This is a genomic window from Pseudomonas serbica (assembly GCF_028823535.1).
Lineage (GTDB): Bacteria > Pseudomonadota > Gammaproteobacteria > Pseudomonadales > Pseudomonadaceae > Aquipseudomonas > Aquipseudomonas serbica.
Genome location: NZ_JAQIYM010000090.1, coordinates 57,672 through 165,913 on the forward strand (window position 1 = coordinate 57,672; position 108,242 = coordinate 165,913).

Sequence of the window (108,242 nt, forward strand, 5' to 3'; positions counted from 1 at the left end):
TGATGGAGCTGGCGCATGGCTCGTGCCACGACCTAACCATCGGACTGGCTGATGCGCTGAGCCAGGAAGCGGTGATTGCCATTGTCGATGACGCTGGGATGCCGGTGCACAGTGGCTTGTACAACAGCGCAGCCCAACTGATCCTTGATGCCAATGGTGTTCACACCATAGAGGCGGCGGTGGCGTTCTGGAGCGGGATTACACGTCAGCCATGCAGTGCCAGGCTTATGGAAGTGGACGAGTTGTATGGCATCTCTGGCTGCGATGAATCGTCTGCAGAGATCGCCCTTGAAGACTTCTCGATCATTGCTGACTTCATTCAGGAAAACTTCATTTCAGTTGGACAGGCACTCTCGTCAGGGTCTTCTTCTCCAGTGGCTTCAATACCCGGAGGATCTAAGATCCCAGTAATCAAAGTGGCTTCGCTCTGGCACTGGGGATCCCTCGACGCCAGTCATAAGTTCGAGCGAGGGACAAGCTACGAAGGGAATCTATTCTCCATGTCTGCCTGTCCTGAAGCTTGGCAGCGTATCTCCAAATTCGGCGGTAAGAAGCTCCACCTCAAGGCAGACAGCACAACGCTGCTAGACTTGTATTCGATCCTCGATCCCATGACGTCGACTGCTGAAGCGCTGAAGCAAGAAATAACCGAATGGGGGATTGCCCAGGGTTTGCTGGAACCTCGGACGATTTTCAGTCTCAGTTGGTACGACGACGAGATGGATGGCGTTCAAAGCTACAGCTACAAAACCCGAGAGGACGCTGAGGCCGAAATGGAGGAGGGTGATGATAAAACGCTGTCGCAGGCCTGCATCCAGGTGGGTACCTCTGAATTGTTGGCCAGGCATGGTTTTCGTCCGCACGACATCATTGGTGTGGAATTTGCGATTATTGAATGGGCCAAGGAAAAATTCCCTGAGGTCATCTCCGGTGTTTACTGGCGAGACCCGCACGACCCGTATAACGGCGTGGCGCCTTGTGCTGGCCTCTTTCCTTTTGAGGTGTCCGGCCTAACTGCGGTTGATGGTTTTCCGGATGATGAGGTGGCGCTGAAAGGTGTCTCCAAAGTCAAATGGGTCGAGTTCGGAAAAACCACACTCGATCCTAGCGCACCCGAGCTATAGCATTTCTTGGTACTCCCTTGACGATTAACCTCTAGAGGCATACAGTCTGTGCATTCATCTGCACCGAACGACACAAAGGGATTTCGCCATGTCTAACGCTGCCAAGACGCTGCCTCAACACCAGCTTCAGAAATCGCCCCCGGCAGACTGCACAGAAGACTATCTCGCCGGCTGGGAATACGCCGACTGGTACTTCACCAACGGCGGATCTCTGGATGCTGAGACGCCAGACAGCTGGGTTGAAGAGAAAATTAAAGGTTTTACTGCTTACCTCGCCCAGGTAGAGCGCGAAAAGGTGGCGGCCAATGACTGACAATGTGCGTGATTCCGGATATTACTGGATCCGCCCGGAAGGGTCGGAGGAGTGGATGATCGGCTTTTGGTACGAAGGGCTTGTCGATGCCAATGGCCTTAAAGGTCAAGGCCACTTCGATTGCTCGAATCATTGGGATTCCGACTACGCTACGGTGTATTCGCCGTCCGAGGTTGGCGAGCGCCTGGTAAATAAGACTGCGAGAAAGGGAAAATGACGACTGAAGTCGCCTTACTCACGCCGACCAGCGCGGATAAGTCTGCCGCCAGGCGCTTCCTGGACTGCTGCTACGACGAATCACTGCGTATACCTAACGCTGACAGCCTTGAACGGCTTGTGAGGCTTGGCTGGCTCGAAAGACTGCCTAATGGCTACTCCGCCGAGACCGACGTGCTCAAGTTCACGAATTTGTTCGACTAGGTTCGTCACGGTAAGCCATCTGGTGCGTACCGCCAGCCCATATGCCAGTGCTAAGCTGGGAAGAAATCACGAGGAACCTCTATGAATTTCCTGATCAAGAAAGGTCATGGCCCAAACCATGGCATCGTCTTTTCCATGCTCAACGATTTGGGGGCGGATCACAGGCTGATTATTGCCAAGGCGCCTGAAAACTTTCTCGAAGGCGTGACTGACGAGCGCTATAACATCATGGATATCAACACGAAAAAACTGGGTGTCGCGGTTTTCTCGATTGAGGCGTACACCGGCGATCAGACAAGTATCCAGAAGCTGTCGGAACTGTCAGCCAAGCTGCTTACGGAAAGAACCCTCGGTGATTACACCGTGCCCAAAGATGTAATCCTCATCGTGATGGCTGACGAAGCAACCTTCCCAGAGCTCTACGACGAACGCCGGGTCGTGGAAGAATTCAAAGCGAAGCTGCTCGATTTCTCGTGCGGCCATCATGTGAAAATGCGGGAACTCCTGGAGCCTGAACTCAAGGTCTTGCTTAGCAGCAAGTCACCTGCGCCAAGCCGCCAGCGCGTCGAGGATGACTCGCCTTCCCCGTAATTGCGTACGTGTTGTCAGAGCCCGAGGTCGATGGCGAACAGTCGGCCCCTCTGATTGAGGTTCATCTCCGATTTGTGCAGATCGAATGGCGTTAGCATGAACATCGTGTAGGCATCATCGATCTCGCCAGTTTCCCCGTATTGCTCCAACGCGGTCATCAGGCCTTCAGCGGTTTCCGAGTCCTGGAAGGTGAGGGTCTCGTGGGTTTCTTCCCCGGTAATCCAATGGAGTTGCCTGTCTTTCACCCTGAGAGCGAGCGTCAGGTCACCCTGGTAGTGGATCTTCAGCTCATGAAGGTCATTGACGGATAGAGTGCTTGCGACGCGAGTGAATCGGTCTACAGCCTCCTGATAATCCTTCAGCTTCTTTCCCTTGGTTTTCATCAACGCCGGCTTGAGCATGCTCAGATCATAGGCGTGGATTAGGCCTTTTCCCTGATAGGAGTAGGCGGTGGTTCCTTTGTGGACGGGAAATACCATGCTGCGCTGGAGGCTAAACTGCCCCCAGTTGGCCGGTTCTTTCTTGCCTGTATCGAAATACTGCGCCACTTCCCATTTGATGATGGTGTTCAGGCGCTGACGGTATTCTTCCTGGCTTTCTGTGCACACGGACATCTCCACAGGGGGTGACGCGGTAAATGCCAATGTCGCTGTCTTTATTTTGCTGACGCTGCAAGCCTTGTTCACCGCCTTCTCCATGCATGAATGAGGTGTGATTAACCCCTTGAAACAACTCGTATATATTGACAGTTTATCAATCCGCTACGTACCATCCGCCCATATTTTATGGCTCAGGGTGTGGTGTACGTGAAGCTCAAGGTCTGGTTCAACGACGGAATGGCAGTGATCGCCGAAGCCATTCAGTCCATCAAGCAACATGAGTCGATGCTCCCTGAAAGCGAGCGTATTCTGCAACAAATCCATGTGACGCACCACAACCCGAACTTCATCGGTTTCACCCTGGCTGACCAGGTCGCGGTCGAAGCTTCGAGCATTTCGGCGCAGGATTACACTGACTGGGCCCTGGGCTATGCCGCCGAGCATGGCATCGACTGTATCGTCGTCAGTCGTTTCTATGCAGCGATGATCGAGCGCCGTGAAGACTTCCGGGCCATCGGCGTGGAGTTGCTGTACAGCTGTTCGCCAAAGGAACTGGCGGTGCTCGACGTTAAGGCTGAGTTCTACCACCGGCTTGAGCAGGCCTACTATGGCGACATGGTGCCGGCCTGGCTGATCTGGAACGACGACTATGAGACCCAGCTGAATGACAGCGTGGCGACCATCAAAACACGCATGGTGGCTGTTCCGGATGAGCTTAAGGCTGTCTGCGCAAAACCGTCCAATCGGCTACTTGGCAAAGCGTTCTACCGTTTCGACGACCACCCTGATCCACACCAGCAACTGTTCTTTCCTGAGAACAAGGTCATGCGCTTCCCTGATTTCGGTTTGCTGGCGCACCAGGCTTCGATCAAAGCCGGCGCCGCCAATAACTGGATGGTGATGGAGTACCTGCCTGGCCAAGAATTCTCCGTGGATTGCCTGGCGTGGAAAGGTCAGCTTGTGACCTACGTCGCTCGCCAGAAACCGGAAGGCGAGGAGGAGGGTGAGTTAATCGTCGACAACCCCGAGCTGCGCCGCAAGCTGCAAATAATCGTCCGTGAATTTGGCTTTTCCGGTTTGTTCAACGCCAAGTTCAAGCTCGACAGCGAGGGTCGCTGTAAGGTGCTCAGCGCCAGCCCACGCTTTAGTGATGGCCTGGGCCTGAGTCTGCTTTGCGGGGTTAACCTGCCGTGGCTGTGGTTGAAGCTGCACGCGTCTAAAGGTCAGAACATTGGCGAGTTGCCGACGCCTCAGATCGGACGCCGATTGTTCTCGTGGTCGAAAGCGGTAATGTTGCCGACGGCGGGAGTGAGTGAAGCCGAGGGCGTGGTGTAAGAGAGAAGTCGTATCTCCGGATCGCCGCAGGCAGGCCGGCTTGAAGCTCCCCTGTGGCCGTTCTAGCGGTGATATCTGTTTGAACTGTCAGAGCTATGTCTTGAGCGCAATAGCGCCCGCCGTGGATCTAAGCGCAGTCAGGTTGGTGACAAACACAGCGGGGCGGCCACCCAACACCGGGAGGCCTGACCTGGCATCTAATTCCAAGAAGGATTCTGAACATGAGTCAACCGATTCCAGTGCCTACCCAGGATACCGACGTCCGCTATGAGTGCTGTGGCCGTTGGCTGGTGATGCAACGCGCCCGCCTGGTGGACGAACAAGTGTGCTGCGACCTCATTATCGACGGGGAGCTTTACCCGTGGCATGAGGCATTGGATGATCCAGAGTCCGCCCTGGATGTGGAAGGCGCGGGGGAGTTCAACCTCGACGCCCTGGATGCCTTCTGGGTGTCGCTGAATCGGGTGCGCCGGATACCGCCGCTGGATCTGGAAGAATCGCTGAACACCTTTGCCGCCGTGACTAGCGCAACCCTGCGCAAAACGGCAAAAGAGCAGTGGGACAGTGTGCATGCCGATCTGCTGGACATGGCCTGAGGCCCTGGACGGTTAGCGGAAAAACCGATTTCATATTTTTGTCAATTTAAGGTATATTTCCGGCTAGATACCCTCCGCCAAGGAGGGGGCTCACTGTTACGTTGGTATTTATGGCTATTTACGTCTATTTCATCGCGTTGCTGGTGGTTATGGGCCTCGTGGGTTTCGTTGTCTTACAGTACGCAAGCGGCAGTCAGTTGACTCGTCTGGGCAAGGCGTTCTGCTCAGCGCTGTTGGTCGGCGTCGTCGGCTGGAGTTTCTGGCAGTTCTACCTGGGAAACACAGTCGCTCGCCGCTTCGGGGGCACGCTTACCGTTGAGCTCCCCACCAATGCTCAGTTCCTCGGCGCTACCTGGAAAGAAGATTCACTGTGGGTGTCCTACTTCGAGCCGCAAGCCAAGCGCTGCGTCTTCAAAGAATTTTCCCGTATGGGGCTGGTGGAAGGGGATGTCGTCATTCCGAACTGCAACCCTGAGCCTAACCAGGGAGCACCAAAGCAGTGAACTCGATGATCACTTACTTTTCCACTCGTAACCCAGCCACGACTGCATTCGCGGCCCACTCACAAGGGAGGCCTGTTTAACATGGCGAGAAAGCCCACCAAGCCTAATTTGGGGCAGCTGCTGGATGGCATTTGGAGTCGGCTGCCAGAGAATAGTTACCTGCGCGAGCTCGAACCGCTCAAGATGCCGGGACAGCATGAAAACCTGCGTTTTTTCGGCAAAGCCATCATCAAAGCTTGTGAAGAAATTCTTAAAACGCCCATCGACGTCGCCGTCAAAGGCTCTGACCGCGAAACTTGGGAGCGTCTAGTTGGCGCCTGGGCATTGTATCAGCGCTCCAACCGCATCACTCGTTGCGCGGCTGCCAAAAGCATAGGGGTTGATCGCTCCAACTTGACCATTGCTTTGAACGGCAAGCGCCCGCTGACGCAATCGGTACTGGTCTCCCTGGCCAACCTGCTGAAGGTTCAGCCCTTTGATATTCGTCCCGACCTGGGTGCGTCTTACGCCCACACCAAAGATCGTGACGTGGCTAAAAAACTGAATTCAGCCTCCTCACACGTTCTCTCGTTGAAGGGCGATGTGTCCCGCTTGATTGAAGAGGGCTATCCCCTTGAAGGACTGCTCGGTCGAATCGACACGATTCGCGGTGAGTTGACGCATTAAGCATCATCTAAAGCCGCCAGATGGCGGCTTTTTGCTATACGGGCAATTGACTAATGAGCGTGAATAGTTGTTAATAAGAGAAACCACTCAGGTGATTTTCCCATGGCCACTGTTACCTGCCCGGAATGCAAGACAGAATTACGCAATGACCCGCAGCATTGTCCTTACTGCCAATGCGGACTGCGTGAGCCACGCCTGAATAAAGTGGGTCGCTTCGTGATGATTGCGGTGCCGACCTCGTTGGTCATTTTGGTGATCGCCGTGGTTAACTTTTTCCTGCAAGTCCCTGTTCTAGCAGACCAAACACTGGGTGAGTGGGCAATTCTTGCCCTTAAGTGTGTTGGATCAATTGCAGCTTGGGGTGCATTTTTCTGGTTGATAGGATGCCTCGAGTTCTTGTGCGCTAATGAGTAGCCGACTGTAAAACCATCGATTTATACCTCCCTCTAAGCGGATCTTGCGAGTCCGCTTAAGGCTTTGTTTTGTCTATAATAAGTGTTAACCTGGGCCATCAAAAATCTCCTCCGAAGTCGGTTACCTGTGTCAACTTCTTCTCTCCAGTTTGTTGAGTCCCTTGCGGCGTTTCGTCCTGCAGGTTCAATGCTGTCGTAAGTTGATTGATGGCCCATCCCGATAGCGGTTGTGAGTTGTCGAGGATGGCCTCGCATGACCAATAAAAACTACCTCAAGTTCTCAAAAAACACGCGTGGCCGAGACTTTATTGCCAGTGATGTTCACGGACATTACGGTGAACTGGAAGCGCTGCTAGAGCATGTCAGTTTTGACCCGGAAAAAGACCGCCTGTTTATCGCCGGCGATCTGGTCGACCGTGGCCCATTCTCCATAAAGGTTCTCGAATGGCTGGCCAAACCCTGGGTGCATGCGGTTATTGGCAACCACGATTTGATGTGCATTGCTGCCGGCGTCGATCTACAGGGCCGTCGGCAGAGGCATGTCAATCATGGGGGAGCCTGGTTCTATGAACTGCCATCCGGTACCCGAGCGGCAATCATTCACGCGTTTCAGCGATTACCCTTGGCTATCGAGGTGGAAGCTCAAGATGGGCGTCGACTTGGGATCGTGCACGCACAATGTCCTATGGATGATTGGGATGATTTCGTTCTGGAAATCAGCCACTACTCTCCCGAGTTATTGAGGGGGAGTCATTTGGCTGAATCGACCGTATGGCGTGTTGACCGGTACAACAAAACGATAGGCAATTTAGACATATTATTTGTTGGTCACACGTCCCTTAAAAGTCGACAAAGGCTTGGCAATATTTGCTACATCGACACCGGCGTCTGCTATCCCGAGCAGCACGGTTTCCTGACCTTGGTCGACATGAACAGCAACGAAACGTACGAGAGTTGTACGTTAACCCTGGAAACACCCTGAGGCAGACACCCTACGAACAATTAGCACGATGATACCCCTATGGAACACACCATTACGCATTACGACCGGCTCGGAGTGAGCCAAAACGCGACGACCACTGAGATCAGGACTGCCTTCAAGCGTCTGGCTCAGCGGCACCATCCTGACCGCCATCAAGGTTCGCCTGAGGCGGTGCGTGTCATGACCATGCTCAACTTGGCGTACACCACGCTGATGGATCCTCAGAAGCGCATGAGCTATGACACCAAGCTGTACCAGCAGAAAGCGCTGGAGGGGAGAAAGGTGTTCGGTCAGAGTAATGGTGCAGACAGGGAAGGGGCCGGCAAGGCCTCTCAGGAGAGGTTTAAGCCCATTAATCCCTGGGAGGTGAAGACGAGCGTCAAAGTCCTCGCCGTCGTGCTGCTGGTCGTGGCCTGGCTCATCCTGCGTAAATGATTACAGTCCAAGGTCTTCGCTGAACCATTTGCCCAGGGTCTGCAGATCGCCCTTGAACACGTCAAACAATTCCTCCTTGGGGAACAAGTCCGGGAGGTAGTTTTTCCTCGGCCAGTTGAGCATCAGGGGAATGACTTCACTCGATGGCCACTGGTTGATGTAGGCCTTGTAGTAGGCTCGCTGAATTGCAGATTCCTTGTTCCGGATGAACGCCGTAATGCCTGCATCCAGGTCTTGTGGCCTGGATATGTCATGCCAGTGTTCAGGCCAGTAGCCAGACCTGATCATTTCAGTGAGCAGTCCCTCCCTGCCAAGTTCTGCGAGCAAGCGGGCTTTCTTCGGTTGTGCCTCGACGGCTTTGATCAGCACCTCATCCGGGAGAGGGAAGTCAGCGAGGTAGTTTCTGCCCTTAAACGATTTGTGCAGGACTATGCAGCTGAGGTTATCGATAGCCGCCTCTTCGACGAAGGCTTGATCCACCAATTCTTTGCACAGTTCTTCCGATCTTTGCCACAGGTGGTACACCACGGTCGGCTGGGTGAGGATGGCCTCGCTCACTAGACGACGATCAATGCACTGAATGCTGACCTCGTAGATATTTTGGGCGTCAGTCGCGACCGCCGCGCACGCCAGGGTGTAGTAGTTATCGCAGAGCTTTGGGTTAAAGAACTTCTGCTCAGCGAACAACGCGGGGAAAGTTCGGATCGCATTCAGCTGAATTTCGGTATTCAGATGATCCTTCGGTATTTGCCCGTACAACGTACGATCCTGAGTCACGGCCACCCGGTAGACCGTGCTGGTTCTGAATGACCCAGGAATCTCATTCCAGACGATTTTCTGCTCACCCAAAGCATCGGCGTAGTCCTGGTCAGTCCAGTCACCCTTTGGTTTGGTCTCAAATGGCGACGGTTCGTAATCGTAGTGGTCATAGCTTTCGTGCGCGTCGGTCATCGGGAAAATCCTTTTTGGTTAGAGACCGAGGTCTGCTTTGAACACATCGCCGACCACCACCAGGTTCTCCTTGAAGGTCGATAGCACCTCTTCTTTCGGATACCAGGGCATCAGGCGCAAGAGGAGCTCATTGTTGCTCACGTGAAGCTTCAGAGACGTCAGCGGCTGAATGCAAAGATATGCATCGAGTAGAGTTATATCAGCCAGCTGATTGTGGTCAGCCAGTCTGTTCTTTACGGCCTCAGCCACTGTCCTGGGTTTGTGGTAGGTAATCCAGATGTTGTTGTCTGGATCTGGCCAGTATCCGGTTTTGAGCAAAGCCATGAGGCGTCGAAACGCTTCGCCTTTTCCGAAATGGGGGAGTCGGAGCGGCCTCTTGTGAATGCCGGCCTTTAGAGATTCGTCGGTGATGACCCATGGGTCGACCATATCGATCTTGGCAATGTCATGTTCAATCAGTTGATTGGCCAGGGCCGGTGTGAGTGCAGCAACAAAGAGAGAAGGGTTGTGTAATTTCACCAAGTCAGGATTTTTCAGGATGGCGGTCTGGATGTCATCATCAGTCAGGTAGGACGGATGTATTTCGTGAATGTTGTCCGAGAACCGCTTCAAATACAGCCTGGCGACCACAGCGTAACCGGCCTTCTCGGGCAGCGTGGCCAGCTCCACAAAACTAAGCGCTTTGAGTAAATGCTCGATCTCAATCGTCTGCACTTCCGGAGTGAATTGCTCCGGGGTGAGCTTCTTGGTAAACCGCTGCAATTGCCGGGAGCCCTCGAGTATGAAAGATCGAGTCATTCTGGCTGGCGGAATGTCCTGAACCTCGATCTTGTCGTAGAGCACAAGATCCAGAAGATCCTCATCAGAGAGCTGGCGATAATCCGGGGTCATGCTGCGGCAGCCTGAAGTGATTGCGACGATATTTAAGTGTGACGCACGCGGTCTGGCTGGCGCCAGTGTCACAGGCATGTTGTTTGTCGCAGTGTCAATATATCGGTATAGTTTGTGAGTTGTGCAAAGCGAGCCAGCTGCGGCTGTAACCTTCATTCACATAGGTACTTTTCATGGAACAAGAGCAAGACCATAAGCATGAAATCCGACGCTACACCCCCTTCAACGGTGGTGCCATGGTGTTGGTGATGATCCTGGCATTGGCCTGCATCATCTACATGCCGTTCATTGGCTACGGTATTCGTGCTGATGGCAGTCACGCGTATCTCATCGGCGACATTTATGACTTTGCGTGCCCGCTGGCACTGATTGTACTCATGCTGTCGTGGAGTGGATTCACGCAGATCAACCCGAACGAATCGGTGGTGCTGACGTTTTTCGGCACTCGGAAAGGCTCGGCGCTCGATAGTGGTTTTTTCTGGATTAACCCCTTCATGGACGGTTCCAGGGTCAGTCTGAAAGCCAAGACCCTAACCACGGCCAGCGTTAAAATGACCGACAGTGATGGACGTCCAATCACCGTTGGCGCTGTCTTGAACTATCGGGTGGTAAACCCTGAGTCCTACATTTTTAACGCCGATGACCCGGATTCAATCGTCGCCAATGCCATGGAAGTCGTCCTGCGTGAATCGGTGTCGATCTACCCATTCGATCTGTCGGATGCGGAGATGAAGGAGAAGACGGATAAAACCTGCCTTCGCCAGAACTCCGAACAAATCGCGAATGAAATGCGGGAGAAGATCCAGAAGAAGCTGTTCATCATCGGTATTCGTGTACTCGATGTCCGGTTGAGCAATATTGCGTATGCGCAGGAGATCGCTGGCTTGATGCTTCTGCGCCAGCAGGCGAGCGCGATGGTCTCGGCCCGTACTGCGATCCTGGATGCTTCCGTACCCCTGGTACGCCAGGTGATCAAGCAACTGGGTGAAGAAAGCGATCATGGCCCTACGGTCGAGTTCACCGAGTCGCAAAAAGCCACGCTCGTGACCAACTTGCTGACCGTGATGATCAGTGAGAAGGCCGCTACACCCACCATATCAGTCAATGAATGATTGCATGGGGGCCGGCGTCGGCCCCCGTTCTCCGCACGACCTTTTGAGGCAATGATGATGAGCAAAGCTGACGTGCAAAAAAATGCAGCATTCTGGAATTTGGTTTATGGCGTGCTATTGGTGTTGTTCTCCACGGTTTGTTTCTTTTTTGGACACAGGGCTTTTGAGGCAGTGACCCTCCAGGCATTGCTGAATGGCGCAAAGCCAGAGGCGCTTGTTACGCTTGTGATCTGCATGATGGCGCCCATTGCCCTTGTGTTTACGCTGGGCATGTACTTGCTGGCTATGGCGGTGAAAGGTTTCGATCCGACCAATCCTGAGCGTGTGGTGGTGGCGGCAAAGAGTTTTGTGGCTGCCAAAGTGATTGTGTACCAAGAACTCAGCGACGAAGCTTGCGCGGAGAAAATTCTTAACCTGAGCACCGTCAAGACGGATGCTTTCCAGGCTGCAGTCAAGGCGGAGCTTCAAGCGATAGGGCTGCTAACTTCCGCAACATCCAAATAGGTTCGCCCTGACGGCAGCATTCGCAGGCCTCAGTAGGAAGACGCACTTGGGGGATCGATATGTCAGATACATCGCTGAGCAGTGTGTTGGCGAAAGCCTTGGATCAGGGCGTCGGCGCGAGGAGCGTGGTGACCTACGATCTTCCGGATGCGTACTTTGCTGATTTTAAGCAGCAGATGCGTCTCGTAACACTTCGCTGGCGCTGGGCGGTGGGCGTCGTCGGGCTGCTGACCGCCGTGGCTTCAGAGCTATCCCTGGCCATTATTCTGGTGGGGATCTACGCCGTCAGCGAATGGCTTTATTTGCACAGCAAAAGAGCTGATTTCGTGCTGGGTGACCTGCTAAGCGGCGACCCCGAACGGCGTGGCAGGGATAAAAACCTTCTTTTGTGCTTTGATCTCGGAGCTGTCGTGTATTACGAGCGTTTTTCGGCTCGTATCGCCATTGTTCCCGCAGAGTTGATCGAGACAGCTCAGACGGGGAGGAGTGGTTACCGGAACCCAACGTATAATCTAACCCTGTGGCTGAAGGGAAAGGAATACCCTCTAACCTTCCTGGACTCGCATGTGACGGGTGGGATGGTAAACCGAATCCGACTGATGAATCCGGCCATACCGAAGTCGAAGTGGTGGGAGCATTGATGCTGCCAAAAACCCAGTTGGCAGTCACCTGTCCAGTTAATTTTTAACGCTGACCGAAGGAATCAATTGTGGCTTCTGGGCAGGCGACGAGAAGGTGGTACCCCAGGCAAGATTCGAACTTGCACATGACCGGTTTCGAAGACCGGTGCCTTAATCCAGTTTGGCGACTGGGGTAGATCGTCTGGGGTGAGCCAGGCGTTTGAAATGGTGCTTCTGAGAGGGCTCGAACCTCTAACCTTCGCCTTCGTAGGGCGCTGCTCTATCCAGTTGAGCTACAGAAGCGGTAAGTGGCGGTTTGTACGGGGCTCGAACCCGCGACCTCCGGCGTGACAAGCCGGCGCTCATATCCAGCTGAGCTAACAAACCGTGTTTTGTGTCCAAAGTGACAGCTTTAATTGTGTCTATGTTTCGATTGCCGACACAGAAATCACTCCACACAACGAACAAAATTGGAGTTCCATACCGGACTCGAACCGGCGTTTGAGGGGTGAAGACCCTCTGTCCTAGGCCACTAGACGAATGGAACAAAACTATTAAAACCAACACTTTGAAATGCATCAAAGTGCAACTAAAATGGCGACCCGTAGGGGGCTCGAACCCCTGATGTATGATAGACAGTCATATGCCTTTCCAACTTGGCTAACAGGCCTTTGTAACTTATAAACCTTTATAAAACGTGTAGCTATAATTGGTTCTCCATACCGGATTCGAACCGGTGTTAGAGGGGCGAAGACCCTCCGTCCTAGGCCGCTAGACGAATGGAGCGTAACTTTTAAAACACACTTTTCAGTTTCGAAAAGTGTAACTAAGTGGCGACCCGTAGGGGGCTCGAACCCCTGCATGCGTGATAGACAGTCACGTACCTTTCCAACTTGGCTAACGGGCCTTGTAAACTTGACACTCACCTTAATGAGCGCTTTATTCCTTGCTGGCATCGCCTCTAACCTGGCAATGACCACTAATTGGTTTCCCTCTGGGGACTCGAACCCCAATCACCTGGTTGAGAACCAGATATCCTGAGCCATTAGACGAGAGGGACAAAATAACACTCAAAAAAAACCGGGAGCCATGGCCCCCGGTTCGTCGATCTGGGGGCTTCTAGCCCCGTATCACGGCACTAGACAGTCAGGCACTCGCGCTCATCGCGACGTTCGTCACGATCAGTCCGGTCAGCGAAGTTAGTGTAGGTAGCCATGATAGAAATCCTTAAAACAAAAAGCCGGAGGTTTGGGCCCCCGGCTGTTTTAGCAGAAGAGGGCGTCTAGCCCTCAAATCTGAGATGCTAGAAAGTTTTGACAGAGCGTTCATCACGCGAGCAGATATCAGGACGTTCGTCCTGCTGCCGTGCATCATCGCGTTGAGTGAAAGTGGTCATGTCAAAAACTCGGTTGAACTAGTGATGTAGCTAAGATAGAACTAATCCTGAAACACTGTCAACAGCAATTTTTAAAATATTTGAAATTAATTATTGGGACTAAGCGTTCCCTTCACTCTGTCGCGTAATTGATCGATATTGCTGAAGCGACGGGCGCCATCTCTGGCCAGCTCATCTGAGGCCATTTCGAAGGGTGAGGCTGCTATGTGCCGTGGCACGGTAGGTTCGATGCGACCTTCCAGGTTTGGTTGTGGGGCAGGGCGCGTAAGCTCGGACAACAGACTAAACAGGCGTTTCATGATGACGACATCCAGGGCGCAGTAAAATGAAAAAGGCCCAGACATATGCTGGGCCTTTCTTGTTTGGTGCCGAAGGCGGGACTCGAACCCGCACGCCGTAGGCAACTGATTTTGAATCAGCCGCGTCTACCAATTCCACCACTTCGGCTTTGAATTCTTGGTGCCCGAACCCGGAGTCGAACCGGGACGCCCTTTCGAGCAGAGGATTTTAAGTCCCATGCGTCTACCAGTTTCGCCATTCGGGCAGTGCTTAAGGCTGGCTCCGTGACCTGGACTCGAACCAGGGACACTCGGATTAACAGTCCGATGCTCTACCGACTGAGCTATCACGGAATGGCCTTGCAAGATCAAGTCTACTGGCCACCAAAAAAGGTGTCAATAGAATGTCATTGTTTTGTTGGTGGCTGGATTTTCGAGTATAGTATGGCTATACTGACAGAAAGCGAGACCCCAGACAGAAAAGGCTCGGACTCAAAATCAAACCTTAGGAAAAGTCACCATGACAATCGACCCGATAGCTTTCCTACAATCCGCCGAGATGGATGAGCTGATTCGCTCCTATACCGGCGTTGAGAATCAGGCGATTGCCTTCAAAGTCAAGAAAGCCCTCCTTTTTGTAGATGGTGATGGCAATAGCTACCTAAACGAATACGGACTGCCTCGAGCCTCGCGCTTCAGCAGCATGGACATGTGCCTGTTCCTGATGCTCATCGAGGGGCTACAAAACATCGTCACGGGCGAGTTGCTTGGTCAGATGATGGGTGTCAGCAAGCTCAGCGCCCAAACCTGGATAGGTCGCCTGCGCGATGAATGTGGGTGCGACATTGACCTTGATAAGCACCGGCGCTTTACAGTGCTTAGCTGGGGGATTTTCAATCGGCCTGTTTACGTGGCCTTCCAGCCCTATGTTAAACTGGTGATTAGTAATTGGCTGTCTAAGCACCCCGAACACCAGGCGCAGCCCGCCCGAGTGACCCCAGCTGGCTTGAGCGCAGCTAAGGCCGGGATGACGACGAAGAGTGGCAAATCCAATGTCAAATCCAGTAAACGAGGCGCTTCCTGAAGACTCACTGAACGCGCTGAACCAGGCAGTATTTTCGTTTTTATCCGAAGGGGGTGGCCTGACGACAGGTCTGCCCACTTCTTTGGTTCAGACGGAGTTGGCCGCGCTCACCGGCCACTTCGATATCACTGTACCGATCCTCTTCAAAGCGTCCTGTGATTACCATCAACTGGATGTCGCTGCAGCAAGCCTGAACGCGGATCTCGTCAAGCCTCTGACTCCTGTGGTGGGCTCATCGCTGGGCCTTGCGGATATGGACAAAGGCCTGACCAAGTCTGCCGGCTTCTCTGCGCGTTCACTGCTGCGTTCTGTTGCTTCATCGACCGACCCGGTAAGCCCTGCAGCACTTTCGAGCATCGCAAAGTCGCTCATGGAAGGCCTTGGCCGCGCTGCTCCTAACCTGCTGGTAAAGAATGGTTTGAGTGAGCTCGGCCAGGCGGCCACCAGTCTTGACTGTAATGCTTATCGACTCGTTGGTGAGTTGCGGCGTGTGACCGCGCATGAGCAGACTGCGCCGCCCTTTATGACCTTCCTGGATGACGCCCTGTTGGGCAGCCTGATGGGACGGGAGTACGACGAGAACAGCAAAGCGTTATTCCTTGACCTACAGTTGGCGACGTCCTCAACAGACGATAACCCAGGGCCTTCGTTCATCAACCGCTTGGCCGGTTTTCTCAAAGAGCGCTTGGAGGGTGCATTCGACAGTGATCATGCCGAGCACCTGTTGCAGTTGCTGCTGGATACTGATGATCGCATGAACGCATTCAAGTCAGAACTCATGAAAGGCATACGAGCTGATCTGGCTTTGGGTGACAGTGTGGGCCTGGCCTTGGGAGTAGGGCGCGCACATCTGGCGGGCGTGAGTTATGCGAAGTACTTCAATCAGATGGACGCGAAGGCTTTGGCAACAGGACTCAAGACCCTTCAGGACTTCGATCTGCTGAACGCCATTCCGGGTATTGACTTGGATCGCCTGGATAAACGAGATTTCAGCGTAGAAGCGCTTGGCGGCGCCTTCTCGGCTGACCTCGGGCTATGACAACCATCATGAAGCCCGCTGACGTGCGAGAGCGGTTCATTACGCCACTGCTGATGCATATCGAAGAGCAAGATCTCGCTGGCGAAGAAATCTTCGTAAAGCGTAAGGCCATCGATGAGCTGATTAGCACCAGCCAGGCGCACACTGAATTTTACTGGCCATGGTTCAGTGATGAAGAGGTCGCGGAGCTGATTGCGGATCAGCGGATCGAATGGAAGAGCATCTTCCTGACCTCAGATAATTCTTCTGACAGCATTGCGCTGTTAAGCCATCTGATCCATCACATGGAAATGACCAGCTACTTCATCTGGCTGCCGCACACCGTCAAGGCACTGAACAACCGATACACCCCGCTTGAACAGGTCAACATCTTAAAGCAGTGCGACGCGATGCCTGGTCGTAACAGCAGCACTATGGATGGGCAGATGCTACTGGCCGGACGGATTGTTCCGATCATTTTGCAGGACGAGTTGCATCTAGACACCTGGGTTCAAGAATGGGTTCGTGGCATCAAACGCTGCGAACGACCAGGCTCAAAATACTCCAAACCGTTTAGCAGCCAATTCAAGGTAACCAAGGCCTACAAGAACCTGGAAACCAGCGAGGGCAGTCTGTGTCGCATACCCATGCTGATGGTACTCGCCGGCGTGCTCGATCAAGAGATGGTGGGCGCCTCCATCAAACGTTTCACCGATGCCACCCTGTACGACCTCTCCTATGGCGGCTTTTCACGTGCCTTCACGCTCACTGGAGATGATTTTTCACGTCGGAATTTCAGGTACGGGTTGTACGTGCTCGACGACATCAGCCGACAGCAACTCATTGGCAGTTATCTTGGCAGACAGGTTATTGCGGATAATCATTTGGAGTTGGCGTCCTGTATTTTAGCCTCAGCGGTTAGTTGGGATTACAATCCCGCGCCCATACCTGAGTTACTCGCAATCAGAGACGGTTCCGAAATGACTCCTTTGCGCATGATGCTCAATGAGCACGCGTTTGAATGGGACGAAGATTGGTTCGATAAGTTGGCCGCAAATCCTTCCTGCGCTGACCTTCTGCGAGAAGTTTCTACTGTTGACAGTATTATTCTATGGTGCAGAGATTATTCCGCCGAATGCAGCGACTCCAATTCCTTGGCAACGACAAGAAAATTGAAGCGCTGGGTTAACTTGTTGAATGAGGATGCCAAGCAGGAATTCTTGGAGTTCTTGTTGGAACGGTTCGAATATGGGATCACACATACGAATTCCAGGGGTCGATGTGGGATGGCTTATGCAAAAATGCTCCTGGGATCCTTCCCGGAAAGCGATCAGGCCAAGCGAAAAGTATCAGAACTTATTTTTCATGTAATAAAACATGCGGTGACCGACAAAGACCCTGAGATAATGGCTGAGATTGTAAAACTGAACGCATTGTCTATCAGTGAAATTGGCGCCAATATTAAGTCAATCCAGCAATTCAACACCATAACGTCCAAAGGTGGACTAGAGAAATCTCTGGTCTTGCCCCACCTTCCATTGAAGGTGATCGGGCACGCTTTCGCCAATGACCTAGGCTTGTGAGAATCCTGTGATCAGGTCAAAGCCACCTAGGGCTGGCCCGGCCCTTGTGGCTCGTCGTCCAGGAAAGGTGGCGTCTTGATGTTACCTTCCGCAGAGGGTATCGTGGCACCAAACCAAGCGGATATGAGTGCAGTGGATGGGCTTTAAGTTTTATATGCCAATCGTCACTATCTTGCTTTCTAAAGTCTCCAAAGACTTACTTGAAGGAAGGTCGGTGTCGGTGTCTTGTCATCTTTTATTTAATGACGGCTATTCTCCTCTATTATTGAAACCTAGTCCTCTTTATGTCACCTACGCAAATGCAGTAATAAGCACATTAAATCCTGACGCTTACTTGGTTGTCGAGAATAATTCATCCAATTCGCATAACGATAATGGTGGCGACGGAGTAAATTGGCTATCTGCGGCTATTGTGTCAAAGAAGAGAAAAACATATGTTGTAGGACGGCGATATACTATTGAGAGGGGAAAGGTAACATTTTTGGATAAAGATCCATTGCAGTTGCCTGATCCGTTTAATGTTTCATGTAGACTCATGGAACTTTATAATGAATTGCCAAAAGATACTATAACACATCCAAACTTTATAAAATTAGTGTCAGCCGTCTCTGGCTTTATTCATATTACAAAAACTCCATACTCGAAAGTCATTAGACAATCATTGCACTAAATGGTTAATGGCTGGTGATTAAATCATCCAGGCCCAACCAAAGAATGCCAGTTGGAGGCAGACGCCCGCAAAGATACCCGCGAGAACATCATCAAACATGATGCCCATGCCGCCCCTTAGATTTCTGTCCAGCCAGCCCACCGGGCCAGGCTTCACGACGTCGAAAAAGCGGAACAAACCAAAGCCCAGGGCTGCGCCCAGGAATTGATGTTCTGCTGGCAGGCAGATCAGGGCAAAGCCCATGCCGACAAATTCATCCCAAACAATGGCTGGGTGATCGTCAACGCCAAGATCCTCGGACACACGCTGGCAAACCCAAATGCCAAACAGAGTGGCTAAGAACAGGATCAATGTATAAACCGGCGTAGAGAGCCCCTGGAGAGCCAGGATAAAGGGGATAGCCGCTAAGCTACCCCAAGTACCAGGAGCGGGGCGCATCAGCCCGGAGCCGAAGCCGCAGGCGATGAAATGGAGCAAGCGGCGGGGATTCGGTTGAGCTTCAGCGGTGTTAGCGGTGACCATGTCTTATCCAGTAGGTTGCCGTGAACTCTTCCTGATGCCGCAGATGGTTCAAGCGAAACTCGCTGCGCACGCGGGTGAAGAAAGGCTCAGGCAGCAGGGTGTCGGCCTCGCCGTTGTAGTTAACCTCACTCAACACCAAATGGGTGGCATGGGCCAGTGCTTGGCTCCACAGTGGCACGCCGCCGATTACATAAACACGTCGATCATGCTTGACCAGCTCGAGCGCCTGTTCGATGGTGGTGACCACCTCGCATCCAGGCAAAAAGCCGATTTCATCCGTCACGACAATGTTTCGACGCTTCGGCAACGCATAGCCAAGCGATTGAAACGTCGGGAGGCACATGATCACGGTCGCGTTTGCAATCGTTTCAGTCGAGTGTTGCTGCTCTGCTGGGATGTTCCAGGGGCTGGAGTTTTTCAATCCGACCTGACCCTGGATCCCGAAAGCAGCGATCAAATGCAATTGCGAGTTCAAAACGAATTATCCTTTGTTATTGTTTTTATGGATAAAACAGTACTTCAGTACGCCTCTTTATTTTATCAAAGAGGGTACAGTGCGTGTTGCTTCTCTTCACGGGCCTTGGCTAAGCGCTTCGCCAGATCCAGTGCATAGATCTTGCGGGTTGGCAGCGGCATCTCACCGCCATCAATGAAGCGGAGGAGAACGTCGTCAATGATCTGATGGGTAAGACCCGGCTCATCGAGGACAATTTCCAGGCCGATGCCAGTCTCATGGTTGGTGTTGAGCGCAAAAATCTCTTCACCCACAATGCCGACGCGGTCGAGAAGGCTAGGCGTGATGGCCAGCATCTCGCCGGGCAGTTGCCCCAAGTCGTAGGCGATCAGGCGGGCTGCTTTGAGCTGGGCAGTCATCATCGTGATGTAGTAGATTGCGTCGGTTTCCACCAACGGCAAAATGATGTTCATCAGCTGGGTGTCGGGCCCGTCCTGGTCATTGGAGATCCAGAAACGATCTGGCGACTCCTCTTCCAGGCGTTGAAACATCTGTTCAACTTCAGCCTTACGTTCCAGCCTCGGTTTTTCAATCCAACTCATGGTATTGATCCAGGCGTAATAAAAGTAACCTAAGTATATCGCTCATGGACTTGTAGTCAATACAAGTGAATTATAGGGCTAAAGGCCTAAATCCTGCCCGAAGCGCTCAGCCTGATAGGCCAATGACTGACGGAGAAATGGGGCAAATATTGACGACTCCAGCCACGTCAAATCTCGATCATTACGCAACTTTCGCAAGGACTTCTCAAACAAGTCGTGGAGTTTGTCATTGGATGGCACTAAGCCATTCTTTTTGACTTCCTGATATGCGCTATCCAGCAATTTCAGCGGTGAGTCTGAAGCCTTGATCATCCAGTCTTCCGGGAGCTGGTGGTCGTACACCAGGGCGTGCGCCAACAAGGCTGTAAGACTCGTGCTGTCTGCTCCACAGGCCTCGTCACGATGATTTTTCAAGATGATGTCGTAGCAGGTTTGATCGGGATCGATCCCGTGGAACCGCTTAAGCGCAAGAAAGTTGCTTTCATTGTGCCGGCAACTGCGGAGCACTATCGCATTGTGCAGTTTCGGGTAGCCAAGCGCCAAGGCCTTCTGGGCCAGCTCCGGTTTGAATTGTCGGCTCCAGCCTTGGCTCAACAAGCTCGTGCAGACCCGATCTTCGTGGGTCTTGAGCCATTGCTTCACGGCTGGCCAGCATGCGGATTCATGGTTGAATGTCGTGTTGATGGCCAGCATTGCCGTTAGCAAGCCTCCTTGAAGATTGAGGTCGCGGCAATTGATGGAAAAAGAAAATACGTGCTCGACCAGGTCGAGGCAGCAGTGTGGGTCTTTCGCCTGACTATCTAGCAGGAGGTAAGCAAAGTCATCAAAATCCCTTTCAAAATCTGTGGTTGTCCACACGATATCTCCAGCTGCCCGAGGGGTGTGTGAGTGCTTGAAAAATTCAGCCTCGCGCTCGAGGGTATTGTTGCGTTTTAAGTTATCCACCAGCGCACGGGTCAATTCAAAAAGCACCGGCCCATGACCGGGATCATCACCAAGCTTGCCAAAATCATAGGTCAGTTGGTGTGCTGCCTTCATATCAAGCGGAAGGGCTGAAATCAGCGCCAGGTACGGGGCAGGATCCTCCATCAGCGGGAATGCTTCCAGCAGCTCCGTGCGCAGTTGTAATATCTGCTGACTCAGCGAGATCAAGGTCATCCTGCCGTACGCTGGTAGCGCTGCCTCAAGGGCCTTGCCGACCTCCACGATGGCATCGCACATGGCTTGTCGGCCCATGCCGGGGTTGATGTTTTCGAGCCGGGCAAATGGATCAGTTGACATTGTGAACTCCATAATTCTTAAGCCAGAAAATTTACATGGCCCTTTTTGTGTGGCGGCCTACAGACCCAAGTCCATGCCGAACATTTTAGTCTGGAAGCTATTCGAGATCGCGATGTAGGGCTGGATTTCCTTGGCCATTAGGGGAGTCATGGTTTCTTCGCTTTTCAAATGCCCAGCCAAAAGGGAAATCAGTGGCTCACACTCTTTTGGTGAGCGGGGTTCAATGCCCATTTCGCGGAAGGTGTTGAAGGCATCCACCAAGGATTTGGTGACCCAGGTTGGCTTGAAGGTGAGTTTACTGGCGTCAGGGATAAAATTTTCGACTGCAAGCGAATACTTGAGCAAGTCACCCAGTTGCTTTTGGGATGGCCTGCAATCGTGGGCGATGAATTGCTGCAGATAATCCTGATCAGGCTTCAAGCCACAGCGCTGATGAATTGCGTACAGACGCTGAAAATCCAAGTAGCTAGAGCGAAGGTACCAGCGATCCGCGAGATCCTGTAGCTCGTTGCTTTGGAAAATGTCTGTCAGTTCATTGGCCATCCAAATCCCTGGTCTGGCATTTACCATCTGTTTGACCAGATCAGCTTGCTTACCCTGCATCCATTGCAATAAAGGCCTGGCTGAGTCGAATTTATATTTCACGTCCTTGGCGGAGATGGCTTGGAAGAGCGCTGTAAATATCACATCGATGCCTGCTTTTTTGTCATTACGACGCTCCAAAATAACGTCGCACAAGTCGAGTGCCGGCTGAGGATTATCGCTGAGTCGAAGTATGTAGATAATCAATGAGTCCATGAGATGCTGGTCGGCGTCAGTGCTGAAGGCATCATAGGCGATCAGGTTTTCGACACCCCTAGCCACCAACGCATCACGCAGCTCATCGCTATACGCATCCGTCAGCAGCTGGCCTTCAGGCCCGGCAGCAATACTGAATACCAGACGAATAGGGGCCTGAAAATGCTGGAAGTACAACTCAGAAATAACTTCAGCAATCGCCGGACGCTTGAACAGATCCAGAATTGTCGTATCCATCATCGTTGCTGCTTTCCCTACCAGGACATGCAGACGCTGGGAAGCCAGGTCATCCATGCCCTGAATGAAGTCGGAAATCAGCGCGTGAACCATGATGGGATCCGGTTCATCGAGCACGGCCAACCGGTACAACTCCTTGTTGATCGTGAGCAAGTCATTGTACCGGCTGACGTCACGGACAATCGGGGGTAGGGGATTCTGAGAGGGCATCATCATAATCCCAAATCGCGTGTGAACGCGTGTTTCAAGTAGGTTAGGTTCTTCTCGGCGTAAGGGCGCAGCCAAGTGTTCTCGATCAAGGAAAAATCCTCTTTTCCGGTCACACGCTCCATCACAAAGTCGACCACCGCTTGAGCGTTAGGTTTGCAGTCAAACCCCTCATATTGTTCAAAGGTGACTATGTCGGCAGCCGCGCAAAGAGACTCAATCAGGCTGTTTGCGGCCTTGGGCTCCAGCGGGTTAGGTAAAATTGGTTTTATCATCAAGGAGTAGGCGAGGAGGCACTCGAGGGTGAGATGATCAAACTTGCGCTGGGTACCAGCGTCAGTCAGGCCAATACCCTGGACGAAGCTTTCATCCACTGACAATCCATGGGTGGTGTGAGCTTCCACCAGAATCTTCAAAATTGGATCTGAAGATCGAAGGTTCAAGGCGGCGGAGAGGTGCGGTAAGCCCATGCTATTTTGCGCATGCAGGATGCTGGATGCAGAATTGTAGTCCGACAGCCCGTTGGCCATCACACAGCTGACCAGGAACTGTTCGTTGTCCTGCAGCCATGCCTTCAGTTTTTTCCACCCGTCAAGTTTTGCAATGCCTATGCCGGATTCCTTCGCGCTTAGCGCACGCATTAGGACATTGACACCGTCGTATCGTGTCTGCGCGATTGTCCTGAAAAAACCAGCGAAGACTCGGTCGACAGCAGCTGATTCGCCGCCATCGCCATACCCGTCCATGCTGGCCTCGATAAAGTTTATTGTGGCGCTATGGTTCAAGATGGCGTCGCGACCGTAAGTTGCCAAGGTCTCATGCTTTGTCACATTGGTAATCAGCTCCTCCCGCAGATGCCTTTTTTCCATTATGTCCAGCGTTCCGCAACGACCGATTGTTTCCATAAACTCAACGACGTAATGGTCGTTTACAGGAAAAAGCTGAAGGAATAGCTCGATGACTTCGGGATTTTCGTTGCGCTCGAGGTTGCTCATCAGCCCTCGCGTGCAGTCCTTCAAAGCGCCATGCAGCTTCGCTAAAAGGTTGACGCTGAATGTGCCCTGGGCTTGATACCCGATCTCCGCCAGGTCGTGCAGTTGCTGCATCAACACCTCGGGGGAGGGATGCCGGAGCTCTAGGCTGGATTTCAAAGCCTTGGTCGCTGTGGCGAGTCTACTAGTCAGAGTTGTCATTCATCCGTTCCTTCGTTGATATGGGCGGCTGGTAGACATTTCACAACCCGAGGTCGCGACCGAACGCGTGCTTGAGGAAGGTCAGGTTCTTTTGGGCATACGGCAGTAGCCAGCTGTTCTTAACCAGGTCGAAGTCCTCTTTCCCGGTGACCCTGTCCATTACAAAGTCGACGACCTCTTGAGCCCTGGCTTTGCTATCAAACGCCTGGTACTCGGGCTTCGCCACTTCTCGACCGGCGTTGACCAATGCTGTGATGAGGTCGTACTTTGTCCCAACAGTCTGTATGGCGTGGGGCAAGACGTGTTCGACGGTAAGTGAGTATGCGATCAATGTCTCCAGAGTTCCCTCAGAAAGAGTCCGCATTGACTCTCCATCAGAATCGTATGCCATCGTACGTTTAAAGGTCTCATCAACCCTGAGCTCATAGGTTTTAAGGCCTTCGATCAGGATCTGAAAATCAGGATCGGTTGAACGCATATTGAGGCAAGCGGCGAGGTAGGGCGCCTCAAGCGTATCCCTCGTTGTTTGCACAATGTTAAAGGTATTGTAGTCAGACGGATTGTTGCGCATCACACCCAAAAACAGATCCGGCTGATGACCATTGAACCAATAGCCTAGAGCTTTGTATCCAACAGCCGCATTGGACGAACGGGCACTTTCCGCCGTGTTCAACGTGGTGATTATGATGGCGGCGGCATCGTTTCGGATCTCGCAGAGATTCGTACAGAATTTGCCAAGCGGCGTGGAGTCGAGGCTTTTGCCCTCTTCGAATTCGAAGCCATTCAGATTCATCACCAGAAACTTGCGGGCGTCGTAGAAGTCGGTGCCCCCAAACTGATTTTTCACGGTGAAGGTTTCGTGCTTGATGACATTGTCGACCAGATCCCCAAGCAAGCGGCTCTTATCTGCCGCGTTGAGACACTCCGATTCGTGAATGATCTGCAAAAACTCCTCGGCGTATTGCTCATGGAGAGGAAACAACTCCAGGTACTGAGCGATGACATCGGGACATCCACGACGTGTGACCAGGTTCATGAACCCTCGTGTCGTTTCTTTTACCGCCTGATGAGCACGCGCCAGGAGATTGAGGCTGTCATTTTGCTTGGCCAGATGGCACGCATTAGCAAGATCCCATAATTGTTGGTGCAGAACATCTTCGCCCGGATTGGTGCCGTTCACGGTTCGGATCAGCGCTTGTGCGGCTTGCGTCAGATCACGGGCAATCTGGTTTGACATTGAAAATTCCTTAAAGGCCGAGTTCTAGGCCAAACAGCTTGCCGTTAAATTTATGGGAGATCTGCAGGTATGGCTTCGTCTTTTTGTTGAGCAGCGAGTCCATGTTTTCCGAGCTTCTAAGGTGATCGCCCAACTGTGAAATCAGCGGTTCGCATTCCTCAGGAGAGCGGGGTCTTACACCCATCTGCTCAAGGCGGGCAAAAGCATCTACCAGGGAGCTGGTGACCCACGGTGCTTTGATTCCCTCCCAGTCCAGTGGGAAAACGTTCTCAACCGCCAAAGAATACTTCAGCAGCTCTCGAAGCTCTCTCACCTCTGGTGTTTTACCTTGGCCAAAGAATTGATCAAGATATGCCGTGTCGGGTTTAAGGCCTGTTCGCTTATGGATCTCGATCATCTCCCGAGCGTTCACCTGGTTGTTTTTGTAGTACAGGCCATCGGCGAGAAGAGGCAAGCCCGCTTCGCGGAAGATGGCGACTCTCTCTTTCGTGGCGTAGCCCGGCTTTAGGCTTTGGCACAAGTTAAGAACATCGAGCTGGGACACCCATTCCACCAGGGGCACGAATTTCTCATGAGGCATATTTTTCAAGGTTCGACTGTCGAGGATGGCGCTTAGAATTGACTCAAAACCCGACGTCTTGCTATTGAACAGTGGCAGGATCGATTGTGCGTACTGCAAAGCCGGTGTTGGATTATCGCAATAGCGCAGCAGATTTCGGATAACGCCACCTGCGAGATGCTCATCCCTGTCCGAAAGAAATGCCTCGTGTGCTATGAGGTTCTCAACAGCGAGTTGCGACAGGTTTTCACGCAGCACGCCGGTCAAACTTCCAGCGAGGTTGAATACCGTGCGGTGACTAAAGGGGAGGCGCTCCAAAAACAATTCGGCGATCACCGGCACCATGTGCGGACGCTGAAACAAATCTTCAGCGACGGTGTTGAGGCGATCCATGGCCGTGGCCATGACCGAATATTTCCGCTGGGTGGCCAGGCGCTCCAAGATGTCACAGTAGTCGGACAGGAGGTCGTAGACGTCCATCGGATCGCCGCCAGCCTGAGACTTACAATGCTTGCGGATTTCAACGCGGATTTTTACCAACTGGTCGAAGGCGCTTGGGGTAGTGTCACTCATGGTGCAGGCGCCTCATCCAATTCCAGAGTTGGGTCGATGCGCGACACGATTTCGACCTGGTCAGGAAACCACGCCATGATCGTCACATCTTTACCGCATGTGCGGATCAAGCCGTCGTAACCAGTTACGTCGCGCAGGGCAGAGGTGAGCGCCCCCATCTCGCCCTCAAAGAATTCGTTGGCGATTTGGTTGAGTGTACTGATGAGGATGCAATCCTTGCCGCTAAAGAGCTTGGCTGCCTCATCCAGCGCTTTGTCTGCACCGAGGCTATCGACATCCCAGGTGTTCCAGAGCCTTTCCTCGAGGTTTGGAGCGTGTTTAATGATCTCCCGGCATTGGGCCTTCGTCAGCGCCTGGACATGCTGGTGACCCAGTGGGTTTTCTACCTTTAGGCGGACTTTGTGAAGTGTCGGGACGAAAGGTAACCCCGCCGCCTTGGTGATGGGGTTTTCGGAGCAAAAGCCTGCGGCGCCGGATTTATCCGTGGTGAAGTAAAAGCCAAATCCCTGCCCGTTCTCGGCGAACTTGTAGTCGAAGACATCAATGGAGCACGGGGATCCGTGGTAGAAAAACCGATCTTTCAAGTTGGGCAGCTTGCGCATGGGTTGGACTCAAAATACGTTGCCATACCCCAGTTTATGGGGCGCGTCATCGCTGAGTCAAAGCGCGGCACCTGGGCCAAGAGGTAGCCCAGGACGTTGAGGGAATGGCAGGCCACCCCTGGGTGACCTTGTCTTTGGCTCACTGTTCCTGAAGTGCCTCATAGCGTTTCAGAACCAACTGGTCATCCTCGCCCAGCTCCGGGAATTTACGGTCATACTCGTTTATCATGTTCATGGCGAGCACCGCAGAGGCGTTGAACTCAGACGCGTCATACTTGAGGCGCATTTCTTCATCTCTGAACAAGTCTGCAAAATCCCGCCAGATAGCGACGACCAGTGTGTCGAGCTCCCATTTCGGTGTCGGCACGTCGCTGAAGAAAGGCTTGAATGCCTTTACGGCGCAAGCTATGTGCCTCAACACGCAGGTATTGCTCAGCCGAGGGCGGTCGAAGTCTTCAAAACGAAAACTGCACAGTTTTGACATGGCGGTGAAATGGGCCAGGGTGAGATCCAGAGGATCGAGATCCAGCAGTTCTTCACAGAAACGGTTGAGCACACTGGTGAAGTCGTGGAGTGGGGCGTAGAGCTCATCTCCTTGCACCCGGTCTAACTTGCCGATGTAATCTGCAGGCAGGTAGTTGAGTGCCACAGTTACGGTGTCGGCGAGCCCATAACACTCCATCTCCTCGATGAGCGTTTTCAGCACTTGGAACAACGGTCTAGGGTTGGCGCTGTTTTCTTCACCTTGCAGACCGAAGCGATCATTTTCCGGTATGAACACCGTATTGATCAGTCCCGAGGCAAAGGACGCGACCTCATCGTCTTCGAGGAACTCCAGGCTGTTTACGATGCGCGACGCCAATCCTTCACCATCGCGCAGGTTGATCAGCACGTCTTCATAGAAATCATGGAATGCGAAGACTTTGCGGATGAACTGACCTTTGAGAACACCAGATCGGCGCAGCAAATCAGGAAAAGAGTGATTGGGGATGTCCAGGTTGCTCTCGTAAGAGAGGTTTGGGTCGATGTTTTTCGGCAGGCGCTGCATGGTGAAGGTTTCATCACCAAGGCGAGTGGTCACCCACAACTCGGGAATCTCACAGTGCAGCAGCGACTCAACGATGGTACTGCTGAACTCTATCGAGCGTAGTTCCTTGATCATGGCGTGGGTTCGCACCGGGCAACCAACCATGGCCTCGATCAGGTACCGCTGCAATTGCCGCAGGGTAAATTCCTCACCGGTTTCAGCAATCATGACGGCGCGATCAAACGCATCAGTTGCTAAGCCTGCGATGTCGCTCAGGTTGACTTCAGCCTGGCTCAAAAATCGGGTGATGGCCGGCTTGGAGAAACCCAGAAAAATGCCAAATAACGCCGGCTGAAGGCAGAAGGGTACCTTGTAGAGGAGATACTCGAACTTAATGTCTTCAGCGTAGTGATCACCGTCGTCACGAAAAATCGTGGCATCAAAGGCCGACCCCTCGCGGCGCATGAAGGTGCGGGTGAGCATGGGGCCGGCGTTTGGGTGATTGCGTTTAGGGCGAATGTACATGGCCAGATCCTTGGTGATTTCGTTATGCCATTTTATATCAATTTAATGGCAATAAGTCCAAGGGAACAGGCGCTGAAAACAGCGGAGCAGCGAACTCCGCTGGTGGTGCAGCGATCAACCTTTCAGCTTGTTGGGGATGATCTCACTGGTCATCCAGTGATCTTTGGTTTGCACATGGTCTTTGCGGACAAACTTGGCCACCGAACGGCGGAAATCTCGGAAGTCGAACTCGTCCTCCAGGCGTACGACATAGCCTTCGCACACCTTGCCTTTTGACTTTTCCAGGTAGGCTGTGTGGATCAACTTCTGGTCAAAGACGCCACGGTATATTTCCTCGACCGGGGTGATCCCCAGGATGTCGAAGTAGCCCAGGGTGTCATCCCAGTCCAACGCCTTGTTGCGTTCGTTCCAGATCGAGAAGCCATTGAAGTAGCTCACCAGATCGTTGTACCGGATCGAGTGCTGGGCAAACAGGTTTTCACCGCAGATCCTCCAACCTTCAGGGATTTGCCATTTGAATCTGGCCCAGAAGTTTTTCACCCAGTCACGAGATTCGTGGTGCCTTGAATCCAGCGAACGAGCGTGGATGTAGTCACTGTAAAGCGAGGTGTTTTCGCCATCCATCTTCATTGTGACGACGACGCGCTTACCCAGGAAGTGAAGCACGTCACGCAGAAGGCGGTCATCCCGCTGAATCCCTTCTGACCATGGTAGGTGAGGGGTGGTTGGGTACTTCACCTGCCAGGTGAACTGATCCAGTACGCGGCCCTGGCTCAGTAGCTGCTGGACATTATCATCGAGAAACAGCTCACCGCGCAGACGCATTCCATTGTGCAAAATCTCGTTGCCCCAGTGGTCATAGGGCGTGGTCTGAAAGTAGTCCTGAGGTACCAGTATTTCCGGGATACGAGCAGCAATCCGAATTTGCTTAGGCAACAGATGTGTCATTTCAAAAGCGAGTCGGTGCTCTCTGCAGACGCTGGCGCCATTTTGCAGGTAGTGGCCGCCGTCGTCCCACAGCTGGGATTCCAGGATGTGTGTGGCTGATTCAGCCGGTGCCGAGCAAAACACACAGACACGTCGATCCCGTTTGAACACGGCGTCGCGAAACTGTTCGGCATCAAAAAGGTATTGGGCGTTCATGATCGCAATCTCTACAGGCGCCGGGCCCGCAAAAATGTGCGAGGGAAGGGCGCTAGGCTGAAACGAGGCAGTTGATCCTGCCGGCGAAGGTCATGGAATTGATCAAATGATCGACTCGCAAAGGGTAAGTGAATGAATGGCCATCATTATAAGCATATAGGCTAAATTGACAACAATTTTATGTGATGTAACCGAGCATTTTGAACAACATGAGGCGGCTATGAGATTATGTCGGAAAGGAGATCCAAAAACATGGTTAACGAAGCGCTGAAGTTACATTTGTCGGGTGCATTAAGCGGATACGCGGTTGGGCAGATTCGCCTTGAAGATGTCGTCGACTCGGCGGGTTACTCACCGGTCTTGGCTAGCCTGGTCGACCTGTCAGCTACAGCAAGTCACCCCGAGATCAACTACCCAACACCTGAATTCATGAGCGCTTTGAGCCCAAAGTCCAAGGGCATGATGCTGACCAGCGCACTGCTGACCGACAATGAGCGCGTCTATAAACCGCTCTACAGTGGCATCAACAATCACTTGGGCGAGATGTATGCCCAAGACCTGACGTCGTTGCTAGGCGGCGAGCACGCTCGCGACGGTTTGGTTGAAATGACCAAGCGAGCATGCCACGACATCGGTTCACTGGAGCACTTCAACAGCGGTTTTAGCAGAATTTGTGCCTCGATCCACCCAGGCCAGTCGCTGACCAGCGTCAAAACTGAAATTTCAGAATCACAGTGGGTGGACAAGAACCGCGCAGAGAGCCGCGACTTCCTGACCATGGTCGATTCGGCGCCGGCGTCTGTGGACGTGGAAGCACTCAAGGACAAGCCACTGACCCTTTACCTGAAAAAGGGTCTAAAGCTTGGGGTGGTGGCAGCGGTGCTGGCCAGCATTACTCTTGGCGGCATTTATGCCACTGGGTTTGCGAATACCACCAGTGGATTTGGTCTGGTTGACCTGCAATCGCGGCCAACGATAGAAACAGTGTTGTCCAAGGACAAGGTCTCGGAACGCAAGATTGTCCAGTTCGGCGAATTTGACGGCATTCAGATGGTTAAGAATTATGCCCGCGATCACACCTTGCAGAAATCCATCGACAGTTTTACAGCGGACAAGGTGGGAGGCCTAGCTCAAATGGTTGAGCCTGGTGAGGCCTCGGAGAGCGCACTTTGTATAGTCCACCACCACCAGATTGCCCCGGTAACAAAAGACGGTAATTTCTACAAATTCAGCAACATGCCGGAGATGCTAGTAGACAAAAACCTTTGGGATTTCTTTATGAAATCACACGAAGGGGGTCATTGTTTCTTCCAGCTGGATCAACCAGGTGCTGGGGACAGGGAGCTGTCTGATATGCAACTGGCTTATCAACGCAGTCTTGAGGAAACCTTCGGTGACCTGGTTGCCAGCCTGGATTACATGCGTGAAACAGGCACCAATGATTTGTACACCGACCTCATTCGCCCCATGCGAATCTCGACGGTAAACGACTACGCGCACAAAACCGCTTGGGCACTCGATGAGATTTTTCCGCAGATAGATCCTGCGGCGATCCATATGAAAACCAAAGAAGAGATTCCGGAGATTGCCAAGTTCCTTATGGAGAAGAACTTCATGGCCAAGGATGGAACCTATTTTCCTGGGGAGTTGCGCCTTAACTCGGATACGATGTTCACACCCGCAGTGAAGGCGATGTGGAGCGAGATTTCTGCGACGAGGAAAATGCTGTTCAAGCGCACTGATGATCCGTTGGCCATGAAATTGGCCGAGGACATTCACACCACGATGGAGAATCATTACTCCAGGTACACCGGGGTTGCCAGTCAAGCGGATGTCGACGCATCGATTGCGGTTTACAAAGACATGGCAGCCGACTACAACCTGAAGCCTGTCGAAACGGTTCAGGTTGCTAAGGCCCAGGTTTCAAAGCCCCTAGACTCGCTGTTGTCAGCCTACCTTTAGTGTTCACCAGCTTGAGGGATACCAGTATTGGAGCTTGTCCCTCAGGCTTTTCATCTCTTCTGGATGAATGCCGCGCTTCTCCGCCAGCTTAAAAAACTCAGCCTTCACGGAGGCGGTCAGTTCCTGGCGAGCCTTGAATTCAGGGTCGTAGGTGCAGACTTTCGCCAGGCCGACTTTCATGAAATTTGGCGTGAATTCGTACTTAGCCCCGCACACGAACTCAACGGATTCGTTCCAATGGCCGCAGGAGTGCAATGCCCATTGGCGTTTTTCCTTCACCTCGTTGTTGCCGCATTTTTGGCAAGCGGTGATCTCGTTTAGGCGCTTTACGCCTATGTTGTAGTCCGTTTGCATGATTCATCTCCTTTTCCACAGGTGCTCTGCTCGGAGCCCCTGATAGCATTCAGGGGGCTTTGACTTCGGATGGGGGCGTAATTCCTGCGTCGACCAGCACTGACTTGACCACTTCAGGCTTGATCCCGCTCATCTCAGCACCCTTAGAAACAGACCCAAGGCAGGAGAGGGGTGCAGACGGCATCCGCCCCGTGCACTGATAGTAGGCCGTCAGAATCTGATCATGGGCGGGTGATCGGCTCCTCAACTCGTCAAGGCGCTCCTGGGTACGGACGCCGTCAAGGCCTGCTGCAATGTAGGCCCAAAGCAAGCCGGCAAATAACAGTACACCGACACCGACCAGCAGGAAGTCCCCGAAGGTCTTCGGCTTCCAGTCCAGAAGTTTCGCCGGGTGCTTAACGGCAGTGGTTTCGATTCCTGCAGCGTTTGTTTCGTCCATGCCACTCTCCATAATCACAAAAGGTACAACTGGCCTTAGATTTCCGGGAAATCAGAGCCGTTGATGTTGATGCCGTAGTCCTTGAACACCCCGATGATTTGGAAGGAGGTCATGGTCTTCGTTTTGGCTGCGTCAGCGGTCGACTTCAAGCAGCGGTAGCGGTTGGCATCTTTTGGCGCCATGCACTGCTCGTAGGCATCGATGATAAACGTATGGGCGACAGAGCGCCCTTTGAGTTCAGCCATGCGCAACTTTGCCGGGTCAGGCGTCGAGGCGCTCATTTCGGCTACGGCCCACGTTCCGCCAATGACCAACAAGGAACCCACTGCGATAGCTGCCACTTTCAGCATGCCGACGTTGAAGGTGCGGGCACGTTTGGCAGCAGCTCGGTTGAGTTCTGGGTGGATGGATGTTGGCTTACGACGAAACATCGAAAAATTCCCCTCAATCAATTTTGATCGCAAAATCTACAGCTGATTATGAATGCCGTCAATTGGCCAGAAATGTTCGTGGAGATTGCTCCAATCCCTTGGAGCGAGCCCGCTGCGCGGAAGGGGCGACCTTTTTCAACTCGCCTGCCGGTCTTCCTCTACCGCCACCGTGGTTTTGAACATTTCCTTCGTCCAGAACCGCATCAATGGCAGGTTTTTACCCTGAAGATCGCAAGCCGGGTTGATCGCCATGAAGTAGCTGATCGAGTCGCGTGCGCGGCTGTTGTAAAAGAAACCGTAGGCCGAAGACGACGATACACGGTCGCTGAACCCAGGCTCCTTCATCAGGCGCTGGATCTCGCCGCCCCAAACGTGATGGTTGAATCGCTTCCGTTCGTCCAGCCAGTAGCGGCTATCGGTGACCATGAAGCACATGTACAGGGCACGCCAGGCAAACTTGGCCAGTTCGGTGCTGTCTTTGCTCAAGGTTTGCATGATGGGGCCGTACTTCTTGAATTCTTTCAGGCGCATGTCGGAGGCGAACCTCACCTGGGCATCCGAAGCGCCGTTGAGCACCGGGAAGTCCATCGGGTAGGCCTGCTGACCATGATCGGCCTTAAGCCAGCCTTCAAGCACCCTCACGCATGTGGAGCACAGCATGCTGGCCAGGTTTCGCCTTTCCTCGGCCATCTGCCGAGAACCGCGAATAGCGTCAGACACAATCTCTTTGTGCCCGCACACCATGGTGAATTCAATATTGCGATGCGAGGTAACGAGCATGATCAGATCCTCGATTTTTACTGCTCAAATTATAGCATAAATTGACACTGCAAGCCGCTGGAAAGACAAGGACGGGGGAAGCAGGCATTCTGGTCGACCTGCTGTCTTCACCGACGGTCAAGCCGCCATCATCATCTTCATGGCCTTGGTTTCGATCTGCTGCACACGCGCTGCGGTAATGCCCAGCTCTTCGCCGACCTCACGCAACTTCAAAGGTGGCTCGTTCAAGTGTCGCAGCTGGATGACCAGAGCCTCTCGCTCGTTCAGTCGACCGATCATCCTCTGAGCGAGTTCGGTACGTTTGGCCTCAAAATCCTGCTCACTTACAATTCGCTCAGGAGAGCATGAATCGTCATAGAGCGTTGACCTCACCACGTCGCTATGAGTGCCGCTGTCCAGAGACATCGGTTTTTTATAGTAAAGCGCCGCAGCGGCGAAAACGTACTCAACCTTGACATCAAGAATTTCGGCGACTTCTTTGGCTTTAGCATCTGACGGGTAAGCCGGAATCCCCATTTTGTTGACCTTGCGAAAGACCTTTAGTAGCTCTCGGTTGTCAGGAACACTGACAATCGACCATTGGCGGATTTTCTTGCGAGCAACCTCACGGGATACGCGGGTGTAGGCGTACGAAAAGAATGGGTACGACCCGGTCAAATCGTGATCCCGGATGGCATGAATCAGAATTTCCATGCAGTCCTGAAAGGTATCGTCCACTTCAAACCGATGATCGTACCGGTAGGCGATGCTGTAACACATGTCCCGGTGTTCGTTCAGCAGCCATGCCAGGGTTTTCTGGCAGCCAGTTTGCTGGTAACTTTCCAGCTTCTGCAGGACGTCGTCGCGATCAGGCCGCAGGTATGGTTCAGTGGACATAGGGCTGGCTTCCTTGGCGACGACAGGGTTGATCACGATGATCTCTCGGTGCACGTTGATGGCTAAATACTATGATGCTTTTGTCAATTTGTAAACAATGTTTTTGCCCGTCAGTGTCTAATTTACCGAACGTTTACATCTAACCATTTGAACCGATTGAAGATGCTGACTAGCATATTGATCAACATTCATTGAGGAGTATTTCATGAAAAATGTTCTGCTTGCCGTTGCACTGTCCATGGCTGTCCCGTCCTTGGCGTTGGCCGCCCAAGGTGGCCAGGGCGGGGCTCCGAGCCCGGCTCAGATGGTGCAGCAGGCTCAGCAAGAGCTGGGTTTAACCAATGACCAAACCTCGATTCTGAGTGACGCCACCCAGGAAGAGATGCGGGCGCACTACGAAATTAACATGCGCTACCTTAGCAGGCTGTCGGACAACGACAAGGCTGCGATGAACCAGGAGCATATGGACGCCGCCAAAAAGCGCCAGACCAGGGTCATGGGCATGCTCACGCCCGAGCAGCAAAGCAAGGCGGCAAGCGCCTATATGAGGCACAAATCGGAAGCTGAAAAGGCCAAAGCGCTCAGCCCTGAGCAGTAAGGCCGGCATCGCTTCAGCCAAAGCACCTCTCGGGGTGCTTTTTTGTTTCAGGCCCCATCAAAACAGCGATGGTTGTCCTGACTGGCAATGCGTGGTTGATTTCCAGGCTTTTTGGTTGAATACTTGATGTCAATTTGTATATAACGAGATTGCGGTATACCGACAGTCCTCCACGACACTGACCAGGAAAAGAAATCAATGACAACCACTCCACGAAGCCTTATGCATCACCGCGTAGCAACAGCTTTCGGCCTGATGTGGGCAGAAGCCATGGGCGTCAAGGAGGTCGAGTCGTACGAGCAGGGGTACATGATCTGTAACCAAATTGAGCGGTATTGGCTTGAGGCCTCCCTCGATGACGTCGCGATGAAGACGGCCTGCAGCAATTGGAAAGACCTGGATAAATCCAGCTTTACCCTGACCCACGTAGCGACCAAGATCGGTGATCAACTGGTTGAGTTAATCGCCAAGCACAAACTAACCTACGCAGAAATTTTTTCGCTGCTGGCCGACGTTCGCAAGTTTGATATTAGCTTTCACCTGAAAAACGAACGAAAGTCCTAAAGCCGGGCTCATCACTCAACAAAATCAGGCAAAAGCTGCAGGCAACGCTTGCAGTTACCCTACATTGATGATAAATTGCCAGCTTCAAAAGTCGCCCAGACACCCTGGCGATGGACTTCACCTGATACGGAAAAGATGAAAAAGCTTAAGATCGTAATGCGCAGCGATCTGAATATGCGCATGGGAAAGATGGCCTCCCAATCAGGCCACGCCGCGATGAAAGTGCTCGCCAGCCATATGAGACCGAGCAAAGATGGCCTTCGTCTGTCGACCGCGAAGATGAACACTCTGAACAATTTTCTGGCCGCCCCGGACGTCAACTTCAACTTTGTTGGTGACGAGGCGGCAGTCCAGGCTTTTCTGGGCCAGGCGGATGACGGTCAGAAAGTGATCGACAACGGCGCCACCGAATTCAAAGGCGTCAAGACCGTAACCTGCGCGGCCAGCGGTATCTTTACCGAAAAATGGGAAGATGCCCCCTACGACTGCGCTGAGGAAGGCTCTGAACGCCGAGCCCGGCAGTACTTCATTTTCAGCCGCTCGCGGACGCTGAAGAAGGAAACTGTCTGCGCCCTTGCGGCTATTGGTTGCCTGAGCCAGATGGCAAAAATGCTGGAGTCTGACACGCAGTCGGACTTTAAGCAGTTCCTGATCTCCAGCCACACCAACATCGCTTTTGATTCCTGGATCAAAAACGGATACACCAAGATTTCTCTGAGTGTGGCCACGGACGAGGCATTGCTAGACCTCCAGGTTCAGTTCGATGCCATGGGCTCGACGACTTCGCTGGTTGAACTGGACAGCGTGAAAATGCTGGCGGTCGGCCCGGAGTTTCTGGACAATATCAGTCATCTAACCGCAGGGTTGAAGCTGATTTAAGGGGGCACGATGCGCCATTTTCTCTTGGGTTGCCTGTTGCTGGCGACTTGCACAGGCTGTAGCACGCCGGCCACCGGTGGTTGCAGTGTGGGGCAGGAAATGGCGGTGGTGTTCGTCGGTAGCCTGATGTTTGCCACGCCGGAAATGAACAGGGTGTCTAGGGACGCTGTAAAATGCGCCCCGTGATCCCGCCGCAACCCTTGGCGAATCGTGGCCGTGGCTCGGTCACCTTTGTCATAGATCAGGGGATGCTCGCCGACACACCCCACGTCAGGCTACCCATGGCGCTGCGCAGGATAGGTTACACCGTTGAGGTGACCGAGTACTGCCGTGATACGTACAGAGAACCCCTACGAGCTTACAGCGCCGATGAATGCATCGTGCTCTACGGCAGCATCGGGTTCGTTGAACAGCGCCTGCGTAACTCAAACGCCATTCCCGGCGCCTACTACACCAAGGATCGCCTGGCGTGCTCCCACTACATGCCTCGCTTACCCTTGGAGCTCCTGGGCAATGCAGAAGGGGTGTACCTGCCGTTCGGTGATTTCGTGCGCAGGCGTGATCAGATATATCGACTCTTCGGCGACAGCCGCCTGTTTGTCCGACCTGACTCTGGAGGTAAGACGTTCACCGGGCTATGCCTGGAGCAGGAAACCGCAGGGGTTGAGATCAACAGTCTTCGCCAACTGACCTCGGTCACAGACGATACCCGTGTATTGATTGCGCCAGCCCAAAGCATTCGCGCTGAATACCGGTTCTTCATTGTCGAAGGGAAGGTGGTCACCGGCAGTCGCTACCATGTAAATGGGCAGCGCAGTATTGATCCGGTGGTGAGTAAGCTGTGTCTTGAGGTCGCACAGCAGGTCGCGGCACTACCGTGGCAGGTTGACCTGGCGTACACCTGTGATGTTGGCCTGTTCGCTGGCGAGCCAAAGGTCGTTGAGCTCAATGCGTTCTCAACATCAGGTCTCTACGCCTGTCACGCCTTGAGGTTATTCGATGCCGTGGGCAAGGTGGCCTGGCGCGAATTTATCGGTGAACTTTCACTGGAATCTTGAAGATACCTTCGATCTTCACATGATAAGATATTCATATTCGCCCCCGAAACGGAAAGCAAGAGCATGCTGATATCTCTGTACCGGCTATTCGTTGGTTATCTGCTCGACCTCATTCTGAGCAACCGCTTCAACCACTTCATGCCACACAATCAGCCACTGACCGCCACGCAGCTGCAGAGCGTGCGCGACAAGAACATCGACTACTTTCAGCATGTGTTGAGTGATCTTATTGGCCGCTCGATCAATGAGACTCGGGTGCGCCTGATCGATGTCGACCTGATTGGCAAAGGTTTGGTGGGGTTGATGGGCCTCACGGCGGTGGTGTTGTTCTGCTCGATGGCGTGGACTGAACTGACCAATATTCTGGTATTGATGATTCCTGCTTTCCTCGGGATGCTGATCTACACACTCTTCCAGGGGCAGGAGTTGGTGAAGCTGTACAAGGAAGGCTTTGACGAAAAGAATGTGCAGAAAATGTCAGTAAGCTTGTTCCTGTTCTTCATTGCGAAGTTCGTGCTGATTCAGTTCCTCTTGATGATTTCGGTGCTATTGGCGGCTCCGGTAATGCTGTTGGTCTGGGTGGTCGTGGTCAGCGGATTGTTGTCCCTGCAGGTGTTTGAATTTAACCGACTGATCAACATGATCTTGGTCAAAGACATTAGCGGGGCAGAACTGGCGTTGTACCTCGAAAAGACCAACGGTCTGTACACGCCATCCACCCTGAGTCATTTTGATGAAAGCCTGGCCAAGGGCCTGCCGTTGAACATCACCATCATTCAGCGGTATCAGTTGTTCGTTGACGGCAGTGAGACTAAGGGCGAACACGATTAGCGCCGGTGGTAACTGGACTGCCAAAGCCGCTCTACGGAGCGGCTTTTTGTTGTCTGAATGTTAGTTTTGGAAATCAATCAGCGCCTTGTAGTGGCCCTGAGGCGACTTCGTCGCTCTTTTGGTAGTCTGCTTGGATTGGTTGCGCAGCACCGCTGAGAGTGGCTGAGGAGGTCAGCTTGCCGGCTTTTCTGGGGTTTTAGCAGTATGCAGCAAGAAGGCTTGCATGAACTTTCTCATAGCGGCGTACGGCCTTGTTCACCGTGCCTCGTTTGATGCCACATTCACGCATGGCGTCAGCTTGGGTCACTCCATCTACCAAGACCCGTCGTGCAGCAAGATTGGATGGACAATCAAGTGTTCCGCCTAACACCGTTACGATGGTCTCGAATTGTACCAATGTCATGGTCATGCTGTATTTCCTGAACAAAATTGTCTGTGGTTCAAGCGTAGCGCCATCCTGGAAGATCCGAAGGACGTGAACAAAAATGGGCGGCCCTGAGGCCACCCATATTCAGTAGACTCGATTTAGATCGAGGTCACGCGGCCTACACTGCCAGAGACCGGCAGGTTGCCCAGCAACTGCAGGCCCGTGAGTTTGACGAAGCTGTCATAATCCATCGGTTTCTGAATCGGCGTGTTACCGTTGCTCAGTACATAGGCCCAGGCACGTTGTGTCTTTTCGTCGTAGACCAGCTTGAACAGGCGGGTAGGCACCCACACCTTGTTCTCACCGATGGTCTGGAAACCTTGGTCATACAGCGGGCCAGTGAACACGAAGACGTTACCGTCAACGCGCTGGGCGTACTTGCGCACGTCCTTCTCAACCTTGCTCCAGATTTTACGGTTGTTGTTCGGGTCTTGCGGGATCATGTTCGACAGGGCGAACGACTGCGCCATGGCCTTTTGATCCGGGGCATCCGCTGCCGGCGACTGGTGACCACGGTCAAGGTTCGATCCACGGTAATCCGAGAGCTCGGCACGGGCGCCTTTAGGAATGCGCGGATCCGGGTAGAAGGCGTTGGTGCGTTCTTCGCCTTTGGCGTCTCGCAGCAGGGCGGAGTTCAGGCGCTCAACCACCACCATCGGGGTTTTGCTGGTTTGCGAGTAGAGGACGGCGAAGTTGTCAGAGCACAGTGCCATCGGCTTCATCTTGGGCGACACACTGGCCATCGAGATCGGACGGTTTTGCGGAAACTTGTCAGCGCAGTCGTCAAACGAGTTTTGTTGCTGGCGGGTGGAGTACAGCGACAGCGCCTCGCTTTGGCTCAACGAACTTTGACGCGACTCATGCTGTTCGCTGCGGGAACCCTGCTGGTACGGGGACGGGATCAAGTCCATGAGGCTCCTGGCTTCGCCAGAAGAACAGGCCATAGCCAATACCACCGCGACGCTGCTTGTAAGTGTCCGTAGTTTCATCATTTTTTCCTATTAATTGTCGAATTGAGCCCTATGGGACAGCGTTTAACCGCCTCCCTATGGAATGAATTGTAAGCCTCTAGAGGCTTACATGCAAGTCAGCATTCGCAAATTCATAAAGTATTTAATGTGCATAAATTGACGGTGGAAATCGGAGGGGGCTAGAATGACCACGAGCGTGTGAATGCCTCACGCTCGTAAAATATGAAATTCTGGCATTCAAGAGTGTGCAAAAGCTTCCTCGCTCTTAAAAACCAGAAGAGGCCCGCGAGGCACCCGTCATGGTCAGCCGATAACAGGCAAGTAGTGGCAGGCTAGGCAGCGGCTAGCCAAACAAATCAGTTACACCATGGCTTAGCGACAATCTTTGACCGTGGAGTAGCAGGCAGCAAAAAGGACGAGCAAGCTCGTCCTTTTTCATGGGTGCATATCAGGTGCGAGGCAGGGTGACGCCACGTTGGCCCTGGTACTTACCGCCACGATCCTTGTACGACACTTCACAGTCTTCGTCGGATTCGAAGAACAGCATCTGAGCCACGCCCTCGTTGGCGTAGATCTTCGCCGGCAGCGTGGTCGTGTTGGAGAACTCCAGAGTCACATGGCCTTCCCATTCGGGCTCAAGCGGCGTCACGTTGACGATAATGCCGCAGCGGGCGTAGGTGCTCTTGCCCAGGCATACGGTCAGCACATTGCGCGGAATGCGGAAATATTCGACGGTGCTGGCCAAGGCGAAGGAGTTCGGTGGAATGATGCACACGTCGCTATGAACGTCGACGAAGCTGCCTTCATCGAAGGCCTTTGGATCGACGACTGCTGAATTGATGTTGGTAAACACCTTGAAGTGAGTGGTGCAGCGTACATCGTAGCCGTAGCTCGACACGCCGTAGGAGATCAAACGGCTATCTTCGCTGCCGCGTACCTGGCGCTCAACGAAAGGCTCGATCATGCCGTGTTCCTGCGCCATGCGGCGGATCCACTTGTCTGGTTTGATGCTCATTAAAACCTCAGGTCATTTTGTCTGAAAAAGGCGGTCGAGCTAGCAGTCAATTTTACGTGACCGATGACTCAGAAATAAAGCCAGAGAATGCTGACGTTCAACAACAGCACTAGGCCAATGGTGAATGCACCCATATGCAGACTTTGGCGAACGCCATCGACGTACACGTGGTTCGGAATTCTTTGGGCCGGCAGCATATGGGGTCGCAGTGAAGAGGGGACACTCTTTAGAAAGTGATTGGCAGTGTCCGCCTTGGCGACGAAGATTTTGCGCCAGCGCGGCCAAAACCAGGGCCCTGCATTCAGTTCCAATGCATAGTGGAACGTCAAGTCGGTGCCGGAGGTCTTAGGTGTGATTTTGTACAGGGCCATGCGCCAAGGGTAAGTCCGCTGCGCCTGATCGCAATAACGTAGCTTGTTCTCAGCAAGGAAATGAGTGAGCTTGGCCTCGGATGGCATCTGGTAAAGACAGAGATAGATCAGGTATGAAGGCAAGGCCATCAAACACAGATACTCCAGGTAGAAACCGTAAGTCACCATGATCAGGTCAACTAATAGAGGCCGTCCAGCAAACAAATGGCGCATAGATTTCCCGCATTCTTGCAATAAGAAAGAGTCAAATCAACTACTTAGATAACAAAGGTGAGGTTATTCGTCGGTTCTGTATTAGGAAGCTAGACTCTTTCTATGGGGTATTACACCCAATTAAATTGTTGAAAGCCCATATTTTAAAGGGGTGTTCATCCGGCCCAGACACGAACACCTGCCGTGTCGACATGGACGAAATTGTTTTTGATGTAGATGCCCACGCCACCGGCGCCGATCACCCGACCCATCGCGGCAAGCAATTTTGTAGAGACGCCCGGTACGTGCAGATCCGTGGCCGTTCCGCGCATGTGTTGCGAGTTTTTCGCCGACCCCTTCGTGCGTTTGTTGTGTTCCGGAGTCCGGTAACCTGAAAGAACATGAATTTCGCCATTGCGACCTTCGAGGATCAACCACTGTTGGATGATGAACAAGGTGTCTAGTAGTGTGGGATCCATGTACACAACCGCGTTGTAGTCCACATCGCGGAGCATCCAGTTGGCCATGCTGTAGCCCTGGCGATCCAGGCCACTGTTTTTTCGCCAGTAGCAAAAACGCCGGGTCTCTTTGGACTTCACCCGCGTTAGCGTAAGGCAGCGATCCTGGTTCAACAGGTTGGTTTTCCAGTCGAGCGTCTGTGCCTCAGCCGGGGAAGGCGAGAAGAACTGAAGGCAGGCGAGTAGGATCAGTGCAGGCAGCGTTTTGAGAACAACCACGATGAGCTCTCGCGTAGATGAGTGCGGCAATTATTGCAAATCGTTATGGGATCACGAAGACAAATTTGTCTTGAGTGATGTCAGGCAGGGAGATATTGTGAGGTGTTGTTCAATAAACTCTCCAAGGCCTTTCCATGACTGAAGATCTCAGCCCAATCGCTCGCGAAAAACTCACCAAGCTCATTCTTGAGCTGAACGATGCTGCCACCAAGCTCAATACGCTCTCGATGAAAAAGCTGCCGAAGGAAGACTTGGTCGCCCTGGGTGGGCTGAATGATCGGGTTGCCGTTTACCTGCAAGATATCGTGCTGATGTTGGCCGACACGAGCCCGCTGCACATTGAGGCAGTCATGGAGTTCATTGGCGTGGTCGAAAACTGCGTCGATCAGATTGCTCAGATCGAGGCCTGAGCCTAAAGGACGCCGCCCTCACGCAAGGCGAGGGCGGCGTTTTGGTCAGAGGCTGAACTCATCCGCTGAAGCTTCCTGCGGAGTGATGGTACGGATCTTCTTGATCGCCTTGTAGCCGGCATGCGCCGTCTGATAGGCCTTGGTTCGATCCTTCAGAATCTCGTCATCCCCGAAGAACACGAACTTCAACTTGTCGGCCAGGCCAGGCTCTTTTACCGCCGTGGCGCGGAAGTACTCCGTCATACCCTCGATGATGGAGCGCTCGACCAGATAGTTCGGCTGGTCGAAGCCATTGATGATGTCTCGCTTGGTGTCCAGGGCATCCGCGCAGGCCTTTTTCACACCGAAGATGTAAGCATCTTGTAGGGTGGCGAGTTGGTCATCAGCGGCGACGTCGTACCCCATGGTGCGCAGGATCATCAAGTTCGTCACTTTCAGATCCGTTAGGGCGAAGTCAGCCCATTTTTCTTGTCTGGCTACTTCTCGGACTACGTTCTGCTGGGTGGACAACAACTTATCCGTGGTCTGTTCGACCTCGTTGATGTACGCGGCGCCGTGGCCCTTCGGATTGAACGCATGGCGCCAGCGAGCGCGTAGTTCGTCGTTTTCCTCCTTCAGACCTTTCAAGAACATGACCGCACCACCACCTGCGATCACGCTACCCGCAGCGGTCAACGCCGTCTGGTTTTGCATGGCGAAGTTTACGACCTGATCTTTCCAGGTCTGCAGGTGAGCGGCTGTGTAAGCCGGCAACTCAGTGACGCCGCCCGCCTTAATGGTTAAAGCGGTCAGCGCAATACCGCACAAGATGCCGGGGATCACGAGGTGGATGGCGTCATCCATCTTCTCGCTACTGAAGTCGAATTGCTTCAGGCGCTCTGCTTCACGGCTAACCACGTTGCGCAGGGCAGATTGGATGGTATTCATAAGATGATCCTCTCTCTTTTCTTTTATCTTAGCTGGCAATACTCGGCTAAAGATACAGTTCAGAAACAGAAAATCCCGGCCATGGCCGGGATTCTCTTTTGAGGGGATAAGCCCTACATGCCGTGGCTCAGGCCGCTCTGATCGCGGGTTTTGTCCTGATATTTGTGCACCACCTGCAAGTCACGCAAAGCTTCCAGTCCAGATCTGACCAGCCGGAAGAGTTCCACATGGTTGTCCTTGGATTCTATACCAACAAAGCTTTTCAAGCTGGTGGTCAAGGCGTTTGGTACATCAGATTTGCTCTTGTAGTACTGGAGCATGCCTTCAGCAATGGCGTTCTGCGTCTTCGGGTGGCTGTTCAAGCTGTCGACATCCAGCTTGATGCCTTGCAGATCGGCGCCGACTACGGCGTATTGCAAGCCAAAGACGAAGGCGCGACCAAGTTCCGCCATTTCAGCACGCTCTTTTTTATCAAGACCATGATTCGCTAGGATGTCGGTGGTCAGATCGCTCTTATCCCCCAGCGTGTTGGCCAGCCAGTTCTTGCGGTTCGAAAGCTGCAAAGCTAGGTTATCGTTGGTGCGGGTTAGGCTTGTCCAGGCGGTTTGCGTGGCGACGATGATTTCTCTGCCCTTTGCTTTTTCCCTGCCTTTCTGGGTATCGCGGTGCTCAAGTAAGCCAACGCCAGACAGCATGAGGCCGACCGTACCGGAAATTCCGCTCAGGGCGTAGAGGAGATAGGTATGCTTTTGCGCAATCAGCGTAGTGTTTTCAGCCACCCGTTGAGAGACGTCCGCTATGGACTGGAACATGGAATCCAGGCCTGGCGCGAATGGGATCGCGGCGCCGACGGCAAGTAGCGTCACTGGAGCCACCAATGGCTTCACCTTGTCCAGGCTGAACAGTGGAGTCTTGGCTTCCCTGGCTTCACAGTTTTTCAAAGCGTCGCGGATACTAATTGGCATTGGATTCCCCTCTTTTCTCAAGCATAGCTGGCGCATTCATCGCAAAGCAACATAGATGCTTAATTGTCATATTTCACAGCCCGAGATCTTCACCGAACACCTGCCCAAGGTCTTGGTAGCTCATTTTCGGTAACCTCGACTTGTCGAGCCCGGCGCTGGCCAGGATCGCGACACTGCGTGATTGGAGATGCTTGAACACGGTGTGATCAAAGTCATGCTCACGCACCAGCAAGGACACCAGGGCCTTGGCACCCTCGCGGGCCATGACGTCGATCTTCAGCTTGTCCTCGTTGGCGTAGACTCCGACTGGCGTACTGAACGCCTCGTAAGCCTGCATGACCTTCAGAGCGAAGCGGTTGGGATCAAAGCTACTCAGATCTTGTTTTTGGTAACCAAGGTTCTCAATTTGCTTGAAGGCGCGGAAGTGGGCGAGGGAGAAGTCATCGGCATCCACATCATCAAGCTCATCGACAACCTGGCCAAGAATAGACTGCGGCGCAGAAAGCAGATCGTCGAAGCTGTGAGTGTCTTTGATGTACCGCTTGTTGGGTACCGGGACGGTCGGCAAATAATTGAGCTTCATGACGACGTTGTGGCCAATGTCACCGATTCCCCATCTTGCGGTCTTATCCATTAATTCCTGGTAGACATAGCCGACACTTGCATTGTCGGTAACATCGTTTGGAACAAGGGAATGCAAGGCTCTGATCATTGCCTTTCGTGGTTCGCCGGTCAGGTTCTTGATGCAAAATTCAAAAACAGGCAGCCAGCGCTCGTTATTGTTGGTATGCCAATCGACAAGCATCGTTTCCCATGCTTCGTGGCGGAACAGTTTTTTCCTGGCAACCTCGGGTGTGAGCAGGCCGCTTCGGGAAATAAAATCCGTTATGCTCTGGTTTGGGAGCGAAGGTACAGTGGAGCTATTAACGAAGAGCTCGGTGTTTTCTTGGTCAAAAAAATCTTCCGGTGTGGTGATGCCCTGGTCGAAGGCTCGACTCAGCGCCTGGATTTTCGTTATTGTCCAGTTTTCCTTCATCTGACTGCTCAACAACGCGAACTGAACCACCGAATTCAATTCCTGCCCCATATGGAAGATGTGCGGCTGAACGGCCTCGAAGCCCTCCAGAATACCCTTGGCAAGATTGTATCCTTCCGGAACCTCTTCCCCTGGGGCGGCCCACGTGCGGTTGTAGTAGATCTGCTTAAAATCATCTGGCTTCACGCCATAATGCTGGAGCAGGCGGCCTACGACATGGGGTGACATTCCAACCATGACGGCAGTAACGGCGGGCACCCATTTAGCGGAGGGAAGCTTGCAGATTCCACCCTCATCAAGATTGACTTGCCCATAATCGTGCATATCGGGGAAGTCCGGCGCGTAGTCCGAACCATACTGCCGAAATCCATTGATGAACTGTTTGTGCAGGGCGGAAACGTTGGTGGCCATCTTGATCCTCTCTTTAACTGACTGTACCTGTGGCGCACAACGCACGGCAATTCTTGCTAATTACGGGCTATAGCTGCTTGCCGATTCCTGCTCGAGGAGTCGCATGGCTCTGAGCTCTGGGCGGGAAAGTGTCCACTCCTGGCGGGTGTCCATCTGCATTAGCGTGAGCCGGCCCTTATCGGAGGAGGCCCAGGTATCGATGTATAGGGTATTCCCAAGCAGTTGGGTGCGATCCACCAAAGAGTGGCCAACGAAAACGGTGTCGATCCCGGTGACGCACGTGGTGTCTTTGAGCTCGTCTCGGGTGCGCATCCGCGTTGCAGCACAAACAATATTATCCAACCTTGCCGGGTTCTGTTCATGCTCCAAGGCGTGCGTAAAATCGTTCCAGTCGAAATGCGGGCATTCGGCATGGACAATGCCAAATCGCCGACCATCCAGGCACTCGACCTCAAGGGCGATGGGCAGCCCTTCAAATACCTGGACAAATTCCATGGCGAGATCAGGTTGCTCCCGCATAACAGGAACGAACCATTCGCCTCCATGCTCCTCATGAAACTCATCGCCACCCTTGTATGCGGCCACCAGCAACATGAGGTCGTGGTTGCCCGCAACGACGTGCACCCAGGGTTTGTAAATCCAGTCCAGGGCTTTGATGGATTCAGGCCCTCGGTCTATGAGGTCGCCGGCAATAATGAGGCGATCCTTGGTGGGATCGAAGCTCACTTTGTCGAGAAGTCTCTGCAGCAGGGTGTAGCAACCATGCACGTCGGCCACGATAAAGTCGCGGCCACGGGTATTGGCTGCCAGGCGCCTGAACAGGGGAACGCCGGGGATCCTGGTAAACATTGAGCGGTGACCTCTGCGCTAGCTTACGTAGTAGTACCAGTATGTCAGAGGCGCAATGGGTATCCAAATACCGCCTCTGTCCGTTGCACTGGCGCCCAGCATGGACGGTCGCGCATAATGAACAGATTAAGGATAGGGAAACGGCAATGAGCATCTCGTTTCAAGAGCTCGATGATTTCATCCGTGACAATGCGGCAAAGCAGGTTGCTCGCAAGAAACTCTCCATGGGCCCACTGAAGGTGTACGTTCGCCTTACTACTCGGTTTATGGGATCTACTGTTGGTCGTACGCTCGACATCGCCGACGTTGAGGTTGATGACAGGCATAAAGGGCAGGGCGTCTTTCGACAATTTCTGAATCACGCAGAACGGGTTTCAAGCCAGCATGGGTTATCACTGTTCGTTCAGTCGATTATCAGCCCGCTGTTGAAGGATGCACTCAAGCGTAGAGGTTATGAGTTCACCGAGGGGTTTGAGGATTGCGCCTGGATGAGTGCTGACAGACTTCGGAAAAAATACGAAGCTGCTGAAGAGTCGTCACCAAGCCCTTAGTAATAAGACTGTCTGGAGAGGCCGCTCCTCGATTAGCCAAGCCCCTCTAAAAATAATTTCAACTTTTTTTAAAAATGTTGTTGACACGGTTTAGAAGGTTGTATTTAATTAAATCAACTCAACGGAGATACCGAACATGAACGCACACATTAACCACCAAGCGAAACAGATGGCGAATAATTATTTTGCCAAGTGGTGTGTGCGCCACGTGTAGGTAGCCTGTTTGGAGCCTACACTAGCGAAAGCAAGTGAAGGCTCAAGAAAACGGGAACTCAAAACCCCGGAGCCTTCAAAAGCTCCGGGGTTTTTGTTTGCCTCGGAGAAACTAAGCGGCACATTGCAGCGGTAACTCAGTTGGTAGAGTGACGAGTTGAAAGCCCGTTGGTCACTGGTTCGATCCCAGTTCGCTGCACCAATTTTAAGTCCTTCGAAAGCATGGAAGGCAGAACTAGAAAAAGTTTCATTCCCTTGTAGCTCAGTTGGTAGAGCAGTTGACTGTTAATCATCAGGTCTCTGGTTCGAGTCCAGGCGGGGGAGCCAAATTTAAGACCTTCAAAAGCGTGGAAGGCAGAGTTTACAAGGGTTTCAAATGTTTAGATCCCATATAGCTCAGTTGGTAGAGTACGTGACTGTTAATCACGGTGTCCCTGGTTCGAGTCCAGGTGTGGGAGCCAATTTCAAAGCAACTCAAGGTGTTTAAATTGAGTAGCTATTAGTTCTGGTGACGTGGCTGAGTTGGTTAGGCAAATGATTGCAAATCATTTTTACGCGGGTTCAAGTCCCGCCGTTATCTCCAGATTTTAATGTTTTAAGAGTTTAAAATAAGTTGTTGACATCGATAAAAATACAATATTCAATGGTCTTCATAAAGTTTTTGAAAGTGTTATCGATTAAATGTTTACCGGGGAAGTAGGTGAGTGGCCAAAGCCGTCTGACTGTAAATCGGATATTAATTTTTCGAAGGTTCGAATCCTTCCTTCCCCACCAATAAAGTCGTACTCAGAAGTTGCAGTTAGTTGTTCTAACACTAGTTTGAGTACACAGTTGACCAGCAGACGCCGAGGTTTCGACCAGGTCAAGAAGCTGAGACACGACCCACTTCGTATGTGGCGATGCCCTTATCGATAAAGGGGCGAAGAATTTGATTTACCGGGGGCTAGCTCAGCTGGATAGAGCAATCGGCTTTTAACCGATTGGTCACGTGTTCGAATCACGTGCCCCCGACCACGCTGATGTAGCTCAGTTGGCAGAGCGCGGGACTCATAACCCCGAGGTCACTGGTTCAAGGCCAGTCTTCAGCACCATATAGTAGGCAGTATCGGGAGGCGGTTTGCTCCCAAAACGAAACACGCACGTGTAGCTCAGTTGGTAGAGCGCACCCCTGATAAGGGTGAGGCCGGCAGTTCGAACCTGTCCACATGCACCAAATTGTTCCGTGATAACTCAGTCGGTAGAGTCCAGGCCTTGAAATAGTAGGTAGGAGGCCCAGGTTCGAACCCTGGTCATGGAACCATTTTTGAAGGGCAAAAGAGTGGCCCGGTAAAGTAGAAATCAGCAGTTTTGGGTCGGTATGCAAGTGGCTAAAGCAAGCGGGTTGTAACCCCGCCTCCGACGGATTCGAAGGTTCAAATCCTTCCCGGCCCACCACATACGGCATCACAGAGCGGTCTCAATGGCCGGTGGTGCCAGGCAACAAACGGGGTCATAGCTCAGCTGGGAGAGCGCCTGCCTTGCAAGCAGGAGGTCGAGGGTTCGAACCCCTTTGATTCCACCAAATGTGTTGTAGAACAGAGTGTTACGATACATATTTAGGGGTTCAAGTTAAGTCTTGAACAGGATGAAAGCGAGGCGTGGGGCTGTTCATCAAACACGGGAGGCAGTCCGTTACTGTCAGGATTTTTGGGTGGCTAGCTCAGCTGGAAGAGCAGTCGACTTTTAATCGACTGGTCGCGAGTTCGAACCTCGCGCCACCCACCACACACGGGGCAATAGCTCAGCTGGGAGAGCGCTTGCATGGCATGCAAGAGGTCGACGGTTCGATCCCGTCTTGTTCCACCACTTTGACACAGCGGCACACAACACCAGGAGAGAAATCTCCGCAGTTTTACGGGTCATGGTTGTGATGGCATGCATTGCCGGTCTCCAAAACCGTGCGGATGGGGTTCGAATCCCTGATGGCCCGCCAATTAAAACAATAGGTTGCGGATTATATGTGATCTAAAGTAGGAAGAATGGGAGCCCCTGGCGAGGGGTTGCGATGAAGGCGCGTAGAGGGGCCATTCATCGAGTACATGCAACACGATTTCACGGGTGCCTAGCTCAGTTGGTAGAGCAACCGGCTCTTAACCGGAAGGTCGTCAGGGTTCGAATCCCACGGCACCCACCACATTGGAACCTGTATGGTTCTGGCGCTTGATAGGGCATCAGGCACGGTAGCGCAGCGGCGGGGCGCTATCAGTTTTCAGGGGGTTAGCTCAGTTGGTTAGAGCATCTGCCTTACAAGCAGAGGGTCGACAGTTCAAATCTGTCACTCCCTACCATTTTGAAGGCCCTTAGCCAAGTTGGTAAGGCAGCGGTTTCTGATACCGCCATCGCTGGTTCGAGTCCAGCAGGGCCCGCCATTTTTCAATGACTTGCGAGCAGTTCTTGTGAGTCTTTATTAGGTTCGTGGTGTTTGTAGTTCAGTCGGTAGAACAGTGGTGGCCTTCCCACTATACGCGGGGGTTCGATGCCCTCCGGACACCCTCAGTTGTGGACTTGTAGCCAAGCGGTAAGGCACTGGGTTTTGATCCCGGCACCCCTGGTTCGAATCCAGGCAGGTCTTCCAAACAATGACTTACAGGTGGTTCCGTCTGTAAGTCGTGAAGAGTAAATGGTGATTATAGCTCAGTTGGTTAGAGCGCCGGTTTGTGGCACCGGAGGTCAAGGGTTCGATTCCCTTTAGTCACCCCAGATGTAGGTCTGTAGCCAAGTTGGTAAGGCAGGCGGTTTTGATCCGTCCACCACAGGTCGAATCCTGTCAGGCCCGCCACAATTTTGCGTCCTTGGTATAGGGGTTGTGCCCTTGTCTGCCAGGCAAGAGAGATGGGTTCGAAACCCATAGGACGCTCCATCGTAACCGCCCTGTCCGTCATTGGATGTCCAGGGTTTTCAGCCACCCATAACCCCTCATAAACATCGGAAGGAAAAATGCACCATGAGCTTGTTCGAGGCAGTACAAACCAGACGGGCTGAGTTGCGAAAGGACGCGACCCAGGTCATTGGTTTCAAGATTCTCACCCTCCTGGTCGGCGAGCTGGAAACGCTCACCAAGGGCAAGGGGCTGGAGATCACCGACGATAAAGTTGTCGCAGTGGTCAAGAAACTGATCAAGTCCAACGATGAAACCATCAAGCTGTGCGATGGTGATGCCCGACTGACAGCCGAGAACCTGGAGCTACAGTCATTCCTGCCGAGCGAGATGAGCGAGGACGCCCTACGGGAAGCGCTGCGCCTGAGTGGCGCGACCAATATCGGTGAGGCAATGAAGTACCTTGGCAAGCGTTATGCAGGCCAGTACGACAAGGGCACCGCCTCCCGCGTGGCCAAAGATCTGGTGGGGTAGCCTAAAGCTTAACGAAGAAGCTCGAGATCGTTCTCGGGCTTTTTTGTATCCAAGTTTCGTCCTCTCCACCAGGCCTACCATTGAATATTGAATCCAAAAGATGGCAACGAACATGACGGGCTCGCCTTGCAACCGACCTTTAGGCAGTCAATTTTTTGCAACTCACGCGTTGCGCGATTTCACCGGAGCTCACACGTAACTTACTATGCGGCGGGCCCCACCAGATACCTGAACCTCGGCGTTAACTGCAGGGGGCCATCAGCCTGCTCTTGGATGGCTTGCACCTCGCAGTTTCTGCGACAGCATCCGACCAGGTAACCCACGACTTGGCCTTTTTGCCGCCAAAGGCCAACCTGTCCCATGCCCATACCATGAATCGGGCAGCAGCCGGCGAGAAGCCTTCTGTGCCGGTCGCTTGCGGATTGTTTTGCCATGCTGATCTCCTTGATAACGAATCGATTCTAGCCGTGCTGCTGATCGGCGGTAAGAGGAGGGCGCTGGCGCCTCCCACCCAGGTCTTGGCCATCCAGGTGGGCATCCGCCATACTGGTGGAAAAGAGGCATTAACCATGATTCGTTTTGACAGCCTTCCGGGCGATATGCAGGCTCTTATTTCTGATTTTGTCGAGGTTGATTGCGATAATGTCCCGGCCCTGCTGCCGACTCGCGAGGTCAGGATTGCAGATATCCCTGTCGTGGAATTGTGTGAGTTTGATCGAGGGGCGGGGTATGCGAGAGAGCTCAACCCAGATAACGCTCCGCCACTGGTCATCGCAAATAACCACTTTCTCGACGGCAAGCACCGATGCTTTTCATTCAGGGAGTTGGGGGTGGACAGCTTTATCGCTATCGACCTTACGGGTATTGCCACGCCTCACATGATCGAAATGAACTCGATGGGCGAGCTCGCCAATCAAACGGTCGCCATGGGGGCGCCTGTGAAGCCAAAACGTCGACCTGAGTCATCGCCCTCTGTACCGGAAATGTTTTAGCCCTGGCATCACGAAATTCAAATTCCACGATCAAACAAATGCTATGAATTGACACTGGTGGCGATGTGGTTATAGTTCCAACCGCATCCGTGCGCATGGAGCGTCCGGAGTAGGGGCTTACCACACAGGTATCTGTTCACTATGAAAAAGTTCATGGCCTTTTGGGCTATCGTGCGACGCTTCAAGGCGTTTCTGACCGTAGGGTTATTGATGCCGATCCCGATTGTAAACGTCCTCGCCACCTGGTGTTATGCGGCCAACCACCTCGACAATTCCCATTGGTTCAAGCGCGTCATGCATGAGAACATCGTTGTTGGGCTGCCGGCGTTCGATAAGACCACGCGGCGCATCTGGACAACCTGGCTCTCGGAAACACTGGTGGTACTGTCCTTCGCGCTGATCTCCGTCACCGTCAACGACTACACCTACGCGCATTGGCCAGAGCGCTTTGATTATTCCTGGATCACCAACTGGAATCTCTTCTACTGGTATCAACTGGCGGCTTGGGCGCTGTCTGGCTACATGATCACTTCAGCCTTGGTTCGTAAGCTGAACGCGATCTACAGCGTGCATCGCCACCAGGATCCGGAGTACATGGATGAGGCCGACATCACCGAGCACTTCATGGAGACCCGCAAGAAAAACATTGAGGAGCGTAAGCAGAAAGATGCGTGGAAGAATCAGGTTAAGGAGACGCTGATGCCTGGGCCAATAGTTGATCTTGGTGCAACCGTTGCTGCCGACGCAGCTGAAAGAGTTAAAGCCTGCATCAACAAAGAAACGAGATAGCTTCGGCGCATGTCGTGCTACGCTAAAGACGTCTAGGCGGTATGGCTGCCCAGGTCGCTGAATCTGCTTTAGCGGACACCGACCTGGCTTGTGATGGACGTGTTGGAGGGAGAGCACCAGGGCCGAAGGGTCTCCGCGCCGCAATTCCTCCTCCATGCCTCAGCGGGTGCTGCTTCTGGATGCAACGAAGGCGAGGCCAGTGATGGTTTCGCCTTTTTTTGCTTCTTGCGGTCGACTGTTCACCGGGCATTAGATGAAGTGGATGGTCTGCATTCCTATCACCAGGCAAAATACGGCAATACATCCTAAAAGTTCTACGTGCGGGGTAAAAACAAATGGAAGTAAAACTCCGAATGCCAGACGGTACCGTCATTTCTTCGCACTCGATGAAACAAGCCGATGCGACCGTAAAAATTGAAGAGATCAGAGAAATAGCCGGCGAAGTCCGTGAACTGATTCGCCAAAGCACTGAACTAGACCAGCTTGAAAAACGTCTCAGCCAGGTGGGTTATGCAGAGTGGGTCAAAAGCGGCGATAAGGTAAGGTTTTACGAGATCATGGGGGTGCTAAACAAAGGCGCTGCCACGGCACGCGAGTATTGGAAAGAACGTCGCAGCCGCCACAACTGAGATGAAGCAGGATCCACTCCCTATGCAGTCCTGAGGATGTCGTGCGGGATCACCACAGAGAGAAGTCGCCACTCCCTGGAACAGGGCTCGCTTTGAGTCCTTAGGCCTTATGCTGGTGAATAAAAAAGGCCATCAGATGACGGCCTTTTCTGTTTCTCAACGAGGCGGATTACAAAGTTAACCCAGCGTCGAGCTTGCTTTCGTTCGTGAGTTGGATTGCCCTGGCCTTGGCCAGAATTTCATCCTGCCAGGTGTCCGTAATGGTGTTCTGGACTCTGGAGTGATTGCTGGCATCTTTGCCAAGGTAATGGCTGAGCGCCACGGCCACCAGGGAGTCATAACCAGGGGACATTTTTACGGCGACCTCGAGGTTCGTCGTTGGGAGTACGCCAGACGGGTTGATAGCAGGGTCATTGGCCGGATTGAGTTTGTGGGTGCGCGAGAGGGCATCGTACAAGACCTTCGGACTGGCGCCATTTTCCATCGCTTTAACGATGTCATTGGTCAACACTGGAACAGTGGCCGGCGCCCAGCCATCGCCATACATTGTGGCAAGAACGGCTTTGGCTGTAGGAGTGGTGAAGTACTTTTCGTGGAAAGCATCCATCAGGCTCAGTGCCTGGGCCCGGTGCTTGCCGTTGTCAGTACTCAGGTAAGTTTTTTGTAGGGCAATGAAGAACTTCAGGCCAGATTGAGCGTAACCACCGGCAGGGTCGAAACCATCGACTGCGTTGAGGACGGACGCGGCGATCTGCAGACGTTTTTCGTCCGAAGACGCTTTCAGCGTCCTGGCAACGGTGTCGATCATCTGCGTGCCTTTTGCTAATGACTTGTTCTTCTCGATGATGAGGGCGAACACATCGTCAGTTAAAGCTGGGTTGGAATCCGACTTTTCGAAGCGGGTCAGGATCCCGTCAGCCTTAGTCCAGGTCTCCATCGCTGCGTCCAAGGCAGTGCCGTTTTCTGCATTCTCCAGGACGAAGTTGGAAGTTGCTTGTTTCAGGAGCGGGAGCATTTGTGCGTATTTGTTGCAGGCATTCACCACCTCCTGGATCTCAGGCTCAATCGGATCATCAGGTGAATCCCTGATTACCCGGCCCATGACACTGATGACAGGCCCAGTGGGGAGCTGATCAAGATCCAGCGGTTCGATTTTATCATTGCCCTGGTAGCGTACTAAGCCCGCATTAACGCCGATGGCTTCGAAAATGGATCGAGACAGATCCAATTTCATCCAGGCCGCCAGCGACTGCATGAAATCTTCCCCTTCAGCGGGTTTCACGTCGACTTCGACCACCCTCGAAAAGTAATCTTTGATGGCGTCCTTGTCGGCGCCGTGCAACGCCAGGTTGAACGCGTCGTCGAGCGAGCTGATGTACAGGTCATGCAGCATCTCACCAGTGACAGCCTGCCCGCTGTCCAGGATGGCACGGGTATTCTCGGTCATTGGTACCAAGTTGTATTTTATTGCAGCAGCAATTTGGGCGGAACGTGTCATGGACTTACCTTTTTATTTAGGCCGGAGGGTCGCCCAGCCAGGCTATTTTGTAAACGAATACGGGTTATGCGTGTGAAGATTCAGCGTTTAGAGCGCCTGGTAGACAGAATCACCCTTACGGAGCGCGATGCTATTCTCGGCAGCCCGGTTTTCCTGCTCGACCTTATCGATGGCATGCTCTACGGAAAGCCCGCGCAGGTGCCAGCGAATGCAACGTGCGAGGTAGTTATCCGGCTTGAACGTATGGGTGAAATGGCTTTTCTGGTGGTGTTTCTTGGCGGCTTTACACGCTTCTTCGAACGTGTAAATCACAGCATCGCCGACGCATTCTTTCAGCGTTCCCAGGCGCATGCCTGAGAAACGATCCCGCCCAGCTTCCATTCCATCCAAAATCTTTTTGACTGTAGCAGGATGGGTGGGGCCTTTGAGTGATTCGGCCTTTTCCTCGACGTTGGGCATTATCAGCTTCAACAAGTCTTCCGGGATACTTGGCCGAGCCAGTCGGGTAGAAACCGCTTTAGCATCCAACTTGTAGTCTTTCGGGGTTCCCAGGCAACCCTGAGTGTAATCAGTCAGGATCTTCAAGAACATGGCGTTGGCTTCGCTGGCAAGTCCAAGAGGGAAGTGCACCATTAGCGCGGTCTTGCCCCTGGATTTGACGAGGCTCAGATGCTCGTACTTTCTGGCAAAAGCCATGAAGTCGTCCGGCAATTTCTGGTTGATCACCACCTTGGTGGCGAGCTCCCAGGAGTGCCCGGTGGGTTTTTCGGTACCTGCAGACGTCACGCTGTGATCACCGAATGCTTTCTGGATTAGAGATGACAGGTGAGCGGTGTTCACCATCTTTAGCTTTTCTGCTGGGCGCCTGAATTGATCTCTAAAGCCTGGGTCTTTTTCCAGGGCTTTTAGGATGTTTCTCAGCTTCTTCTCGGTGATGAAGTTGTCATTACCGAAATGCCAACGAAATTGCTCATCACCACTGCGCATGGTGAGCACGTCACACTCGCGTCCCTGGACTTGCCCGCTGGCCACCTCACCCTCAAGCGATGTTCCATCCACCGACTTGACCTCGAAATACCACCGTCTTCCGCCCTGATCGAGACGGAACTCGTAGGTATCATCAGTCTTGTAGTAATTGGAACGACCTTCCTTGAGCTTAATCATGCGTTTGATCCGGCAGCAATGGTTTCATGTTAGCAACGGAGCGATAGCGGGATAAACGATAGCTTCGCACACCGTGGTTGCAAGCCTCGGTTGGGCACAACCCAGGCCAAACGCATTGGGCTTGTTCCGGCCATCAGGGGCTAGGCCGCTTCGCGGAAGTGGCGACTTCTCTCGACAAGTCCTCATCCCCAGAGCCCTCAGCCTGCGACCAGATGTTAGGACAAGCCCAGCTTTACCGTGTCATGCATGGTGATCATAAACTGACCATTGACCATTCGAGGGCCGTGATTTTGTATGGCGAATTGAAGGGCATGCGCCGACTGGAATTCATTCCCACGCTCGATAAGGAATTCGACAAACTCGCGTTCCCCAACCAGCTTTGTTCTGTTGGTGCTGATGTCATGAATGGTGTAAAGGTGCATAAATACCTCCCTGTTCGGTATAGCTGTAATATACTGAGAGAATTGACACTATGCAACAGGGTTTCCCGCTGGTTGAGCTCAAAGAATCCGCCCGACCATAACCTCATCACGCAGTTTCAAGCCGAGGCAATCCTCGGCCACCATCTTGAACATGGGTAGCCACTGTCCAATGGGTGAGCGAGATGTCTTATCGTAGACAGCCTGCCGCACCCGCATGAGCAATAGAAAATGACTGAGCCACACCCCGTTAGTCAAATCCGTACTGCCTTTGATGATGAAAAATAACCAGCAGGGCGGTGCACGTAGGCCTGAGCGGCATTCACCGGTCAGCGCCTCCAAGAGCTTGGAGACCACTACAACACGGCCTTTACGTCGTTTCATGGACTGCTCGAGAAAAATTCGGGCGAATTCGTTAATAGCTGTCAGTTGCGAGTCTTGACGCACTTCAGGATCCAGGATCGTTACATCAAGGTAGTCATCCGGGCAGATGATTTCGATTTTGGAGTCCTGATACACCGTGTCTTCAATAATTTGAGCAAACCTGTCCAGAGCCAGGGTTTTCATGTTAACCCAGGGTAGGGCTGATTCTCCCGAATGGAACTCGGTGAAGTCGACTTCAATACGCAATCCAACCACCATTTTCGTACTTGCCATGCAGAAGAGTCCCCGTGATCCATCATCCTGTGATGCGACCACTCAACGCTAGTTGAAGAAACCAGTCGGCGCAAAGGTGAGGGGCGGGCGTTCTGGCGGCAAACTCGGCAGGTGGGACGTGTCCGGCTAGGGTGAAAGGTGAGACATGGATTCTCTGCGATCCACCATGTCATCATGGTGGGCATCTGCTGGCCCAATCGTGGCGGAGATGGCGTCGTTGAAGGCCTGCTGGCGCGGCAAGAGTTTCGCTGAAACCCTTGTGCTTAAAGGGCTAAAGGAGAGTTTTAAGTTTGAAAAACAAACATGAAGAATTGACAAATTGACAACTCGCCGCCATAATTCTGCCACTATCTGATTTGATGGAACGCCCAATGACTTTACCGAACAGTTACAACGCTGACGCCATCGAAGTGCTTTCCGGCCTCGATCCTGTCCGAAAGCGACCTGGCATGTACACCGATACCACGCGGCCAAACCATTTGGCCCAGGAAGTCATCGACAACAGTGTCGACGAAGCCATGGCCGGCCATGCCAAGTCAATTCAGGTCATTCTCCATGCCGACAACTCGATGGAAGTCATCGACGACGGTCGTGGCATGCCGGTGGACATTCACCCGGAAGAAGGGGTGAGCGGTGTCGAGCTGATCCTGACCAAGTTGCACGCAGGTGGTAAGTTCAGCAACAAGAACTACGCGTTCTCCGGTGGCTTGCACGGTGTGGGTATTTCCGTGGTTAACGCCTTGTCCACGGATGTTCGGGTGCGGGTCAAGCGTGGCGGTAACGAATACCAGATGACCTTCAAGGATGGCTACAAAGCCACCGAGATGGCAATCACCGGTACCGTCGGCAAGAAAAACACCGGCACCAGCGTTCACTTCTGGCCAGATCCGAAGTATTTCGACTTCGCCAAGTTCTCCGTCAGCCGCCTCAAGCACGTGCTCAAGGCCAAAGCCGTTCTGTGCCCAGGCCTGGCGGTGTCGTTTGAGGACAAAAACACCGGTGAAGTCACCGAGTGGCACTACGAAGATGGCCTGCCAAGCTACCTGATGGAAGCCTGCGGCGACGAATGGCTAAAGATGCCGGAAGTGCCGTTCACCGGTTCCTTCTCAGGTACCAAAGAAGCGGTTGAGTGGGCGTTGCTGTGGCAACCCGAGGGCGGCGAGCTGATTCAAGAAAGCTACGTCAACCTGATCCCGACTGCGCAAGGTGGTACACACGTCAACGGCCTGCGCCAGGGCTTGCTCGATGCCGTGCGTGAGTTCTGCGAATTCCGCAACATCCTTCCGCGTGGCGTGAAACTGACCCCGGAAGACGTCTGGGACAAGATTTCACACGTCGTCTCGTTGAAAATGCAGGACGCCCAGTTCTCGGGCCAGACCAAAGAGCGTCTGTCCTCGCGTAACGCGTCGTCATTCGTTTCCGGCGTGGTCAAGGATGCCTTCAGTCTGTGGCTCAACGGTAACCCTGAAAAGGGCCAGGCGCTGGCTGAAATGTTCATCGACAACGCCCGTCGCCGCCTCAAAACCAACAAAAGCGTAGAGCGCAAGCGAATCACCCAGGGCCCGGCGCTGCCCGGCAAGCTGGCCGACTGCTCCGGGCAGGACAGCATGCGTTCTGAACTGTTCCTGGTAGAGGGTGACTCTGCAGGCGGTTCCGCCAAGCAGGCCCGCGACAAGGAGTTCCAGGCCATCCTGCCGCTTCGCGGTAAGATCCTGAACACCTGGGAAGTCGACGGCGGGGAAGTGCTGGCCAGCCAGGAAGTGCACAACATCGCCGTGGCCATGGGTATTGACCCAGGTTCGGATAATCTCACTGAACTGCGCTATGGCAAGATCTGCATCCTCGCTGACGCCGACTCCGACGGTCTGCACATCGCCACCTTGCTCTGCGCCTTGTTCGTTCAGCATTTCCGTCCTCTGGTTGATGCCGGCCACGTTTACGTCGCTATGCCACCGCTGTACCGCATCGACCTGGGTAAGGAAGTGTTCTACGCCCTGGACGAAGCCGAGCGCGATGGCGTGCTGGATCGCCTGGCGGCGACCAAGAAGCGTGGCACGCCTCAAGTGACCCGATTCAAGGGTCTGGGTGAGATGAACCCGCCGCAGCTGCGTGAGACCACCATGGATCCGAACACCCGCCGTCTGGTGCAGCTGACCCTGGAAGACTACGCCCAGACCAGCGAAATGATGGACATGCTCCTGTCGAAGAAACGCGCCGGCGACCGCAAGACCTGGCTCGAGACCAAAGGCAACTTGGCCGAGGTGTTGGCGTGAGTGATATTCTGCCCACCGCCGAGCTGGCCTGGACTCAGGACTTACCTAAAGTCGATGGCTTTTACTGGGTGATGCTCCCATCGTCTGGCGCCACCGACCTTGAAAAAATCTGCGTCGAAGCTGATGGGCAGGTTTTTAGCTTCGAATTCGGTGAACCTGGCGGGACTTGGCGAAGTGAGCTGCACGAGTTCTGGTATTACGGCCCGATTCCAGTGCCAACCATTCCTGCTGAATTGATGGCAAGTCATCCAATGCTCAATTCCACAGGGAAGGGCATGTCATGACTCTGCCAATCGCATTAGCCGATCTCGTTTGGACAACAACGCTTCCCACCGTGTCCGGTGACTACTTTGTTGCCATTGGCTATGGGCAGTATGGTGCCATGCACGAATTGATCGATGTCACCGATGGGGTCGTATCCAGCCTTGACAGTGATTACGACAGGTTTGTTTACGAGGAAGGCGCCGGATACCAATTTTTCGGGCCCTTGGAAATTCCAGAGCCACCTGTATTGACTGAGCCAGAAGAATCCCTGGCTGACCACCCTATTGATGGAGAAGCTTCCAATGTCTGAAGCCATAGACCAGAGCCTGGACGGCGTAGAAAAGCGCTCGATGCACGCCTTCACCGAGCAGGCCTACCTCAACTACTCGATGTACGTGATCCTGGATCGTGCATTGCCGCACATCGGTGACGGCCTGAAGCCGGTGCAGCGCCGCATTGTCTACGCGATGAATCAACTGGGCCTGGACGCTGATTCCAAGCACAAGAAGTCGGCGCGTACGGTCGGTGACGTTCTCGGTAAGTACCATCCCCACGGCGACTCAGCCTGCTACGAAGCGATGGTGCTGATGGCTCAGCCGTTCAGCTATCGCTACACGCTGGTCGATGGCCAGGGTAACTGGGGTGCGCCGGATGATCCCAAGTCCTTCGCCGCCATGCGATACACCGAAGCTCGCTTGTCGCGCTACGCTGAGTCCCTGCTTTCCGAGATCGACCAGGGTACGGTCGATTGGCAGCCGAACTTCGACGGCACGTTGGATGAGCCCTCCACGCTGCCTGCCCGACTGCCGAACATCCTGCTCAATGGCACCACGGGCATTGCCGTGGGCATGGCCACCGACGTACCGCCGCACAACCTGCGGGAAGTCGCCAGCGCCTGCGTTCGCTTGCTCGACGAGCCACAGGCCAGTCTCGAGCAGCTGATGGAACACATCCAGGGCCCGGACTATCCGACTGAAGCTGAAATCATCACGCCGAAATCCGAGCTGATGAAGATGTACGCTTCGGGCAAGGGTTCGTTGCGGATGCGGGCGGTGTACACCGTTGAAGACGGAGACATCGTCATCACCTCGCTGCCGCACCAGATCTCCGGTGCCAAGGTGCTGGAACAGATCGCGGCCATGATGCAGGCCAAGCCTTCCAAGGCACCACAAATTGCCGATCTGCGCGATGAGTCCGACCACGAAAACCCGTGCCGGATCGTTATCATCCCGGTCGCCCGTAAAAAGTTCGACCATGACGCACTGATGAGTCACCTGTTCGCGACCACGGAGCTGGAATCGAGCTACCGGGTGAACATGAACGTCATCGGCCTGGACGGCAGTCCACAGGTCAAAAACCTGCACAACATGCTTTCTGAGTGGCTGCACTACCGGATCGACACCGTTCGCCGGCGCTTGCAGTTCCGTCTCGACAAGGTCAACAAGCGCCTGCACTTGCTGGAAGGCTTGCTGATCGCGTTTCTGAACATGGATCGGGTGATTCACATCATCCGCACCGAGGAAAGCCCAAAACAAGCGCTGATCGACGAATTCAAGCTGACCGACGTCCAGGCTGACTACATCCTGGAAACCCGACTGCGCCAGCTCGCTCGCCTGGAAGAGATGAAAATTCGCGGTGAGCAGGATGAACTGCTGATCGAGCGGGCCGACTTGACCGACAAGCTGGGCAACGAGTCGAAACTGCGTGGTCTTGTGCGTGGCGAACTCATCGCCGACGCCGAAACCTACGGTGATGACCGTCGCTCGCCACTGGTGGAGCGGGGCGAAGCCAAGGCCATGTCGGAAACTGAGTTGTTGCCGTCTGAACCGGTCACGGTGGTGCTGTCCGACAAGGGCTGGGTACGCTGCGCCAAGGGTCACGACATCGATGGCACCGCTCTGTCGTACAAGGCCGGTGACATGTTCAAGTGTGCCGCCAATGGCCGCTCCAACCAGTCGGCTGTGTTCATGGACACCACGGGTCGTAGCTACTCGCTCCTGACCCATCTGTTGCCTTCGGCACGGGGCCAGGGCGAACCGCTCACCGGTAAGCTGAGCATGCCGCCAGCAGCGTCCTGCGAATGGGTGATGATGCCGGATGACAACGCCCTTTACGTGATTTCTTCGGACGCTGGTTATGGCTTCGTGGTCAAAGGCGAAGACCTTCAGGCCAAGAACAAGAGCGGTAAGGCGCTCCTGTCGCTGCCAGAAGGTGCCAAATCCTCAATCCCGGTGCTGATCAGCAACCCAGAAACCGACCTGATCTCGGCGGTGACCAATGAAGGTCGCCTGCTGACGTTCCCGGTGTCTGAGCTGCCGCAGCTGGGCAAAGGCAAAGGTAACAAGATCATCAGCATTTCCTCCGAGCGTGCAGAAAGGCGGGAGGAGCTGATGATTCAGCTAATCGTGCACACCGCCGATGAGGATCTGGTGGTGACTGCCGGCAAGCAAAGCATGACCATCAAGGCGAGCGATCAGGAGACCTATCGTGGCGTTCGTGGCAAGCGGGGTAGCAAGCTTCCACAGGGTTACCAGAAGGTCGATGCCATTGCGGTTAAGAAAGTGACGGTGTAAGCGTTGCCGACGCGGCGCCCCTTATCAGTAGGGGTGCCGCTTCACTCATGCCGAGGAGGATCTCCGTGTTTATTCATATCGTTCCCAGGATCCATGCAACAGAGCGCTGCGCGTTAGTGGATCTGACGATCAAGGAGTTCGACCTGACGCTCACCGCCGAGCACGACCTGTCGCTGTGTCATCCTTACAGAAACGGTCGGTATCTGGTGGCTTGCCGGCAAGGTGTAAAATGGGGTGCTGAAGGCATTCTGCTGAATACACCAGCTTTTCACCCCGAGTTCACCGTAATCACTCGTTGGGCCGTGGCAGACAGGCACATCGCCGTTCACAGCGTTCGCTATTACGTTCCTGCAGATTACGATCCCAGCCAGGACATGCTGAGTTCTTGCGAACCGAGGATGTTAGACAAACCGCTGGTGCCCAATCCCAAGCATCGAAACAGGACTGTCGAGATCCAAGACCTGGCCCTGGACACAGTAGATGCGCTAGGTTATCTCATTGAGCGTAATGAAATCGCGACGCTTCAACGCCATCCGCGTCATCTGTACAGTTGCTGCCCCTCCATGTACAAGCTACCGCAGGTCAAAGACTGCTTTGATCTCTGCTCCGCTCAACCATACGTCGCGAGTTGAAAAGGAGAGACTCATCGACGCTGACTTCCGATGACTGCTCACATTCCATTATTTGAAATTATTCAACCGCGTCATTTGCCAGAAATTCCATTCGTAACCGTTGTCCCTCCGCAAGCAGATCAAGGAGCTTATGCGCCATGGCATCCGGTGGTGTGATCGGCGCGTTATAGGCGGCGACAGCGGCCCTAACGAGTATCTCAGGCACGAGCTGTCCGTTGTGGCTGTTGAAGTCGAGCCGCATCTCTGCACCCTTTGGCCAACCTGAAACATATATCCGAATGAGCTGGATGTACTCGGGATAAACGCAACCAAAATGTAAGTGGCCGGCATCCATAGAGCCGTAATAGCGCAAGCCATGTGCGTTAGCAATCTGCAATAGCTGATGCGCCAGCTCCTTGTCGCTATCCCGGATCTCCGTCCGATATTTTGGACTCACCATTTCAAGGTGCTTGAACTGGTTGTAGAGCTTCTTTTGATCTTCAATCAGGAAGTGCAGAGCTACAGAGTCAAAATGGCTCGACAGGCCGAATTTCAGGGCCCAACGCTTCAACCTTGAACGTTTCTCACGGTGAATCAACACAGAATCATTCACGCTCTACACCCTGCACATGGCTGGTATTGGTCGGATTGCATTGATCTACGGTGGCTTGAAGTTGTTTTGGTTTTGGTTTGAACAGCCAGGACAGCGGCGCTGGCACCTCGCCTTGTTCTCCGTTCGCCTTGTAATCATTAACTTGACTAATCATCGTGGAGCAAATGACCACAATCGCAATGCCAGAAAGAGCAACGCAGGCCAGCAGGGCCTTTGTGATGATTGTCATGGGACGACTATGGTACGCCTTTAACCTGCGGTGGCGCAGAACCAAATACATCTCATCTTCGTCAAGCTCGCCGAGTTGCTCGTTCATTTTTTGATCCTGAAAAGTGAAAGATTTTTGGCAGCGAAACCTTTTCGGTCTTGTCTAGTTTGGCTTGTGGCAATTTATCAGAATAGTTTTTGGGCAACCACTGAATTGGCTTTAGCCAAGGCGTACTCGCTATGATGTCCCACAGGGTTGCACAGATTGAGGCATAGAATGAAAACGTTCCCTAAGTGGTTTGAGAAGAATTACGGTACGCCGGCGCCGGCAGAGTTGCTGGTGCATTTCTCTGAAAACCCCAATGGTGTACAAGCAGAGCAGGGCGTGTTGTTCACCGCCAAGGACATGGTGGAGTACACCGAGGAGCGAGACCTCCAAGAGAAGGGCGTGTTATGGCTGGGGACTGGCCTCTGTCTGACTGTGTTCCTGCTTAGAGCCAAGGATGGAAAGGTCTTTTTGGTTGATAAGGCGGATTTTCAGTCGGTGGACGCGAGCTTCAAATCGCTCGACACGTGCAAGCAGCTGCTGGCGCTGGAAAACCCTGAATAGGGTGTGACCAGCCCCCTGGCGAACAGTGAACAGAGATACTCTGAGGCGTGGGGGCTGGCGCTCCGATTATGGATCAAGTGAATCATTAGGCCATCAAGATGGGCCGTTAAAGCTCTCGGAAGCATCCTTTTCTTGCTTTGGCTCCGGGCGTGCTAGAAATTGCTGCAGCTCAGGTAAATCCACCACACGGCACTGCTGCCAGGTTGTGGTCTCTACCCTGTACTGTTTTTCACCGATGTTGAGATGCATAACTACCGCTTTTTTGGAGGTGTGCGAGACCATCTCCAGTTCCTGAAGATCGTCAGGCATTGGAATGCGCTCATCAGAGATCTCGTCAAGCTCCTCGCTGTAAATCAATCCACCGGCCCATAACCAGCGTTCTGGACGATGGGTCTCGGCAGGATGGAACTCGGCGACTGTCCAGGTACCTTCTACCTTGACGCGGTATAAACCTTTCTCGCGTTCCTTTTTCTCTACTGACTCAGGGCTGCGCAGATAGCTCTCAGTCGCTGGGTCTTCCAGCCGGCCATCCCCCGTGTGGACGATGACAGGAATCGTAGCCTCGGTACCATCGGGATGCGTGATGTGAAGGGTTGTTTCTATGAGAGGATTGTTGTAACCGAAGCGCTTGGCCTCAGACTGAGCCTTCAGCAAATCGGCGTGGGTCACTTCACTGAACATGGGGTGACGGCCATGTTTAACATAGTCGGCAACGCTCATGGCCTTGGCTGCTTTTGCAGCATCTGGATCTTGTGTGCAAATAACCCAATTTACGCCGTCCGTGTGTTGCTTAAAGACGTCAACGCCGATGCTGGTTGGGAAGCCTGGCATCGCGTAGTCAGTAACGACAATTCTTGCTCTTTCACCGTTTTGTTTAGCGATGATTTTCGTATAAGACATGCTTAGCTCCCGAGCTTCAATTCACACAGCAGTATTGTCACTATACCAGGTGCCAGAACCGGAAAAGAATGGCTTGGGCGACTGTAGTCAGCAGTATGGGCATGGCCTGCTGAAGGCATGCAAAGAGAGAAATCGTCACCTCCTCGAAGAGGACTAGGTTGCTTACCGGTATCTGATCCAGCTACTGACTGGCGTCGATGACGCCTGGGGGTCGCTTGTGTGGCTCACCAGGCCCCGTATAAAGTAAAAAAACACTCAGTGCTTAAAGAAGTCTTCCGACGGAGCAGAAATGAGATTTTTAATTAAAAGCCACGACGAGTACGGCCCCCATTTTGGTGTTTTATTTGACGTTCTCCCAAAGGTATATGGGGACGAGAATATTTATGGGGATATTCTGAAATTTGACGTAATGAGAAGTGCTAGTGAGCTCAGTCATCGGAAGGATACCGATGGCTGGAGGCCGTACCTGAGCGATAGTACCGATCCAACAAAGCGCCGAGCCCTGGTTATACCAATTGACTCGACGCTTCAGGATGAAGCTGAATACGAAGCGTGGAGGGATTTTGCGCTAGAAGCCCTTAATCACGGAACGGTCGACGGCAAAAGCTTGGCCGCCGATGTTGACCTTATCGTTTTAGCCAGGGAACCCGAGCAGCCGGAAATTTTCAGTGATCGCAATCCAGATACTTCCCGGTTGGTTGACTACTCGCATTTAGCGCCTTACAAGGGTAGGGACAGCTCGCTACAGATACTCACCGATGCGCTGACTTCTGGATTTTCATCAACGCCTAAGAGCAAAAGCATCGGTGCCGAAGCGGTAGCAGTGCGAAAACCAAAAAGCGTGGATGCCGACGATGATTTTCAACCCTGACTAGCATTGCCCTGCAAGCAAGCCGCGTTAAGGCGTTCTTCCACCCGGATTAGCATCTCGATGGCCAGGTCGTCGCGGTGCTCACCGAAGTGTGCCATCCGGTGATCGTTGGGACATAGGGCGATCACATTTTCGATGGTGTCATCTCCGTCCTGGTAGAGCGGCACCACGTGGTGGCTCTCCAGATAGATCTGGCCATCGTGTTTTTTGAAGCCCGGCTGGCCGCACCACTCGCAGCATCCGTTAGACCTTGCCATGACAAGCTGCCGAACCACGGCAGACCGCTCGCGCTCATAGCGCTCCACGAGGACAGGGTCGCGCTGATTTTCATCGATGACGAACTGATCTACGACGCCAACGCCATAGGACGTCGCAGTGATCTCTGGCAGCGCTGGCGCTTCAATCGACTCATGGGGTGGATCGATGGCTACTTCGTCGTCTGAGGTGGCCAGAGGAGCTTCTGACGCCTGAATATCTTCCTGCTGCTCAGTTGTGTGCGGCTCCGCACTGCGGCGAACGACGTAATTCCCGGTCATCATGTCGTACGTCAGATTCCAAGGCATTGGATCGAGGGCCCGGAAATCTGCAGTGGCCGCTTCGAATTCGGTTGCTCTGGCGCGGGTCGCCACGATGCAGACTCGGACTTCCAGCTTATTCCGGTAGGCGTCCTTCAGGACTTCCTCCATCTGTTGAGCGCTATTGGCCCAGCGTTTCGTGCGATTACGTACGGCTGAATCCCAGTGGTCGGCGCCAGCAGCCGCACGCGCTATTTGATCTTCCCGTGCATTCCCTTCACACACCCAGCCGCCGTCCACCCATTCAATGGCATGCACCCACAAGCAGAGCAGCGCAGTTTTGTCCCCAACAAAGGCCCAGCGGTAGCAGAAGTTCGGATTAGTCGAATACTCGCCGCTGCCTTTGTGCCAGGCACTGACATCGATACCAGCTGCCGCGACGACGTCATAAATTCGCTCGAGTTTTTTGGGCGTTATGGCGGATTTGTCGGAAATCGCCATGGGCGTGTACCTGTGATTGAGTGGCCTGTGAGAATAGCGGCCAATCGCCGGATGCGAAAGGGAAGCTGACATGAGCGGACAAGGATGGGGTACGCAGGCAATAAAAAACCGCCCTCATGAGGCGGCTCTCGGTGTTTCGATTTCTTCTGCAGTATGTGCCCATGGGCCGTCGCGAGGTTCCGGTACTGCTCCAGCATTCCCCGCCGAGAAACCTACAATCTCAAAACCGTCAGCTGTGTGTCAAGTCGATCCGCTGGGGCTGAACAAACCTTGTTAGTGGCGGCTTAGCCAGTCACATGTCCAACGGGTTCTTCGACAGCCTGATGAATTCTGTACGGGGAACGTCGACGCAGCGAAAGACGAACCACGCATCACCGACGAGCTTGCGAATGGCCTTCTTTCTGATAACCCCGATGGATCCCCAGGCGATGCTATGACCTGGCTTCAATGAGCAAAATTGCGTTTGGACTGTTTCATGGTTGGCCCTTTGACTGAGGTTGGCTATTAGAGGCCGGAAGCTCCAGGTGCCGATAATGTTCGCTTACGGACTTGATCAGATTAAGGCTGGCTTTGATTTCATCCGTACTCATTTTTAGTACGTACTGACAGAAGATACGGAGAGCGTCAGCGTCATAGTGGCTGTCGAACTTGGCAGCTGGGCGTAGGGCTGCACGGTCAAAGCCGTCGGGCACCGGGGGATTGAGCACGTAGACCGCAAGCTGCCGTTCGCGTTTGATCGCCGCAACCAAGGCATTGGTCACCAGCAAGCCGGCCTGCAGGCCGAAGGTGCGATACACGTCGGAGCGCAGCGCCATGATCAACGTCAGGGCGTCAGGGTTAGGCTTACGCACCGTGTACACGAACTTGAGTTTCTCATTGCACACTTCAATGGCCCTAGCCCGCGCCAGCACCTGGGCGATCAGCTCAAGGTTGTAGTCAAAATCATTGCGCTCCTGCGATGTGCAGGCCGAGCAAACCCATTGAATGAGCTGCTGTCCAGGCAAGGAGATGGTGGCCATGGCCAGCAGTACATCGGCGCCAGCATTTCTCAGGAACTCTTCAGTCTCCTGTTCAAACTGCATTGGACATCCATCGATCTGGTAGGAAGCGTGCACCGTACGCAGCCATAACACTTGGGCCACCGGGTCGTACGTTGTGGCCAGATCGGTAAATCCAACCTGAACGGTGCCCTTGATACGCTTTACTGTGAGCATGCGAAAGCCGGACATCTCGATCCTCTGAGGGCAGAGCGTATGTTGGTCTGGAGAAGCTATTCTATTCGTTGTACCCTGCAAATCCAGTGGTTTTAAGCAAACTAGAGAAGGATCCCGTTCATGCCAACCCTCGAGAGAATACAAGCACCGTTCACCGCCGCCCAGGTGCGAGGTCTTAACGAATATCAGACCGGTACCGCGTTTGGGATGCACATGCACCCATTTACTTGCGCCGAACGTGGGGACGGTCATCACGGAGAAGAGGGCGGAGACACCGGCGTCCTGATTGCGACCGCCGATGGCTGGGTTTGTCCGTGGTGCGAATACACCCAGGACTGGGCCCATGTCTTCATGGCCAACTCGAGGGACGGCTACCAGCCTCATGACTTTGAAAAGGTGCTCTCGACCGAGGAAAAGATCACCAAGATCAAGCAGGTGATGGAGAACTACCTCCTGATGTATAAAGATCGACCATTCATCAGAGGTGTCCCTGACATGCTGGCAAGCCTAGAGTTGCGGGTCAATGAGCTTAAAGAAGAACTGAGCGCATAATTCAGCGTATGGGTGATCTGAAATGGTCACCCATTGAAATAATGGCGGGCGCAGTTTTCGTCCGGTGGTCATGCTGATAGCCATCATGATATTGTTCGTGCCGGCGTTGAATAATGCCTCCGTGGTTGCGTTCGACATGCCAACTCATGCTGAACGTAGGTCGATCAGCAGTGGGTAAATTTACCACCTGACCCAGTCAGTAAAGGATGAGTGCATGCTCAAACATATTTCATATATTGCCCTGTTGGCGCTGGCCGGCTGCAGCACGGCGCCGATTGAACCACCTCCTGCGGTGCACGACCCAGCCATGAACGCCAAGGTCGAAGCGATGAAGGCCATTGCTGGCTCATTGGTCGAGGTCAAAGCTGACATTTACCAATCGGGTAAGAAGCTCCATAGCCTCACACAGGTGGTTAAGGTAGGGGAGCCGGCCTACTTTGTAGAGTCGACCCCTGCCCATTACAGCGTTGTGGTAACGCCCCGTGTGTGGCCTAACGGGCGCGTTGTCCTGGACGTAAAAACCAAGTGGATCAACTCGAAGGGGATGAGTCCTGACCGGTTGCTTCTGTCGACCCTCAAAACCGTGAGTGGGACGCCAGCTAAGCCCATGGATTTCGAGATCGATGAGACCCCGATCAGAGTGGTTATCACCCCAACCAGACTAGAAAAACCAGGGCAAACGAAATGAAAGTGTTGATCCGTCTGAAAGCAGGCTCCCAGCGCGTGACAATTCACGCAAAGAACGCCTATATCAAGAATGGCTGCTACTGCGTGTACCGGGAGGACGATACCGTCCGCAAATTTCCCCTGGCAAATCTCTTCGACGTAGAGGTTCAGCCGGAGGTGATGGATGCCCGCAACACGCCGGCGCTGATGAACGTGAAGATTCACCTGCACGGCACGGTTGAGCCTATCGCCCTGCAGGCCGACAGCACCAGCCATGATCGGGACATGTTTGTCGCCCGCATGCCGTCAAACGCTATCAAGCTTTACCCGATGGCCAACATCGCCTTCATCGACGAAGACTACGCGGCAGTGCCGGTACGTCGTCCGAAAGAGCCGTCAGGCCCACTGGAGTGCATGGCAGTAGGGGAGAGCCGTGAGACGACCCCGGCAGCCTACTTCAAGAAGATTGAGCGCCTCATCAAGACCATCCCCGAAAGTGACACTCAGGTGAAAGGGTGCACCACTGAAGACATTTTGGCCATCTGCGCCAAAGGCAGTTCTCTGCAGTGGTACCCAAAGACCGATGCCAGGGTTTACCGAATGATCGGGTTTTGCGTCGGCGTGTTGCGCCACCACAACAGGCCCCTGTCATTTGACGAGTTCCTGGTAGAAGGCCCAAATATCTCTGAAAGTGGTCGCGTTGAAGCGTTGTGGGACACCTATAAACGCCTGGCCGCACACACCATTGCCCAGGTTGGAGTCCCTGAGCCGGAAGGCACTGATTTGTCGGGTATCTACTTCGCCAGTGAAGTGTGCAAGATGATGCTGTCTAAATTAGATCGTTATCCACTGGAAGGTCATTGCTTCTCTCTGGGCCTCGTGCAAGGGTTGTTAACAATGGGAGGGGCGCTCAAAGACCTGACCCAAGAGGTAAGCAACACGCATCATATGATTGATTGCCTTTGTACTGAGGCCTGAGCCCATCGGTTGAAGAGCGTATTGCCGGAAACCGCCACAATGGCCCGGCAATTTAGGTTAAATGTTACTTTTGAAGATGTTCTGCGATCCACAGGGGGCAGGGTAATGGCGTTCAACCCGTTAGACAAACTCAAGGACGCCGCTGAACGTGTCCAGAAGAACGTGGCTTACACGGTCGACAGCACCAAGGCTTCGGTGCGAGACGCAGCTTTGGACGCAAAAGACGCGGCGGTTGGGTCAGTCGTTCGCCAGATGGGTAAGGCGGTTGACCTGGGCCGATCCCTGATCGAGCTTCCGTACATCGAATTTCCCATCAGCATCGCCTTCATGGTGGCGCCGGTGCCACTCGCTATCGGTGTCGGTATGATCGCGCTGATGGAGTACAAGCTCGAAGGCTCCCAGGGCAAGATCCATGCAAAGCTGTATGAGGCTAAGCGCCGTCGCCACTTCGACCGAACGGTCGCCTTGCTTCAAAAACATGGCCGTATTCCCGAGACCGCCGTACTTGAGACTGAGCACATCCGTCTGGAGATCAGTAGCCAATCCGTCGAAGTGAAGGGGGAGGTCAAGACAGGCCCCTATGCTGGTCGTTGGGTACAAACCCTGGAAGAGCACAACCTGGATGAAATGATTGCCCTGTGTACCGATCCTGAAACTCAACAGATCCTCTACACCTATCGCAGATTCCGCAGTATGGCTGCGGGGATGCCTGTGGAAGTCAGGCCGGAATGAAGCTGGCCTCCTGCACAGATCAAGAGCACAAGCCTGATCGGGCCGGTACTTACTTTGCCAGCTGGTCGGGTGACCCGGCTAAACCAGCTGCCTGGCGCCAGCTTCGTGAACAGCACGGCTATCTAATCACCTCGACGTGGATTGACCGCTTCGGCGGCAGGGACGCTGATCACATCTCAGACCTTTGGGTCATGAGTGAGCTATGGCAGCGACTGGAGAAGGAGATTGCTCAATCCGAACGCCTGGTCATCGACCTCGCCGGCGAGCAGCTCAGCCCATCCGGGGTGTTCATTGAAGTGCACATGGCTGCATCGGCAGGGGTTGACGTGTACATCGTGCTCAATGGCCTAGAGATTGATCCGATCAAATACCCGGTCATGGAGCGCTGGCTGCAAAGGCCCCATGTCAAGTTCGTTCCGGATATGTCCAGTGCGCTCGCCGGGGCCGACCGAGTGCAGTGATTTTGACCAAACAGGCCATTCCAACGACAACGAGAGGTGAGCATGAACGAACAATGGAAAGACGAGGCGAGGGTGGCGGGAAAGCAGGACAAGGAAGACGGGCTTGCTTGCGTGCCGTACCGCTCGGAACGGTTCAAGGCTTTGGTGGCCACGTACCCGAAGTTCGAGAAGAGGATTCTCGATGCGTACGTGACGGCTCACCAGGGCTACAAACTGGATGTGTGCAAGCTCCGACCATTCACCTGTAAATTTGGCTGAAAGCCTCCAGGAGCACCAGCTAGCCTGGGTGACGTGCTAAGCTCATTCCACGCAAAAACCAGTAAAATATGGATCGGATCAATGTCGGATATCAACGCAAAGCTCATCATAGGCTCCACAATTTCGATGGAGACGGAACTCGAAATCAAAGAGTCATTCCCCACGGAGCCAGGTCAGGCCATGGGATTCTTCGTCTTTGAAATCGAGTACAAGGGTCGGATTTTTTACTGCAGTTGGTCTGGTGGCGAACTTAGACCAGAAGGAATAGCAATGACATTGGTAGGGCGAGCAGCCTATGAGTCTCTCAAGAACCTGCCTATGGGTAACAACGGTGCCATCGTGGTTCAGGAGATGAAGTTGGGCAAAACTCCGCTCAAGGACAAAATCATCGCACTCTTGGAGGAAACCCCGGAATACTCGAAAATCTGCTTTCTTGGCGACCTCGAAGGGGAACTAAGTGGACAAATTAACAACGTGTTCACACCCGTTGGCATGATCGATCTGGATGACTAAACACGCTGTCACGACTATGGCGACCGTGCCTGATTGCGGTAAAGGAGAAACCCCTGTGAACCAAGATCAATGCCCAATCTGCGAACAGGGCTCACTGACAGAAATATCGTTCGATAACGTCATCGAGTTTCGTGGTCAATCGCGAGCGGTTACGTGCAGAGCTGCTACGTGCTCGGCCTGTGGCGTTGATCAAGCAGCCCCGAAACACTTACGTTTGAACAAAGATGCCGTTTTATGTTTTTACGCGGAGGTTGAGTACGGCGCCAAGGCATCGAACATGCCCACGTCTCTGATCTCTGCTATCTACGAGAAAAGCGCCTCACCTCGAGGTCAGGCACGTCACTTTTGGGCTACGAAGGTTGCACGACTTCGAGGTCGTAACCGATTGCCACGCGGGCTATTCCCGGTGCAAGTTTTTGTGTGAAGCCGGCGATTGATAATTGCCGGCCACACGAGCCGGCAAGCCAACACCTGGATCACGCCGAATCTTCGCAGTCCATCAACGCCGTTTTGCTGGCGGCGTTCCGGCGCATGAGCTTCTGGCAAATGAAATCTTCCATCTCACGCCTGGTGCGATCACTTCCATCCCGGTTGTATGGCAGGACATACAGGCTAGGAATGCTCGAGTCGCTAATCGGATACAGAATGCGTGCGGCGCCTTCATCGGCCATCATCCGCGTACCGATAGCAGTGGCCAGATCACTGACGTCCGCATGGGGCGGAATGAAATAAATCTCTGCCAGGCCCAGCAACTGCTCACGCAATCTATCTGATTCAATGATCGGCTGGCCGTCTGCTTTGCAACTGAAGACCACGATAGGCGTTTGCCGCCCGATCCGATTGACCTCAGTGAGAAATTTCTCGCAGGTGGCGAGTGTCAGGTCTTTTGCGAACAACCCTGGGGTTGACCCAACCGGTCGGCATTTTTCTACGATGTCGACGAGAAGCCGTGGCCGTGATGACATGGGCTTGCTGCCTTTCACCCGCATTTGATCGACCACGCTGACAGAGACGGTGCATTCAACGCAATGGTCGTGCTCTGCCTGATGGAGTTCGATCTCGGTCGTCCATCGGCGCGTGGGGATCCTGGAATCCACGTGAGAATAGTCAGCCTTGAAGCCAAATGCACCTTTAGCAGTGGGGCAGTGGCTTGTTTGCAGTACACCTTGCTCGCGGTATGTGCGCTCCGTAATGTCAGAAAGCAGCATCGCGATATTGATGGGTTCTTTAGTTTTCCAGGATAGCCACTCGGCCAGCAGGGTCAGTACGCTGTTGGCGCCGTCTTCGGGTTCGAGGGTCAGGTGATTGGTGTAGATCAGCATCAATGGCTCCGCCGTATGCTTTCTTCGGTTTAATTGCTGCGCGAGAACTGGCTGCGCAGCCAAGAATCATGGTTTCGACGGAGTGATTATGGCTCGTAATTACAATGTTGTATAAGGATTTTGGCAATTTATTATAATCGCAATGCGTGTTCTGCATGACTTCCACAGATTGCTGAAGGTCTTGATCAGCTTGGCTCATAGCCGTCATAGAGCCGATCCCAACGGCTTGCGCAAGCGGGGGCCAGCGCTGAATCTGGAGCGTCTTCCGTCACGTAGACCCAGTGATGGGTTATGCCTTTGGCCAGCAGCGTGCGAATCCTGTGATGACCGTCCTGCATGACGCCATCCTCAACCAGGAAAGGTGGCATCGTCGCTACGTTGCGTTTTTCGCATTTGGCTTGCCGCTTCGGATCAATCTCATGATGTTCCTGTTTTTCGAGCGAAATCGAAGACAGGGCAATCCATTGGAGCCGGGCGGCGCTGCCAAAGTACTGCTCTTCGATTTGCTCCTCACAGATCTCATAGGGCGTCTTGGATGAGATGTACTCGGCGATAGCCTGCGCATCAGGAAGCAGATCCGGCCACCTGGAATAGTCGGCTGGCGCCGCTGGGAGCTGCTCCAGATCCTCGAAGTCCACATTGAGCTCGGCGAGCTCCAGAACGATGGCTGCGGTGACGCGGTATTCAGTGCACCGCCGCTCGGATACCGGGAAGGGCTCACCCGACCAGTATTGGTCAATGCATTCCAGCACGCGGGCCATGGAGTGCGGTTCGCTTTCCATCTCAGCATACGCTTCGGAATACCAGCAAAGGTCTGATTGCTCAGGTGTGGACTTTGGCTCGACAAGATACACTGCGTCGGTGTAACCACCGGCTGCATCGATAAGGTCAGGGTCAGCTACCAAGAAAACGCTCTTCGTACGGGCAGTCTTGCCTGCTGGCCGTCTGGATTCAAACAACTTCTCCAGGTCAGAGGCCTCATCTCGTTGAGCGTACCCGTCTGCTTGTGGTGCCAGTCTAAAGCCAATAGGGAAGTGTTTTGGCGAGCCATGGTAAAAACGCTGCTGCATACGCTCACCTTACGTTGAGTTTTTCCCAGTATGAAGTATCCGTATCGGCGCCAGCAATTGTTCCCCATGGCCAGGCGCCGGCACCGGCACCCTAGGCTTCGCACCGGATGTTAACCGACACAGGTCTGGGTAAAGCTCAGGTGCATCTCTTCAACGTGGCGATCCACTGTGGTTTGGCACCCTGGCACATACTTGGGGGTCAGGGCGTCAGCAGCCGAAACGATGACCGGCTCCAAACCAAATTGATCGCCTGTGATGTCGACGATGTAGGTTTGACTCTGAACGTCAATATCGATCCAGTAATGGCCGTAGCCCTTGTCACCGATGAACAGCCCACCATCGTCGGATCCATCGCCCCCGCGAATGATTGCTGTGAAGCCAGTGAATCGATTGATCAGTGTGCCGCAGAAAACCACCGCGAATAAGCATGTGCCTTTGGTGTTTTGATGCTCAACCGAGGCCTCAAGAATTTGCAGAAAGTGATCTCTAGCTTCAGTAACAATCTGAGCAAGTTGTGAAAGATCTTCTTTTAAGTTGTCCATCACAAATTCCATTGATAGAGTAATTTAACAATTAATCACTTTCCTGAGAGAATGTAATAAACATTAATATCAAACTTAAATGCCGCCAAGCTTAAATACTGCACAGGAATACTTTCAACGCCTGATTCATAGAGTATTTGCGTTTCAATTGGTGTCGCCAATACACCTGAAAAGTCTTCTTGTGAAATATTCATCCTGATCCTTTCTTCTTTTAATCTCTCGCCGATTTGCTTTTTGTGATTGTCTTCACTGACACGCCGCTCTGCGGTTAAAATGTAATTTACGTCGATATGAAATCTTGCTTGTGCGAGGATTAGATATTCAGCAGTAATGATTTTCAATCCTTCCTCAAACATAGTCTGTGTGGATCCATTAATCGCCATGACATAGGTAAAATGATTTACGGATATACCAAGGCGCATCCGCTCCTCACGTAGTCTTTTACCTATCAGAACCGGATGAGTATTCAATATGTCAGATTCAGGTTCAGAAAAGTTCTTAGCAAGGCGGTGAGGGGCTGATCCGCCTGTCAAAGCAGCGTCCTCATCTTCGTCATAATGCCCATACGGGGAATTAAATCTGTTTTTGCTTCCAGGTTTTACGACTTCAAAATAATCGACCGGGAGTTTTAGCCTAACCGCAAGAACTTTACCTGATTGTTTCGTTAATTTCGCACCGCCATACAGGTAATTAATTAATCCAGTGGATGTAAGTCCGAACTTACTTGCAAAAGCACAAATATTGCGATTGCCAATCAACTCATTAAGAACTGTAGCTCGAGATAATTCATCAGCCTTGTATGATGGTGTCCGCATGGGCCATATCCGCAAATTAATGTCCATATTATAGAGCAAGAATTGGCGATTGTGACGGGATTGATAACCATTTTTGTCACTTTTGCGACGAGCGCCAACCTGATTCGTACAACAGGCCAGGCACTCCAGCTTCAGAATTGGTATTATCAGCTTGATCGAAAAGAGGTTTTGTCAAAACAAAACATAACTAATAATAACTTTTAGATTCACTGCCCACGATATATTCTGTTTGAAGTAAGTATGTAAACAACATCCACATTCAAAATAAGTGCCGCAAGACTCAAATATCTGGATGGAATACTTTCCGCACCAGACTCATAAAGTATCTGCGTTGATAGTGAAGTGGACAGGGCGTCAGCGAATTCATATTCTGACATTTTACATCTCAGGCGCTCGATCTTTAATCTCGCTCCAATTAACTCCTGATGCGACGTTAATATGACTTGCCTTTTTGCCGATAAAACATAAAGAACATCAACTTTATGACTTAATTCCGCAAGTCTCAAGTACTCTGCGGGTATGTCTTCTGCGCCTGATTCATATCGAAGCTGAGTTTTACCATCGACTGACATAAGGCTTGAGAACCTGCTTATTGCAAAGCCTAAACGAATGCGTTCGTCTTTAAGACGTCTTCCGATCTGGTGACGGCCTGATAGCAAGCTGTTGAGTATGTATTCCGATATGTTATCCGATGAGATATCAACAACGACCTCTTTTTCACGCTTTGGTCGTCTAAATACTCTCGGCTTCGCCCACTTTTTTGTGACCTGGGTAACCGGGATTAATTCATCAGTGCTTTGAGTAGAGTTGTATTTGTTTGTTGTGCCTGGTCGAGCCAACTCAAAATAATCATACGGCAGGTTTAATCGAGTCGTTAAAATCCTGCCCGATTTTTTTGTAAGCGGCAATGCGCCTGACAAATATTTTGCAATCCCTTCGTATGTTAGATTGAATTTAGCCGCAAAATCACCAGGATCTTCTTCGCCAATTAGTTCCTTAAGCGCTTCGATTCTTGTAAGTTCATTAGCTATGTAGGGTTTTAATTCCATCTTTAAATATTCCAGTTTACAGTGGCATTAGTGTAAATGAAGAATTGCCTTCTGTACAATTAAGCATAAAAATGGCCACTAATTCGGAACGCGCAGGCGGCACTCTCCGTCAACCTGGTCAACCAAGGTCACAATGAACGACCTGGTTGCCCGCTACTACCGGCAACCAATAGACTGGGGCAGGGGGATTCTCATGACCAACGTAATCGACGGCAAAGACAGATTTGAGTTCAAGCAGCTTCTGGATGGCGCCAGCAAAAACCTAACCTCAATCAGTGAGGCGATTTCCAGCACCAGCAATCCAATCGCACCAAGCATCGATGCGGCACTGGACTTCGGGCGTCAGTTCATGAATTGGAGTATTAAGCCATTTTGGTATCCGCTGGAAGACAGTGATGTGCTCTACGACATCATGGACACCGATCCTGAGCGTTATGGCCAGGTGTTGAGGCTCGCATTGAAATACGGCGGTAATCAGGCCAAGCACGACTTAACCCTGGCGCTGTCTCAGGCGTTTCCGGATGCCAGGCTAATGCTGATCACGACTCGCGATGGCCTCACGCTCCATAGCGGCCTTTGGAGCCATGAGAACGAACTTTTGCTCGATGCCAACGGTGTTCACTCCATGGCAAGTCTTATTCAGAATTGGACAGGACGCATGCTGGGGGAACCAATATGCCTGAAGCCCGTGTCACAAGACGATATCATCGAGCTTAGCCAGTGCGGGCGGGAAGGGCTGCGACAAGCCCTGGAAGATTTCGGAGCCCTGGCGACATACATGCAGGCGAACATGGAGGCTCTCACGACGGAGCCTGTGTGGGACGATGAGCCTGATGAAGCTGACGAATGCTTCCCGGAGCCTTAACCAGCTGATCGATGTTCAACGTCGGAGCGGCGCCAGCTGTGTCAGGCTGCCCTGAAAGCACAGTTTGAGCCCAAAAGACCCAATCCCCGCTCGAATGGCAACGCTTGTACGTTGTGCGACCCCATTCATAGCTCCAAGAGCCTCACTGCTACGTCGCGACAGCGGGGCTTATCTTCTTCTATCAACTGCCTTTAATGATAAGGCGCTAGAGCCGGTAGCGTAAGGCGCCAGATTGTCACCCTTATGTATATGCATTGGCGTCAGCTGATGTCACTCCAGAATTATTTCATTCAACCATTTCCAAGGGCCGCTGCGTGGCCTGTGCTTGGTCAAATCGCTTATGTAACAATAAGAAGAAATGACAAGGAATTCACATGTCTTCTGAACGCATTCGTCAGGGTATCTCTCAGGCCATCACGGGTTATCAAGCCCAGTTTGTCGAGCTAGAACGAATTGTCGATGCCGAGGGCTATCAGCCCACGCTTAATGGCCTGAATGATGCGAGCCAAGGGCAGGAGCTCTCAGGGTTCTGGGCTGAACTTGACCTCACCAATCCGGACGGGCTTGGCTCCGACCAGGCATTTTCGTCGTGTCTCAGCATCAAGAGCAAGGGGCTGCTGCTCACCAGTTCGTTGATGACCGGGAACGCACCGCTGTATCGCTCGATGTGCACCAGCGTCAAAGACGATATCAAAAGCCTGTACTCACAAGATCTGTACTCTTTGCTGAGCGACGAGTTCGCACCGCAGGCGCTGTCTGAGATGACGGCAAGGGCCTCAAGGGATGTCAATGAGCTGGGTCTCTACAACACCTCCCTGCAAACCATCGTTGCAAGTGTTGCGCCGACTGATCCTCTGGCCTCGATCAAGAATGAGATCGTGTCGTCTCAGTGGGTTGATCAGTACCCGGATGAAAGTCGCGATCTGTTGACCATGATTAATGAGGCCCCTGAGAACGTAGACACCGCAGCGCTCAAATCCAATCCGTTGAAAAAATTCCTGGCTAACGGGCTGAAACTCGCCGCCACAACTGCAGCCATTGGCGTAATGGCCATGGCCGGACTATGGGGCGCGAACCTCGTTCAGAAAGCGGAAAATGTTGCCTACGTCGATCTGTCCGCCAGGCCAACAATTGAGACGTCTATTGGTAGCGGTAAATTTGAGAAACACAAGATCGTCAATTACGGGGAGTTCGACAGCACCCAGCTCTTGCATCACTACATGAATGTCGAATCGGCCAAATCGATGAAAGAGAGCTTCGACTCTCTGAGCCAGTCGAATCGCAGTGGCTTCTCCACGCAAGTGGATAAAGGGATCCTCTCCGATGAAGCGGTGTGCCTGGTGCAGCACAAGCCGATAGCAGATGTCAGTGTCGACGGTAATTTTTACGAGTTCCATGATGATGACCCAACCATCACGGACAAGAAATACGCCGATTTCATGGTGAAATCACACGAGGCAGGCCACTGCTTCTTTTTCCCGGAAATTGACGATAAGGATGAGGTTAAAGACCAGGCCCTCCATAACCAGTCCTCGAGTAGGGGGCGGTATAACTACAGCCTGGTCGAAGTGGCTGCTGATCTGACCGCCGTTGTCGACTACATGCGCCTCAATGGTAATGCCGACATCTACAACGACTACATTCGGCCACGTCGCCTCGTGGCTATCAAGGACAGTTGGCACCGAACGGCCATGGCGCTCGATATCGTGATCAGCCAGATAGACCCGGTTGCGATGCAAAACAAGACGCCAAAAGAGGTGCCAGACGTCGTCCGATTCCTGATGGAAAAAAATTTCATGGCCAAGGACGGTAGCTACAACCCTGGTGTGCTATCAGGCAGCGGGAGAATTGGTCTGGAGCAGCCAGCCGCGAAAGCCCTCTGGCATGACGTGCTTGGCTCTATTCACTTTGGCTTCGAGCGTGAGTCTGAGTACACCATCAAGCTTGGTGAGGAAATTACCAACACATTCTCTGAGCACGTGGCCAAATACCAGGGCGTGGCACCTGCAGGTGTCATCGCTGATGCGAAAGCCGGTTATGCCCGTATCGCTGAGAAATACAAGCTGGAACCATTGAAGGAGGTAAGTGCCCCGCAGGCCAAGCTCGCCAAGCCAATGGAAAGCATGATGAATGCGTTCCTATAACGCTCCCGCGATAAAAAAATGCCGCCTGATTAGGGCGGCATTTTCCTGTGGGGCTCAGCGGATAACTGATAACCACATTCCCTGATGGGGATCTCGGGAGGCTCAATATAGAACAAATAAGGTTACCTTTACAGACAACCCGCCGAATGGCAGCCCTGTAGCCTTGGAATGGCGCTGAGGCAGCATGATCAGCAAAGCAATGGATTTGCTGGCAAAACCTCAGCATACGTCTCACAAGCTGATAGGGCGGCATTAGCGATACCTCGGGCTTCTTCAATCTCATCCCAATCGCCACCATTGAGCTTGTCTTCGATTTCAGAAATCGCAGTCAGCGCTTCGAAGGCATCCTCTTTAACACGTCGAACGTGTTCAAGCTGCCGGCGAATGATGCTGGTGTGCAGGGCTGCGATGCGGCTGGCATTGCCAAGGGCGTAATCACGCATCTGCTCAGCCGTGTAGAGGTTGGCGCTTTGAAGACCTATAGACCGGAAGCGATCTGGAAGTGGTAGAAGCACAAGCGTGCCGGTCTCTGTCGAATAGATGACCTCACATTCGCGGGCGAGAGCGTCACGCAACTGCTGCAGCCCATTCTTGATTTTGAGTTCAGACTGCTCATCAACACTCGCTGCCTGGCTAGTCGGCACACCCAAAAACCTATTAATCAGTTCGAGCAAGTCAAGACTGATGCTGACGTATCGCGAAGCCATGTGTGCCTCCAGTTGACAATATATGGCAAAAAACGAATAGATCACTCCCAGGTTGAATTGAGGGTGTAGTGGAGCTCTTCGATCAGCTTGATGGACATTTTTTCTACGTCCTCCGCAAGCTTGAACATCGCTATGATGCCCCCTTCCTCAATGAAGTGCACTGAGACAGGGATGCATACATGGTTTGGGAACTTCTCCTTGCAGTACGCGATATCCTGCAACGTCTGAACAATCCCGTGTTTGTCCTTATTCCGCTTGGCTTGCACGGGAACTACATACTCAACACCATATTTATCGATACCAAGGTAAATCTCATCGATCTCGATCTGACCCATGGATTTAACCGTCGTTCGCAGGTGATTTTGGTGTGACCAGAGCTTAATTCCTACAAAAAGCCCCACCAGCTGATTGTCCCGCACACGTGAAAGAAGCTGCTGCTCATCACTACCGGCATGGGCACGGATGTTTGGCGGGGTTGCATCCGGTATTTTTATTGGCGTCAGTGTCTTGCTTGGAGTGATGCAAATATAATCGATGAGCCTTGCTCGATACTTCGAGCGTCCCGCCCCCATAAGAATCCACATTTCACCGGCTGGCGCCAAATAGAGGATAGCGTCCGGTAGTTCTTCGCGATACCTGAAAGCGTAAACGACGTCCCCAGCATTCTTTGGAAGTGTTAATTTAAGTTTGTTTGCTGCAGCTATGATTGCGCTCCTGGGGAACTCAAAACCAACTGCACCAGAGATTTGATCAATCGTAAGAGCACCAGAAATAATGGGTGTGAAGATTTCAAGCATAATAGCGCTGTATCGGTTGTTGGAATCAGCCATGGGATATCCCCACACAGCCAAGCGCTACACCGAAAACGGAGAGAACATGGTAAGTAATCACGATAGCTAACTGCCTGTTTTTATTGTAATTATTGGCGTTGCATGTTTGATAATAACACACGATAAAACCATGAGCAGGTTTCAAGGGGCAGGGGAGTCGTCTACCAATTCCTGCAACGGCGCCGGCGCTTTCTCAGGGAGGATCAGGATCTGTTTGGGATCAAAAGCAATGACAACCGCCGAGCCAGGCTGATCTTGGAGCTTGGGCTCGCCAAAGGGATAGATCATCACAATGCCGTCATATCCTTGCGCTTTGAGGGCATCCTGAACCTCAGTGCCGTAGTGGTTATAGCCATCGCGGTCGAGCCGCTCAATCACCATTGATGCGATATCGGCAGGCAGCACTTGCTCAATGAGCTCACAGTTGATGTCAGCTTCAAGGGATTCGTCGGACGGATAGAAGTAGAAGGGGTTGGTCATCCGGACATGGAGCCGCATCGTCCGGACGCCGTAGTGACCAGGCTCATCGGCCATGTAGATACCGGGGCCTTGGGCTCCAGACACGGATGGCCTGAACTCGCTGAATGGCTCGAGGGATCGGGTGCCGTGGTAAAGCACCAGCGGCTCGCCGTCCAGGCCAATGAGTTTGGTCTGGCGCAGCCAGGTTTCTCGGTTTTCCATAAGGGGATCCATCAACAGGGTTTTAACCAGTATGTTGATGGAGCCGAAGGTGAATCAATTTTAGAACGCCGGCCCTGAAGGGGTGACGTGAACGATTTTGCGGGTGTGGTTCAACTCTGGATCGTCGATGGTGATGTCCTGGTCAGAACAGCTACCAATCCTCATCGGCTTGTCGTAGCGCAAGCCCACACCACCTTCTGGACGATGTTTGTACGCGAGGTGATAGTCGATCACCTTTTTCGCCATCCAGCCGGTTCGCGCATCGTCAGGAAGCAGGCTGTTGGTGATGCCGAAGGAAGCGCCACCGGTGGTGATTGCCAGCAAGCGCATCTCATTGATCACTTCGCTGTCTTGACGACTCACGCCAGGCTTTGTCCCATATGAAAAGTCATCAAGCGCTTCATCAACTTGGCCCAAAGATAGCCGGGTGTACGACTCAAGCGCATCGGCCAGGATCTGGGCTTCCTTATCTGTCACGGTCAGCACAATTACTGATGCATCCTTGTCGGACACCTGGGCGGCGAAAGCATCAAGCAGCGCGATTTTCTCCTCCTCGGGCTTGTAACCGTGCAGCCCGAGCAGTGTTTCACACCGCTGAAGAATTTCCCTGCGCTTGGAAAGGTCTGAGCCCCACCCAATGGAGTTCATCTTCGCCTCTTCCGAAAAACTGATCGAATCAAACGCGGCGGTAAACTTGCCTTGTTCGATGAGTTTCGCGATCAGGATCGAGGCCTGAAAGGCCTGGTGGTAATCCTTCGGGATGGTGATTTTCACAGATCAGACCCTTAGTGGTTTCTTGTTTAAATGGAGAGCGCCTACCTACAGGCCGGCACTTGCTGTGTCTGTTTACATGCTAGGGCCTTCAGGGCCCCAATCATGCCTGGCGACCTCAGCCTCAGGCTCCCTTGGCCAGAAGCCGGAAAGCTTCTCGAAACCTGAACCCTTCACCAGGTGCGCATTACTGCCGAACAACAACACATCGCCCACGCCCATTGAGCGAGCGAAGTCGGTCATGGTGATAATGTCTGAATTGTCTTTCCAGCTCAATTGCTCGTTCTGAAGCGTGGAATAAACGTGCTCTGCCACATCCTCCGGGGCAACGTTAGAGAGGGCAGGGATCAACGCCACTTTCCTGTACATCCCCAACGCGGTCAGCTTGTCGACGACGGCCTGATTCGGAGAAATCTGGGCCTTCATGAACAAGTCTGGATGTCGATCTGCACACTCCGGACGAACAAAGTAGGCCTCAATGTCATCGCCACCTTCTTTGGTGAACGCATCGAACAGGCCAAGCTTGCCTTTGTGAAGCTGCTGGACTTCCTTGATGTCTTCAAACAAAAGGCGCACATGTCTGTGCAGATTGTAGGTACTGAACAGCTTGGCCACCTTGTAGACGCTCTCCGGGGCAGTCACCATCTCACGGAAGAGAGTCTTCGCCGGCGATTCGCCTTCAACAACCTTCGCCTTGAATTCGAAGGCCTTGAAAGCCGCTGACCTCGGTTCCGGAAACGTGCTTTCCGCGAAGGAGAGGGTATGAAACTCACCAGTACTTTGGAGCTTCAGTGAATCCATGTGGCCCCGACCTTCAGACAGCATCTCGCCGAAAGTTTGGAGGACGTATCTGAGTCTGTTCATTGGATATCCCTTGATTCAGTTCATCTCGTTTCAGCTTACCAGTGGCCGGCAGACGCCCGCAAACGAAGGTTCCAGGATCAAGAAGGAATAGAAAATTAGATCGTTGTCTTCTACTCTTGGAGGTAGACATCCATCCTTCCTGCGCAAGAGTGATCAGGTCTAATGCGTGGCAATTTACGCTATATATTTGTGGGCGTGGATAAAACGCAGTGATAGGATTGGGCGTCATTCACCAGGAGCGAACCATGATTCAATCGGCGATGCGCGAAGATCTTTCTGCTTATCTTAAACAGAACCCGTCCACCAAAAATTCGGTGATTCTCAAATGCTTGATTGCTGGCAACGGTGATTTGTTTGAGCGCGGCCAATCGCTGGCTCACGTGACTGCGTCAGGTTGGATCCTCAACGAGGAGGGGACGCACGCACTGCTGATTGAACACGCCAAGTACAACAAATTCTGCCCTCCTGGTGGGCACGTAGATGCAAACGAAACTGCTCTGCAGGCCTGCTTGAGAGAAGTGGGCGAGGAAGTCGGGCTCCACAACTTGAAGCAGTTGGTCGACGGCATCTTCGACATCGACATTCATCGGATTCCAGCCAGCGAGAAGAAGAACGAACCAGCTCACTGGCATATCGATGTACGTTATGCCCTTGAGGCCAGCAAGGTTGAGGCTGTAAAGATCAATACCGATGAGTGCCTGTCGTACAAGTGGGTGCCTGTAAACGATCCGATGGATCACATGAACGATGAATCCATTCACCGTTTGGCACGGAAAACCCGGCGAATAGGCCCACCTGCAAACCTGAATGACCTCGGTTATACACCGGCTCAAATTGAAACCGTCCGCCAGGCGATTGAGAAGGAAAAAGGCGTCGTCATCATGTCGGGGTCATATTCTCGGAAGTCGCTGACCCAATTAGCTTTGATGCGTCAGGTGATCGCAAGAAAGCGCGATTCGACAAAAACTCCCGGCACGACAGTGGAAAAATGCAAATCAACCTCGCCGTTTGAAGCAGCAGTGCGCAGTGCAATGCGTTCTGATCCTGATATTACCCTCTGCGGCAAGCTCAAGGACGAAACCAGCGCGGAATTGATGTTACACCTAGTCAGCAGCGGTCATCTGGTCAGCACCAGCGTGAATGCTTCCAGCGCAATTGATATCGTCGCTCGACTGCGCACGCTCGGCGTCACCGACGAACATCTTGGTGACAGTGACGTGCTATCGACGCTCATGTACCAGAGCCTCTTGCCGGTTGTATGCCCACATTGCGCTATTGATTTTGATCAGTTAAAGGCTATGGGCGACTACAAAGGTGACATGGTTGAGCGCATCCACCGGTACGTAACACCCAAGGCCATCGAGGGTTTACGCTTTCGATATGAAGCCGGTTGCTCCTACTGCGAATCTGGAATTACTGGATTCACTATGGCGGCTGAAGTGATTGAGCCAGACGCCGTGATGCGCCAGCACTTCAAGGATGGCAACGATGTGGCTGCCTTTGCTCACTACCGTAACGAGGGTGGCCACGTTGCCCTTGAGCACGGACTGATGAAGGCTTTCCGTGGGGAGGTTGACCTTTATGATCTTGAAACCCGTGTAGACCAGATCACCAGCTTGCAGGAATGTGATGAATTCACCCGGAAGCATCTGGGCTTGCCGCCTCAGCCGGAGTTCATGGTGGGGACAGATATTCACGACAAGCACCCGCTGGCAGCCACAGCAGACGAGTAACAATCTGCTTGTCGCTGTGGATGCGCCGGGAATACGCTGCGGCGCATTCAGAGCGACTGACCCGATGGTTCACTTCAATTTGACTACCGAGCAACGGAAATCATGTTTGCAGATCTGAAAACCTGGCAGCTGTGCCTGATAGTTTTGGCAATTGTTGGGATTGTTGTTCATTCGCTACTGGAGAGCATGTACGAACCACAGGGCTACCCCGAAGGGTCGGAAGACCTGCGTTGGCCCATCGGTTTTATCGGCTTGTGCATGGCCGTTTTGGGTGCAAAAGGCGGTTGGGCGCAAACAATGGGCTTGATGATGATCCTGGCCATTCTTGTCCCAAGCGCTATCGGAGGAGGCTTAAAACGCCGCAAGGAACGCCTGTATCGTTGGTCGAAGAGGCCAAAGCTACTGACTAACGCGGAACACCAACTAGCTGACAACCTCGTCGAAGAAGTAGACGAGATCATCTTCAACTCGGGAATGCCTTATCAGTTTTCAGCCGACGCCACAGTCAAAGGTCTGAATGAAATAAAAGACGCGGCCAGAGCCAAAGCCCAGGCCTATTACGCACTTACCGGCGAAAATATCGAACCGAAGATTGACGGGTTTCTTACGAAGGAAGCACTGAAAATCAAACTCGATTAATGCCCGATCAGACATAAATTCTTTTCTTTTAAGTCGAAAACCTTGCTTTTGATCACCTCGGCGTTCATGGTGGATGCCTTTGGCCACTAGGCCTACTTCGGGGATCAGGAGCAAGGTGTTTTTATGAAGACGACCATGGTTGGTTTGTGCTTGGCGTGGGCGGTATTCACGTTCATTTTCTATCGCGGCTACTACTTGCGCTGGGTACGCCACAGTGACTATGCGGAGTTTGCAAAAGTAACATTTGCGCAAGTCCAGCAGCACTTCGAAGAGTTGAAGGCTAAGCGAAACAGCGGCATCGTCGACAAAGGCTTCAAGATGATCGACGAATCAGCCTGGTGCGAAACCGTTTCGACCTTCGTCACTAACATCGTCCTCCAGTCGCTTTCGCCCAAAACCCGCTCTCGTGTGAAAGGCTCGCAAGCCGTGAGTACTTCCTTCACGACTTTCTGTGACCACTTCGTCAAAGACCTGGCTGCTCAGGCCTTCTTGCCTGAAAGCTACGACATCAAAACACTGATTAGCTCCGTAGAAAGTGACACCGATGCAGTCGCATTCTTTACCGGCGAACCGAAGTACCAGCCTGGTAAGGTACTGATCAGTCGCCTGGCTGCCACTATTCTGGCGATTGGGCTGTTAACCTCTGGCCAACCTACATACGCCGCAGCTGGGTCGCCATTCACACCATTGGACGCCTGCAACGCGTTGACCGAAGTGCCCGGCTTTCAGGTTAACCCTAGCGGATATTCGTTGCTCGAAGACGACGTCTACTCCTGTGCAACCCCTTACAAGGAACTCGGCACTGCCGGGCTCCCCAATAACCTTGCACTGTATGGCCGGGGTACAAGCACCCAAGTCACCCGCGTGAAAATCATGCTCAACGTAAACCAAGCCGCCAACGCCGCTAAAGACACTAAAACCCTTGGTACGATGTGCACGCAGATGGTCAGCAACCTTGTGGGAGAGGCGCCAGCCGATCTGGTCAAGCATATAGCCCAGGGCAAGCCCTTTGAAGTGGAATTCGAAGGTTACCGCCTGTTCCTCAGCAAAAGCGTCTGGGCCACCGGTAAAGGCTTTGAGCTGAACTGCGGTATCGCCACCCTGGATCACAAGGAGTAAACGACATGGCTAAATCGATACCTGTAACCTCGTCCCAGCCATTCAGTCAGCTCAACAGCCTGTGGTGGGTGGTAACGCTCGCCCTGGTTGTGTTTGGCGCCATGGTCATAAAGGAGAGCTGGATCGCCGGCCTCATGTTGATCATGTTCGGCGCCGTGGTGAGCCCGTATGGGTTCGCTCGAATCCTGGCATGGCTCTCCGCCGATGATCCTCTTCAGATTCGCGTGGCAATCGTTCTTCTCGCGCTAGCGGGCTCGACGTACGTGCTATATGAGCACACGGCCAGGGTCGCCGCAGACGCAGCGGAAGAAACCCGAATCAAAGCCCTGGCGGATGCGCAAGCTGCTGAAGCCAAGCGTACGGCAGAGGCAGAAGCTCAGTTGAACTCGACCAAGGCCTACTTTGCCGAACATCGGGATGCAGTCCTTGCGGAATTTGCCACGGCGGTAGACGGTAAGAACCTGGCGACGGCAAAGGCGATCCGAGATCGATTCATCCTTGCGATTCGAGACCCTGAGTTTGACCAGATCCTGAATCGCTACGTTTCTCTGAAGGATGAAGTAGAACGCGCCGAGGCTGAAAAGGCCCGCCAGGCTAAAGTCGCCACTCTCACCGGGCAACTTGCGTCGGTCTCGGCCACTGACTACACCCAGGCGATCATGATCTACACCCAACTGGTCGCACTGGAACCGGCGAATAAGTCGTATCAGCAAAAACTCGAGCGCTTCACGAAAGTACGGGATGCCCAGTACGCCAAAGAAGCTGCAGAGAAAGCTGCTGCAACCGCCAAAGCCGAGCGACAGAAGAAAATCGAAGGACAATTCAGCGGCTGGTCGGGCGCACATTACAAATTTGAGCGTCTGATTAAGGACGCGATGAATGATCCAGATAGCTACGACCACGTCGAAACCAAGTACGTCGACAAGGGCACATACATTCGCGTCATATCCACCTTCAGGGGAAAGAACGCGTTCGGCGGCATGGTGAAAAACACCAAGATCGCTGACTTCACCATCGATGGCAGCTTCTTAAAAGAAGTTCAGTAAGCCGGGGAGGGGCCAGGTTCTCGATGAGCCTGGCTTTGCTTCCAAATCTACCTTTTGCCTCCAAATCAGCGTCCCACCTCAACAAGATTGCCACTCAGCACCTCGGTCATGGGAATGATCGCCAATGGTGGGTACAATGCCGGCCTTTTTTCAGACCGACCGAGCATGTTATGACCCCGAAGTACGACATGAGCTACATCATCACCCTTGAACTGGGGTACTCGGTGCGCATGGTTCGCTTCGGTGTTCGTCGTGAGTTCTCGAAGAGCCAGTATGGCGAGCGGGGCGCGCTCTTCGCGGCACTGGACTACCGGGACAGCTTGTATAAAGAACACGGGATTGGCCCACGCCATAAGGACAAGCCAAATCTGAGGATAAAGAGTCGTCAACCCAATGGCAGCCTGTCGGGCGTGTCTCTGTCCATTGAGGGCACCGTGGCCTATTTTGTCTCCCGCACACACGACGGAACCAACTGGCAGAAAGTGAGATTCAGCCTGAAGGATTTTGGCTATGTAGAAGCGTTCAGGGCAGCGGTGCGCTTTCGCCTTAAGGACAGCGGACTCAATATCGATCCAGCCTCCGTTCCGCTTCAGCTGCCGACTATCGATCAGTATCTGAAACTGCTGCCGATCATCGGTAATCTGCCTGCGCCGGCTGTAGCTATTCCATAGGCGATTTGATTCGATTTTATGTGGTGCTGGGTCACTTAAGAGTGTTCCAGTGAAATGACTTAACCAATGACTTACTCAGGGTTTATCATGGGAGAAACACTCAAGGATTTATCATTGTGGCTAGACCAATTGAGCAGCTTGCAGAACACTTTCTCACCATTGAAACCTTGATCACTGACCAGCAAAAGTACCCGCAAGTGCACCCTTACCTTGAAGGTTGGGACAGCCACCTGAAAATCAACTCACGTGACTTCCTCGAGTTATGTGAAGACTTGACGAATGAGGCTATTGAGACGAGTGGCTCGTGTCATCAGGCGCTTGAAGCAATCCATAACCTGCCGCATGGCGCCGAGGCTGCTAAAGGGTTCTTGCAAGCGCTTGGAACGGTAGCAGGTAACGTGCATGCAGGCGCTGGTGAAGGTCTAGAAAAAGTCTGGGAACTCCTTAAATCAACTAAGCGTGAAGTTATTTCCGGCATGAAGGAGGGCTTCACTGCCCAGCAAGACCACATGATTCTTGATGTTGCCGGTGATGATTGGGGTGTTCGAAAAGCTGCTTTGTTAGCATTACGTGCTCCGGAGAAGCTTCTCGGTTATTCTGACGATGTTCTTAATCGCAACTCTGATGTGATAGTTGATATAGCTAATGTAATTCAAGCTAATGGCCAGAATTCGCAAACCTGGATCGATTTCAAAACCTATATTATTCAGCTGAATGACAGCGACGTCCTTAAGCCAACTGAAAAAAGTCGTCAGACCCTAACTGAACTGCTAAATAACGAACCGAATCAAATTCCTACGGGAAGAGCTTGCTCAAATAAAGTTAAGGAAATTGCCGAAGTTTTGGCTAACCCTCACTTGCTGTCTATTCGAAAATTTACCGCAGACATCAACGTCGTTTCACGGAACGGCCAATACATGAAAACGTCTTTCTTGAGCGATTTCACGAGCGTCTTGAGCCATGAGAAAAACAAGCTCAGGCGCGCTGGAGTTGCTTTCGAAGATGAGCTCCGTGAAATGCCCACTCAGCAGCGCGAAGTTTACAAGAAAGGTATCTTCTGCCTTCAGAAAATGCTGATTCAGCATTTTGAAGACTCAAAAATCGTGCTTGGGGCGATGATGCTAGATGTCAGCTGCGGTGAGAGCATGGACATCATGAATGAGCGTTCTGGACACCCATTGTGGCTGGAAAAGACGCTCGCCAAGGATGTTCCTGACATCGAGGAGATCGAAGATGCTGACGATCCAGCCTCCGTGTACCTCACGATATTGCTGAAAACTGCCATGTACCTGGATTTCGACCAGCAGCTACCAATGCGTCAGGTCGTGGAGGCCTTGAACGGCCCTGACAAGATTAAGAAACACGATTTCTCCATCTACCCATCAGATGGGCCAAGCCTGTAGTCGTGAAGCAAAATAATACGTGGCTGCCCAGGCAGCCGTTTTCACAATATGGTGGCTGCGTGAATACAGATTGGGCATCCCTGAGTGCCGAACAGCTTCAGGCTTACGCTGCAGAACACTTCGAAGACCATAACGATGGGTCGTCATCTTTTTTCAAACCTGGACAGGGCTTGTGGAAGCTTGAGTCCATAGATCCCTTGCAGATCCATGCGTTTGAGTCCAGGGAAAGTGCTTGTGCATGGATCTTGGAAGAGATCGAGTTCTTCAACTCTATTGGAAACCCTCGCGGCCAGATGTACCAAACCATGATCGAAAAGGGCATCAGTGAGCCTGTCATCGTCGGTGTCGCGCATGCCGGCGCCAAGCTCTGGGATGGCTATCACCGTGCGGCAATTGCGATGGTGAGAGGGGAGCCGCTACGATCCATCGTGGGATACGCTGACAGACTGGTCGCATCACTGACCGGGGAGACTAAGAGGGGCACGAGTATGCGCGAGGTCAGACTGCTGTCGATTGGAACCTATGACATCCATTCGCAAACCGGTACCTACCATGTAAAGGTCGACGACAAAGAACGCTCACTGCACCTGTCAGCGATCCTGACCAAAACCAATGCAAACAGACTGGCCATCCAGGGGCTCATCGAGGGTGTCAAAGAGTTGAAGGAACCTTCCAGCATCACCATTATTACAGACCGGCAAATCGGCCTTAACAATGGCAAGGCGCTGAACCAGGACAAAGTCGATGAGTTGACCACTTTGCTTGAGCGTGGTGGTCATCGGTATAAGTTGGTGTTCAACAAAGGACGGGGCAGGGAGGTCAGAAACGAGATTCATAATGCCAACCCAAAGCTAAAGAATTGGCACCCTACCTCAGAGAGCATGACCCCATAACTCGATCAGGCCATTGGCGGATCAATTGAAGGCGTTAAGGCTCGTACTGCGTTCAGCAAAAAACGCGTCGGATTTTGCCTCAAAATCCACTTTTAGCATCGCCTGGTCGAGGGAGAGTCCCCGCAAGCGCCAGCGCATACACTGACTGGCTTGGCTCACCCGCTTTTTAGTTTCGAACTGCGTCCCAACATGAAACTTGGTCAGAATTCGATTCAGCTCTTCCGGCTCTATCTTGTCTTTCAGCGCATCAGCTTTCATCGTCGTAAATTCATCACGCCCAGCTTTCAACTTTTCGATCAGCAGGGTCGCCGCTTCCTTCTCGGATGCGTTGATCTTCTCAATGGACTGCTCGAGGTCGATTTTCACCTGTGATTTTTGTGCTTGCGGCAGCGACGGCCTAGTCGGTTTTGTGTTGATGGTTTTTCTGTCGTATTTATAAGCCTTAGGCGCAAGCAATACACCATTGGCAAAATCGGACAAGACGGTCAAAAAAACCTGATTGGCCTCGCTGGCGTGACCCATCGCACTCGTGACCATTAAGTGGAACCCACCCTTGGCCTTGGTCAGCTTCATACCCGGAAATTTGCTCAGGAAGTCTGTAAACGGTTTGGGCGGCTTTTCTTTCAGAACGACGGAAGTATTCTGCTCCCATGAATGGGCTGTTGGCTCGGCGGTACCAGGATCAAGAATTTCATGATCGCCGAAGGCCGACTGCACAGCGTCAGCGATAACCCTGGTGTCGTGCAAGACGATGGCGTCAGGCTTGGCAAATTGCTTGCGAAACTCAGGGTCGAGCTTGAGACCCTTCAGGATCATGCTCATACTGATATCAGTCAGCACACTATTGAAGACCCACCGATAGTCTTGGCCGGCTGAACCACGAGCTTCAAGCACATGCCCAAAAGGCTGATTGGGAGATTCAGGATCGGTGAATTTCCCGACAATCACTTCACCCTCGCTTGTGGCCAGCTGAAATGGCTTGTCGTATTGACGCGTTTTCTTATGTAACAACCATGGATTCTGCGGCATGCTCAACCCTCGGGCAAAACTGAAGTCATGACTTGAGTTTATCCTCTCAGACGAACAACCATCAATCTTGTACGCTCCAGGGCCAGGACTGAAGTCATTCTGTTTTTCAAAAATACAAGGCATAAGACGCAAGAAACCGGCAGTGGTGGGGCCACGTGCCGGATAGGGGAATTCAAGTAAAACCAGGTGCTGTGTTACGCGGTAGCCTTTGCATGCTGGGCGAGAATTTGGAGCGCTCTTTCATGCAGGTTCTGGGCGGTGTCGAAGGCTTCTTTGACGCCTTCCTGGTTAACCTCTTCGAGTTCCTGACCCAGGATAATGAACGTTGAACCGATCATCTCAATCAACGACAGCACCACCAGCTGGGTTTCATCGTCAAGGGTGCCGGGCTTTTCGGTCAAAGCAGAGAGCTCAGTAACAATGTTTCTGGCCCTTTCAAACATCTTTTCCAGCTCTTCAGCAAAATTCATACACGACCCAACTAAAGTATCACTTCGCCATTGTGACGATGCTCTTATTTAGAATTGAACAGTAGATTAATTGAAGTAAATTGACAATACGTCAGTGTGTTTCTGATTGAAAACATGTCTGATGCCGTGAGATGCTTTACCTAATGAGCCAAAACTATAAGAGCGCAGGGCTAGTTCATGATCACTAAAGCTGACGGTAAAACTCAAACATCTGAGATGGTTTCTTTGATCGCTGGGCACATGGTTTTACCAGTGCTTATGGCGGTGACTGCTGGAGCTGTATGGGCCGCTGGCAAGGCGTTAGGGGGTGATGTGATGGCAATCTCTCATGGCTCAAGCATCAAGCCCGTATTTGACATGGCCTTGAACGTGCAGTCGCTTACCGATGCTGGAACATTCCTCGCCGGAACCTCGGCCCTCTGGGGTATTGCCACCGCTACGACTCACAATGACATCAGTGAGCTCGGCACGAAATTCAAAAACTTTGGGGCCGGTATCACTGACTTCGCGTCTAAAGTTGGACATTCCATAGGCCTTGTCAAGGAAGGGGAAACAGCCACTAACGCGCTCAACGAGAGAATGAACGGTCTGAACGAGGATACCGAACCTTCTTTCCTCGCCAGGGCTACCTGCAAGTTTGTGCAGGCTGCTGGTGTTTCGGCAGTCGCCGCTGGTGGTATTGGCCTTGCCCGCATCGCCTTTGACATGCCAAGCCTGGTAACCAATCCTGGAACTTCAACTCTGGCCATCGGTGCTGCTGCTGCCGTAGGTGTTGGTGGGGCTCTGTACCTGTTGGCTCGAGAAGGCCTGAAAACTGATCAGTCAAAAGATGGAATCAACTTCCAACTGAATTCAACGAAAGAAGCGACGGTTGAGGTCAAAAAAGAGCCTTCTTACCGTGTCTTGAGCCCCGGCGAATACTGATTCCAGATTGGGGATCCTAAGACCTCGTGAGTTAAAAAGCTGCCGATAGGCAGCTTTTTTGTTTTACTGCAGCACCGCTACATATCAAACGAGCTGGTCAGACCAGGCTCGATGCTGGTCAATTCAGCGCTTATGTTTGACCTAGCTTTATCCTCCCAGGCCGTAACGGTCGTCGAGTGTGAGTACAGCTTAGGCATCGCCAGAAATGATTGCAGCACCTTGGTACGTCCTGCTCGGAAGGCCTCTTCGGGAACCCACTGGTACTCCTGTCGTATAGCCCTTGTGTAGGCCGCGTAGCTGGCAGAATCAAGCGCCAGAACCGAGAGATCGATGTCGACCACGAGCCCTGCGTCATCCGCTTCACAGGCAGCCGTGTGGGCCGTGGCGATAATGAGTCTTCTGACCTCTGAAACCCATTTTCCTAAACCAGCAGCCAGCAGATAGCTTTCGGCAAGGTCAGCACTTTTGGCTTCGTTGTCGGTGCCACGCGGGTCATAGACTACATCGTGTAGCCAGAGGGAAAACTCAACGAGGTCAGGACGCTCTGCAAGGCCCTTCAGGGTGTCGAAGTGTTTCAAAGCCGCAAGGATGTGGCTGGTGTTGTGGTATCGGCGGTGTGGCTCGCTATAGAGCCTGACGAGCTCATTGAAACTGCCCTGCGGAGCTTTTGCTCCCAAAGAAGACCAAAGCTCATTCCAGCGCCGCTCTTCTAACTGGCTTACATTCATCGATGCACCTCACATTGAATCTCCAGTATAAGTGAGGTTCAAGGCCGGTATGGCAACAGATTCGGTTTTCGGCGCTTAATTGCAGCGGTCGCGGGGAGGGCAGCACTCACTGAATCTGTTGCTGCACCACGTACACGACTAAGCGGGCTGAGCCGAGCAGGCTGCCAAGGCAGCAGAGGACGACCATACAGATCTAATCGCTCCTCGCTCGGCACCTTTGGATTCCATTGCTGGCTTATCTCATTTGATATAGTATTCAAATATCAAATGGAGGTTTCGCCATGCAGACGCAACTTAAAGACTACGAACCCAATCCAGTGACCAACAACGACATCTGGCAAGCCCTGGGTCTACCGTCTCGTGGCCCAAAACTGTATCAGGCGATACACGATGGCTTGCCATACGCCGTTTATGATCGCATTGCCTCCGTGTTGATGCTCGATAAGAAGACCCTGGGCCTGCACGCCAACATCGCGCCGGCCACACTGGCTCGTCGTTCTAAAGCAGGCAAATTCTCAGCTGAAGAAAGCGACCGGCTGTACGCCTTTGCCGAGGTCTTTCACGCTGCCCAGGTTCTGTTTGAAGGCGACATCGATGCCACCAGGAAATGGATGGTGACACCGGTAAGAGGCCTGGGCGGTAAGGCGCCGGTGAGCATGCTGGCCACCAGGGTAGAAACCCAGGCCGTGCTCTCTCTGATTGGCCGCCTTGAGCATGGGGTTGTCGTTTGAGCGATATCAAAGCGTACCGAATCGTAAAGAAACGCTGGGCAAACTCGGCTTTTGATGGCGAAGGCGCCAATTTGTACGGGGGGCGTTGGAACAGCAAAGGAATCTCTTGCGTTTACGTTGCCGACACCCCGTCACTGGCTGTGCTGGAGGTGCTCGTTCACTTGACCAGCAATGATGTGATGCAATCCTACGCGATGTACGAGATCGAGCTGCCAGCTGACCTAGTTTTGCGAGCAAAAGATAAAAGCCTGCCTGCGAATTGGAGAGCGGAGCCGGCGCCGCAGGAAACGGCTAGCTTCGGTGATGAATGGATTGAGTCGGGTGTCAGTTTGGCCCTGGCCGTTCCGAGTGTGATCGTGCCGATGTCCTGGAACTATCTCATGAATATCAACCACCCGGCCTTCGCCGCCGTCGTGACGAAAGCCAAGCCGGTGGAATTCAAGTTTGATCAACGGCTGTTGCCTCGGCCATCCTAACGGGAACCGGTAGGCTTGCAGCTGCACCATAGGGATTTTTAGATGAGCAAGAATAAGCTTACCGAGACCAGCAAGTTCCTCAGTTACGTGCTGCGCCACTCGCCTGAGGCGGTAGGCCTTAGCCTGGACAGTGAGGGCTGGGTTTCTATCGATGCGTTGATTGCCGGCGCCGTGAAGGACGGCAGAGCACTGGACGTTGAACTGCTGCGAACTGTCGTCGACGGCAACGACAAGAAACGGTTTTCAATCTCCGAGGACGGCTTGCGCATTCGAGCCGCTCAGGGCCATTCGACACCCACAGTGAAACTTGATCATGTGGAGAAGACGCCGCCTGCCGTGCTGTACCACGGCACCGCAAGACGTTTCATGGAGTCCATTCGGGCGCAGGGTCTATTACCTGGATCACGTCATCATGTGCACCTCTCTGAATCAAGGCAGACCGCCACTTCGGTGGGTAAGCGCTATGGGTTCCCGGTGACCCTGGAAGTTAATGCTCAGGACATGCACAGCGAAGGCGCGAAGTTTTATCAGGCCGACAATGGTGTCTGGTTAACGGACAGCGTTCCCACAAAATACCTTGTCGAGCCAGTCCCGGAAATGGGCGATGCACAGAGAAAATTGTTCCACGACGGCATCAATCTCTTAGGCGAACCGGGCCGTAAATGAGACAATACATGCTATTAAGTCCTTGCTCGGACTAGCGCCTCGGGGAGCCCAAGGAACATGCAGCGGAACGTATTAAGACTGCCGGTAAACCAATATGGCCGGGATTTTGTTGTGGGTGATATCCACTTCAAAACGACCGATCTTTACAAGGCACTCAAGGCCGTTGGATTCGACCCGTCAGTGGATCGACTCGTTGGGGTCGGCGACGTGATTGACCGTGGCCCAGGCGTTCTCGACGGGCTTAAGCTGCTCGGGGAACCCTGGTTCACCACCGTGGCCGGCAACCACGAAGACATGCTGATCAATGCCTACCGTAAAAATCCGGAAGCCCGGTACAGCGCACATGGCGCCGGATGGTGGGCGACCATCGACGACAGCTCCAAAGGAATGATCATCGACAAGTTGGCCAGTCTGCCGACGGTTATCGAAATCCAGTCAGCCCGAGGTCTGGTCGGTGTCGTTCATGCGGATGTGCCTGAGGGTATGCAGTGGAGCGAATTCGTCACCAGGATTGATGACCCGCAAATCAAACACGTCGCGCAATGGAGCATGCAGCGAGTCTCGAAACACAATCGAGAGGGTGTACCGGGCATATGGCGTGTGTGTACCGGCCACACGTGGATTCCACGGCCTCTGAGGCTGGGCAACTTCCTGGCGCTGGATTGCTCGAGCGGCGGAGAGGGCCCGCTGGTGCTGTACTGCGTGCAAGACGACACTATTTACATGGAAGGCCGGCCCGTTTCCTTGAGCAGCGCTGAGGTAGTCACAGAGCAGCTGCAGCAGCTTGAGCATACCCTGGCCGACCTGAAGACCATGACGCATGCCAACAAGCTGATCGAAACGCAGGGGCTTAGCGTTGAAGCTGACGCCCTGGTCAAGCAAATCAATTCCGGTTGGCTCAACCTGCGGGAAGACATTTCCGAGCCGCAGCGCCTCATCAACGCGCTTCACGGACTCAGTCTGACGCCAGCTGATCGCAAAGCGGCCAAGCTTGAGCAGATCTGCGCCAGCTTCCCGGATACGCAAATCAAGCAGTTGCTTCAGCGCCTGTTCGGTTAAAATAAAAAGGTTGTTACCAATGGAAAAGCTGAGCAGCAACCCTCCACTTTTAGGCAAGGGTGGATTTCCACCAACTCGAGCATCTACCGATGCCTGGATGCGCCGCCTACAGGTTCACTTCGATGCCGGTGGAGAAATCACTGATGACGGATATCCAACCCGTCAGCACGACGTGGTTATGGAAAAGTTGAGTCATGGCTTTTGGCGAACGGGTAGACCATAGCGTCTGTTCGGCTGAAATCGGCAATCATCCAGAGACATTGCTGCTGCCGGGCGATACCGCGCTCTAAGCCGGCTGAGAAACAGTGCACTTTCTTTGACCCCAACCGTCCAAGCCTTTGAGAGCACACCATTCCTACAGGTGTGCTGGAGGCCGTTGTGTATGAGGTGCACCTTGATCAGTTCGTACTGCAGTGCGAAATAACCTTCATCGAGGACGTTCAGCCCTCACCTGGCATCGACACCAGCGACTGGGATGCTTACGGGTACCGCGAGATGGAATTTCGGGTGGTGTCAGGCCAGGTCTATGATGAGAACGGGGTGGCCAGCGATGCAGGCCGCAATGCCTGCGCTGCCCTGGCCGAGAAATACGCTGAGCTCATCGAGCAGCAGTTGTGGCGCCTGATTGAAACTGAGCGCCAGGATGTGGCCTGATTTTGGTGGCTGATGCGCCAACACTAGCCCGACCCAGCATTTAGGCCAAGTCGGGCTGAGTAAAATTCAGGCGCTACCGGAAGGCGCTTCGATACTCAGCTGGAAGAGGATCAGAGGCTGCCCAGTCAAGTAAGCAGTAAGGCAAATAAGGTGTGCTGAAACACTTTGCCAATGCCTTGTGCAGCCGGTCAGTCAGATGCCCCTCATGATCATCGTCGCGTCTTTCATGTGCTGGATTAAAGAAGAACTCAGGGTTTGCCGCCCTGACGCCCAATCTCATTCTTGCTTGCTGCGACCACAGGATTCCATCTTCCGCATCGTGTGACTCCACCACGATTGGAATCAAGACCGGTGGCGGGGCATGCCGCCGCTCAGTGAGCTGGTGAAGTGGGGCCCATTTGCCCCTAATATCAATGATGGAAGATGGCTGCTTTCTGGCCTCTTGGAGAAGTCGCTCAGCAAAGTCACGGCACTTCATCAGTTCAAGATTATTGGTAGCTTCACGGACGTGGGCAGTGACCTGATCAACTGTGTCATTCGCCAGACGAATCACAACCGGTGAGCCAAAACGAAACTCGTCTGCAATAACAGAACGCAGGTACTCAAAATCGACCCGATCATGATTTACGAAGGGTGGCTGGACTTTACCGGCGAGAACACGCTCAAAATTTGGTGCAATCCAGAAGTTGTAAACCATCCTGAACGGCCCACTGCGCTTAGTGCCGATCTTCGGTTTTTCGTCGCTCGTTACAGCTGAGGACAGTAAGCTGGAAAAACCGCGCCAACCTTCAACCGAAGAACCGAGCGATTCCAGCCTTTCAAGGAATATTTCGTCAGAGAGGGCAACCGGTTCAGGGTCACCGGTTAAGCCTTTAACATGAGCAGTCAATGCAGCGTGGCTACGAAAGCCAAGGGCCAAAGCGAGAGCTTCACTTAGGTGTGACGACGGAATCTTGTACGTGTCTCGTATCTGGTCTTTAAGCAGTTTGAGATTTGGTGCTGAGAGTTTTAGGTGAGCCATGACAAATCCTTTAGATCGCGTCCACCGATTACTCGCCGATCACAGGATTGTGTGCGGAGGGTTGTTGCCAGACTTGCAGAAAAGCTCCCGATTTAACCCGGTGGCAGGTTGGGTTGGGCGAACACGACCAAAAATTTAAGTGTTTTTGGCAGGTTGGTCAACCCTAAAATCAACAGCGCACCCAGCCTTGCATGGGTAATCGCCATGGACTTGAAATGTTAGTTTTTGCATGGCATATTCATGGGCGTCCTGCAGGGGCATGCTCATCCGTTTAAGCAAAGTGGTACCGCCACACCTGCGCTTCACCTCCTATCGCATTAATCACGCAAACAGCCAATTTCGGCCCCTGTGTGCTCGTTAACGGATGGCGCTCACCAGGCAGAACCGGAGTTGCTGATATGTCTGTTTCCTTTCACACCGTTCGCTCCCTCAATGGTCTAAAGAACCGCGCCAAGACCTTGGCAGCGGAGCGCTCCCTCGGCCACATGAAATCACTCGACATAGCCGCCCAAGAGCTGGGTTATTCGAGCTACAAGAAGGCTCAGCAGGTTTTGCCTGCCAGCATGACGATGATTCGGGTAAAAGTCCGCTGGCATGAACCGCGTTACAACCTCAAGGGGAGCGAAACCCTCGAGTACCCGTTCATTCGGCCATTGGGACAGATGCTTGCACCAGCAAAAGGTCGCCGGCGCCAGCGGCTTGGGATGTTCGTCATGACTTCGCCAAACGTGCTTGAGGTTATGTATCCAGGGTTCCCTATGACTCAAGTTGAGGCTCGCCGTAGGGCCTGCCAGACGATTCGTGAGCTGATGTTGATGGAGGCGCTCGACATCACGCCGGCGCCAGCGCGGATCAATGCATGGCCCACGGAAATTGGTACTGACCGTCATAAATATGAAGTGCGCATGCCAGGAACCGACCACTATAGCGTCTGGGTAACCCAACAAGGGGCGGCTCTGATCGTCAACGAACCCTATCACGACAACTCTGGCTTGCCGCTTCAAGCCGGCTGGTGCGCCGATAAGGGTTACGACATCGTCACACCGACTTGGCCTGGAATGTGGAATCCTGAGATTGGGACGCGGATGTCGATCCTGGCCCGCAAGGATTCAGGGCTCGATCTTCAGGATATGGCCAAGAAGTTGGATAACCTGCCCAATGACTTTAGCCAGAGCAAATGGCCTGGCCTCAGTCTGTAGCTATCGAAGTAGGCCAAGGATGGCATCTATAGTGCCCGCAGGGCTTTCACCTTGGCCAGGATGGAGGCCTTGCCGGTATCAATCTTGTCCGCGTCAGTTCTGTTTGAGAGCAAGGCCCGTTCTTTCTTCCCAAGGAAGTAGTGAACTCGCTCTACGCTATTCCCTGAAGGGTGGGGCAGGCCATTCAACACCTGGGCGGGGTTAACCAGGCCCTTCGCTTCAAGGTAAGTGAAGACCTTCGACACCTCGTCGCCCAACGGTACATAGATGCAATCCTGGCCGAGTAGTCTGATCTCTTCGACAAGCGCCAGCTCAATCTGTCTGAGCAACGCAGGCTGTTTCACCATGGACGGGCTTCCACTGTAATTCTCGCCATCCAGGAAGACCGGGTTGCGCAACGCCGACGTGTAATGGACGAGATTGCTGTAAGCGCCAAACAAGTCCGCACAATTGGTGATTCCCAACACCTCATCAAGACCAATATGGTTGAGCATTGCGATCAGGTTTGGGCGCATGTCACCGGAGAAACTGCCAAACTTTTTTGCCTTCTGCTTGGCGACCTCAGCACTGTCCCCGTTGAGCATGGATTTGCGCGCTTCCTCCAGGGCATTCAATGCTTGTTGTTTGCCGGGGGTGATTCCACAGATCACCACCTTTGCGTCACGGTTGATATGGTCGAAGGGGGCGTAAAAGGTCTGGAACCGACCCTCCGTCGACACCAGCAGCTTATTGGACATGGGATTCCCGAAGAACGATGTCTTCGGGTTGCTGATCAGGTCTTGGTAACGCTCAAATGTGCTCATGCTTAAGTCCCTTGTTCATGGAAAACCAGAGACTAGCCGAGGGTCTGGGCGATGCCTATACCGCAAACCCCGAACGCCGGGTTTCGCCACACTTTCGCCGCGTTTAGCCATGGATCCCCGTGATTCGCCAGGATTCCCCGCGTTTCGCCATAGCCAGGGCGGGCATCGCCAGGGACATTCAAGCGTCCAGGATTGTCTTTGGCTTTGCGCCGTAGTGCTTTGAATAGATGGCCATCGAAATATCAATCAACGTTGCCTTGTCGGGCATATTTCCTGCCGACGTGATAAAGCACGCCTGAGCAGTTCTTTGGCCTGCTTGTGTTTCCCAGTCCAGAACGACGACATGTTTCTCGTCATTCGTTTTGTCATCAACCAATGATTTCCAGCTGTTCTGGCAGCTGGCGAACGACGTCATGGCCAAGGCCATTGGCTCGCCGAGCTCTAATTTTTGGGCAAAATCGTGTTTCGAGTCGTACTCAGCAATAGCCGACACATAGAGATCCAAGGGGTTCATAAGCCGGACAACCTCAGCAATTTTGCCAGAGCCTGACAGGATGTCCTTGAGCAGCGGTGTGGTGATATTGAACATGAACCTTGGGCCCGAGATGGCCGAGATCGAATAGAGCCAGAATCCAGTATCCTTGGTGCGAGGTAGGCTACTTAAATCAGACCAGTCTGCGGCCTGGAGCCTCGATAAAATCTGTGAAGGCTGTTTTTCGATTGCCATGTATCCATTTCCTCAATTTGGAGTCCAAGCGTGGCGCTGGGATCACCTTGCCTAAACGTTTTGCAGTCGCCCAATCAGCTTTCAACTGCGCCGAAGAGAGGATAGCCGTTTGTGAGAAGGTTATCTGAAAAAATAAGTGAAAATAAATGTGTAGTAAAGATGGAGGTTAAACTCAACAAAGGCCTATAAATCGGCGCATTCAGGCAGATAATATTTGAAAATAAATGTGTAGATAGCGATGCATATCATCTAGAATTGGTGGCATGTTTGATTGCCTGGTTGGCCCGTATGACCCTGATAACCGATAAAAGCTGGTTGAATCCAGTCCTCACCGATCAGCTCCCTCAATCGTTGCTCGACCGGGCCGAGACGCTTCCGGCAAAAACAGCTTTCCTGGCCGGCAGACTGGCGCCAGAAACCGCTTCCAGGCTTACCCAGCTGCTGCGTGTGACGAACACCTACTACTCGAACATGATCGAGGGTCAATACACCGAGCCCGCCGCGATGCAGAAAGCTCAGAACGCCCCAAAGAGAGAGCGCCAACAGCTGGGCGACTTGGCGGTCAAGCACATGGATGTGCAACGGCTGTACGAGAGGGCGTTACGCCGGTACCCGACCGATTTCAAGTCCATGTTCTCCCCGGATCTGATCCGCTCTGTACATCGTCAGCTGTTCGAGGGCTCCGATGAGGCCAGTCGCCGTCTTTCGGATGGGCGCATCATGGAGCCCGGCACGCTGCGCAGTCGTCCCGATGAGGAAGTGGTGGTCGGTACTCACTTGGCGCCAGCAGCTGCCGTAGTAACCCCAATGCTCGAACACCTGCAATGGGGATTCGGGAACATCCAAGATCCTCGCCGGCGTATCATCGCGGCCTTGGCTAACCACCATCGCCTGGCCTTCGTGCATCCGTTCCTAGATGGCAATGGACGGGTCTGCCGCATGATCACGCACCTGCAATTGGCGCAGATTGGCCTGCAGCCGGATCTGTGGTCATTGTCTCGAGGCCTGGCTCGCCGGCACCAAGAATACTACTCGGTATTGGCCAAGGCCGACCGGCCCCGCGAGGGCGACTTGGATGGCCGTGGGCAACTGTCACAGAAGCACTACTTCAACTTCATCGAGTTCATGCTCGACGTCTGCCATGACCAGGTGGACTACATGACCGCTGCCTTGAACCGCGAGAAGATGCGCGAACGCGTGATCAGGGCATTCAAGACCAACGAGCGCCTCCTTGACGCCGGGGTACGGCCTGACACAGCGCCAGCAGTGCTCGCGCTACTGTTGCAAGGGTCATTACCACGCTCGGAGTTCAAAATGTTCTCCGGTCTACCACCACGCGGTGCGATTGACGAGCTGAGTAGGCTGATCAAGCTGGGCGTTGTGTTGAGTCCAACCCCTAAGTCACGGACGGTGGAGCCTGGCTTGCCCGCGTGGTTTGCTCAGCAGATTTTTCACGAACTTCACATGCGCATCCAGGCTTAGAAAATTCGTCGGCGTGACTCCCAGATATTTGATAAAAAAACACCCAGCACAACCCGCGAGCGGAGGATTAGGAATGGAACACAGCTTCACGTTGAAATACCAGCTGCCGCCAGAAACCGGCGCAATTGATGCGCTTGTCGAACGCTTTGCGCAGGAAGGCTGTGATGATGCTCTGGTCGGGGGCGGGCAACAAGGTTACCTGGCTTTGCAGTTTATCCGTGAGGCGGCAACAGCGCGGGAAGCTATAGAAAGCGCCATGGAAGATATTCGCAGAGCCTCACCTCACGCACTCTTGATAGAGATATCTCCTGAGTTACAGGGCCTAGTGGCGTCTGACTCGCCATAGTCCTGAGCAGGAGCTGGAAGGGGCAGTAACAGGTTCAGATTCCCGATAGGTCAACGTTACCGGTGACTTCGGCGAGTTCGAAACCTGTTCACCATCTTCAAGCTGCATCAGGTAGTCATTCCACGCAGCACCGTCACCCTCGTCATGGTGGATGGCGTGGGACTGAGGTCTGAGACCACGCTTTACTCGGTCACGACTGGCTGCATCAAGTGCATAGGTTGTGATCGTATAGCCGTCCTGGAGCTTCTCCTGGACTTTATCTTCCAGCAGCCTACTGAGTTCTGCCTTGTCCATAGTAACCCTCGTTGCTCGAAACACAGACCCATACAATCGTAGAAGAACTGTCGAGATAATCCACCTAGGGGCTGGCTTGACCGCCAGGTGATCGATCAATGGCGTAAAGTCACGCCAGCCAAGCGGAGAAAGCAGCTGAGGAAACTTTGCTATCGAAGCATGTTGTAGTAGGCTTTCGATTTTAGAGATTTAAACTCTACCCGTACTCAGGATTTTTTCATGAAAAAGACAGTAATCGAAAAGAAACTTAGTGTCGAAAGCATTGTGTCCTTTATACATACTCGTGGAAGAGTTAATCAGGGTCTTGCTGTCTTCGCCTATAGTGAAAACCCCGAAGCGCGCAACGAATTTATAGGGAAACTAATTGAGCATATAGAGAACGACAAGACGGATTCTCGTCTGTTTATAGGGCAGCTTGATGTGAGCGTAAGATTTTCCGATAAAACAATTTATAGCAGACTGTTCCAAAAGAGCTCAAGAGGGCAAATGGAGGACTATACAAGGAAGGAGGTTATTAAAGGCCTAAGGGATATTACGATAATTAAGAACCCTCAAGACCTGCTTATCAACACTAAAAAAGAATTGCAAACAGACATGGCGTTAATTAGAGCGATAACATCAAGGGATCATGGAAAAGTTGTTATGTTTATTGGCCCAAAGTCCATCATTAAAATCATGGAATTAGATAGCGATCTTTCCTCGTTATCCTTAAGTGGCGAAATAGAAAACTAATTCCGAGGTTTTCCCAATCAATCGCACACTATGACTATTACTACCAATACGCATTGTGGCCTGGAAACACTGTGCGGTTAGCGATCAGTGGTTTGTATCAGACAACTACCACTTGAATTGAGGGTATTGATCGATATAACTGTAATCATCAAAATCTGGCAGTTCATTTCGATATATGACGGCCAAAACCGAATCCATGGAGTTCACGAGAGCCCATAGCTGAGCCTTTCGCTGTTCAGGCGTTAGTGTCAGAAAGTAGTGCGTACGGCTCGCAGAACTCTTGAAGATTGCGGTAGGGCCTGATGTTCCGATCCGTAAGGCTACCTCAAGGAAATTATTACCGGTGCCGGGAATCATTACATTGAGCGACGATTCGATGACGTCCTCAAGCGCGTACATGATTGCTTGGTGATTCCGGTCAAGCGTCGGCATAAAAGCCATGGCGGCCCGCAACAAGCCAGCTTGCCAAAGCAAATCTGTCCAAAACCAGTCAAACCCATAAATCGGCGTTTTGTCTTCACCATACCAGTCCCGCGTGCTTTTTCGTCGATAACCTCTGTGCGCCTGGTCGATATCAGAGAGCAGTAACAGTAGCGGGCTTTCCTCGGTGTTCCTGATTAAAAGGCTTTTTGTTTGAATGTCGTCGACGAATCCCCATAGCGCCTTGAGCTCATACATGTCTCCCCAAAGCACAATACCGGCGTTTGATTTTCTCTTCTCGAACAGCATGAGATAAGCCCCTTGCTAACGAATGGTGACAACCATAAAAGGTTAGCACCTCCGAGGGGGGCCTCAGTTTGAATATCGATTTTCTTTGCCAATTAAGGCTGACTAAAGACCTACGGGGCAGGCGATTCCTGCTCAAGGGCAAGATCAACGGCCAACTCAAATGCCTTCTTGAACTTGTTCCTGAATCCGCCAATACCGATGCCACTGCATTTTTCCAAGCTGTTCTGCCAGGTAGCATCAGCGTACGTAAACGTGCCGAACCCTTTCCGCGCATCATGCTCTTGGCCCTCAACCCAGCCCCAGTCCGGCTGTAGCTCAACATCAGGTTTTGTCAGCAAAAGCTCCAAGGCGGATGGGCTGATCTTCATCACGACTGGGTGGGAACGCCCACAATCCTCGTACTCGGCTTCACCGGATTCGCTGGCATAGCGTTCTGCATCCTCCAGGGAGGATGTCAGGTTTAGGTAGGATGGATCCTCGTGGCGCTTTCGCCATGCCTTGCGCGTCGTGCCGTGGTAGAAAACGGGTAGGGCAGGTGAAGCATTCTCCGCATCTGGCCCCTTGACCGCCGCAGCTTCTATTGTCAGATCAACAGGAATGTTTGGCAGCTCGATGACTCCGTCGTGAAACTGTGCGATCTGACTCGGGTCGAAAACCACGTACTCGCCAACCGAACCATCTTCCTCGACGCCAAAGACGCCGTCGTACCCATTTGAGATCAAACTTTTGACCTGTTCGGTGCTGAGCACCTGGCTATCATAGCCGTCCATAACGAAAGGGTTGTTAATTCGAATAAAGGCTGCGATGACGTAGGGCTGCTCGCATTCGACTTCGCTGTCCATGTGAGCATGTTGTTTTGCAGCTTTGAACGACGGCGTGAAATACGCGCCTTCCAGATCAACATGGCGCGATGAATTGAAACGCCGATCCTCTCGCGATGTTCCATGAAAAACCATCAGAGGTGCGCCGGCAGGCGTCGTAACGCGACTCTGCTGAAACCAGTCCTTGAAGGCCTTGCAGCTGCTGAGTTCTTCAGGGGCCGCCACAGGATCAGGAATTGGCAGATGAGAAGGATCCATGTTGAGATCTTCAGGGATGGCATAGGCTGGGTTCATAAAGGTTCTGTCGCTCGAAACGCCGGGGCATGGAGTGCTACCTCTAAGCTTACGGTTGGAGCTTGAAACCCATCAACGCCGACGTCCTCTACTGTATGCTGATAGCAGGTGGTATGGCTCCATATGATGGAAGGCAATTGATGCGAATAACCGAAATGATCGAGGTGGAAACCGTCACTGACATCGTCTGCGACGTCTGCGGAAAATCAACCTTCCTCGTCAATGGTGGACACCAGTTCGGCACGCTCAAGGCTGACTGGGGATACGGCACAACCCATGACGGGGAACGCTATGAAGTTCACCTGTGTGAGCTTTGCTTCTTCCAGGCCTTGGCCAACATCAAGCAGGAGCTGCGCACCAATACCCTGTTCCGTGAGAACGGCCCCGATCAGGGAGAAAATTTCGGACTGGTGTCGAAGGGCAATTATTTCGGCGACGCCTGGGATCCGATCAGCAGCCGGCGCAAATAGAAAGACCGCCGTATTAGGGCGGTCTCTCTATGACGCATTGGCTAGTAGGGCCGTTGCGGCGTTTCACAGGAAGCTTCGACGCGTGTCGATAGTGTCAAAGGTCAGGGGCAATTTCAACTCTATCTTCAGACCCCAGCAGACCACCAGGACGAGCATCTGGTCGAGCGTCTGGCTTTGGTCAAAAAACAGAACCACGTCGCCTGGCGGCACCTTAACGTGACGTCATCCCAAAAGTTACCGGTGTCAACGTTGACAAGTGTTTTCCCTCGCGTTAATACACCTAAGTGACTGAACTGTTTGGACTTTAGGCATCTGTCAACAAATGTACTGAGCAGATAATAATGCTTTAGTTATCTGCCTGCGGTCGGGATGGTGCCATTTGTTGACACACCTAGGTGGTGACACAGCGAGCAATGCCCAAGACGGCTTTCCTTGCGGTCAGAGCGAATCACAGCCCTGGCTCGTCCATCTCCCATCGAGGGTTTCTCCTCGTGGGCTCTTGGGTTGGCTCAGGTGCTTCCTCGATGGCCATAGCAACTTGTGACCGAAAGAATTGATCAATCACGACCAAAGCATCATCAACCTCAACATCCCATTCAGCCTTGGCCATAGGACGACCGCTCGTTTTTAGGGTTAGGTGAAATAACTCATCCTCGCTCAGGTCACTCAAGACGACCGAGCTCCGGGTGATAAAGCCGTTCCTGGATTCCGGATAGCAGCCGTTGATATCGAACATCATCGCATCTGCCGGGTTAGAGACCCACGCATGATCGATGTAGGCGTCATCTGTCCCATCATTTAGCACAACACTGATCGGCCAGCCTATTGATCTATGGAGCGCGGCAGCCAGGTACATGCAACGACCACAGGCGTACATCAGGTCAATGTCGTCAGGGATATTTTCCGGAGTGTACGCAGGGATTTTGACTAATGCCCTGTGGCATTGGTCAGTGGCTCCCTGTGCAATGTGTTCGCTTCGCGCCATGACCATCAATGAATCCTTGGTGAATCCCTGCCTGCATTAAGCTTTGCACAGGAGTGCATATGCCTACAAATGGATGGCAGTTCAGGGCCAAGGGAGGTTGGCAACAAAAAGGACGCCGCTTTATCTAGCAGCGTCCACGTCGAGAGCCTGGCTTCGCTAATGGGGTTAGAACGACAATCCATCGTCACGCTCTAGATTTTTTGTTGGCATAGCCAGAAGTGTTATTCCAATCTCTTTGGCAAAATCCTTGAATTCTGTAACGATTCCTGGGGTGATATCTCTGTTCAGCATGTACTCTGGGTAGAGATGTGGATCGCCATATGCGTTGAATTTGTTGGCCACCACCATCAACGCGGAAATTCTTGCCCACTTTATCGGTGTCGGGATTTGCTGAAGACCTAGAGACATAACCTTTCCAAGGTACTCTGGATGACGCTGAAGAAAGGCTTTCACCAGGGGATCTGTGCCAACAGGCCCTGATTCCTGTTCAGCGATCCATCGAGCGCAGGTTTCTTCTTTAGTGCCTGGACGAAAAGCCGAAGTCTTTGTCCAGATCACCGAAGGATTGATCGCTTCGTGATCGTTGGCTTTTCCGCTCACTGCACGCTCGTGCAACACGATGGCCTGCTCGACTGCGGAGGCTGTTATATCAAACGACGCCTTGTCCGTGAATTCCTCAAGGCGCCAAATCATCCT

Annotated in this window: 124 protein-coding genes and 29 tRNA genes (2 of these 153 cut by a window edge); 87 read left to right on the plus strand and 66 right to left on the minus strand. The window is 52.9% G+C overall.

Features of this window, described 5'->3' with window-relative positions:
* The 5 genes from NQL71_RS30375 to NQL71_RS30395 form a co-directional block, all read left to right on the plus strand.
* Window positions 1-1,124, plus strand: partial view of a hypothetical protein gene (locus tag NQL71_RS30375; RefSeq protein WP_274644566.1) — the 3' portion only. It extends 139 nt beyond the left edge of the window; only the last 1,124 of its 1,263 coding nucleotides appear in the window; the start codon falls outside the window, past its left edge; it ends in the stop codon at window positions 1,122-1,124.
* An 88-nt stretch (window positions 1,125-1,212) separates the two neighbouring features.
* Window positions 1,213-1,437: a hypothetical protein gene (locus tag NQL71_RS30380; protein WP_274644567.1), complete on the plus strand. Its 225-nt coding sequence runs from the start codon at window positions 1,213-1,215 to the stop codon at window positions 1,435-1,437.
* Window positions 1,430-1,654 (plus strand): hypothetical protein, encoded by a 225-nt coding sequence (locus NQL71_RS30385; RefSeq protein WP_274644568.1) that lies wholly within the window; start codon window positions 1,430-1,432, stop codon window positions 1,652-1,654. The genes NQL71_RS30380 and NQL71_RS30385 overlap by 8 nt, the downstream gene beginning before the upstream one ends.
* A complete protein-coding gene (locus NQL71_RS30390) occupies window positions 1,651-1,857 on the plus strand; it encodes a hypothetical protein (protein WP_274644569.1) in 207 nt (68 codons plus the stop codon). The genes NQL71_RS30385 and NQL71_RS30390 overlap by 4 nt, the downstream gene beginning before the upstream one ends.
* 81 nt (window positions 1,858-1,938) lie before the next feature.
* Window positions 1,939-2,448, plus strand: a complete 510-nt coding sequence (locus NQL71_RS30395) for a hypothetical protein (protein ID WP_274644570.1) — start codon at window positions 1,939-1,941, stop codon at window positions 2,446-2,448.
* 14 nt (window positions 2,449-2,462) lie between these two features.
* On the opposite strand, the gene NQL71_RS30400 is transcribed toward NQL71_RS30395, so the two are convergent.
* Complete coding sequence (locus tag NQL71_RS30400; protein WP_274644571.1) at window positions 2,463-3,134, minus strand: hypothetical protein; 672 nt, start codon at window positions 3,132-3,134, stop codon at window positions 2,463-2,465.
* A 120-nt stretch (window positions 3,135-3,254) separates the two neighbouring features.
* On the opposite strand from NQL71_RS30400, the gene NQL71_RS30405 reads away from it, so the two are divergent.
* The 7 genes from NQL71_RS30405 (at window position 3,255) to NQL71_RS30435 (ending at window position 7,977) form a co-directional block, all read left to right on the plus strand.
* The gene (locus tag NQL71_RS30405; RefSeq protein WP_274644572.1) at window positions 3,255-4,382 is read left to right on the plus strand and encodes an ATP-grasp domain-containing protein; all 1,128 of its coding nucleotides are present in this window, start codon (window positions 3,255-3,257) and stop codon (window positions 4,380-4,382) included.
* A 221-nt stretch (window positions 4,383-4,603) separates the two neighbouring features.
* Window positions 4,604-4,978 carry a hypothetical protein gene (locus tag NQL71_RS30410; RefSeq protein ID WP_274644573.1) on the plus strand — a complete coding sequence of 125 codons (375 nt, stop codon included), beginning with the start codon at window positions 4,604-4,606 and terminating at the stop codon, window positions 4,976-4,978.
* A gap of 110 nt (window positions 4,979-5,088) precedes the next feature.
* Window positions 5,089-5,481, plus strand: coding sequence for a hypothetical protein (locus NQL71_RS30415; RefSeq protein ID WP_274644574.1), 393 nt, complete (start codon window positions 5,089-5,091; stop codon window positions 5,479-5,481).
* A gap of 81 nt (window positions 5,482-5,562) precedes the next feature.
* On the plus strand, window positions 5,563-6,147 hold the full coding sequence (locus tag NQL71_RS30420; RefSeq protein WP_274644575.1) for a hypothetical protein: 585 nt from the start codon (window positions 5,563-5,565) through the stop codon (window positions 6,145-6,147).
* 102 nt (window positions 6,148-6,249) lie between these two features.
* Complete coding sequence (locus NQL71_RS30425) at window positions 6,250-6,561, plus strand: hypothetical protein (RefSeq protein WP_274644576.1); 312 nt, start codon at window positions 6,250-6,252, stop codon at window positions 6,559-6,561.
* 252 nt (window positions 6,562-6,813) lie between these two features.
* Window positions 6,814-7,542, plus strand: coding sequence for a metallophosphoesterase (locus NQL71_RS30430; RefSeq protein WP_274644577.1), 729 nt, complete (start codon window positions 6,814-6,816; stop codon window positions 7,540-7,542).
* A 39-nt stretch (window positions 7,543-7,581) separates the two neighbouring features.
* Window positions 7,582-7,977, plus strand: coding sequence for a J domain-containing protein (locus NQL71_RS30435; protein WP_274644578.1), 396 nt, complete (start codon window positions 7,582-7,584; stop codon window positions 7,975-7,977).
* Here the strand turns inward: NQL71_RS30435 and NQL71_RS30440 are convergent, their stop codons facing one another.
* The gene (locus NQL71_RS30440; protein WP_274644579.1) at window positions 7,978-8,928 is read right to left on the minus strand and encodes a hypothetical protein; all 951 of its coding nucleotides are present in this window, start codon (window positions 8,926-8,928) and stop codon (window positions 7,978-7,980) included.
* Window positions 8,929-8,946: 18 nt separating this feature from the next.
* A complete protein-coding gene (locus NQL71_RS30445; RefSeq protein WP_274644580.1) occupies window positions 8,947-9,819 on the minus strand; it encodes a hypothetical protein in 873 nt (290 codons plus the stop codon).
* A 173-nt stretch (window positions 9,820-9,992) separates the two neighbouring features.
* Here NQL71_RS30445 and NQL71_RS30450 point away from each other — a divergent pair, with 173 nt between their 5' ends.
* The 3 genes from NQL71_RS30450 to NQL71_RS30460 are packed head-to-tail and all read left to right on the plus strand — an operon-like array spanning window position 9,993 to window position 12,076.
* Entirely contained in the window at window positions 9,993-10,931 is a 939-nt protein-coding gene (locus NQL71_RS30450; RefSeq protein ID WP_274644581.1) for an SPFH domain-containing protein, read from the plus strand.
* Window positions 10,932-10,988: 57 nt separating this feature from the next.
* Window positions 10,989-11,435 (plus strand): hypothetical protein, encoded by a 447-nt coding sequence (locus NQL71_RS30455; protein WP_274644582.1) that lies wholly within the window; start codon window positions 10,989-10,991, stop codon window positions 11,433-11,435.
* A 59-nt stretch (window positions 11,436-11,494) separates the two neighbouring features.
* The gene (locus NQL71_RS30460) at window positions 11,495-12,076 is read left to right on the plus strand and encodes a hypothetical protein (protein ID WP_274644583.1); all 582 of its coding nucleotides are present in this window, start codon (window positions 11,495-11,497) and stop codon (window positions 12,074-12,076) included.
* A 95-nt stretch (window positions 12,077-12,171) separates the two neighbouring features.
* On the opposite strand, the gene NQL71_RS30465 is transcribed toward NQL71_RS30460, so the two are convergent.
* From NQL71_RS30465 to NQL71_RS30505, 9 genes are all read right to left on the minus strand, one after another.
* Window positions 12,172-12,250: transfer RNA gene (locus tag NQL71_RS30465), tRNA-Arg, on the minus strand.
* Window positions 12,251-12,281: 31 nt separating this feature from the next.
* Window positions 12,282-12,358 (minus strand) — tRNA-Arg (locus NQL71_RS30470).
* 6 nt (window positions 12,359-12,364) lie between these two features.
* Window positions 12,365-12,442, minus strand: a tRNA-Asp gene (locus tag NQL71_RS30475).
* An 84-nt stretch (window positions 12,443-12,526) separates the two neighbouring features.
* A tRNA-Glu gene (locus tag NQL71_RS30480) sits at window positions 12,527-12,602 on the minus strand.
* A 48-nt stretch (window positions 12,603-12,650) separates the two neighbouring features.
* Window positions 12,651-12,725: transfer RNA gene (locus tag NQL71_RS30485), tRNA-Asp, on the minus strand.
* A 161-nt stretch (window positions 12,726-12,886) separates the two neighbouring features.
* Window positions 12,887-12,962 (minus strand) — tRNA-Asp (locus tag NQL71_RS30490).
* An 852-nt stretch (window positions 12,963-13,814) separates the two neighbouring features.
* Window positions 13,815-13,898: transfer RNA gene (locus NQL71_RS30495), tRNA-Leu, on the minus strand.
* A gap of 10 nt (window positions 13,899-13,908) precedes the next feature.
* Window positions 13,909-13,995: transfer RNA gene (locus NQL71_RS30500), tRNA-Leu, on the minus strand.
* A gap of 12 nt (window positions 13,996-14,007) precedes the next feature.
* A tRNA-Asn gene (locus NQL71_RS30505) sits at window positions 14,008-14,083 on the minus strand.
* Between the two features lie 166 nt (window positions 14,084-14,249).
* On the opposite strand from NQL71_RS30505, the gene NQL71_RS30510 reads away from it, so the two are divergent.
* The 4 genes from NQL71_RS30510 (at window position 14,250) to NQL71_RS30525 (ending at window position 18,084) form a co-directional block, all read left to right on the plus strand.
* Window positions 14,250-14,813 carry a hypothetical protein gene (locus NQL71_RS30510; protein ID WP_274644584.1) on the plus strand — a complete coding sequence of 188 codons (564 nt, stop codon included), beginning with the start codon at window positions 14,250-14,252 and terminating at the stop codon, window positions 14,811-14,813.
* Window positions 14,782-15,852: a hypothetical protein gene (locus NQL71_RS30515; protein WP_274644585.1), complete on the plus strand. Its 1,071-nt coding sequence runs from the start codon at window positions 14,782-14,784 to the stop codon at window positions 15,850-15,852. The genes NQL71_RS30510 and NQL71_RS30515 overlap by 32 nt, the downstream gene beginning before the upstream one ends.
* Window positions 15,853-15,860: 8 nt before the next feature.
* Window positions 15,861-17,414: a hypothetical protein gene (locus NQL71_RS30520; RefSeq protein ID WP_274644586.1), complete on the plus strand. Its 1,554-nt coding sequence runs from the start codon at window positions 15,861-15,863 to the stop codon at window positions 17,412-17,414.
* 136 nt (window positions 17,415-17,550) lie between these two features.
* Window positions 17,551-18,084: a hypothetical protein gene (locus NQL71_RS30525; RefSeq protein WP_274644587.1), complete on the plus strand. Its 534-nt coding sequence runs from the start codon at window positions 17,551-17,553 to the stop codon at window positions 18,082-18,084.
* 18 nt (window positions 18,085-18,102) lie between these two features.
* Here the strand turns inward: NQL71_RS30525 and NQL71_RS30530 are convergent, their stop codons facing one another.
* From NQL71_RS30530 to NQL71_RS36690, 11 genes are all read right to left on the minus strand, one after another.
* Window positions 18,103-18,606, minus strand: coding sequence for a phosphatidylglycerophosphatase A family protein (locus NQL71_RS30530; RefSeq protein ID WP_274644588.1), 504 nt, complete (start codon window positions 18,604-18,606; stop codon window positions 18,103-18,105).
* On the minus strand, window positions 18,593-19,081 hold the full coding sequence (locus NQL71_RS30535; protein WP_343228899.1) for a dihydrofolate reductase: 489 nt from the start codon (window positions 19,079-19,081) through the stop codon (window positions 18,593-18,595). Before NQL71_RS30535 ends, NQL71_RS30530 begins: the two co-directional genes overlap by 14 nt.
* A gap of 65 nt (window positions 19,082-19,146) precedes the next feature.
* Window positions 19,147-19,662: a hypothetical protein gene (locus tag NQL71_RS30540; RefSeq protein ID WP_274644589.1), complete on the minus strand. Its 516-nt coding sequence runs from the start codon at window positions 19,660-19,662 to the stop codon at window positions 19,147-19,149.
* Between the two features lie 78 nt (window positions 19,663-19,740).
* Window positions 19,741-20,943 carry a hypothetical protein gene (locus tag NQL71_RS30545; RefSeq protein ID WP_274644590.1) on the minus strand — a complete coding sequence of 401 codons (1,203 nt, stop codon included), beginning with the start codon at window positions 20,941-20,943 and terminating at the stop codon, window positions 19,741-19,743.
* Window positions 20,944-21,000: 57 nt separating this feature from the next.
* Window positions 21,001-22,131 carry a hypothetical protein gene (locus tag NQL71_RS30550; protein WP_274644591.1) on the minus strand — a complete coding sequence of 377 codons (1,131 nt, stop codon included), beginning with the start codon at window positions 22,129-22,131 and terminating at the stop codon, window positions 21,001-21,003.
* Between the two features lie 59 nt (window positions 22,132-22,190).
* Window positions 22,191-23,378: a hypothetical protein gene (locus tag NQL71_RS30555; protein ID WP_274644592.1), complete on the minus strand. Its 1,188-nt coding sequence runs from the start codon at window positions 23,376-23,378 to the stop codon at window positions 22,191-22,193.
* Window positions 23,379-23,418: 40 nt separating this feature from the next.
* Entirely contained in the window at window positions 23,419-24,615 is a 1,197-nt protein-coding gene (locus NQL71_RS30560; RefSeq protein ID WP_274644593.1) for a hypothetical protein, read from the minus strand.
* Window positions 24,616-24,625: 10 nt separating this feature from the next.
* Window positions 24,626-25,747: a hypothetical protein gene (locus NQL71_RS30565; RefSeq protein ID WP_274644594.1), complete on the minus strand. Its 1,122-nt coding sequence runs from the start codon at window positions 25,745-25,747 to the stop codon at window positions 24,626-24,628.
* On the minus strand, window positions 25,744-26,349 hold the full coding sequence (locus tag NQL71_RS30570) for an ADP-ribosyltransferase-containing protein (protein ID WP_274644595.1): 606 nt from the start codon (window positions 26,347-26,349) through the stop codon (window positions 25,744-25,746). The genes NQL71_RS30565 and NQL71_RS30570 overlap by 4 nt, the downstream gene beginning before the upstream one ends.
* Before the next feature lie 139 nt (window positions 26,350-26,488).
* A complete protein-coding gene (locus tag NQL71_RS30575; RefSeq protein WP_274644596.1) occupies window positions 26,489-27,859 on the minus strand; it encodes a hypothetical protein in 1,371 nt (456 codons plus the stop codon).
* Window positions 27,860-28,015: 156 nt separating this feature from the next.
* Window positions 28,016-29,044 carry an RNA ligase family protein gene (locus tag NQL71_RS36690; protein ID WP_343228900.1) on the minus strand — a complete coding sequence of 343 codons (1,029 nt, stop codon included), beginning with the start codon at window positions 29,042-29,044 and terminating at the stop codon, window positions 28,016-28,018.
* 252 nt (window positions 29,045-29,296) lie between these two features.
* Between NQL71_RS36690 and NQL71_RS30585 the strand changes: the two genes are divergently transcribed.
* A complete protein-coding gene (locus NQL71_RS30585) occupies window positions 29,297-31,006 on the plus strand; it encodes a hypothetical protein (protein WP_274644597.1) in 1,710 nt (569 codons plus the stop codon).
* Between the two features lie 3 nt (window positions 31,007-31,009).
* On the opposite strand, the gene NQL71_RS30590 is transcribed toward NQL71_RS30585, so the two are convergent.
* The 5 genes from NQL71_RS30590 to NQL71_RS30610 form a co-directional block, all read right to left on the minus strand.
* Window positions 31,010-31,360, minus strand: a complete 351-nt coding sequence (locus tag NQL71_RS30590; RefSeq protein WP_274644598.1) for a hypothetical protein — start codon at window positions 31,358-31,360, stop codon at window positions 31,010-31,012.
* Between the two features lie 49 nt (window positions 31,361-31,409).
* Window positions 31,410-31,799, minus strand: a complete 390-nt coding sequence (locus tag NQL71_RS30595) for a hypothetical protein (protein ID WP_274644599.1) — start codon at window positions 31,797-31,799, stop codon at window positions 31,410-31,412.
* A gap of 35 nt (window positions 31,800-31,834) precedes the next feature.
* Entirely contained in the window at window positions 31,835-32,230 is a 396-nt protein-coding gene (locus NQL71_RS30600) for a hypothetical protein (RefSeq protein ID WP_274644600.1), read from the minus strand.
* Between the two features lie 135 nt (window positions 32,231-32,365).
* Window positions 32,366-33,010 carry a hypothetical protein gene (locus tag NQL71_RS30605; protein WP_274644601.1) on the minus strand — a complete coding sequence of 215 codons (645 nt, stop codon included), beginning with the start codon at window positions 33,008-33,010 and terminating at the stop codon, window positions 32,366-32,368.
* A 117-nt stretch (window positions 33,011-33,127) separates the two neighbouring features.
* A complete protein-coding gene (locus NQL71_RS30610) occupies window positions 33,128-33,886 on the minus strand; it encodes a sigma-70 family RNA polymerase sigma factor (RefSeq protein ID WP_274644602.1) in 759 nt (252 codons plus the stop codon).
* 205 nt (window positions 33,887-34,091) lie between these two features.
* Here NQL71_RS30610 and NQL71_RS30615 point away from each other — a divergent pair, with 205 nt between their 5' ends.
* The 6 genes from NQL71_RS30615 to NQL71_RS30640 all read left to right on the plus strand — a co-directional run bounded on the left by NQL71_RS30615 (window position 34,092) and on the right by NQL71_RS30640 (window position 37,816).
* Window positions 34,092-34,484, plus strand: coding sequence for a hypothetical protein (locus NQL71_RS30615; RefSeq protein WP_274644603.1), 393 nt, complete (start codon window positions 34,092-34,094; stop codon window positions 34,482-34,484).
* Window positions 34,485-34,682: 198 nt separating this feature from the next.
* Entirely contained in the window at window positions 34,683-35,048 is a 366-nt protein-coding gene (locus tag NQL71_RS30620; RefSeq protein ID WP_274644604.1) for a hypothetical protein, read from the plus strand.
* A 48-nt stretch (window positions 35,049-35,096) separates the two neighbouring features.
* Window positions 35,097-35,927 (plus strand): peptidyl-tRNA hydrolase, encoded by an 831-nt coding sequence (locus NQL71_RS30625; protein WP_274644605.1) that lies wholly within the window; start codon window positions 35,097-35,099, stop codon window positions 35,925-35,927.
* Window positions 35,928-35,936: 9 nt separating this feature from the next.
* Entirely contained in the window at window positions 35,937-36,113 is a 177-nt protein-coding gene (locus tag NQL71_RS30630; RefSeq protein WP_274644606.1) for a putative periplasmic lipoprotein, read from the plus strand.
* Window positions 36,101-36,985: an ATP-grasp domain-containing protein gene (locus NQL71_RS30635; RefSeq protein WP_274644607.1), complete on the plus strand. Its 885-nt coding sequence runs from the start codon at window positions 36,101-36,103 to the stop codon at window positions 36,983-36,985. The genes NQL71_RS30630 and NQL71_RS30635 overlap by 13 nt, the downstream gene beginning before the upstream one ends.
* 63 nt (window positions 36,986-37,048) lie before the next feature.
* The gene (locus tag NQL71_RS30640; protein ID WP_274644608.1) at window positions 37,049-37,816 is read left to right on the plus strand and encodes a hypothetical protein; all 768 of its coding nucleotides are present in this window, start codon (window positions 37,049-37,051) and stop codon (window positions 37,814-37,816) included.
* 196 nt (window positions 37,817-38,012) lie between these two features.
* Here the strand turns inward: NQL71_RS30640 and NQL71_RS30645 are convergent, their stop codons facing one another.
* The 5 genes from NQL71_RS30645 to NQL71_RS30665 all read right to left on the minus strand — a co-directional run bounded on the left by NQL71_RS30645 (window position 38,013) and on the right by NQL71_RS30665 (window position 41,529).
* Window positions 38,013-38,225, minus strand: a complete 213-nt coding sequence (locus NQL71_RS30645) for a TrfB-related DNA-binding protein (protein ID WP_274644609.1) — start codon at window positions 38,223-38,225, stop codon at window positions 38,013-38,015.
* 116 nt (window positions 38,226-38,341) lie between these two features.
* A complete protein-coding gene (locus tag NQL71_RS30650; RefSeq protein ID WP_274644610.1) occupies window positions 38,342-39,232 on the minus strand; it encodes a DNA/RNA non-specific endonuclease in 891 nt (296 codons plus the stop codon).
* A 430-nt stretch (window positions 39,233-39,662) separates the two neighbouring features.
* Complete coding sequence (gene dcd / locus NQL71_RS30655; RefSeq protein WP_274644611.1) at window positions 39,663-40,229, minus strand: dCTP deaminase; 567 nt, start codon at window positions 40,227-40,229, stop codon at window positions 39,663-39,665.
* Window positions 40,230-40,297: 68 nt separating this feature from the next.
* Complete coding sequence (locus NQL71_RS30660; RefSeq protein WP_274644612.1) at window positions 40,298-40,813, minus strand: hypothetical protein; 516 nt, start codon at window positions 40,811-40,813, stop codon at window positions 40,298-40,300.
* Between the two features lie 155 nt (window positions 40,814-40,968).
* Entirely contained in the window at window positions 40,969-41,529 is a 561-nt protein-coding gene (locus NQL71_RS30665) for a YcbK family protein (RefSeq protein WP_274644613.1), read from the minus strand.
* 134 nt (window positions 41,530-41,663) lie between these two features.
* Between NQL71_RS30665 and NQL71_RS30670 the strand changes: the two genes are divergently transcribed.
* Complete coding sequence (locus NQL71_RS30670) at window positions 41,664-41,939, plus strand: hypothetical protein (protein ID WP_274644614.1); 276 nt, start codon at window positions 41,664-41,666, stop codon at window positions 41,937-41,939.
* Between the two features lie 45 nt (window positions 41,940-41,984).
* Here the strand turns inward: NQL71_RS30670 and NQL71_RS30675 are convergent, their stop codons facing one another.
* From NQL71_RS30675 to NQL71_RS30690, 4 genes are all read right to left on the minus strand, one after another.
* Window positions 41,985-42,866 carry a hypothetical protein gene (locus NQL71_RS30675; protein ID WP_274644615.1) on the minus strand — a complete coding sequence of 294 codons (882 nt, stop codon included), beginning with the start codon at window positions 42,864-42,866 and terminating at the stop codon, window positions 41,985-41,987.
* A 113-nt stretch (window positions 42,867-42,979) separates the two neighbouring features.
* On the minus strand, window positions 42,980-43,831 hold the full coding sequence (locus NQL71_RS30680) for a hypothetical protein (protein WP_274644616.1): 852 nt from the start codon (window positions 43,829-43,831) through the stop codon (window positions 42,980-42,982).
* A gap of 73 nt (window positions 43,832-43,904) precedes the next feature.
* Entirely contained in the window at window positions 43,905-45,278 is a 1,374-nt protein-coding gene (locus tag NQL71_RS30685; RefSeq protein ID WP_274644617.1) for a hypothetical protein, read from the minus strand.
* A 60-nt stretch (window positions 45,279-45,338) separates the two neighbouring features.
* Complete coding sequence (locus tag NQL71_RS30690) at window positions 45,339-46,127, minus strand: metallophosphoesterase (protein ID WP_274644618.1); 789 nt, start codon at window positions 46,125-46,127, stop codon at window positions 45,339-45,341.
* Window positions 46,128-46,273: 146 nt separating this feature from the next.
* On the opposite strand from NQL71_RS30690, the gene NQL71_RS30695 reads away from it, so the two are divergent.
* From NQL71_RS30695 to NQL71_RS30815, 25 genes are all read left to right on the plus strand, one after another.
* On the plus strand, window positions 46,274-46,678 hold the full coding sequence (locus tag NQL71_RS30695; protein ID WP_274644619.1) for a hypothetical protein: 405 nt from the start codon (window positions 46,274-46,276) through the stop codon (window positions 46,676-46,678).
* Between the two features lie 339 nt (window positions 46,679-47,017).
* Window positions 47,018-47,093, plus strand: a tRNA-Phe gene (locus tag NQL71_RS30700).
* Window positions 47,094-47,142: 49 nt separating this feature from the next.
* A tRNA-Asn gene (locus NQL71_RS30705) sits at window positions 47,143-47,218 on the plus strand.
* A 58-nt stretch (window positions 47,219-47,276) separates the two neighbouring features.
* Window positions 47,277-47,352 (plus strand) — tRNA-Asn (locus NQL71_RS30710).
* A gap of 46 nt (window positions 47,353-47,398) precedes the next feature.
* Window positions 47,399-47,474 (plus strand) — tRNA-Cys (locus NQL71_RS30715).
* Between the two features lie 107 nt (window positions 47,475-47,581).
* Window positions 47,582-47,665: transfer RNA gene (locus NQL71_RS30720), tRNA-Tyr, on the plus strand.
* A 163-nt stretch (window positions 47,666-47,828) separates the two neighbouring features.
* A tRNA-Lys gene (locus NQL71_RS30725) sits at window positions 47,829-47,905 on the plus strand.
* Between the two features lies 1 nt (window position 47,906).
* A tRNA-Met gene (locus NQL71_RS30730) sits at window positions 47,907-47,982 on the plus strand.
* 46 nt (window positions 47,983-48,028) lie between these two features.
* A tRNA-Ile gene (locus NQL71_RS30735) sits at window positions 48,029-48,104 on the plus strand.
* A 6-nt stretch (window positions 48,105-48,110) separates the two neighbouring features.
* Window positions 48,111-48,191: transfer RNA gene (locus NQL71_RS30740), tRNA-OTHER, on the plus strand.
* Window positions 48,192-48,240: 49 nt separating this feature from the next.
* Window positions 48,241-48,325, plus strand: a tRNA-Tyr gene (locus NQL71_RS30745).
* Window positions 48,326-48,376: 51 nt separating this feature from the next.
* A tRNA-Ala gene (locus NQL71_RS30750) sits at window positions 48,377-48,452 on the plus strand.
* 127 nt (window positions 48,453-48,579) lie between these two features.
* Window positions 48,580-48,655, plus strand: a tRNA-Lys gene (locus NQL71_RS30755).
* A gap of 5 nt (window positions 48,656-48,660) precedes the next feature.
* Window positions 48,661-48,736 (plus strand) — tRNA-Ala (locus NQL71_RS30760).
* Between the two features lie 50 nt (window positions 48,737-48,786).
* A tRNA-Trp gene (locus tag NQL71_RS30765) sits at window positions 48,787-48,863 on the plus strand.
* A 123-nt stretch (window positions 48,864-48,986) separates the two neighbouring features.
* A tRNA-Lys gene (locus NQL71_RS30770) sits at window positions 48,987-49,064 on the plus strand.
* Between the two features lie 77 nt (window positions 49,065-49,141).
* A tRNA-Val gene (locus NQL71_RS30775) sits at window positions 49,142-49,218 on the plus strand.
* 130 nt (window positions 49,219-49,348) lie between these two features.
* Window positions 49,349-49,422: transfer RNA gene (locus NQL71_RS30780), tRNA-OTHER, on the plus strand.
* A gap of 9 nt (window positions 49,423-49,431) precedes the next feature.
* Window positions 49,432-49,505, plus strand: a tRNA-Gln gene (locus NQL71_RS30785).
* 48 nt (window positions 49,506-49,553) lie between these two features.
* Window positions 49,554-49,630 (plus strand) — tRNA-His (locus tag NQL71_RS30790).
* Window positions 49,631-49,716: 86 nt separating this feature from the next.
* A tRNA-Gly gene (locus tag NQL71_RS30795) sits at window positions 49,717-49,790 on the plus strand.
* A gap of 84 nt (window positions 49,791-49,874) precedes the next feature.
* Window positions 49,875-50,282: a GatB/YqeY domain-containing protein gene (locus NQL71_RS30800; protein ID WP_274644620.1), complete on the plus strand. Its 408-nt coding sequence runs from the start codon at window positions 49,875-49,877 to the stop codon at window positions 50,280-50,282.
* A gap of 326 nt (window positions 50,283-50,608) precedes the next feature.
* Complete coding sequence (locus tag NQL71_RS30805; RefSeq protein WP_274644621.1) at window positions 50,609-51,274, plus strand: hypothetical protein; 666 nt, start codon at window positions 50,609-50,611, stop codon at window positions 51,272-51,274.
* Between the two features lie 141 nt (window positions 51,275-51,415).
* Window positions 51,416-52,063 carry a hypothetical protein gene (locus NQL71_RS30810; protein WP_274644622.1) on the plus strand — a complete coding sequence of 216 codons (648 nt, stop codon included), beginning with the start codon at window positions 51,416-51,418 and terminating at the stop codon, window positions 52,061-52,063.
* 335 nt (window positions 52,064-52,398) lie between these two features.
* Complete coding sequence (locus tag NQL71_RS30815) at window positions 52,399-52,692, plus strand: hypothetical protein (protein WP_274644623.1); 294 nt, start codon at window positions 52,399-52,401, stop codon at window positions 52,690-52,692.
* 169 nt (window positions 52,693-52,861) lie between these two features.
* Here NQL71_RS30815 and NQL71_RS30820 read toward each other — a convergent pair whose 3' ends face one another.
* The 4 genes from NQL71_RS30820 to NQL71_RS30835 all read right to left on the minus strand — a co-directional run bounded on the left by NQL71_RS30820 (window position 52,862) and on the right by NQL71_RS30835 (window position 56,430).
* On the minus strand, window positions 52,862-54,190 hold the full coding sequence (locus NQL71_RS30820; RefSeq protein ID WP_274644624.1) for a hypothetical protein: 1,329 nt from the start codon (window positions 54,188-54,190) through the stop codon (window positions 52,862-52,864).
* An 87-nt stretch (window positions 54,191-54,277) separates the two neighbouring features.
* A complete protein-coding gene (locus NQL71_RS30825) occupies window positions 54,278-55,354 on the minus strand; it encodes a hypothetical protein (RefSeq protein ID WP_274644625.1) in 1,077 nt (358 codons plus the stop codon).
* A gap of 215 nt (window positions 55,355-55,569) precedes the next feature.
* Entirely contained in the window at window positions 55,570-55,776 is a 207-nt protein-coding gene (locus tag NQL71_RS30830; RefSeq protein WP_274644626.1) for a hypothetical protein, read from the minus strand.
* Between the two features lie 78 nt (window positions 55,777-55,854).
* A complete protein-coding gene (locus NQL71_RS30835; protein WP_274644627.1) occupies window positions 55,855-56,430 on the minus strand; it encodes a hypothetical protein in 576 nt (191 codons plus the stop codon).
* A gap of 145 nt (window positions 56,431-56,575) precedes the next feature.
* On the opposite strand from NQL71_RS30835, the gene NQL71_RS30840 reads away from it, so the two are divergent.
* From NQL71_RS30840 to NQL71_RS30865, 6 genes are all read left to right on the plus strand, one after another.
* The gene (locus NQL71_RS30840) at window positions 56,576-56,737 is read left to right on the plus strand and encodes a hypothetical protein (protein ID WP_274644628.1); all 162 of its coding nucleotides are present in this window, start codon (window positions 56,576-56,578) and stop codon (window positions 56,735-56,737) included.
* A gap of 64 nt (window positions 56,738-56,801) precedes the next feature.
* Window positions 56,802-58,703, plus strand: coding sequence for a DNA topoisomerase IV subunit B (parE, locus tag NQL71_RS30845; RefSeq protein WP_274644629.1), 1,902 nt, complete (start codon window positions 56,802-56,804; stop codon window positions 58,701-58,703).
* Window positions 58,700-58,987: a hypothetical protein gene (locus NQL71_RS30850; RefSeq protein WP_274644630.1), complete on the plus strand. Its 288-nt coding sequence runs from the start codon at window positions 58,700-58,702 to the stop codon at window positions 58,985-58,987. The genes parE and NQL71_RS30850 overlap by 4 nt, the downstream gene beginning before the upstream one ends.
* Window positions 58,984-59,277, plus strand: coding sequence for a hypothetical protein (locus tag NQL71_RS30855; protein WP_274644631.1), 294 nt, complete (start codon window positions 58,984-58,986; stop codon window positions 59,275-59,277). The genes NQL71_RS30850 and NQL71_RS30855 overlap by 4 nt, the downstream gene beginning before the upstream one ends.
* Window positions 59,270-61,540: a DNA topoisomerase IV subunit A gene (parC, locus tag NQL71_RS30860; protein WP_274644632.1), complete on the plus strand. Its 2,271-nt coding sequence runs from the start codon at window positions 59,270-59,272 to the stop codon at window positions 61,538-61,540. The genes NQL71_RS30855 and parC overlap by 8 nt, the downstream gene beginning before the upstream one ends.
* Window positions 61,541-61,605: 65 nt before the next feature.
* The gene (locus NQL71_RS30865) at window positions 61,606-62,172 is read left to right on the plus strand and encodes a DUF6012 family protein (RefSeq protein WP_274644633.1); all 567 of its coding nucleotides are present in this window, start codon (window positions 61,606-61,608) and stop codon (window positions 62,170-62,172) included.
* A gap of 58 nt (window positions 62,173-62,230) precedes the next feature.
* Here the strand turns inward: NQL71_RS30865 and NQL71_RS30870 are convergent, their stop codons facing one another.
* Window positions 62,231-62,764 carry a hypothetical protein gene (locus NQL71_RS30870; RefSeq protein WP_274644634.1) on the minus strand — a complete coding sequence of 178 codons (534 nt, stop codon included), beginning with the start codon at window positions 62,762-62,764 and terminating at the stop codon, window positions 62,231-62,233.
* Window positions 62,757-63,080, minus strand: coding sequence for a hypothetical protein (locus tag NQL71_RS30875; protein ID WP_274644635.1), 324 nt, complete (start codon window positions 63,078-63,080; stop codon window positions 62,757-62,759). The genes NQL71_RS30870 and NQL71_RS30875 overlap by 8 nt, the downstream gene beginning before the upstream one ends.
* A 168-nt stretch (window positions 63,081-63,248) precedes the next feature.
* Here NQL71_RS30875 and NQL71_RS30880 point away from each other — a divergent pair, with 168 nt between their 5' ends.
* Window positions 63,249-63,581 carry a hypothetical protein gene (locus NQL71_RS30880; protein WP_274644636.1) on the plus strand — a complete coding sequence of 111 codons (333 nt, stop codon included), beginning with the start codon at window positions 63,249-63,251 and terminating at the stop codon, window positions 63,579-63,581.
* Between the two features lie 93 nt (window positions 63,582-63,674).
* On the opposite strand, the gene NQL71_RS30885 is transcribed toward NQL71_RS30880, so the two are convergent.
* Window positions 63,675-64,481, minus strand: coding sequence for a hypothetical protein (locus NQL71_RS30885; RefSeq protein ID WP_274644637.1), 807 nt, complete (start codon window positions 64,479-64,481; stop codon window positions 63,675-63,677).
* Between the two features lie 289 nt (window positions 64,482-64,770).
* Here NQL71_RS30885 and NQL71_RS30890 point away from each other — a divergent pair, with 289 nt between their 5' ends.
* Window positions 64,771-65,352: a hypothetical protein gene (locus tag NQL71_RS30890; RefSeq protein WP_274644638.1), complete on the plus strand. Its 582-nt coding sequence runs from the start codon at window positions 64,771-64,773 to the stop codon at window positions 65,350-65,352.
* On the opposite strand, the gene NQL71_RS30895 is transcribed toward NQL71_RS30890, so the two are convergent.
* Window positions 65,343-66,368, minus strand: a complete 1,026-nt coding sequence (locus tag NQL71_RS30895; protein WP_274644639.1) for an HNH endonuclease — start codon at window positions 66,366-66,368, stop codon at window positions 65,343-65,345. The two genes, NQL71_RS30890 and NQL71_RS30895, sit on opposite strands and share 10 nt — an antisense overlap.
* A gap of 473 nt (window positions 66,369-66,841) precedes the next feature.
* A complete protein-coding gene (locus NQL71_RS30900) occupies window positions 66,842-67,582 on the minus strand; it encodes a hypothetical protein (RefSeq protein ID WP_274644640.1) in 741 nt (246 codons plus the stop codon).
* A 120-nt stretch (window positions 67,583-67,702) separates the two neighbouring features.
* On the opposite strand from NQL71_RS30900, the gene NQL71_RS30905 reads away from it, so the two are divergent.
* The 7 genes from NQL71_RS30905 to NQL71_RS30935 all read left to right on the plus strand — a co-directional run bounded on the left by NQL71_RS30905 (window position 67,703) and on the right by NQL71_RS30935 (window position 71,742).
* Window positions 67,703-68,134: a hypothetical protein gene (locus tag NQL71_RS30905; RefSeq protein WP_274644641.1), complete on the plus strand. Its 432-nt coding sequence runs from the start codon at window positions 67,703-67,705 to the stop codon at window positions 68,132-68,134.
* Window positions 68,135-68,348: 214 nt separating this feature from the next.
* A complete protein-coding gene (locus NQL71_RS30910; protein ID WP_274644642.1) occupies window positions 68,349-68,822 on the plus strand; it encodes a hypothetical protein in 474 nt (157 codons plus the stop codon).
* Entirely contained in the window at window positions 68,819-69,778 is a 960-nt protein-coding gene (locus tag NQL71_RS30915; RefSeq protein WP_274644643.1) for a hypothetical protein, read from the plus strand. Before NQL71_RS30910 ends, NQL71_RS30915 begins: the two co-directional genes overlap by 4 nt.
* 105 nt (window positions 69,779-69,883) lie before the next feature.
* Complete coding sequence (locus NQL71_RS30920; protein ID WP_274644644.1) at window positions 69,884-70,510, plus strand: hypothetical protein; 627 nt, start codon at window positions 69,884-69,886, stop codon at window positions 70,508-70,510.
* The gene (locus NQL71_RS30925) at window positions 70,507-70,971 is read left to right on the plus strand and encodes a hypothetical protein (RefSeq protein WP_274644645.1); all 465 of its coding nucleotides are present in this window, start codon (window positions 70,507-70,509) and stop codon (window positions 70,969-70,971) included. Before NQL71_RS30920 ends, NQL71_RS30925 begins: the two co-directional genes overlap by 4 nt.
* Window positions 70,972-71,013: 42 nt before the next feature.
* Window positions 71,014-71,229 carry a hypothetical protein gene (locus NQL71_RS30930; protein ID WP_274644646.1) on the plus strand — a complete coding sequence of 72 codons (216 nt, stop codon included), beginning with the start codon at window positions 71,014-71,016 and terminating at the stop codon, window positions 71,227-71,229.
* Window positions 71,230-71,310: 81 nt separating this feature from the next.
* On the plus strand, window positions 71,311-71,742 hold the full coding sequence (locus tag NQL71_RS30935; RefSeq protein ID WP_274644647.1) for a hypothetical protein: 432 nt from the start codon (window positions 71,311-71,313) through the stop codon (window positions 71,740-71,742).
* Between the two features lie 476 nt (window positions 71,743-72,218).
* On the opposite strand, the gene NQL71_RS30940 is transcribed toward NQL71_RS30935, so the two are convergent.
* The 5 genes from NQL71_RS30940 to NQL71_RS30960 form a co-directional block, all read right to left on the minus strand.
* Window positions 72,219-73,064: a hypothetical protein gene (locus NQL71_RS30940; RefSeq protein WP_274644648.1), complete on the minus strand. Its 846-nt coding sequence runs from the start codon at window positions 73,062-73,064 to the stop codon at window positions 72,219-72,221.
* Window positions 73,065-73,249: 185 nt separating this feature from the next.
* Window positions 73,250-74,134, minus strand: a complete 885-nt coding sequence (locus tag NQL71_RS30945; RefSeq protein ID WP_274644649.1) for a hypothetical protein — start codon at window positions 74,132-74,134, stop codon at window positions 73,250-73,252.
* Window positions 74,135-74,244: 110 nt separating this feature from the next.
* Entirely contained in the window at window positions 74,245-74,676 is a 432-nt protein-coding gene (locus NQL71_RS30950; RefSeq protein ID WP_274644650.1) for a hypothetical protein, read from the minus strand.
* Window positions 74,677-74,711: 35 nt separating this feature from the next.
* Window positions 74,712-75,491 (minus strand): helix-turn-helix domain-containing protein, encoded by a 780-nt coding sequence (locus tag NQL71_RS30955; protein WP_274644651.1) that lies wholly within the window; start codon window positions 75,489-75,491, stop codon window positions 74,712-74,714.
* 206 nt (window positions 75,492-75,697) lie between these two features.
* Window positions 75,698-76,540 carry a helix-turn-helix domain-containing protein gene (locus NQL71_RS30960; protein ID WP_274644652.1) on the minus strand — a complete coding sequence of 281 codons (843 nt, stop codon included), beginning with the start codon at window positions 76,538-76,540 and terminating at the stop codon, window positions 75,698-75,700.
* A 193-nt stretch (window positions 76,541-76,733) separates the two neighbouring features.
* Between NQL71_RS30960 and NQL71_RS30965 the strand changes: the two genes are divergently transcribed.
* Both NQL71_RS30965 and NQL71_RS30970 read left to right on the plus strand, forming a co-directional pair.
* Window positions 76,734-77,405 (plus strand): hypothetical protein, encoded by a 672-nt coding sequence (locus NQL71_RS30965; RefSeq protein WP_274644653.1) that lies wholly within the window; start codon window positions 76,734-76,736, stop codon window positions 77,403-77,405.
* Between the two features lie 374 nt (window positions 77,406-77,779).
* The gene (locus NQL71_RS30970; RefSeq protein WP_274644654.1) at window positions 77,780-79,549 is read left to right on the plus strand and encodes a hypothetical protein; all 1,770 of its coding nucleotides are present in this window, start codon (window positions 77,780-77,782) and stop codon (window positions 79,547-79,549) included.
* A 188-nt stretch (window positions 79,550-79,737) separates the two neighbouring features.
* Here NQL71_RS30970 and NQL71_RS30975 read toward each other — a convergent pair whose 3' ends face one another.
* The 5 genes from NQL71_RS30975 to NQL71_RS30995 all read right to left on the minus strand — a co-directional run bounded on the left by NQL71_RS30975 (window position 79,738) and on the right by NQL71_RS30995 (window position 83,402).
* The gene (locus tag NQL71_RS30975) at window positions 79,738-80,256 is read right to left on the minus strand and encodes a hypothetical protein (protein WP_274644655.1); all 519 of its coding nucleotides are present in this window, start codon (window positions 80,254-80,256) and stop codon (window positions 79,738-79,740) included.
* 41 nt (window positions 80,257-80,297) lie between these two features.
* Window positions 80,298-81,086, minus strand: a complete 789-nt coding sequence (locus NQL71_RS30980) for an endonuclease (RefSeq protein ID WP_274644656.1) — start codon at window positions 81,084-81,086, stop codon at window positions 80,298-80,300.
* Between the two features lie 141 nt (window positions 81,087-81,227).
* A complete protein-coding gene (locus NQL71_RS30985) occupies window positions 81,228-81,767 on the minus strand; it encodes an ADP-ribosyltransferase-containing protein (protein ID WP_274644657.1) in 540 nt (179 codons plus the stop codon).
* Window positions 81,768-81,827: 60 nt separating this feature from the next.
* On the minus strand, window positions 81,828-82,541 hold the full coding sequence (locus NQL71_RS30990) for a hypothetical protein (RefSeq protein ID WP_274644658.1): 714 nt from the start codon (window positions 82,539-82,541) through the stop codon (window positions 81,828-81,830).
* 72 nt (window positions 82,542-82,613) lie between these two features.
* A complete protein-coding gene (locus tag NQL71_RS30995; protein ID WP_274644659.1) occupies window positions 82,614-83,402 on the minus strand; it encodes a hypothetical protein in 789 nt (262 codons plus the stop codon).
* A 245-nt stretch (window positions 83,403-83,647) separates the two neighbouring features.
* Between NQL71_RS30995 and NQL71_RS31000 the strand changes: the two genes are divergently transcribed.
* The 7 genes from NQL71_RS31000 (at window position 83,648) to NQL71_RS31030 (ending at window position 90,906) form a co-directional block, all read left to right on the plus strand.
* Window positions 83,648-85,135 (plus strand): ATPase, T2SS/T4P/T4SS family, encoded by a 1,488-nt coding sequence (locus NQL71_RS31000; protein WP_274644660.1) that lies wholly within the window; start codon window positions 83,648-83,650, stop codon window positions 85,133-85,135.
* Between the two features lie 102 nt (window positions 85,136-85,237).
* Window positions 85,238-85,774, plus strand: coding sequence for a hypothetical protein (locus NQL71_RS31005; protein WP_274644661.1), 537 nt, complete (start codon window positions 85,238-85,240; stop codon window positions 85,772-85,774).
* A gap of 123 nt (window positions 85,775-85,897) precedes the next feature.
* Window positions 85,898-86,893 carry a hypothetical protein gene (locus NQL71_RS31010; RefSeq protein WP_274644662.1) on the plus strand — a complete coding sequence of 332 codons (996 nt, stop codon included), beginning with the start codon at window positions 85,898-85,900 and terminating at the stop codon, window positions 86,891-86,893.
* Window positions 86,894-86,898: 5 nt separating this feature from the next.
* The gene (locus tag NQL71_RS31015) at window positions 86,899-87,939 is read left to right on the plus strand and encodes a hypothetical protein (protein WP_274644663.1); all 1,041 of its coding nucleotides are present in this window, start codon (window positions 86,899-86,901) and stop codon (window positions 87,937-87,939) included.
* Window positions 87,940-88,127: 188 nt separating this feature from the next.
* The gene (locus tag NQL71_RS31020) at window positions 88,128-88,610 is read left to right on the plus strand and encodes a hypothetical protein (protein WP_274644664.1); all 483 of its coding nucleotides are present in this window, start codon (window positions 88,128-88,130) and stop codon (window positions 88,608-88,610) included.
* 116 nt (window positions 88,611-88,726) lie between these two features.
* The gene (locus NQL71_RS31025; protein ID WP_274644665.1) at window positions 88,727-90,013 is read left to right on the plus strand and encodes a hypothetical protein; all 1,287 of its coding nucleotides are present in this window, start codon (window positions 88,727-88,729) and stop codon (window positions 90,011-90,013) included.
* A 59-nt stretch (window positions 90,014-90,072) separates the two neighbouring features.
* Window positions 90,073-90,906, plus strand: coding sequence for a ribonuclease H family protein (locus NQL71_RS31030; protein ID WP_274644666.1), 834 nt, complete (start codon window positions 90,073-90,075; stop codon window positions 90,904-90,906).
* Between the two features lie 21 nt (window positions 90,907-90,927).
* Here the strand turns inward: NQL71_RS31030 and NQL71_RS31035 are convergent, their stop codons facing one another.
* The gene (locus NQL71_RS31035) at window positions 90,928-91,935 is read right to left on the minus strand and encodes a hypothetical protein (protein ID WP_274644667.1); all 1,008 of its coding nucleotides are present in this window, start codon (window positions 91,933-91,935) and stop codon (window positions 90,928-90,930) included.
* Window positions 91,936-92,129: 194 nt separating this feature from the next.
* Entirely contained in the window at window positions 92,130-92,405 is a 276-nt protein-coding gene (locus NQL71_RS31040) for a hypothetical protein (protein WP_274644668.1), read from the minus strand.
* Window positions 92,406-92,582: 177 nt separating this feature from the next.
* Here NQL71_RS31040 and NQL71_RS31045 point away from each other — a divergent pair, with 177 nt between their 5' ends.
* Entirely contained in the window at window positions 92,583-93,329 is a 747-nt protein-coding gene (locus tag NQL71_RS31045) for a hypothetical protein (RefSeq protein ID WP_274644669.1), read from the plus strand.
* 77 nt (window positions 93,330-93,406) lie between these two features.
* On the opposite strand, the gene NQL71_RS31050 is transcribed toward NQL71_RS31045, so the two are convergent.
* Window positions 93,407-94,057, minus strand: a complete 651-nt coding sequence (locus tag NQL71_RS31050) for an HD domain-containing protein (protein WP_274644670.1) — start codon at window positions 94,055-94,057, stop codon at window positions 93,407-93,409.
* 281 nt (window positions 94,058-94,338) lie between these two features.
* Between NQL71_RS31050 and NQL71_RS31055 the strand changes: the two genes are divergently transcribed.
* The 5 genes from NQL71_RS31055 to NQL71_RS31075 all read left to right on the plus strand — a co-directional run bounded on the left by NQL71_RS31055 (window position 94,339) and on the right by NQL71_RS31075 (window position 97,643).
* The gene (locus NQL71_RS31055) at window positions 94,339-94,788 is read left to right on the plus strand and encodes an Xre family toxin-antitoxin system antitoxin (RefSeq protein ID WP_274644671.1); all 450 of its coding nucleotides are present in this window, start codon (window positions 94,339-94,341) and stop codon (window positions 94,786-94,788) included.
* Window positions 94,785-95,264, plus strand: coding sequence for an RES family NAD+ phosphorylase (locus tag NQL71_RS31060; RefSeq protein WP_425520706.1), 480 nt, complete (start codon window positions 94,785-94,787; stop codon window positions 95,262-95,264). Before NQL71_RS31055 ends, NQL71_RS31060 begins: the two co-directional genes overlap by 4 nt.
* Before the next feature lie 42 nt (window positions 95,265-95,306).
* Window positions 95,307-95,930 (plus strand): RNA 2'-phosphotransferase, encoded by a 624-nt coding sequence (locus tag NQL71_RS31065; protein WP_274644672.1) that lies wholly within the window; start codon window positions 95,307-95,309, stop codon window positions 95,928-95,930.
* A gap of 111 nt (window positions 95,931-96,041) precedes the next feature.
* Entirely contained in the window at window positions 96,042-96,989 is a 948-nt protein-coding gene (locus tag NQL71_RS31070; protein WP_274644673.1) for a metallophosphoesterase, read from the plus strand.
* Between the two features lie 378 nt (window positions 96,990-97,367).
* The gene (locus NQL71_RS31075) at window positions 97,368-97,643 is read left to right on the plus strand and encodes a hypothetical protein (protein ID WP_274644674.1); all 276 of its coding nucleotides are present in this window, start codon (window positions 97,368-97,370) and stop codon (window positions 97,641-97,643) included.
* Between the two features lie 73 nt (window positions 97,644-97,716).
* Here the strand turns inward: NQL71_RS31075 and NQL71_RS31080 are convergent, their stop codons facing one another.
* Entirely contained in the window at window positions 97,717-98,664 is a 948-nt protein-coding gene (locus tag NQL71_RS31080) for a hypothetical protein (protein ID WP_274644675.1), read from the minus strand.
* A gap of 398 nt (window positions 98,665-99,062) precedes the next feature.
* Here NQL71_RS31080 and NQL71_RS31085 point away from each other — a divergent pair, with 398 nt between their 5' ends.
* Window positions 99,063-99,863: a hypothetical protein gene (locus NQL71_RS31085; protein ID WP_274644676.1), complete on the plus strand. Its 801-nt coding sequence runs from the start codon at window positions 99,063-99,065 to the stop codon at window positions 99,861-99,863.
* Between the two features lie 26 nt (window positions 99,864-99,889).
* On the opposite strand, the gene NQL71_RS31090 is transcribed toward NQL71_RS31085, so the two are convergent.
* Window positions 99,890-100,666, minus strand: coding sequence for a hypothetical protein (locus tag NQL71_RS31090; RefSeq protein ID WP_274644677.1), 777 nt, complete (start codon window positions 100,664-100,666; stop codon window positions 99,890-99,892).
* A 178-nt stretch (window positions 100,667-100,844) separates the two neighbouring features.
* Entirely contained in the window at window positions 100,845-101,393 is a 549-nt protein-coding gene (locus NQL71_RS31095) for a hypothetical protein (protein ID WP_274644678.1), read from the minus strand.
* A 288-nt stretch (window positions 101,394-101,681) separates the two neighbouring features.
* Here NQL71_RS31095 and NQL71_RS31100 point away from each other — a divergent pair, with 288 nt between their 5' ends.
* From NQL71_RS31100 to NQL71_RS31110, 3 genes are all read left to right on the plus strand, one after another.
* On the plus strand, window positions 101,682-102,875 hold the full coding sequence (locus NQL71_RS31100; protein WP_274644679.1) for a Fic family protein: 1,194 nt from the start codon (window positions 101,682-101,684) through the stop codon (window positions 102,873-102,875).
* Between the two features lie 73 nt (window positions 102,876-102,948).
* Window positions 102,949-103,221: a hypothetical protein gene (locus NQL71_RS31105; RefSeq protein ID WP_274644680.1), complete on the plus strand. Its 273-nt coding sequence runs from the start codon at window positions 102,949-102,951 to the stop codon at window positions 103,219-103,221.
* 513 nt (window positions 103,222-103,734) lie between these two features.
* A complete protein-coding gene (locus NQL71_RS31110; RefSeq protein ID WP_274644681.1) occupies window positions 103,735-104,247 on the plus strand; it encodes a hypothetical protein in 513 nt (170 codons plus the stop codon).
* A 105-nt stretch (window positions 104,248-104,352) separates the two neighbouring features.
* On the opposite strand, the gene NQL71_RS31115 is transcribed toward NQL71_RS31110, so the two are convergent.
* Complete coding sequence (locus NQL71_RS31115; protein WP_274644682.1) at window positions 104,353-104,976, minus strand: DUF6904 family protein; 624 nt, start codon at window positions 104,974-104,976, stop codon at window positions 104,353-104,355.
* Between the two features lie 110 nt (window positions 104,977-105,086).
* The gene (locus NQL71_RS31120) at window positions 105,087-106,091 is read right to left on the minus strand and encodes an ADP-ribosyltransferase-containing protein (protein ID WP_274644683.1); all 1,005 of its coding nucleotides are present in this window, start codon (window positions 106,089-106,091) and stop codon (window positions 105,087-105,089) included.
* 62 nt (window positions 106,092-106,153) lie between these two features.
* Between NQL71_RS31120 and NQL71_RS31125 the strand changes: the two genes are divergently transcribed.
* Window positions 106,154-106,561: a hypothetical protein gene (locus NQL71_RS31125; RefSeq protein WP_343228901.1), complete on the plus strand. Its 408-nt coding sequence runs from the start codon at window positions 106,154-106,156 to the stop codon at window positions 106,559-106,561.
* 448 nt (window positions 106,562-107,009) lie between these two features.
* Here NQL71_RS31125 and NQL71_RS31130 read toward each other — a convergent pair whose 3' ends face one another.
* Together NQL71_RS31130 and NQL71_RS31135 are read right to left on the minus strand one after the other, a co-directional pair.
* Window positions 107,010-107,552, minus strand: coding sequence for a hypothetical protein (locus NQL71_RS31130; RefSeq protein WP_274644684.1), 543 nt, complete (start codon window positions 107,550-107,552; stop codon window positions 107,010-107,012).
* A 159-nt stretch (window positions 107,553-107,711) separates the two neighbouring features.
* A protein-coding gene (locus NQL71_RS31135; RefSeq protein WP_274644685.1) for a hypothetical protein crosses the window boundary here: on the minus strand, window positions 107,712-108,242 show its 3' portion. The gene runs 864 nt beyond the window's last position; only the last 531 of its 1,395 coding nucleotides appear in the window; its start codon lies beyond the right edge, outside the window; it ends in the stop codon at window positions 107,712-107,714.

What these genes read in the sequence shown, in the direction of transcription:
- NQL71_RS30455 (WP_274644582.1), top strand. Translation starts at nt 10,989, where the DNA reads ATGAGCAAAGCTGACGTGCAAAAAAATGCAGCATTCTGGAATTTGGTT.
- NQL71_RS31095 (WP_274644678.1), bottom strand. Translation starts at nt 101,393, where the DNA reads ATGGCAATCGAAAAACAGCCTTCACAGATTTTATCGAGGCTCCAGGCC.
- NQL71_RS30555 (WP_274644592.1), bottom strand. Translation starts at nt 23,378, where the DNA reads ATGACAACTCTGACTAGTAGACTCGCCACAGCGACCAAGGCTTTGAAA.
- NQL71_RS31015 (WP_274644663.1), top strand. Translation starts at nt 86,899, where the DNA reads ATGGCTAAATCGATACCTGTAACCTCGTCCCAGCCATTCAGTCAGCTC.
- NQL71_RS30380 (WP_274644567.1), top strand. Translation starts at nt 1,213, where the DNA reads ATGTCTAACGCTGCCAAGACGCTGCCTCAACACCAGCTTCAGAAATCG.
- NQL71_RS31020 (WP_274644664.1), top strand. Translation starts at nt 88,128, where the DNA reads ATGAGCTACATCATCACCCTTGAACTGGGGTACTCGGTGCGCATGGTT.
- NQL71_RS30920 (WP_274644644.1), top strand. Translation starts at nt 69,884, where the DNA reads ATGGCGTTCAACCCGTTAGACAAACTCAAGGACGCCGCTGAACGTGTC.
- NQL71_RS30545 (WP_274644590.1), bottom strand. Translation starts at nt 20,943, where the DNA reads ATGTCAACTGATCCATTTGCCCGGCTCGAAAACATCAACCCCGGCATG.
- NQL71_RS30835 (WP_274644627.1), bottom strand. Translation starts at nt 56,430, where the DNA reads ATGGCAAGTACGAAAATGGTGGTTGGATTGCGTATTGAAGTCGACTTC.
- NQL71_RS30450 (WP_274644581.1), top strand. Translation starts at nt 9,993, where the DNA reads ATGGAACAAGAGCAAGACCATAAGCATGAAATCCGACGCTACACCCCC.
- NQL71_RS30675 (WP_274644615.1), bottom strand. Translation starts at nt 42,866, where the DNA reads ATGAATACCATCCAATCTGCCCTGCGCAACGTGGTTAGCCGTGAAGCA.
- NQL71_RS30420 (WP_274644575.1), top strand. Translation starts at nt 5,563, where the DNA reads ATGGCGAGAAAGCCCACCAAGCCTAATTTGGGGCAGCTGCTGGATGGC.
- NQL71_RS31130 (WP_274644684.1), bottom strand. Translation starts at nt 107,552, where the DNA reads ATGGTCATGGCGCGAAGCGAACACATTGCACAGGGAGCCACTGACCAA.
- NQL71_RS30910 (WP_274644642.1), top strand. Translation starts at nt 68,349, where the DNA reads ATGCTCAAACATATTTCATATATTGCCCTGTTGGCGCTGGCCGGCTGC.
- parC (WP_274644632.1), top strand. Translation starts at nt 59,270, where the DNA reads ATGTCTGAAGCCATAGACCAGAGCCTGGACGGCGTAGAAAAGCGCTCG.
- NQL71_RS30445 (WP_274644580.1), bottom strand. Translation starts at nt 9,819, where the DNA reads ATGACCCCGGATTATCGCCAGCTCTCTGATGAGGATCTTCTGGATCTT.
- dcd (WP_274644611.1), bottom strand. Translation starts at nt 40,229, where the DNA reads ATGAGCATCAAACCAGACAAGTGGATCCGCCGCATGGCGCAGGAACAC.
- NQL71_RS30585 (WP_274644597.1), top strand. Translation starts at nt 29,297, where the DNA reads ATGGTTAACGAAGCGCTGAAGTTACATTTGTCGGGTGCATTAAGCGGA.
- NQL71_RS30840 (WP_274644628.1), top strand. Translation starts at nt 56,576, where the DNA reads ATGGATTCTCTGCGATCCACCATGTCATCATGGTGGGCATCTGCTGGC.
- NQL71_RS30395 (WP_274644570.1), top strand. Translation starts at nt 1,939, where the DNA reads ATGAATTTCCTGATCAAGAAAGGTCATGGCCCAAACCATGGCATCGTC.
- NQL71_RS30685 (WP_274644617.1), bottom strand. Translation starts at nt 45,278, where the DNA reads ATGGCCACCAACGTTTCCGCCCTGCACAAACAGTTCATCAATGGATTT.
- NQL71_RS30385 (WP_274644568.1), top strand. Translation starts at nt 1,430, where the DNA reads ATGACTGACAATGTGCGTGATTCCGGATATTACTGGATCCGCCCGGAA.
- NQL71_RS31005 (WP_274644661.1), top strand. Translation starts at nt 85,238, where the DNA reads ATGTTTGCAGATCTGAAAACCTGGCAGCTGTGCCTGATAGTTTTGGCA.
- NQL71_RS30515 (WP_274644585.1), top strand. Translation starts at nt 14,782, where the DNA reads ATGTCAAATCCAGTAAACGAGGCGCTTCCTGAAGACTCACTGAACGCG.
- NQL71_RS31080 (WP_274644675.1), bottom strand. Translation starts at nt 98,664, where the DNA reads ATGGCTCACCTAAAACTCTCAGCACCAAATCTCAAACTGCTTAAAGAC.
- NQL71_RS30615 (WP_274644603.1), top strand. Translation starts at nt 34,092, where the DNA reads ATGAAAAATGTTCTGCTTGCCGTTGCACTGTCCATGGCTGTCCCGTCC.
- NQL71_RS30670 (WP_274644614.1), top strand. Translation starts at nt 41,664, where the DNA reads ATGACTGAAGATCTCAGCCCAATCGCTCGCGAAAAACTCACCAAGCTC.
- NQL71_RS30960 (WP_274644652.1), bottom strand. Translation starts at nt 76,540, where the DNA reads ATGGAATTAAAACCCTACATAGCTAATGAACTTACAAGAATCGAAGCG.
- NQL71_RS30430 (WP_274644577.1), top strand. Translation starts at nt 6,814, where the DNA reads ATGACCAATAAAAACTACCTCAAGTTCTCAAAAAACACGCGTGGCCGA.
- NQL71_RS31050 (WP_274644670.1), bottom strand. Translation starts at nt 94,057, where the DNA reads ATGAATGTAAGCCAGTTAGAAGAGCGGCGCTGGAATGAGCTTTGGTCT.
- NQL71_RS30695 (WP_274644619.1), top strand. Translation starts at nt 46,274, where the DNA reads ATGAGCATCTCGTTTCAAGAGCTCGATGATTTCATCCGTGACAATGCG.
- NQL71_RS30575 (WP_274644596.1), bottom strand. Translation starts at nt 27,859, where the DNA reads ATGCTCACCCGCACCTTCATGCGCCGCGAGGGGTCGGCCTTTGATGCC.
- NQL71_RS30855 (WP_274644631.1), top strand. Translation starts at nt 58,984, where the DNA reads ATGACTCTGCCAATCGCATTAGCCGATCTCGTTTGGACAACAACGCTT.
- NQL71_RS30985 (WP_274644657.1), bottom strand. Translation starts at nt 81,767, where the DNA reads ATGGAAAACCGAGAAACCTGGCTGCGCCAGACCAAACTCATTGGCCTG.
- NQL71_RS30440 (WP_274644579.1), bottom strand. Translation starts at nt 8,928, where the DNA reads ATGACCGACGCGCACGAAAGCTATGACCACTACGATTACGAACCGTCG.
- NQL71_RS31100 (WP_274644679.1), top strand. Translation starts at nt 101,682, where the DNA reads ATGACCCTGATAACCGATAAAAGCTGGTTGAATCCAGTCCTCACCGAT.
- NQL71_RS30620 (WP_274644604.1), top strand. Translation starts at nt 34,683, where the DNA reads ATGACAACCACTCCACGAAGCCTTATGCATCACCGCGTAGCAACAGCT.
- NQL71_RS30630 (WP_274644606.1), top strand. Translation starts at nt 35,937, where the DNA reads ATGCGCCATTTTCTCTTGGGTTGCCTGTTGCTGGCGACTTGCACAGGC.
- NQL71_RS31065 (WP_274644672.1), top strand. Translation starts at nt 95,307, where the DNA reads ATGAGCAAGAATAAGCTTACCGAGACCAGCAAGTTCCTCAGTTACGTG.
- NQL71_RS30975 (WP_274644655.1), bottom strand. Translation starts at nt 80,256, where the DNA reads ATGGCTTCGCGATACGTCAGCATCAGTCTTGACTTGCTCGAACTGATT.
- NQL71_RS30650 (WP_274644610.1), bottom strand. Translation starts at nt 39,232, where the DNA reads ATGAAACTACGGACACTTACAAGCAGCGTCGCGGTGGTATTGGCTATG.
- NQL71_RS30415 (WP_274644574.1), top strand. Translation starts at nt 5,089, where the DNA reads ATGGCTATTTACGTCTATTTCATCGCGTTGCTGGTGGTTATGGGCCTC.
- NQL71_RS30980 (WP_274644656.1), bottom strand. Translation starts at nt 81,086, where the DNA reads ATGGCTGATTCCAACAACCGATACAGCGCTATTATGCTTGAAATCTTC.
- NQL71_RS30915 (WP_274644643.1), top strand. Translation starts at nt 68,819, where the DNA reads ATGAAAGTGTTGATCCGTCTGAAAGCAGGCTCCCAGCGCGTGACAATT.
- NQL71_RS30510 (WP_274644584.1), top strand. Translation starts at nt 14,250, where the DNA reads ATGACAATCGACCCGATAGCTTTCCTACAATCCGCCGAGATGGATGAG.
- NQL71_RS30815 (WP_274644623.1), top strand. Translation starts at nt 52,399, where the DNA reads ATGGAAGTAAAACTCCGAATGCCAGACGGTACCGTCATTTCTTCGCAC.
- NQL71_RS30595 (WP_274644599.1), bottom strand. Translation starts at nt 31,799, where the DNA reads ATGGACGAAACAAACGCTGCAGGAATCGAAACCACTGCCGTTAAGCAC.
- NQL71_RS30965 (WP_274644653.1), top strand. Translation starts at nt 76,734, where the DNA reads ATGACCAACGTAATCGACGGCAAAGACAGATTTGAGTTCAAGCAGCTT.
- NQL71_RS31105 (WP_274644680.1), top strand. Translation starts at nt 102,949, where the DNA reads ATGGAACACAGCTTCACGTTGAAATACCAGCTGCCGCCAGAAACCGGC.
- NQL71_RS30945 (WP_274644649.1), bottom strand. Translation starts at nt 74,134, where the DNA reads ATGCAGCAGCGTTTTTACCATGGCTCGCCAAAACACTTCCCTATTGGC.
- NQL71_RS31090 (WP_274644677.1), bottom strand. Translation starts at nt 100,666, where the DNA reads ATGAGCACATTTGAGCGTTACCAAGACCTGATCAGCAACCCGAAGACA.
- NQL71_RS30885 (WP_274644637.1), bottom strand. Translation starts at nt 64,481, where the DNA reads ATGTCTTATACGAAAATCATCGCTAAACAAAACGGTGAAAGAGCAAGA.
- NQL71_RS30925 (WP_274644645.1), top strand. Translation starts at nt 70,507, where the DNA reads ATGAAGCTGGCCTCCTGCACAGATCAAGAGCACAAGCCTGATCGGGCC.
- NQL71_RS30810 (WP_274644622.1), top strand. Translation starts at nt 51,416, where the DNA reads ATGAAAAAGTTCATGGCCTTTTGGGCTATCGTGCGACGCTTCAAGGCG.
- NQL71_RS30970 (WP_274644654.1), top strand. Translation starts at nt 77,780, where the DNA reads ATGTCTTCTGAACGCATTCGTCAGGGTATCTCTCAGGCCATCACGGGT.
- NQL71_RS30905 (WP_274644641.1), top strand. Translation starts at nt 67,703, where the DNA reads ATGCCAACCCTCGAGAGAATACAAGCACCGTTCACCGCCGCCCAGGTG.
- NQL71_RS30995 (WP_274644659.1), bottom strand. Translation starts at nt 83,402, where the DNA reads ATGAACAGACTCAGATACGTCCTCCAAACTTTCGGCGAGATGCTGTCT.
- NQL71_RS30565 (WP_274644594.1), bottom strand. Translation starts at nt 25,747, where the DNA reads ATGAGTGACACTACCCCAAGCGCCTTCGACCAGTTGGTAAAAATCCGC.
- NQL71_RS30540 (WP_274644589.1), bottom strand. Translation starts at nt 19,662, where the DNA reads ATGAGTTGGATTGAAAAACCGAGGCTGGAACGTAAGGCTGAAGTTGAA.
- NQL71_RS30645 (WP_274644609.1), bottom strand. Translation starts at nt 38,225, where the DNA reads ATGACCATGACATTGGTACAATTCGAGACCATCGTAACGGTGTTAGGC.
- NQL71_RS30660 (WP_274644612.1), bottom strand. Translation starts at nt 40,813, where the DNA reads ATGCGCCATTTGTTTGCTGGACGGCCTCTATTAGTTGACCTGATCATG.
- NQL71_RS30560 (WP_274644593.1), bottom strand. Translation starts at nt 24,615, where the DNA reads ATGTCAAACCAGATTGCCCGTGATCTGACGCAAGCCGCACAAGCGCTG.
- NQL71_RS30680 (WP_274644616.1), bottom strand. Translation starts at nt 43,831, where the DNA reads ATGCCAATTAGTATCCGCGACGCTTTGAAAAACTGTGAAGCCAGGGAA.
- NQL71_RS30605 (WP_274644601.1), bottom strand. Translation starts at nt 33,010, where the DNA reads ATGCTCGTTACCTCGCATCGCAATATTGAATTCACCATGGTGTGCGGG.
- NQL71_RS30590 (WP_274644598.1), bottom strand. Translation starts at nt 31,360, where the DNA reads ATGCAAACGGACTACAACATAGGCGTAAAGCGCCTAAACGAGATCACC.
- NQL71_RS30410 (WP_274644573.1), top strand. Translation starts at nt 4,604, where the DNA reads ATGAGTCAACCGATTCCAGTGCCTACCCAGGATACCGACGTCCGCTAT.
- NQL71_RS30830 (WP_274644626.1), bottom strand. Translation starts at nt 55,776, where the DNA reads ATGCACCTTTACACCATTCATGACATCAGCACCAACAGAACAAAGCTG.
- parE (WP_274644629.1), top strand. Translation starts at nt 56,802, where the DNA reads ATGACTTTACCGAACAGTTACAACGCTGACGCCATCGAAGTGCTTTCC.
- NQL71_RS30610 (WP_274644602.1), bottom strand. Translation starts at nt 33,886, where the DNA reads ATGTCCACTGAACCATACCTGCGGCCTGATCGCGACGACGTCCTGCAG.
- NQL71_RS30530 (WP_274644588.1), bottom strand. Translation starts at nt 18,606, where the DNA reads ATGGTCACCGCTAACACCGCTGAAGCTCAACCGAATCCCCGCCGCTTG.
- NQL71_RS30880 (WP_274644636.1), top strand. Translation starts at nt 63,249, where the DNA reads ATGAAAACGTTCCCTAAGTGGTTTGAGAAGAATTACGGTACGCCGGCG.
- NQL71_RS30390 (WP_274644569.1), top strand. Translation starts at nt 1,651, where the DNA reads ATGACGACTGAAGTCGCCTTACTCACGCCGACCAGCGCGGATAAGTCT.
- NQL71_RS30435 (WP_274644578.1), top strand. Translation starts at nt 7,582, where the DNA reads ATGGAACACACCATTACGCATTACGACCGGCTCGGAGTGAGCCAAAAC.
- NQL71_RS30930 (WP_274644646.1), top strand. Translation starts at nt 71,014, where the DNA reads ATGAACGAACAATGGAAAGACGAGGCGAGGGTGGCGGGAAAGCAGGAC.
- NQL71_RS31045 (WP_274644669.1), top strand. Translation starts at nt 92,583, where the DNA reads ATGATCACTAAAGCTGACGGTAAAACTCAAACATCTGAGATGGTTTCT.
- NQL71_RS30800 (WP_274644620.1), top strand. Translation starts at nt 49,875, where the DNA reads ATGAGCTTGTTCGAGGCAGTACAAACCAGACGGGCTGAGTTGCGAAAG.
- NQL71_RS30425 (WP_274644576.1), top strand. Translation starts at nt 6,250, where the DNA reads ATGGCCACTGTTACCTGCCCGGAATGCAAGACAGAATTACGCAATGAC.
- NQL71_RS30600 (WP_274644600.1), bottom strand. Translation starts at nt 32,230, where the DNA reads ATGTTTCGTCGTAAGCCAACATCCATCCACCCAGAACTCAACCGAGCT.
- NQL71_RS30895 (WP_274644639.1), bottom strand. Translation starts at nt 66,368, where the DNA reads ATGGCGATTTCCGACAAATCCGCCATAACGCCCAAAAAACTCGAGCGA.
- NQL71_RS30955 (WP_274644651.1), bottom strand. Translation starts at nt 75,491, where the DNA reads ATGCGGACACCATCATACAAGGCTGATGAATTATCTCGAGCTACAGTT.
- NQL71_RS30640 (WP_274644608.1), top strand. Translation starts at nt 37,049, where the DNA reads ATGCTGATATCTCTGTACCGGCTATTCGTTGGTTATCTGCTCGACCTC.
- NQL71_RS30520 (WP_274644586.1), top strand. Translation starts at nt 15,861, where the DNA reads ATGAAGCCCGCTGACGTGCGAGAGCGGTTCATTACGCCACTGCTGATG.
- NQL71_RS30690 (WP_274644618.1), bottom strand. Translation starts at nt 46,127, where the DNA reads ATGTTTACCAGGATCCCCGGCGTTCCCCTGTTCAGGCGCCTGGCAGCC.
- NQL71_RS30570 (WP_274644595.1), bottom strand. Translation starts at nt 26,349, where the DNA reads ATGCGCAAGCTGCCCAACTTGAAAGATCGGTTTTTCTACCACGGATCC.
- NQL71_RS30935 (WP_274644647.1), top strand. Translation starts at nt 71,311, where the DNA reads ATGTCGGATATCAACGCAAAGCTCATCATAGGCTCCACAATTTCGATG.
- NQL71_RS30875 (WP_274644635.1), bottom strand. Translation starts at nt 63,080, where the DNA reads ATGAACGAGCAACTCGGCGAGCTTGACGAAGATGAGATGTATTTGGTT.
- NQL71_RS31000 (WP_274644660.1), top strand. Translation starts at nt 83,648, where the DNA reads ATGATTCAATCGGCGATGCGCGAAGATCTTTCTGCTTATCTTAAACAG.
- NQL71_RS30950 (WP_274644650.1), bottom strand. Translation starts at nt 74,676, where the DNA reads ATGGACAACTTAAAAGAAGATCTTTCACAACTTGCTCAGATTGTTACT.
- NQL71_RS36690 (WP_343228900.1), bottom strand. Translation starts at nt 29,044, where the DNA reads ATGAACGCCCAATACCTTTTTGATGCCGAACAGTTTCGCGACGCCGTG.
- NQL71_RS31035 (WP_274644667.1), bottom strand. Translation starts at nt 91,935, where the DNA reads ATGCCGCAGAATCCATGGTTGTTACATAAGAAAACGCGTCAATACGAC.
- NQL71_RS30525 (WP_274644587.1), top strand. Translation starts at nt 17,551, where the DNA reads ATGGGCTTTAAGTTTTATATGCCAATCGTCACTATCTTGCTTTCTAAA.
- NQL71_RS31010 (WP_274644662.1), top strand. Translation starts at nt 85,898, where the DNA reads ATGAAGACGACCATGGTTGGTTTGTGCTTGGCGTGGGCGGTATTCACG.
- NQL71_RS31040 (WP_274644668.1), bottom strand. Translation starts at nt 92,405, where the DNA reads ATGAATTTTGCTGAAGAGCTGGAAAAGATGTTTGAAAGGGCCAGAAAC.
- NQL71_RS30460 (WP_274644583.1), top strand. Translation starts at nt 11,495, where the DNA reads ATGTCAGATACATCGCTGAGCAGTGTGTTGGCGAAAGCCTTGGATCAG.
- NQL71_RS30825 (WP_274644625.1), bottom strand. Translation starts at nt 55,354, where the DNA reads ATGATTAAGCTCAAGGAAGGTCGTTCCAATTACTACAAGACTGATGAT.
- NQL71_RS31115 (WP_274644682.1), bottom strand. Translation starts at nt 104,976, where the DNA reads ATGCTGTTCGAGAAGAGAAAATCAAACGCCGGTATTGTGCTTTGGGGA.
- NQL71_RS31110 (WP_274644681.1), top strand. Translation starts at nt 103,735, where the DNA reads ATGAAAAAGACAGTAATCGAAAAGAAACTTAGTGTCGAAAGCATTGTG.
- NQL71_RS30940 (WP_274644648.1), bottom strand. Translation starts at nt 73,064, where the DNA reads ATGCTGATCTACACCAATCACCTGACCCTCGAACCCGAAGACGGCGCC.
- NQL71_RS30900 (WP_274644640.1), bottom strand. Translation starts at nt 67,582, where the DNA reads ATGCTCACAGTAAAGCGTATCAAGGGCACCGTTCAGGTTGGATTTACC.
- NQL71_RS30890 (WP_274644638.1), top strand. Translation starts at nt 64,771, where the DNA reads ATGAGATTTTTAATTAAAAGCCACGACGAGTACGGCCCCCATTTTGGT.
- NQL71_RS30820 (WP_274644624.1), bottom strand. Translation starts at nt 54,190, where the DNA reads ATGACACGTTCCGCCCAAATTGCTGCTGCAATAAAATACAACTTGGTA.
- NQL71_RS30635 (WP_274644607.1), top strand. Translation starts at nt 36,101, where the DNA reads ATGCGCCCCGTGATCCCGCCGCAACCCTTGGCGAATCGTGGCCGTGGC.
- NQL71_RS31055 (WP_274644671.1), top strand. Translation starts at nt 94,339, where the DNA reads ATGCAGACGCAACTTAAAGACTACGAACCCAATCCAGTGACCAACAAC.
- NQL71_RS31120 (WP_274644683.1), bottom strand. Translation starts at nt 106,091, where the DNA reads ATGAACCCAGCCTATGCCATCCCTGAAGATCTCAACATGGATCCTTCT.
- NQL71_RS31085 (WP_274644676.1), top strand. Translation starts at nt 99,063, where the DNA reads ATGTCTGTTTCCTTTCACACCGTTCGCTCCCTCAATGGTCTAAAGAAC.